Genomic DNA, 85,863 nt, shown 5'->3' with positions numbered 1-85,863 from the left:
TCCTGTTGGAATATATATTGGTGGAAGAGCTGGAAATGTAGGACCAATATTCTCAGGTTCTATCTTACCTTTATTTATTGATAATTTATCATTCCGCTTCAATTTAATACCTCATTCCACATATTTTTAATTAACTTACATAAGTATGAGTCTATTATTAAGGAATACTTTCATAACTATTCTTTTTTCTTTCCAAATGATTCATACATTTATTAAACATTTTACCGTTGCTTTAACTACTACTATTAATATAATAAAATGATAGTTCCATTCCAAAAACACGAAACTTATTGCACTCTAATTTAAAAATGAGGTGATTTAAATTCAAGATAAAAATGAAAAAAGAATAGAAGAACTAGTATCAATGGCTCTTGAAATTATTCTTCCATACAGACTTACTGGACCTACCGGAAGTACTGGGTCAATAGTTACAACAAACTCTATGTTCGCTAATAATACATTAGGTGGTCCCATCTCTGTGATATTAGGTGTAACTAATATTCCTCTTTCTAATAACCAAAGCCTCGGTAATTTTACAGTTAACGCCTCAAACGATATATTTACAATCCCTGTAACCGGAAGATATTATTTAACCTATCAAGTTAATACGACCACTGCTCTACTCGCTGGAACAAGACTACTATTAAACGCTTCTACTCCACTTCCTGGTTCTATTTTTTCTCCCGCTATATCAACTTCAAATTATAACAATAATTTAATTACTAATTTAATTGCCGGTAATACAATTTCACTTCAATTATTCGGCGTATTATCCATCGTTAATTTGGTTGGAAGTGGTTCAACAGGTGCCTCTCTAACAATTATACGAATCGATTAAAAAATGATTCATTCTTTTTCTAATAAACATTATTAAATACTAAGTCTGTCATAATAAGAACCTCCCCATTATTTCATAAAAGTGATGGTGCATTAAAGAACAAATTGCACTATATTTATAGTAGAAACTATCTATACTAAATTTTCCGTATATATATTATCAATTTACACTGACTTCCACCGATGTTACATTAAATATGAAGATAGTTTCTCTTTTACGAACCATCTCAATACGTATTTGAGAAACATACTCCAATCCTATACGCGAGAGCAATACTATGTTGACACTCAGATGAGTGTCTTTTTTTGTGAGTGATAAAAAATAAAAACCATCTCTTATAGATGGTTTTATCTTTTATTACTATAAATGCACACTTATGCAGTTGGATAATAAATTGTCATGCTTAATCGAGTCAAAGATTCCCCTAAATTATGATAAGAGTGTGATCTATCGGCCTTAAAACGAATTGAATCTCCACTATTTAATGTATATTGACAGTTATTCACTTCTACTGTCAATTCACCTTCAAATACCGTAATAAATTCTTCTGCGCCTTCTTTATGCCCTTCTGAACTTAATTTCCCTTCTGTTTCTATTTCTACTGTATACATTTCAAAATGTCTATCATCTTGAAAAGGAAAAGAAGGATACACTTTATATTTTCCATTGTCTTCAGACAATGCTTGAATATCTTTTCTTAAGATCACTTTCGTATCAGGCTGAGGATTGTTGATTAAAGAGGTAAAAGAAACTTTCAAACCATTTGCAATCTTCCATATTGTTGTTAGTGTCGGGCTTGATTCTCCTCTTTCAATTTGTCCAATCATCGTTTTACTCACACCTGTTAATTGGGAAACTTTTTCCAAACTTATTTTTTCTTTTTCTCGTATAGTTTTTAAATTTTTCGCCAGTATAAGTTGAATTTCTTCCATAAAAAACACTCCCACACTATATACAATATAACGACCGTTATGTATAATAAAAAGCACTCGTTATATTGTTCTTTTCGGTCATTATAACACACACAAATAATTAGGGGGTTTTCAAATGCCTATATTTTCTTTTTTATTATTTGTTTTTATAAGTAGCTTCACACCCGGCCCTAACAATTTTTTAGCGATGACATACGCAAATCAACACGGATTAAAAAGGAGCATGAAGTTTTGCTTCGGAGTAGCTTTTGGTTTTTTCATCCTCACTTCTTTATGTAGTTTCTTTAATGTTGTACTACTTAATATCTTACCCATAATCGAATTCCCTTTAAAAATTTTAGGTGTAGCGTATATGTTATATTTAGCTATTAAAATACTTACTAGTAAAAGCAGTACGAATCCCGTTGAAAAAGATAATAAAAACTTATTCACTGTGGGGATTTCTCTTCAATTCGTTAATCCTAAAGGGATATTATTCGGACTGACTGTAGTATCGACTTTCATAATCCCTTACTACAATTCATATTCAAGTTTTATACTTTTTTCATTATTTTTAGGTGTAGTCGGTTTAATGAGTACATTTAGTTGGAGTTTATTTGGTTCAATATTCCAAAAATTATTAGTGAAACATAACCAATTATTTAACATCATTATGGCCGTTTTATTAGTTTTCAGTGCCGTTTCAATCGTTATACACTAATTCGATGCTCATTTTAGATTTTGCACTTTTTAATACCACTCTTCATCAATCAGACTACTTTATATACTAATCCATCCACATACCCTATATGTTTTAAAACTTTTAAGAGGAAACCTTCTAACAATAGGTTTCCTTCCATATCATATTAAATAAGAAGCAGGTTAAATACGGAGGTGATTTTGATTAAGACTACTTTAATTTCTCATTTTTACAATGAAGAATATTTACTTCCATGGTGGTTAATGCACCATACAAAGCTATTTGATCACGGCATTCTTATTAACCGTGGATCCACTGATCGGTCAGTTGAAATCTGTAAAATATTCGCTCCTAATTGGGAAATACGAAACTCAAAATCACTCGAATTTGATGCTTATTTAGTTGATCAAGAAGTTATGGAAATTGAAAGAGAACTTACAGGATGGAAAATGGTATTAAATACGACAGAATTCCTATGCTGTTATAATAAAGAACAATTTTTCAAATCACTTAACACTATGGGCGGCAATATGTTTTCAATAAGAATGATTATGATGATTGATGAACCGACTCATGGCTACACTAATCCAAGATATAGTTCTCCGCTTGTTAAACAACGTTATCACGGCATAATAATTCAACCTAATCCAAATCAACTATATCTTAACGGTAGATTAATTCACAATAATTCGCACGGGAACTATAGAGTCGGGAGACATGGTTCGCATTATCCTTATAGCATTTACATAGGACCTGCTTTTATTTTTAAATTTTTTTATAGTCCATGGAACGATGCAATGAAAAAACGAAAATTACAAATTGGGCCAACTCTTTCTCAACATAGTGTACGACGCGGATTAGGTTCTCATCACTTAACAACAATTGAAAAATTAGAAACAAAATACAAATTCTATGCAACTTTAACTACGGACCTCCGGTTATTCCCAGAATACCAAATTATATTTCCCGACCTTTATCCTTAATGTCATGAATATTTAGTTTCCACATCCATCCGTTTTTTTAATCTACCTACCCCAACTAACTACTTTTCTCTAGTAGAAATCTGAGCTGGGACTCTTGCTGCACGCAGATTCCTCTTATTTAATCTCGTATCACCAGCCTATAATCTTTCATACCATTTCATTAAGCACCTGATGTTGGATCAGAAATAAAAAATGGTAATTCCTTTGGGGAATTTTCAACTCTAGATTATATACCTTCTAAAACAAAGAACTCAAATAATAGAACCAAAACAAATGTTTTAAGTTATGGTTATGGTTATGGTTATGGTTTTATTTTTACTTATTATTCACTTTAAAATCTTCTTATAATAATATTGAAAAATACGGTATAATATAAGTTACTGTTCTTCGGGAGGGTTATAATGTCTGATAAGTATAAAATTTTCATTCTTATTGTTGCCATATTTTTTTCTTTCTTTTCCTTAATAAAAGATTTCCGCAACACTTCAAAAAGTTTCTTTTGGGGTAGCTTTGTAATTCTTACAAGCTTCATAATACTTTTAACACTCGCTTTAGATTCAACTCAAATACTCCTATATTCAACGCAAATAGTGCTTGAGATTATTACAATACCACGTAAACTCTTTCTACCATCTGTCACTGAAGCCGCTAGTATTTACTAACAAAGCATTTTAATTTTCTTATGCATGCCAAAATATATTTTGGCAAATTTGACACACATTTATATCAAACAAGCATATTTTATTGTATAGTGACTATCTAATAATACAAATTTTTATAAGATTTTTTTATTTCCAATTAAAAATCTACAACATTCTAAAATAGTATGCACATAATATCCTCGATTCCTTTTTTCAACATGAAACTTGTCTCAGAGCGCCATTAACAGCGCTCTTTATCTTTAAATAAGGGCTATATTAAAAATTAACCCCTACAGTCACGATAGCAATTTATTATTCCCAAAATAAATTGCATTAATAATATAGAAATGAAATACCTATAAAAATTATTACTTTACTATTTCTTTAAACATGCTAGTGAGGTGATTTTGATAGATTATCAAAACAAAGATATGTTCATTAACTTTTCACTTTTAGATATTAACCGTATTATTCTCCCACATTCTCCTACTGGAGCTACGGGCGCTACTGGCTCCACTGGTTCTACCGGTTCCACTGGCGCTACTGGCTCTACTGGTCCCACTGGCTCTACCGGGCCTACTGGCTCTACCGGTTCTACTGGCTCTACCGGCCCTACTGCCTCCACTGGCTCTACCGGGCCTACTGGTCCCACTGGCTCTACCGGTTCCACTGGTTCTACCGGTTCCACTGGACCTACTGGTTCTATCGGTTCCACTGGACCTACTGGTTCTACCGGTTCCACTGGACCTACTGGTTCTACCGGTTCCACTGGACCTACTGGTTCTACTGGACATACCGGCTCTACCGGGCCTACCGGGGCGGCTAGTGTAGGATTAACAAACTATCTATATGTTTTTGATACTACTAACCAATCAATCGCAGTGGGAAGTAGTGTTACTTTTAACACAAATGGACCTATAACAGGAACTGCCCTTAGTCACATCACAGGTACTGGAAATATTATAATTAATACACTAGGAACATATGTAGCAGAGTTTCAATTACAAGCTTCTCGCGAAAACCAATACTCCTTTGCACTTAATGGTACACCAATTCCAGGTGGACGTTTTGGTACGGGGTCACCCCATACAATCAATCAAGGTACTGCTGCTTTTACCGTAACAATTGTTCCTTCAACATTGACTTTAATAAATAACACCTCTTCAGCAGGTACTATCACTCTCTCAAATAGTGATGGTGGCTCTTTAACAAATGTATCTGCAAGTATAAGTATTTTTCAGGTCGGATAATTAATTTGGTTAGAAAAGTGATTCATAAAATTTACAAATATAAAAAATGAGGCTTCTCTTTTCTAGAGAAACCTCATTTTTTATATTAAATTTTAAACTGACTCGTATATAAATCAAAATAAAACCCTTTATCTTCCATGAGAGATTCATGATTCCCTCTTTCTAAAATTCTTCCATCCTTTATAACAAGGATTTGATCTGCTTTTTCAATTGTTTTAAGTCGATGAGCGATCACAAAACTTGTGCGACCTCTCATTAAATTATTTAGTCCTGCTTGTATTTGTAATTCTGTTCTTGTGTCAATATTAGATGTCGCTTCATCGAGAATTAATATATCTGCATCTGCTAAGATTGCTCGTGCAATCGCAAGAAGTTGTTTTTGTCCTTGACTTAAATTCGATCCTTCTGAAGCAATTTCTGTTTCATATTGATTTGGCAAATGCTTAATAAAAGAATGTGCAGATGCTGCCTTAGCTGCAGTGATGACTTCTTCATCACTAGCATCTAAGCGTCCATAACGTATATTATCCATAATCGAACCTGCAAATAAATACGTATCCTGTAAAACTACTCCTATTTTACTTCGTAAAGAATTAATATCATAATCTTTTATATCTTTTCCATCAATATGAATTTGTCCTTGCTGTATATCGTAAAAACGAGTTAACAAATTAATGATTGTTGTTTTCCCTGATCCAGTCGGACCAACTAAAGCAATTGTCTCTCCTGGCTGCGCTTTAAGACTTACTTCTTTTAAAATCGTTTTATTTTCTGCGTAGCCAAATGAAACATTCTCAAGTACAACATGCCCTTGTAAATTTTGTACAACAAATGCGTCTTTTTTATTTTGAATTTCTGGTACCTCATCCATAATCTCAAAAACACGTTCTCCACCAGCAACTGCCGCTTGAATTGTATTCATTAAAGTCGCAAATTGACTTAGCGGTCTTGAGAATTGACGAGAATAATTAATAAAAGCCGCAATAACTCCTACTGTTGTCATTCCGTTTAAGACCATAACTGATCCAGTCCCAATGACAAGCCCCATACCTAAGTTATTAATAAAGTTCATACTTGGAAAAATAAAAGCTGAAAATGTATCAGCCTTCGTAGCTGAAACTCTTAGCTGTTCATTAATTTTATTGAAATTTTGTACAGTTTCTTTTTCTTTTCCGTACAACGTTGTAACATCCGCACCTGTAATTGCTTCCTCAATAAATCCATTTAATTCACCTAAATCTTTTTGACGCTTCGCAAAGTTTTTACCACTATATGCAACTAGTTTTTTTGTAACGTAAAACATAATAGGTACTGTAATTAAAGTTACAATTGCTAAAATCCAATTTAAGGCGAACATTGCAATCGTTACACCTATAAAAGTTAATGCTGATGAAATAATTTGTACAACGCTTTGTGTCAAAGCTTGATTCAAATTATCTATATCATTTGTCACACGGCTCATTAAATCACCTTGAGAACGCACGTCAAAGAACCGTAAAGAAAGCGTTTGGATTTTCTCAAAAATATCTTGTCGTATTTTTTGAATTGTTTTTAATGCAACGTTAATCATGACAAACGTTTGTAACCATGTTAAAAGTACAGTTACACCATAAATCGCGATAAGTAACATACACATTCTTGCTGTACCACTTAAATCTTTCGGTACAATATATTGATCTATAATGACTCCCATAAAATATGGACCTAATAATCCAAGTAATGTAGTAACAACGACTAGAAATATAACAAACATAAGAGCAGCTTTTTGATAGCCCATATAGTTCCATACCCGCATTACAGTTCCTTGAGCATTTTTAGCTTTTCCCATCTTTGGGGTGTTTCGTCCACCTTTATTAGCAAATTGCCCTTGAAAATTACGCATGTTCTTCCCCACCTTCTTTATCCAAATTACCACCTTGGGAAAGATAAATTTCCTGATAAACCTCACTTTGTTCTAACAATTGTTCATGTGTACCATTGCCAACTAATTCACCATTATCTAATACAAGTATTTTATCCGCATCCATTATGGAAGAAATTTTGGACGCAATTAATAAAGTCGTTGTGCCTTTATATTTTGTTTTTAAAGCTGTTTGAATGGTAGCCTCTGATTTTGCATCAACTGCTGATGTAGAATCATCTAATATGAGAATCGGTGGCTTTCTCACAAGTGCCCTTGCAATTGATACACGTTGTTTTTGTCCACCTGATAGATTTGTCGCGCCTTGTGTTAAATTATATTGATAAGATTCTTCCAGCTTATTGATAAACTCAGTCGCACAAGCTGATGCAGCTGCTACTTCCAGCTCGTCATGTGTTGCATCTTCTTTACCATAACGTAAATTTTCTTCTATACTGCCTGAGAACAACAACGCCTTCTGAGGTACAAACCCTATTGAAGCACGGAGTTTTTGCAAATCATATTTTTTAACATCTATTCCATCTATACATATTTCACCATGATCCACATCATATAGACGTGGTAACAGTTTCGCTAAGGTAGATTTACCACTTCCAGTTGATCCAATAATCCCTACTTTTTCACCTTTTTGTATGCTAAACGAAATATCTTTTAAAACGTATTCATTATTTTTCGTATAGCTATAACTAACATTTTTAAATTCGATATTTCCTTCAATTTTCTCAGGTTCGATCGCATACGCTTCGCTTATAATATCAACCTCGGTATTTAACACTTGCTGTACACGATCCGCAGATGGAAAAGCTCGCGCAATTTGAATAAATACCATGCTAATCGACATAAGTGACATTAAAATGATATTCAAGTAATTAATAAATGCCAAAATCGCTCCTACTTGAAGCGTTCCATCGAATACTTTTTCTCCACCAATCCATAATGTTGCGACAATCCCGCCACTTACAACTAGCATAATGATTGGCATCATTAAAGAAATAAGTTGCACAGCTCGAATATTTATCTTCGTTAAATTTGTATTTACATTTCCAAATTGAGCGATTTCGTATTTTTGTCTTACATACGCTTTTATAACACGCACACCAGATAAATTTTCTTGTAGCTTTGTATTCACTTTGTCTAATGCCTCTTGCACCTTTTTAAATGTACCACTTGCTTTACTTGCAATTAAAATAATCGCAAGTAATAAAATCGGAACAACTACAAGTAATATTGGAAATAACTCTCGCGCTGTTACAAAAACAATAATTATACTTCCGATAAATAACAGTGGACCACGAACGAGAACACGTAATGTCATCGTCATTGCCGATTGAATGGAAGTGATATCATTTGTCACGATCGTTAATAATTTACCTGTTCCAAATGAGTCCCGATTATTACTAGAAAATGTTTCTATTTTCGCAAACACATCTTTTCGTATGTCTGTAGCGAAATTAACAGCTGCTTTTGTAGAATACATCATACACCCAAGCCCTCCAACTAAACCGAGTGCTGCTGCTCCTATCATAAGAAGCCCCATTTTTATTACATAATTTAAATCCCGATTTGCAATCCCAACATCAATGATATGTTGCATAATAGTCGGTTGAATTAAGTCCATCGCAACCTCAAGTACCATAAATAGCGGCCCAATAATAGCGAAGAACATGTATGGTTTTAAATACTGTAATAACTTACGAAATGATTTCATACATAATCTCCTTTTCCCATGAAATTACCACTGAATAATTCATATCCCTCCTTATTTAAGCTATATATTTTGTAATTTCTTTATTACTTCTATTATATTATGTAAATTAATATTTAACATTATTAAATGATAAGTATTAATGACTTTCTAGTCAATAAATGTGCTTTATATTATATAAATACAAAAACCGCATTCTTAATGAAAAGAATACGGTTTTTCATCTATATTTCTTCAATTGTAAAATGTAAAAACTCAGTCTCAAATCCCTTATTTTTAGAAGGACTACACGTGTAAAAACCTATTTTAACAGGCTCCTTCCCTATATCCTCCATTAAATGAGCGATTCTTATTTGTTCCCATTGATGGCCCTTTTTCACATATATTGTATAATCACCGCTTTTTCGAATAATTCGAAAACGAAGTTGTTGCTTAGCTGCTTCAGTTGGATAATCTTGCGTTGACCAGTCAGAATATCCATTATTCGTTACGACAGCACCTAAGTGAGATGGCCCTTCAGGGATATATTCTAAAGATGTTTTTAGCCAACAGTTCTCCGAAATCATAACAAAAAGACCTGCTTGATCGAATTTTGAATTTGGATTCATACGTAACTGAACTTCAGCTTGAAAGTCTGTCATCATCTCATTATAAAATACATGGCCATTCATTACTTCAAAACCATAATGTGTTTTAAGCCAAAAATCAGTTTCTGCTTTCGAACGGACAATAAACGCATGATTATCATTAATTTTATAGTATTCAGGTACATTCATTATAGTGAGTTGCTCAATATGTTCTGGTATATACGATATATTCATAGCTCCTCCATAATAAAGCATTTATATAGACATTTAAAACTCCGCTAATACTGGGAATTTATAACCTTTAAAATCTAACTCTTTATCACTTCGAACCATTAAATACTTGCTAGACTGTACTTCTGTAAACTGTACATCCTCAACCCCTAATTGATCTGGAGAAAAATAAAATTCGATTTCCGTAAACCTTTCATTGATTTCTCCACATAATTCATCTAAAACCGGAAGTATTGGCGCAAATACTCCAAATAATTTCAACTTTTCATTGTCTACTTCATAAACGATTAAAGCATCTAGTTTCTCTGAATAATACAATTTCTCATTCCATTCCGAGTCATACATATTCAAATAAAATGAAGGATGGAAGTTTAAAGTTGAAAAATTATTTGAAAGTCTTTGGCCACTATCAATAGTTTCATGTATTAACTGTCTATTCTCTACATTATAGTAATCTAATTTTTTAAGTAGTGAATCGTTATTATTGTTTTTATCGTATGGTATAGTCATCAAATATTCCTGCACAACTTTAAATCCAAACGCTGTATATAGTTCCGGTTTTTCCGTAAACAATAATGCACATTCACATTTCTTATCGATTTCTTCTATCATTTTACCCATTAATTGTGTCATTAGCCCTTGTCTACGGAAATTAGGATGTGTCATTACTGATTGAATACCCGCCGCATTTATTTTTTCTCCATTAATTAATAATGGGAGTGAAAATGCCGCAACATTTGCAATCACTTTATCTTCTTGTAAAAATGATAAAGCTTTATATGTATCATCCCAATACCCTTTATCCGAAAAATCATTCAATGTTTGAGTTGTAATTTCAAACACTTCTTCAAATAAAGGAAATAACTGCTCTCTTTTCGGTTCTTCTATTAGAAGACTTGCCAATTTTTCAACATTCCCCATGTTGTACCTCCAAATGTTAAATTCCATTAAATTAGATATACTTATATGACCTACTCTTAAAAATAGAGGTCTTACCAATCAATATACTATCATAAAACATAAAAAAAAAGTCTAATTAATTTTATGTTTTGACTATTTGAAAATAAGTCGAATAAAACAATATTAAGATTTTTGGATATTAATTAGTTTATTATATAAAAATAGCGCTTTCTAATTAGCTTTTACTAATAGAAATACACTATTTATAATAAAATATTTTTAGTCTTTTATCCCTTCAAGTCTTTCCTTCGTATTAATTTCTTCTCCACTTATACGCTTTTCAAAAGACTTTCTCCAACTACTTGAAAGTGCATTTACTTCTAATATCCTTTTTATCCCTTCAATATTTTGTTTTTCCTTGTGCATGATACGGTTAGCAAACGCTACTGAAACACCTTTTAGATCAGACTGTAGTCTTTTTAATGTATCGACTGATGATACCCATCCTTCTTTTAATACACGAAAATAAAATCCTGTATATCCTGTTTCTTGAAAATATAGTGGTAACTTTGGAATATTATATTTTTTTGCTAATTTAAAACAAGGTTGCCTTGGTTGTGTTACCTGTACGATTGCCTGTCCTAGCTCAAACGTATCACCAATACAAACATCCTCTTCGCGCATACCACTAACTGTTATATTTTCTCCGAAAGCCCCATATACAAGATCTTGATTCAATTCTTTTTCCCAGTATGGATAGTGATCACCAGTATAAACACAAACTGCTTTATCTACTCCTCCATGATGAACTAAGTCAGCTTGTCCATCCCCATTAAATTTTACAAAGGATAAATATACCGGTTCCTTTACTTGTTTCTTATTTATGCCTGTATGAATTACTTTTCCGCCGTATGTAACCTCTTTTGGTAATCCTATATTTAAAGATAATAATTGATATTTATTAGCCATTCTATTTCCTCCTTTAAAGGTGTTACATGTATTTTCTCTCGATTAATTTTTACAACCCTCTCTGTTATATAAAGATGATTATAAAACCTCTAAAATCATTGTTCAATTCAATTATTTATATAATAATGATAGGTATAACCTATCATTATACTTGAGGTGATTCCAATCGAATTACGACAACTTGAATACTTTTTAGCTGTTTCAAAACAATTACATTTCACAAAAGCAGCTGAGAAATTAAATATTTCACAGCCTTCACTAAGTCAACAAATACGTGCATTAGAGCATGAAGTAGGAATGCCACTTTTCGATCGAATTGGTAAAAAAATATCTTTAACTGAAGCAGGGAAAATTTTATTATCACATTGTAAAACTATTTTTCATGAAGTCGAACAAGCTCGTTCAGCCATTCAAGACCTAAACGGATTACAGCAAGGTTCCTTAACAATAGGGGCTTTGTTAACCGTCGTAAATTATTTACTACCACCAGCTATTTTAAATTTCAATAATTTATATCCCAATATAGAGCTTTCTGTATTAGGGCTTCGTACAGGAGATATTCGTGAAAAATTATTACAAAACGAACTAGATATCGGAATTACATTTCTCCCGGTGCAAGATAAAGAAATCATCTCTATCCCTCTATACAAAAGCGACCTTACATTGGTCGTGCCCACTGGTCATCGATTAGCTGAACGTAATCATGTATCTATTGCTGAATTACAGAACTACTCTTTAATTCTTTTGCCTAAAAATTTCTTTTTAACCGAACTAATTACTTCTCATTGTCAAAAATTAAACTTTAAACCAAGACCAATTTTAGAAATTAGTACGATGGAATCTTTAATCCAAATGGTTTCCAAAGGAATGGGAATTACAGTGTTACCCAAACCATATATAGACTTTTTACAAAATAAAAACATTCAAGCTATTAGAATAGAAAACCCTACTCCAATAATTGAAATAGGGCTTATTTATAGAAAAGATAAATATATGTGTGCTGCCACTCGAGAATTTATTGAGCAACTAAAAAGTACAGTACGTTCTTTCCAAAACTAAACAAAAGAGATTATCCTATGAAACCGTTTCACAACGATCTAGTAGAATAATCTCTTTTCAAAACAAAGTAAACATTATATTAAACTCTTATAGATTTTAATGTACCTTTTTAGATATTGGAATATATTTTGTAAAATATGCACCAACTAGCAATAATACAATTGAAAATAACCAAGTAAAAGCACCGCCAAAATGAAACCAATATGCAAACATATTTAAGATTGCGAGTGAAAAAAAGCAAATAGAAGTTAACGCACTTTTCAATCCTTTTATCCCGGATTTTTTTCTCTTTTGATAAGCAATATACATCGTAATGACAAGAAAAAAGATAAGAACAAATGGTAACATAACTTTTAGCATTGGTAATCCCTCCAGTGTAAATGTACTCTTTACATTACCATCTTATCCCATTTATCTTTTAGGCATCAATTTATTCTTATCTTCCCCCAAAAAGTCAGTATAAGTTTTATTTTTAAAGTTCACATTCACCTCAGAAAACGGCATACTTCCTCCAACTTTCAATGAGTACCAGTCGTTTAAAAGTGGTGATCCGAAACAAATCTTCATTGTACGATCATGTAAATCGAATAATACAGAATGTAAAGTTCCAAACCATTCTTCATAGTTATGTACAGTTAGTCCAACAGGATATTCTTCTTCTACTAACTCTTTTAAAGACTCTATGCTCACTTGTTCATATCTATTTAAATGCTCATGTAAAACGTGATATCTCTTTGTAGATTGTTCTAATCTCCTATTATTTAATTTCTGAATTGATGAACTAACTGCATGGTTTGTTGATACAATAAAAGCTTGATTGTCACCATCAATCGTTGTTGTGGATTTATGACCGTCAAATATTTCAATATGTGCTGCGTTTAAAGGATCAGCTACTATTAAATTAATATTACTAGCAATTGGTATTTCTTCTATTAGTGACTTAGCTTCCTGCACATTTTTACATTTCTCCAACAACAATCGAATTACCGCAAAACACTGTAAACCATTTACCATTGGCTTTCTTAAACCTGCAATGTTTCCTACTGGTTGACCACATGCTGAAAATGTAACAGATAATCCATGTTCGTTAACCCCTTCTGTTCGACCAAAATATTGAGTAGAAAAGCCACTATGTGCATACGCACCTTCAACATGCGTCGAGCAAAAACGCATATCATCTATTACTGGTGATAAATCATAGTTTCTTAATACATAAGTGTGAGTTGAATCTGTCTTTTTAGGTAATACTGCACAATGACTACAACCTGCTTTCAATAGTGTTTAATAGTAATACATTATATTTTTAGAAGGAATTTTCAACACTTCACAAAAACCTTCAATTTCTTCATTTATGCCTGGACAATGTTTGTTTAGTATATTTCTCGATTCTGTCCAATGGTTATTAGATATTACATTTTCTTCGTGTATAAATTGCGGGATGAGATACGGATTTTGTTTCACGAACTCCCCTTGTTGCTTTCCAATCTCATAATAACTTCCTTTTAATGATGAAAAATACCCCTTTACTTGATACATCAAACTCCCCCTCACATTGGATATATCCATATCATACTAAATGGATTTCATTCATCCTTGATGTTTTTTACTATCTTTCTTTAACACCATCCCATTTTAATATCTCCACTAATAATTATTTACTAGACAATTAAAGTTTTGTTAATATTGCTGTAATAACTTTATTTCAAAATAAAGTAGTTTGGATATCAAATGAGCAAAATACTTTGTTGAATCCACTTATAAGCAATCATCTAATTCATGAAACTAAGAAACTTACTTATCAAAATAAAAGGAGAATTTATGTATGAATAATTGCAAACCAATTGATAAATTAACTATTGAGGACCTAAAACAAAACCCCATTTGGGAATGGGCAATAGATGAAGAGGAAAACGAAGAACATGACGAAACATGGGTAAAACCAGCGGCAACTACTAATTTTACAGAAGAATTAAACGGTTCAATCGTACTAGGCGAATTATTCTTACATAATGGTGAAAAATTCCCTATGATGTGTGAAATTGATATTGAAGGTGACGAGGCCGTAATTCGTTCTGTTGTTTATTATAAGGAAGCAAAAAATGAGTATATTGCTATAGCAAGATATTGTGAAAACGGTCGAAATGCCGTTATCGATTATTATTAATCTTACAATTCATGCAGAATCCAACACCTTACGCTTCACTGCACATAAAGTAGATATTTATAAAAATTCAATAACGACTAATTTTAATTAAAGTTGGCCGAAATAAAGAAAACAATTATGAAATACAAACTGGGGAATCATTAACGATTCCCCAGTTTTTTAAACTATATTAAAGTATCCCCTTTTCCACTAAAGTCTCTGCGATTTGAACTGAATTCCAAGCCGCACCTTTTAATAGGTTATCGGAAACAATCCAAAGGTGGAATCCGTTTGGCGTATCAGGATCTTTACGTATTCTTCCGACAAATGTATCTATTTTCCCTTCTGCATATAATGGCATTGGATACAGCTGTTCACTAGGGTTATCCTGCAAAATAACACCTGGTGCATCCATTAATACTTCCTTAATTTCCGCAACGCTTGCTTCTTTTTCCAGTTCTATATAAACCGATTCTGAATGCCCCGATACAACTGGAACACGTACACAAGTAGCTGCCATTTTCAGGTTTTCATCTTCTAATATTTTCTTCGTTTCTTGAATCATTTTGACTTCTTCAAAAGTAAAATCATTGTCTGTAAATATATCTACTTGAGGCAGTACATTAAATGCTATTGGATAATGTTTTTTATCTTTTTTCACCGGTAATATATCACTCTTCACTTCTTCACCTGCAAGTATAGACTTAGCCTGCTCTTGTAATTCATGAATCGCATGAATGCCAGAACCCGATACAGCTTGATATGTTGAAACGATAATTCTTTCTAAACCAAATGATTTTCGAATCGGCTGAAGTGCTGTTACCATCTGTAATGCTGAACAATTTGGAACTGCAATGATACCTTTATGCTGTTTTAAAGTGTGCGCATTCACTTCCGGAACAACGAGCGGTACATCTTGCGCCATTCGGTACTCACTTGTGTTATCAATTACAATCGCACCACTAGAAACTGCATGAGTTACAAATTGTCTAGATACTTCTCCCCCAGCGCTAAAAAAGGCAATATCTACACCTTCAAAGCTAGTTGTTTTTGCCTCTTGTATAATTATCTCTCGTCCTTTGAATCTTACTTTCTTACCAGCGGATCGTTTGGACGAAAGCAATGTAACTTCAACTATATTAAACTTCATTTCATTCTCTAACAGTTCAATAATTTTTTGCCCTACCGCACCTGTAGCCCCAACAACAGCTACATGATAGCCCTTTTTGATCATCTTTTCTCCTCCAATATCACCTGAATGAATATTTCTACAATTTCATTTTATACAGAATTTAATCATTTGGAAAATTAAAATACATGATATAATCATTCACAAATCATGATAATAAAAGAGGGATCGCTTATGGAAATGAGACATGTTAAAACATTTTGCGCCATTGTGAAGTATGGTAATTTTTCTAAAGCTGCGCACGCGCTAGGTTATGCGCAATCTACTGTTACAGCACATATGAAAGCTTTAGAGAACGATTTACATATTCCTCTTTTCGATCGGTTAGGGAAAAAAGTGCTACTTACAAAAGCAGGTCATCAATTTCATCCTTATGCATTAGAATTACTTGCAATATATGAAAAAGCGCAAGAAATCCCCCAAAATACAGATTATTTAGAAGGTACATTGAGTATTACATCTAATGAATCATTAGCGGTATACCGCTTACCACAATTGTTACGTACTTACAAACAGAAAAATCCGAAAGTAAATATCGTACTTGAAACGAACACAAATGAACAAGCATTACAAAAATTACGTGAAGGAGAAACAGACATTGTCTTCATAATTGGAGAAAGTATAGAACATAATGATTTTATTACGCGAACTTTTAGTAATGAAACATTTGGATGGATTTTACCAGCTTATTCCGCTGCACATACAAATCCATTCCAGTTATTACAGGACACCCAGTTCATTTTTACAGAACAAAGCTGCGGCTATAGGCCAATGGTAGATCGTTTTTTACGTCAAAGCGGAAATATTCCAGCTAAAACATTTGAAACTTCCAATGTTGAAGTCATTAAACAATCCGTCATGTGTGAGTTAGGCATTTCAATTCTTCCTTATATCGTTGTACAAGAGAGTTGTCAAAAAGAACAACTATGTTTTCAGCCTATTGAAACTCCAGCATTTATTCAAAGTCATGTCATCTATCATAAATCTAGATGGATTTCTCCGGTACTACAGTCGTTTCTTTCCTTACTTGAACGAGATTAAGATATTAAGAAGTACATATAAAAAGAGTAATTGCCTAATAAGCAATTACTCCCTTTCATTAATTAGTATATTATTTATTAGTCTTTCCCCCATCTGCAATTAATTTACTACCTGAATATGTACCTTTTTGCATAAACACTTGATTAATTAATTCTTTTTGCTCAGCTTCCGACATTACTCCTTTTCCTTCTCCTAAATTCCCACTTTGTAATTTCCAAATCTTATTATGATCCCCATCAACTTTTTCATATTTTCCTTGTTTCCATCGTTCTAAAATTTCTACATATGTACTTCCCTGTACAAGATCGTTACTCTTTACAATATCAATTAAACTTTCAATCCGTTCTTGTGTAATAAAAATATAGCCCCACTTTTGATCAGCTTTCGCTTTTTGATGTGCCATTTCATGTAATGCTGTCTGTATGTTCTCATCTGTCCATTTAAAATTTTTATTAAAACCACTATTCGGTAATGAATAGTTTCCATTTTCTAAAAGCTTCGCATTTTCTGCTTTTACGTTACTATCAGCTAGTACTTCTACTGCTGGAGCAGCTGGTGATGCCTTTTTCGCAGCTGGTTTACTATTATTTAAATAATGCAGCATACCATATGTTAAACCTACTCCGATTACCGCCATACCAGCTAGAATACCGATTATTTTAAATAGTGTTTTCATCGCGCTTGTTTCCTCCCAAATTTCTCTGTTCTGACTACCTAATTATTTTTTATATAAAAACTGTTACTTCATTTAAAATATCGCATCCCATCCCCTATCATATTATTTATATATACTTTCTCATATTGTATTTCTTTTTCTTTAAAATTGAAAGATTATTCTGTTAAATATTGAAAGTATTCTACAAATTTTTCCTTTATATTTATAAAGAAGCAAAAAAACAACGAGCGCGTTCTACAACACTCGTTGTTTTTACTTTATGCACAATTTTCTTTTAACCACTTCGTAATAGCATCTAACCTCGAAACATCAAAACGTCTTTCTTCACAAACATTTAAACTGTTTAAATTATTTACAATTTCTATTTCATTCGATTTTACACTTTTCGCCTCAATTAATTTACAATACCCGTCTGTAACGGTATTTAAATTTTCATAATAACGCTGAAGTGGTTTTGATATATGTAAATGCTTTTCAAAGTTTCTTCTTCTTCTCGTCTCATCAGATTCTTTCCGTTTTCTAAGTTCTTCATCATTCGTATATAAATAAAAATATTGATCAGGAAAACCAATTTCCCTATGTATCAGCTTTTCCTTATAAAAGTCTTCTATTAAAGATAATGACTGATCAAATATTTCAAAATGGAAACACCAATTATAGCTAAGTGGCTGATAAATGTCTCCATCAAGTATTACTAATTCATATTGCTCTGACTTCTGCATTGCTATTTTCCAGCGCTCTACTTGTTTTTCAAAATACCATGTTCTATGCTCATTTTTTGGTCTTTCAAATAAAAAATTCACTTCAGGTATAATATAAGCACCATAATTCTTTTCTAACTCACGACACGTTGTGCTCTTACCAACCGCACTCGCTCCCTCAAACGCTATAATCCCCATAGTTTCTCCCTCTTTCATTAACTAAAATCTCGTTGTTTCGCTTTTCTCCCCCATAACTGTTTCCATAAAACAATTGAAGCGATAGAGAGCATTATTGTTGTAATGATACTCCCTTCAATTCCGAACGAGCCTCCATGAAGGAATTCCGATCCAGTTGTTACAGGTTTAAAAAGTGGTGTAGAATACATTGTCATTCCACTAACCGCAAAACCAAATACGTTATATTGTGCCCAATTCCAAATGGAATGCCATGCGCATATCCCCCAAAGACTACTATCTTTCAAAACGTAAAAAGCTGCAAACACACCAACTAATATTATATTCGATATTGAAAGAATTGTAATACCTGGATTTAGTAAATGAAGAAAACCAAATAAAAATGAAGTTACAACAATACCGATCCATATACGGCTTCTAACAGAAAGAACTGGAAATAACCAACCCCGAACAACAATTTCTTCTGTTGCACCTTGTATTAAAAAAGCAACTAAAGATCCCACAATTCCAAGTATAGCGGTTGGTGTAATGTGTTGCATTTGTAGTTGTACATTTCCAGTTAATAAAAGTAGCATGACTGGTATTGAAATAAAAACAAAACCTATTAATGCACCTCTTAAATATTTTCTTATCCACTGATTCCTCCAAAATCCAATGGATGAAATTGATCTTTTCTCTACAAATCTAATCCATAAAAAAACAAAAAATATAGCTCCGCCAAACGTCAATATCATTTCAATATCACTATAAATTGCTTTCATTAAAAGCGTTTCTGCTTTCGGTAAAAACAACATAAATAACATAAACAATTCACCTAAAGTTAAAAATACAATTGCAAGTATAACAGCAAATACTGGATGAACTTTTCTTCTTCCTTCTTTGGCTGCTTCAATTATTTTAAATTTATTAGACTGCAATATTCTCGCCTCCTTAACAAATACATCAACACTATTCTTATACTATATATCGATTCACTAATACAATTTCCCAATAAAAATGTTCTTAGTTTATCATAAACCAAAATTAGGAATAATATATAAATAAAAGAGATGTTTTTGTGTCTTTTACCATCCCTATTTCACACTGGTATTACCAGCACTTGCTATTTCCCACCATTTGTTGTAAGATAGTAATTAAGGTCAATTTAACACTATATTTTCTTTGCATATTATCAAGTATCAATCAGGATTATTTTGTACTCCTTATGGGTTTTTGATAATATGTGAACTTTTATTTTTCATTCAAATAAGGCCGATCATATTGTAATCTTTTTAAAATTTAGGAGGCATTACCATGACATTAACAGGTAAAGTAAAATGGTTTAACAGCGAAAAAGGTTTCGGTTTCATCGAAGTTGCAGACGGTAACGACGTATTCGTTCACTTCTCAGCTATCACTGGCGACGGCTTCAAATCTCTTGACGAAGGTCAAGAAGTTAGCTTCGAAGTTGAAGACGGTAACCGTGGACCTCAAGCTAAAAACGTTGTAAAGCTATAATTCAAACAATAAAAAGGTTGTTACCAGCTCGGTTAACAACCTTTTTAATATATAACTAAAATTTTTTACATAAAAGGAGTGGTTACATGTATCGTAATCGAAAGAACGATGTAGCAGAAGTACCACCAGAACAAACCCCTGTTTGGGAATGTGAGGCAGAGGATTGTTTAGGATGGATGAGAAAGAACTTTTCATTTGAAGAAGAGCCTAAATGCCCTTTATGTAAAAGTAGCATGAAAAGCGGAGAACGTTTATTACCTAAATTAGGTTAATTTTTACTTAACCCCTCTTTTATAAGAGGGGTTTTTTATTATAAATTTATATCCTCTACATCCGTTCGAACTATAGAGTACAGTAGTGCATCATGTTGTTTATTACCTTGATGAATATATCCACGTAATAACCCTTCCTTATGAAAACCTATTTTAGATAACATTTTACAAGAAGTAACATTTTCAGGGTATGTAATAGCTCCAATTCTAAATAATCCCAAATCTTGAAATCCATAATGAATAATTTCTTGAGCCGCTTCTGAGGCATAACCATTCCCCCAATAACGAGGATGTAAGTCATATCCAATTTCAGATCGTTTACTCCACAGTTGTAGATTATTTAATCCAATTGTACCTATTAAAGTATTTGTTTCTTTTAATACAATCCCCCATCGTATTGCCTTTTTCTCAAAGTAATTTTTTGAAAAAGATTCAATCATACGTGAAGCTTGTCCAAACTCCGTAAAAGAATTCATACCGTAATAACATGTTACCTCATCCAATGAAAAAATTTCATATATTTTTTGACAATAAGATTGTTCTATTTCGACTAAACGTAAACGTTCTGTTTCTAATATAGGAAATGCCATAGGATCACTCCTTTCTTTCTACTCATTCATTATAGCAGAAAAAATATTTATAATTAGTAAAGTCCTTATTGTTCCATAAATCAAACATTTCTAATGACGCATTCCCTCTTTATTCTATATACACGAATTGGATACCTTCTAATTGCGACTCAATCACCACTCTATAATTTCCATAAATCAATTTTAAATTATCAAGAACTGTAAAGAAATTGTTTTTCATTTTCTCTTTCTAAACAAACACCCTATTCCATACATTTATAGTAAAATATAGTTAATGCATTATTTTATTGTGGAGGTGTAAATTTCCTATGTATATATTCATCGGCTTATCCCTCTTACTCATATTACTTATTTTTTTATTCGCAAAAAAATTCACACCAAACTCATTCATGATGACTAGCTTTAAAGGCAATAGCTTTAAGACATTTTCAATCGGTATTTTAATCGCTGCCATACTCTCACTTTCATATGGAACTTATCATGCAGTAACATTTCAACCTAGTTATTTAGATATTAAATTTAAAAATCAAAACTACACTGTTTTCGGTAATGTAGGCGAATTCGGTTATTTCTCCGAAGAATTATTAAAAAAAGATACAGAAGTTCAACTATATTTCGTCTCTTGGAAAACAAGGCAGTTAAAAAATCCGGTAATACTTATAGAATATCCTTCAGGAAAACAAGAAACATGGGAGCCAAATATCGTATCAATACCGATAAATAAATTACAAGAAAAACATGATATAAAAGATATTTATCAACTATCACCGTATTCATTTAAAGAGTCTGGAGAAATAACATTAACAATAAAAGAAAACAATGTAAAAAACAATAAAATTTCCATTCAAATAAAATAAATAAAAACTGTTCCTCCATTTTGCTGAAGGGACAGTTTTTATTTATTCTACAGTATTATTTATTTAATGTAGCCATTATTTCATTGGCTATATTCTTTCCATTTCCAATACACGCACCAATTCCGACACCGTAATATGAGGCACCAGCTACATATACATTTGGATAAAGATTCGTCATTTTTTCTTGCAATGCTTGAACCGCTTGATTATGTTCTAAATGATATTTCGGCATTAAACCTTTCCAATTTGTAACTTCGACTACTTCTGGTTCACTTTTAATTCCGAGACTCTTTTCAATATCATATAAAGCTACTCGTACTAATTCTTCTTCACTATAATTTTTGATTGTTTCATATACCGGATTGGTACTCTTATAAAACATTCTTACTAATAATTTTTGTTTACCCGATGTATGTTTCCACTTTCGACTTGTCCATGTACAAGCATCACAATGTAGATCACTGTTTTCCGTTACAATAAACCCTGTACCGTCAGTTGGTAGTTGTTCATCTAGTATGTCAAATCCTAAGTAAATACTTATAAGAGATGAGTTTTTAAATGTATTAAACTGCTCATTTAACTCATTAGACTGTAATAAAGTTTGTGCAATATCATGTGGAACTGCTAAAACAACATAATCAGCTTGTATTGTTTCATGATTTGAAAAAGAAATCTCATATCGATCTTCTTGTTTACTTACAGCCGTCGTTATAGCACCTTTTTTTACGACAGTTTCAGTCAGCACTTCTTCTAAGCGATTAATTATCGTAGATAGTCCACCTTTAAATGATACGAATTTTTTATTTCCTGCTGATTGAAATTGTTTTTTATTCTCTTCAAAACCTTTAATAATACTTCCATACTTATTTTTATAATCCAGTAAATACGGTAATGTAGATGCCATTGTAAGCTCATTCAATTTACCAGAATATACGCCTGAAAGCACAGGAGCAATTTGTCTTTCCACTAACTCTTTCCCTAAGAAACTTTCTAAAAATAGAGCAAGTGATGTATCTTTCGTAAACTCTTTATTTTTCGTTATGAAATCTTTTAAAGCTACGATTTTCCCTTTCGTTGAGACTAGCGTACTGCTAAACAACGACCGGGCGCTCATCGGTATCCCAAATATAGTATCAGAAGGAATCGGATGTAACATATTTTCAGAATATATGTAAGAAATACCCGTTTCATTGTATACCATTTCATCTTCTAAATTTAAATCTTTTACAAGTGGTATAACATATTCATTACGAGCAACGATTGAATCCGCTCCTGACTCCATAATGAAATCCTTTTCTTCCACACTATGGATTTTACCACCTAAATACTCTTCTTTCTCAATAAGAATTAAATTTAAATCGATATTATAATCCTTTTTTAACTTTTCTAAATAAAACATAGTAGAAAGTCCCGTTATACCTCCACCGATAACAACAACTGTTTTCATATGTGCTGCGCTCCTAACCGATACAATTAATAATCCCTTTTTATTATAACCAAAAGTCCTTATATTCGACTAGTAAGTTGCGCATTCTGTCAGAAATTAGACAATATATTTTCAAATTACCTAATAAAAAAGAACTATAACATATACAAACCCCGTCATAGTTCTCTTTATTTTAAAAACATAAAGTAATTGATTAATTTGTCTAGTTCTTGACTCAATGCCAATACTTTTTCATGTTGAATTCCATAATCCGATACTAAATATAAAAGTTCTTCTTTTTTTATTTCAATTACTTTTTCCAATTTCGCTAGTTCCATGTCGTTTTACATCTCTCCAAAAATAAAATGTATGTATTTCAGTATAGCCTACTTACATAATTAGTAAAAGTAAAATACGCATGTAAAATCTTACATATTTTAAAAAATAATATACTACTAACAAAAAAAGAAACTAGATTAAGCTTCCTTTTACAGATCATTAACGTTCATTAAGAATTAATAACATACCGGAATTTTTCTAATGTTATATCTTTATAATCTGGAGCTCTCTTTATATGATTAAAATAACTATATGAGAATTTAAATACATGACCAAAATCCCAATCGAATCCACTATAGTCTTTTATCCAAAATATATTTTCAGTTGGTAAAAAATTTGCACGTTTAGATTGAATTAAAGGTAATCGATCTATAGGTGAGTGTAAAGTTATTTCCGTATTCAGCTTGAGCTTTTGGCTAGCTCGTAGTACGTATACTAGTTTTAAAAGCGGACGTATCCCTCGTTGAAATAAATCTATATGCCCTAAATCGTACATTATATTAATGGCGTGGGAGTAAGTAAGCAAATGCCCAATTAAATCATGATGTGATTCCGCTCGATAAATACTATTAAATTTCGATAACTCATTTAAAATGAACTGAGATACTTGTGGTGGATTACTCAATTCACTTTGTATCTCATCTTCAAAACTTAATTGTTTTACTTCTTTCGTCGTATAACCAATCCACGATCTACCTGGAATTGTTTTTCGAAATGATAAAATAAGAGTAGTAATCCCTTCAATTGCTTGATTATCTCCCCATTTTTGTAGCTCCTTCATAGCTAATAAACTTAATGACGCATAAATGACGTTATGCCCGACCCAATGAAGTTCATCAATCGTTTGTTCTAAAGATTTTATAATCATATTCTCCGCAATTTGAAAATCTATTTCTTTTTTATCATCAATCATCTCACCAATTTTTTTCTTGCTTAGCATCATCCTTGTTTGCAAATACATATTACGAGCTGTTTCTTCCTCAATATTATTATCTTTCATAAAAAAATAACTAGCAATTGCAGCTGCTCCAAAATGCGCATGCCAAATGTCATTTGTTTCTTTTTTACATTGAGAAATAATTGAAAGGCCGCCTTTTAAAATACTTTTGTTTTCCATTTTCTTTCTCCCCTAATAAAAATCACTATATTTTCATCCTAAAGATGGTGTCAGTACAAATAAAATGTGATTTGATTCATCACTTTTATTCAAAAATCGATGCTTCACATTTGGTGGAATACGTACAACATCGCCTTCTTCTAAAAAATATTCTTTTCCCTCCAATTCTACGTACACTTCCCCTTTCATAATAACAGCAATCTCTTCCTTATCTTCATGGGAATAATGGCTTTCTGTTGTCTTTGCTCGTTTATTTAAATCCATCATTAGCATTTCAATACGTGCTTTCATAAAATCAGGTGTTAATACATCATATACAATGTGATCATTGTTTTCCCGATATATTTTTTTTCGGTCTTTTCTCTTAGAAATGAGCGAATCTGTATCAATATCGTTAATAAAAAGTGTAAACAGCGGTACATTTAATGCTTTTGCAATTAATTCCAAAACATTTAAAGAAGGATTAGCATGTCCTCTTTCAATTTGGCTAATTAACGACGTACTAATCCCTGCATACTCAGCGAATTCACGAATTGTCATATTATTTTTCTTACGATAACTTAATACCGTTTGTCCAAGTCTATCATGTATCATAGTAAAACTTCCTTTCGTCCATCATAATGCATGTTTCGTTCTCTTTGTGCTGACATACTAAACAAAGGCAAATAACCCTTTCCTATTATCTCCGGGACTTATATACTTACTTTTGTACATTATATCGTATTAAGTTTATTATAATAAACATTCTATCGGAGGGACAAACTTTGAAATCAACTATTCTTTCATATTGCATCTTATTTTTTGGTGTATTCGCCTTATCGACTTCAGCAATTTTTGTGAAATTGGCAGATGCTCCTGCGACAATCATTGCTTTTTACCGATTATTCTTTGCCACACTAATCCTGTTACCGTTATTACTATTTAATAAAAATAGTCGAAATGAGCTAAAAACTTTAACAAAAAAACAATGGGCACTTGGATTCGTATCTGGGCTATTTTTAGCTGCACATTATGTACTATGGTTTGAATCATTACAATATACTTCTGTAGCAAGCTCTACAGTTATCGTAACGTTACAACCTTTGTTCTCAATGATTGGTGGTTATTTTTTATTTAAGGAAAGGTTTACGAAAGGAGCGGTTATTGGTTGCCTCATCGCTATATCAGGTAGTATCATCATTGGCTGGCAAGATTTCCAAATTAGTGGAGAAGCATTATATGGAGATGTTTTAGCATTTATCGCTGCCGGTATTATTACTGCTTATTTTTTCATTAGCCAACACGTTCGTAAAGATTTGTCACTTATACCATATTCGGTAATTAGTTATGGAAGTAGTGCTGGCTTTCTTGGCATATTTGCTTTCACGCAACAAGAATCTTTCATCCATTACTCTACACAAACTTGGTTGTGCTTTATTGGATTAGCTTTCATTGCTACGATTTTAGGCCAAACCATTTTTAATTGGTTATTAAAATGGATAAGTGCTACTGTAATCTCAATGAGTATTTTAGGAGAAACAATTGGAACTTGTATACTAGCGTACTTTATATTACATGAGACCATTTCTTTACAACAAGGACTAGGAATTACCGTTATTTTTATTGGGTTAGTATTATTTTTAATACAGCCAAATTCTAATAAAAAAGCATGACAGTATACTGTCATGCTTTTAACTATTCATTATGTACAATTAAACCATCCGGTCTAAAACGACTCATCATAATTTCATTAATAAACTTTCCATGAGCTTTCAAATTCCCTATCTTTACTCCCTCTTCTACAAATCCAAATTTTTCATATAAAGCTTTTGCTTTGGGATTCGTTTCTAACACACCTAGTTCTACTCTCTCTAACATTAACCAATTATCAGCCAAATCAAGCATCTTCATAAGAAGTGCTTTCCCAATTCCTTTATTATGATATTCACTGTCTACCCCAATGAATAAATCGCCTGAATGAGATCTTCGGCCCGGACTTTGTGTTAAACCTACAAACCCAACAACTTCTCCATCATATTCTGCAACAAATTCAAATTGATTTGGTGCTAAATTTCGAATTCTATTTTCCATAGCTTCTACACGCATGCTAGGTAAGAAAACCATATATGGTAAAACGTCATCCTGTATACATATACGATGAATTGCTCTAGCATCTTGTACTCCTACTGCTCTAACGTTAATCTCCATCTTTCTCTCCTCCATATAAATAACAATATATTTGTAGTGTATTCTAGAAACGTTCATGAATGGCCTTCTCATCCGTATTTCTTTATGTCATTTTTACATAATTATTTCGATATAATACTTAACTTCCAAAAAGATTGACAACTATATGGATATGGTTAACTTTTCACCTTGTTATATAAATCAAGTAAATTTTCAATTGGAATACCATTTAGTTTCATCCCGACTATATTACAATTTTCTATTTCAATATTTTTCAGATTACTGTTACTTATGGTGCTACCTTCCAAGTCACATTTATCGAATAAAATAGGTTCCTTCTCATCTCCGAGACTTGTATTTTTGAATTGTACTCCACCTAAAGTCACCAAATTAAATTTACTGCCAGAAAGATTTAAATCTGCATATGATGACCTTCTAAAATTTATATTTCTAAACTTTGATTGACTTACATTGCAATTACTCATATTCGTATTCATTATATTGCTACCAACAAATGAACTGTTTTTTAAATTCACTTGATAATACCCTGTATTTGCTAAATTACAGTTTTCGTATTGACTATTTTTCATATCTTTATTTGTAACTACACTCGCTTTGTTTGAGCTTGTTTTTATTCTTTTCACGTAACAATACTCATCTTCCGATTCAAAAATCATTTGGTAGCCCATCTTTTTATAAAAGTAATGATTATTAATTTGTCTACTAGATGTTTCGAGATCCCAAATCTTTATGTTTGGATATTCTTTTTCTATTAATTTCATAACATGTGATCCAATTCCTTTTCCTTGATAAACAGGATCTACAAAAATACGATCAATTCGACCGTAAGACTTACCAGAAATCGTAACTATTATCCCTCCAATTATTTCTTTATCCATTACAACTTTGAAAGAATCCAATTCTTCAATGGCATATTCCATCATTTCAACTGAAGAATATCCTGGCGGTTGAATGTTATAATCAATGACATCATCTTGGCCGTATAGCCATTGTTTTGCTTCTGCATCAAATGTTCTTTTCATTATTTCTGTTAATTTCTCAGCATCTAAAATTGTAGCTTTTTCTATAGATATTTTCGTCATTTTCGTTTTCCCCTTCATTATTACAAACCAACCATTTTTGTGAATGGCATAATTATCAATTCACTTTTGTTTTTAATGCTTTTCCCATTATTACATATGGAACATCATTTTTACTTGGATGAAATGGCTCCAATACATTTATCCAATCTAATCTTTCATATAACGAACGTGCTTTTTCATTGTTTATTTTTGTTGTTAAAACACTCGTTCTATTTGAAATCCCTTCTAGTAATTCATTATGTAATTTCGTTCCAAGACCTTTATTTTGATATTGTGGGTGAACTGCTAACTCTACAAATTCAAAACAATCTTGCAACCATTCGTCTACTTGCTCTGGATGTAACGCTTCTCTCATTAATTGATTATAGTACTGTCCCTCGATTGAGCGATAACCATAAGTAAAACCAACTACTTCATTTTCATCATTTATTGCTACTATACCTTTAAAACCTGTATATTCTATATGTCTTTTTATTCGTTCGATCATTTCATTGAAATTTGTTTTCTCAAATACTTTACAATACAATTTTGCCATATTCCCAATTAAGATCTCATCTTTTTCAAGGCTTACGAATTTCACTTTATTCCTCCTATTAAAACATTTATGTCCTTATTTTTAAAAAAACAAAGAAAATTAACACTAATCACTCTCTTTACTATTAAACTACAAATCACCCTATATTTTCCACAATTACTTAGTATTAATGAATAATAAAAAGAGACCATGTAATATAAACATGTTCTCTTCTTTTATTCATTTTCAATTTTATCCCGCTATTTGCCGGGCAGTAAGACCCCCACCTCAAAATTCAGCGAAAGCAAAGAAGTTAGGTGGGGGTCGGGCTAATAATCAGTGGGGGCTGAACAAAACCCCTACTGATTAAAGTTTCACTTTATATAATTAAAAATTAGATATTACTTAAGCCACTCGTTGCAAGTACTACTTAACTGCTGTAAATCTTCTATAAATTGACTCGCATGATATCCATCACAAACCGAATGATGTACTTGTAATGAAACTGGTAGCATAACCTTGTTTCCTTCGTTAAAATATTTCCCACAAGTTATAATTGGCAATAGAAAATTTTCATCATTATTAATATTAAGATTAAATCCAGTAAAACTAGTCCAAGGTATGCTAGAAATCGGAAATACATTAGGCGGAATATTTTCTTTCGTGAAAAGACCATGAACACTAGCATAGTATCTCATATCTTCTTCATAATTTTTATAGAAAATGCGGAAATCACTTGAATAATTCGTCCATATACTTGAAAAAGACTTATCATCTTTATGAAAGATTGTATAGCTAGGTATCATTTTTTCCCAATAGCCCAAAACTCCTTCTTCATTAAAACATGTTCGAAATTCTTTATGTTTATTTATTATTCTCGAAATTATATAAATAAAAGTCGGATAAAATTTAATTCCCTTTTGATGTACTTTCTCTATCAAAAGCGTAATATCAACATTTACTGTCATACTAAACGTACATTTTAATTTTAAATAATGTTCAAAATACTGCTCTCTATTCCAATTTTCTCTATCAATTACGTGAAACTTCATTTTAATAGCCTCCTAAAATTTTCTTTTTATTTTAGAAGGCTAATTTCCTTGCTTTCACCATAATTGTTCACTCCTAACAGTTTACCCTAATTGTTTATTTAATTATATACCATCTATAAGAATCAATTCACATATTTCTGGAAATCCATCCACATACTATAAATAAATCAAATGAAATTTGGAGGAATCATACATGAATAACAAAAATGTAAATAAAAAAGAAAATGTTATCGAAAACGCTATACCTATCCAAAATAATAATACTGCAAATCTTAATATCGAAGAACAAGCAATGAACGGCTTATACGGAATGCCAGAAACTTCCATTGAAGATGCTGATCATGCTGCACCGGATGATTTGACTTCAAAAAATTAATTACATTGAAAAAGCCAAGGAAAATATCCTTGGCTTTTCAACTATGCATCCACTTTTTGTATCTCTTCACTCTTTCTTGAAAGTTTCCCTGGCCAAAAAGCAAAGCGGCCTAAAACGACTGTGATTGCCGGTACAAGTAACGGTCTTACAATAAACGTATCTAGTAATACACCAATTGCTGTTACAATACCAAATTGAACAAGCACTTGAATTGGAAGTGTTCCTAACACAGCAAAAGTTCCTGCTAAAATTAAACCTGCAGATGTAATAACACTACCTGTTTGTATAACGCCATTTTTTACAGCATCCAAATGATTTTGTGTCTTTCTGTTTTTCCATATTTCTGAAACCATAAAGATATTATAATCTTCACCTAAAGCAACTAAAAATACGAATGCGTATAACGGTATCGCGCCTTGTATTGCTGGAGCTCCCATACCAAAATGAAGTAATATCCATCCTGCTCCTAATGCAGAGAAAAATGATAAAACGACAGTTACAATTAAATAAATCATCGCAACAATTGATCGTAAGTAAACAAGTAATAATAAAGCTATAATACTAATCATTACTGGAATGATAACTGCTTCATCACGTTCTGTGATTTGCTTTGTATCATATAATGACGCTGTTTCTCCGCCAATCCATAGTTGATTTTCTGCATTACTAACCCCAGCATCTTTTAATACTTTTTCTACACTGTTTTTCAATTTAGGGATTTGATCTAACGCTTCAATTGAGTATGGATTTTCAGCTAAAGAAACCTCATACATTTGTATTTGCTTATTTTCTGTGCCCACTTTTGGATCTTTCACAGTTTTTACGAATGAAAACTTCTCTAGTTCTTTTTTAATAGGAAGCTCTTTTCCTTTCGTATCAACAACAACTTTTACTGGCGCTAATTCACCAGCTGAGAAATGATCACTAATTAACTTAAACCCTTCGCGGGAAGGCATATCTTTTGGAAACGATTCTAATAAGTCATATGTGTATTGAATACGTGGTACAAATGAAGCCAATCCACCTAATACAAATACAGTGAGCATAATTATTGTCCATGGTCTTCGTACTACAACATCTCCAAGCTTTTTACTAAAGGCACCTTTTGATTTTTTAACTTTTACGACTTTCTTTTTCTTTCTCGCAAACTCCTCATTCATCGAAGTTGTTCTCGGTATAAATGGGAAGAATGCAGCTCTACCGAAAATTAATAATAATGCTGGTAAAATTGTTAAAGCAGCAATTCCCATTATGAATACAGCAACACTAAATGGTACTGCAAATCGATGAAAGGCACCATAATGAGCAAGTAACAATGTCCCTAATCCAAGTACAACAGTAAGCGCACTCATTATAATTGCTCCACCAGAAGCTTTAATTGCAAGTTGCAGCGCCTTATATTTACTTTCTTCTTCTAGCAAATACTCTCGATATCTTGAAATTAAAAATAAACAATAGTCCGTTCCAGCACCAAACAATAATACTGTCATAATTGATATTGCCTGAGCATCTACTTTAATCCACCCTTGATCAGCTAAAAAACCGAGTGTAGGACTAATAATACCGTATGCAAAGCCGACAACAAGTAAGGGTAAAATTGCTAAAATCGGTGAACGGTACAGTAAAATTAATAAAACTAATACGAGTAATACAGTAGCAATTAATAATTTCACATCTGCTTGACTAAATAAGCTAACTGCATCCGTTTGAATACCTACAGGTCCAGATAATCGAACATGTAAACCAGATTCACTTATTTTTTGTTTAAATGGATCTTCATCCACCTTACTATTCACTATTTTTCTAAACTCTTCAAGATTTCCTTTTAATATATCCGTACCAGCAGATTTATTAAAGAATACCGGTGTAACAAATGATGTACCATCCTTTGATGCACTTTTTGATAATACTTGCTCTGGAATTGTATCAAATGGTGGTAACGTTGATTGTTCTTTTAAAGGACTAGCTTTTAACTCCTTATAAACGTCTTGTATGAGTTTATAATCCTGTGAATGTAATCCACCATCTCTATACCATACTACTAACAACGGATTCCCTGCATTATTCGGAAACTCCTTTTTCATAAGTGCTTCCGCTTGCTGCGACATAGCTGTTTCAGGTAAATTTTTCGGATTCGGTTCTTTCGTACTGTTTACTTGTGGTAACGTAAATGAAAGTAATAATGTAATAAGAACCCACACCGATAAAGTGATCCATTGCGTATTTTTCCCTGCTACAAGCCTCCCTAGCATATGTAACGGGTGCTTTTTCATAAAAACCCACCTTCCTTTTTTCCTCCATTATTAATTATATATACCGGTCGGTTAATTAATCAAGAGTGATTGAAAATTATGTTATAATTATCTCAATCATAAATGTCAGGAGCGAATGTATTTGGAACAAAAACAACGTCCTCTCGGAAGGCCGCGTCAAAATAAAAATACAAAATCTACAAAAGAAACCATTTTAGAAGTGGCAACCCGCTTATTTCTTACACAAAATTATCAAGTCGTTTCTATGGATGAGGTCGCAAAAGTTTGTGGTGTTACGAAAGCAACTGTCTACTATTACTATTCAACAAAAGCCGATTTATTTACCGCTACTATGACCGAAATGATGGTACGTATACGCGAAAATATGTCTCAAATACTCTCTACAAACAAAACGTTAGAAGAAAGATTATTAGACTTCGCTAAAGTTTACTTACACGCAACGATGGATATTGATATGAAAAATTTTATGAAAGATGCAAAACTGTCGTTATCTGAAGAACAATTGAAAGAATTAAAAAATGCTGAAGATAATATGTATGAAGTACTAGAAAAAGCACTCGATAATGCGATGCACATCGGAGAAATTCCGAAAGGAAACGCTACATTTGCGGCTCATGCTTTCGTATCTTTATTATCAATTGGGAATTTTAAAGATGAAAATCACAATCCTATTCTTGCAAATATAGATGAATTAGCACAAGAAATCGTTTCTTTTTATTGGAACGGGTTAGGTCATTCATATTAAACTGATTTGCTTTAATAAAAGAGCATGTTTAATTTTTTCAAACATGCTCTTTTATAATTTATTTACTAATAACCATATTATACCTCAACGCTGTTTAACAAAAAATTTTACTTCAACTTTTACAAATTTTGAAGTTGAACATTTATATTTCCTTTACTTAATCCCCCATGGTAACAAACTATAGATTCAATATGTAAATTTAAATACTTCTTCAAAGACTGCTTTGCTTCCTTAATATTTATAGTTGTTGGGGCGTGAATTCCTCCTAACATCCCATTCACACTATACATAGAGTCTCCTGCAATAAGAATTTTACTTCGTTTCAAATATAAACTAATATGACCCGGAGTATGCCCTGGAGTATGAAGAATTAGTATTCCACCGCAATACGGAAGTTCTTGCCCGTCAATCACAGTATCACTCACTTTTCCTTTTGGTGGGTTCTCTACATTTCCATCTTTCAATAAAGGCAAATCTCCCTCAATATATGGCTTATCTAGTTCGTGCGCATAAACTTTAATATTACTTCCACAGCGCTGCAACAACTCCGGAAGACTACCTATATGATCAATATCCTGATGCGTCAAAATCACGACTTTTAACTTATCAAATGATAACCCAACCTTTTCCATCTCTACTTGTATATCTTCAATTTGTCCTGGGAAACTCGTATCTATTAATACTGCCATTTCATCATCCCATAAAAGAATTGGGTGAATAACAAACTCTTGAAATTCAAGTTGTAACATTTCTACCCCTTTAGCAATCTCCATACAGCCATTCTCCTTTATACTGAAGTTTGAAAATATGTACGAGTAAACTGAAAATATAAAGTGAAACTTTAATCAGTGGGGAGTTTGTTCATCCCCCACTGATTATTAGCCCTCACCAATCGAGCTTTTACGGGCAGCCCGACAAATAGCAGGATAAATCGTCTCTATCTTATAATATGTTTTATCATCCCAATAGAGAATGCCTCAAACCCTATAGATTCATAGTAAGATTGCAATTTTTCTACACACATAAGTTGGGGAATAACCTTGTTTTGTTCACAGTGCTGGATTAATCGTTTCACTATTTCTTTTCCGATGCCACTAGACTGATATTTTGGCAATACACCAACTCCACAAATAATGCCTGTTATGACTCCATCTGATATGACACGCCCCATCCCTACTAACCTCTTATCATCAAAAACATAAATTGCATACCAACTTTGCTTACACATTCGTTCTAACTCGTTAACCGTTAATTTAAGAGAATTCCATCCTAAAGATTCATATAACGCTAATAATCCATTGAAGTCTGTTGGGCGTTCAATTGTATAGCTTATACTATTATTCATGTGAATACTCCTTATTCTCTCGTTTGTTTGTATTTCGTAAAATTCCCTTTACACAAATCTGATCGATGTAAAAATAACTAGAACAAACTTCAATAAGAAAGATAGAATTCCTTCTCAATATAAAATAAAAAGAAGTTATCTCACTTAAGATAACTTCTTTTATATAAGACTCTCATTATATTATCAACCAAAAAATATACAACTGCATACGATTAGCACAAACAAAACTAATAAACCATTTGAGAAATAACCCATTGAAAACTACCCCTTTATTAAATTATGTAAAAGATTTTATCATAAAATGATTTACAACTTAATAACTGAAAAAGACATTGTATTCATTAGTTATATATGTTTAGTAATATTTTATATTCGGGTATATTCTTCTTAACTTAAACCACTTCCCATTCCCTTATACTTAAGTTCTGATAACTTCAGAACAATACATAAAGAAGACCTCAACTTATTGACGTCTTCTTTTCAACTACACTAATAGCTAATTCACGTTTTTTTTCGAATATATATATACCCTTTACTAACAGAGACATATATGAAATGTATTCCCACTACATAAACATCTATAATCTGATTATCAACATCCTTATAACCTTTAAATCTCATCCTCGGTTATTCTAATAGCTCTCTTGTTCGAAAAGATATTTTTAAAAATTCCTACTCCCACAATTAATAAACCTATTCCAACTAATTTATTTATTTGTAATGGAATGCTCTCCATTCCAAATAATCCAAATGTATCAATACATAACGCAACAACCAATTGAGTAATAAGACTAATTAGCACCGTATATGCTGGACCTAAACTCTTTATTGCACCCATTATACAAATAATTAACCCGATGCCAAACAGTCCACTTACATAAAACAAATAATTTGCAGTATACACTTTAATGCTAATACTGTTTTCTGTAATGATATAAAATAGAATAGAACTAATGAGACCTATTCCAAGGACACATGTAGTCGTTAACCACTGTCCTACATTTTCATTTACTTTTGTATTAAAAACAGATTGTAAGCTAATTAATATTCCTGCTAATATAGCTAAACTAAATCCAATCAAAATCTTCCTCTCCCTTTAATTGCTCATATATATTATCTTTAGCGACTTCCTTCATTCTAGAAAAATCTTTAATGACAATAACTCCATTACTTTTTTCAATTAATTTTTCATTATAAAATCTTTGTAATACCCGAATTACGTGCCTATAACTTACCCCTATAAAGTCTGCAATACTCGTTACCGAAGTCGTATCCAAATCCCCTTTGTACATATTTCCGTTACTATCTGTTGAAATTGAAAGTAAATAACTAGCTACACGTACTTCTACAGGATAGAGTAAATTAAGAGCAGTAAAACGAGTCGATATTTTTAACGTGTTCGCAATGTTTTCAAGTAAGAATTTCATAAATATAGGATCATGTAATAACTTGTTTCTAATAACCGTATTAGAAATGGAAATCGCTACAACATCTGAACAAGCTTCAACGACATTATGTGCTTTGCTATTTTGAATTAATTCAATATCACCAACAATAGCCAATGGATTGATAAAGCGTAGAATTAGTTTCTTCCCTTCAGGTGTAATCGTATAAACTTTTACTTTACCTTTAACAACGAAATATAAACGATCCATTTCGTCATCTATATCGCAAATAAGCTCGCCTTTTTCAAATTGATTTAATTGAAAATAAGCTGTATCTATTTCTGAAAAAACCTCGAGTGTTTTATTGTTTTTCAAATAATGCATAATTAAACCTGATCTATCCTCCATATTCATTTCCCCCTTTCATTTACATATTAAATACAACAATACCTATAATCATTACTATTGTTCCCACAATATGATATCTCTCCATCTGTATCTTTTTTATATGAAACAGTCCTTTCATTTCAATAACTGTTGCCGTTAACAATTGAGCAACCATTAGTGTGCCAGCTGTCAATGTAACTCCTAGTGCATATATCGCCATAGTTTCTGCACAAATAATGAATCCACCAAATGCACCCGCTGCTAAATATATTTTTTTCACACTCTTTAAATCCGTTATTTTCTCTTCTTTCTTTAACAAAAATACAGTTGTTGCAATAATGAATCCAATTAAATGGGTTATAATACTCGTCGACCATATACCGATATGTGAACTAAGTTTCGCATTAAAGGTTCCTTGAAGTGTTATAAATATCCCCGCAAAAACAGCAAATAGAATACCTTTCAAAAAATCATCTCCTCATCTTTTATTTCTGACTTAATTAAAAGCTATAATCCTATAATGGTAAAAGGACAAATGTCACATCACTATGAAAATAACTTGGAATGAACAAAAAAACACACCTCAAAAATGCGAGATGTGTTTATTTTAATTATTTATATATAATGTTTTATAAATAATTAAAATTACGCTACATTAAAAGATTTCTTTTCATTACAAACTTTGCAAATAAGAAACGTACAAGCGGTCCCATAATAATTAATTGTAATGGATATGCCATTATGAAATTTTTAATAAAAATCGAAAAATAAATTGAAACAAATGAATCTCCTTGTAGTCCACCATGTAAATGCATCATAGCCATACCGAAAAATGACATAAAGAACACCATTCCGATTACCATAGTTGTCGCCATTGCAACGATAATATTTATTTTCTTAGATTTATCAAATGGCAACATGAATACAATTTTTTTCGCACAAGGCCCAACGATACATATTTCAATTAATAGCGCAATAATAAAGCCAATTGATAGTTCTAATGCAATCTCTTTAATATAAATTGGTCCTCCTGTTTCATTCATTAGTAAATTGTAAAACGTCATTACGATAACCATCCCAAGGCACATCATCATGCCAAATTGGAGGTTTTCCTTTCTTGTTGTTGGCAAAATTCATCATCCTTTCTCTTTGAGTCTTTGTCATTATATCGACATTGGAAACCCCTTCGTAAGTGAACATTTTGTGAACAAATTTAAAGCGTTTTCATTTTTCCTTTCTACTCAAATTCTCACTTTTACTTATAGAGGTTATATATATCGCAATGTTGAATTACTAAATTTAACATTGCATTACACTATTACTAGGAGGATAACCATGAATGAAGCAGAATTTTACGCATATCACATCGTAACAAGGAAAAAATGCATATCGGACAAATCATTCCTTTTAACAAAAATCAACACAATACTCTATATCACTTCTTTTTTGAAAGAGAACAATTAAATGCTAGTGGTGAAGATGGCATACAAATTTTAAATAAACACTATAAAAATGACGAATTACATATAAATAATGAAAATACTAAAGTAGTTATGAGTTATATGGATCAAACAATTAGAGCAGTTAGAGAAACAATTGTAGAAATGGTTAGACTACAAGAATTCCCTGAATACCCTTCCAGATTATCTTGCTTATATGCTGCTAAAAGCTATGAGGATGCTTTGAAATGGAGAGCGCTATTTGATTCTTACAATCGAGAAGTTTTACAGATTGTTAAACTACGAGTGATCGGAAGTTCTTTTGAAGGTGACGGGAATCTTTTACCGAAAGAAGATGGAATTCCTTTTTCTCAAAAAATCGAACAAGCTAGAGAGTATTGGAAAGGAAATATTAGAAATGAGCTTCCTGAGCTACTGATTAATGGAGAAATTGAAGTGGTAGAAATTATTGATGACTTTTCCTCAATTCATATTTAATTTCTAACTAAATCATATAGGATGGAGATTACAATGAAGAAAAAAGTGTACTTCAATCATGATGGCGGTGTAGATGATTTAATTTCATTATTTTTATTACTTCAAATGGAAAACATTGAACTTACGGGGGTATCTGTTATCCCAGCAGACTGCTATTTAGAACCCGCAATGTCTGCCAGTCGTAAAATTATCGATCGCTTCGGCAAAGGTAATATTGCCGTAGCCGCTTCAAACTCTCGCGGGCAAAACCCGTTTCCGAAAGACTGGCGGATGCATGCATTTTATGTAGATGCTTTACCAATTTTAAATGAGTCTGGAAAAGTTGTAACACCCGTGACGGCAAAACCTGCGCATCATCATTTAATAGAAACGCTTCTACAAACGGAAGAAAAAACAACTTTATTATTTACTGGGCCCCTAACTGACCTTGCTCGTGCATTATATGAAGCTCCCATAATCGAAGATCAAATTGAACGCCTTGTTTGGATGGGTGGTACATTTCTTAAAGCTGGCAATGTACATGAACCAGAGCATGATGGAACAGCTGAGTGGAATTCGTTTTGGGACCCTGAAGCAGTGGCTCGTGTATGGGATGCAAAAATTAAAATCGACTTAGTGACACTAGAAAGTACAAACCAAGTTCCGTTAACTATAAACATACGTGAACAATGGGCAAAAGAACGAAAGTATATTGGTATGGATTTCCTTGGTCAATGCTATGCAATGGTTCCCCCTCTCGTTCACTTCTCAACGAACTCTACCTACTATTTATGGGATGTACTAACTACCGCGCTTGTCGGAAACACTAACCTTGCAAAAACTGAAACAATTAATAGTATTGTTCATACATACGGACCAAGCCAAGGACGTACAGAGGAAACTGCTGATGGACGACCTGTAAATGTCGTTTACGATGTAAAACACGATGTTTTCTTTGAATATATTACTAAATTAGCTAAAAAAGCTGCTACTTGAAACCTCAATAACACGAAAAAAATTTATTAAGAATGATATACTTTAATTAATATAACATGAGGTGATAAGATGGATTATGAGTTACTAAAAGAACGAATAGAAATTATAACTTCTAGAATTAAATACATAGGTGGTGAAGTTCAAGAAGTTTGTATAGATGAACCATCTTCCCTTGAACAAATAATCCAAGTAGAAGAAAAACTGGATATTAAACTACCAAATAGCTTCAAAAAAGTACTTTTAGAGTTCTCAGGAAATTTTAGCTTACGCTGGTTTTTACCTGACGATGTAGAGCTACCAAATGAATTTACTGATATTTTTTGCGGAACACCCCACTGGAGTTTAGAAAGTCTTTCTAAATTCGAAAAAGAACGTAAAGACTTGGTTGACGAGTTTTTTTCAAATCTAGATGATGAATATGATGTAGTTTGGCACAACAAATTAGCATTTTGTGAAGTGGGAAATGGAGATTATTTAGCATTTGATATGAAAGATGATATAGATGCTCCAATAATTTACCTAAGCCACGACGATGGAGAAGGACATGGGTATAAGATTGCGAATAATTTCATTGAATTCATTGAGAATTGGTCAAGAGTAGCTTTTGTAGGATGCGAAGATTGGCAGTGGTTACCTTTCACTACCAGTTTTGAAAGTGGTATAAATCCAGATGATGAACCAGCCAAAAAATTTAGAAATTGCTTGGGACTTAATATTTAAAAGAGTATTGAATTAAATTTCAATACTCTTTTTGTGCAATTTAATTATATTTGATTAATGTAGTGTCTTACAGATTATTCATTTCATAACCATTGACAAAATACGTTATTGTTTCTAACTTATCTTCATTTAATTCTCTATCTAGTTCTTGTTTGTACGCTGCCTTTATCTTCTCTTCATCGCCCTTATGAGCTTCTGTATAAGTTCCTACTGCTTTTAACATGCGAATCTCTTGTAAAAACTCCTCTCGATTTATCGCTTCCCCATGAGAAAGAATATATGTCTCAGCATCAAATTTCTCTAATTCATCTATCAATTTAAACGTTCTTTTCGTCGTATAGTTCCACTTTGAAGAAAAAATATCTGCATATATACAATCTCCTACAAACAATATCTTTTCTTCTTTTATGTACATAACAACTGAATCATGCGCATGATCTCCGCCCACATGTTTTAACACGCATGTCACTTCACCAAGGTCTAATTCCATTTGATCCTGGAACGTTAAGGTTGGAGGAATAATGTTAATATTTCTCGCTTTTTCTTCAAACTCTTTCTTGATACAATCCGCACAAAATGCAATTTCAGTACCCTCTTTTACGCGTGCGTCCAACGCTTCATCTGTCCATTCATAAGATACTATTGCCTGCATTTCTTTTTTCGTTTCAGCGTGCGAAATAGTTAATGCATTCTGTAATACAGATAATCCAAAAATATGATCCCAATGCCAATGCGTTAATGCTACAAAATCAGGATTCGATATATTTTGTTCTTTTAACATTTCTAAAAATAATTGTGCATGTTCTTCTGAATTTCCTGCATCAATCATTAACGTTTTTTCTTGTCCAACGACCATTCCTAATATAGGCCTATCTGTTTCAGAAACAGGTGTCATATACCAAAATGAGTTTCCTATTTTTTTAATTTGTTGCATAACCAATTCCCCTTTTCATTTTCTCACTTAAAATTAATATATAAATTATAACGAATCACTACTTTTTTCTCTATAATCAAACACAATTACTTGGACTAATCTAACTTTCCTTTTCGTAAGCTAAAAATAAGGGAATAGAATCGGAGTGTGATACTATGGAACGTTTATGGATTCCAATGATTGTAACATTTTTTTCGTTCGGTGGATTACTATTAGGAGGTGCTGTTGGAGTAGCAACACGCCAACTTATTGAAGAAAAGATGCATCGTTTATACGCATTATGTGGTGGTATTTTACTTGGGCTTTTATCCCTTGAAATTATTCCTGAAACATTTTCAAGCTACGAAATGGTTGGGCCTATACTTGGTATAGCTATCGGTATTTTAGTTATGAGCTTATTAGATAACTATTGTCACCATCCAATGATACATAAAAAAGATCAACAAGCATGGCAAACCTTCCTTTTTCTCTCTTTCGCTATATTTATTCATAATATACCTAGTGGATTTGCGTTAGGTACAGCTTTTATAAATCATAATGACTCTGCCATTCCCTTTTTAATAGCAATCGTCGTTCACCATATTCCAGAAGGATTAGCTTTAATTATTCCATTTCTTTTTACAAAACATAAATATATTTCCTTTTTATTAACGACTTTATTACTTTCTCTTATTCTCGGTACTGGCACAGTTTTTGGCATTTTGATGGAAGGAAAAGCTCTTCACCTGCAAGGCCTCATTATGGGAAGTGCTATTGGTTCACTTGGATATGTCACAATTCATGAAATGCTTTGGAAAGCTAAGAAACAGCTCTCTTTCCTTACATTTCTAATGTGGGCAACTAGTGGTTTTTTACTAATAACAGTGTTCACTTTATTCGCTGGTCATCATTAAAGTTGCTAAAGTGAAACTTTTGTTCCTCCCACACTGATTCTTGGATTACAAATAACTAGATAAATTTCTTACTTGTATATTTTTCCTTTTTATTCAAAACATAATGTTATCTACCTATTATAAGGAGGAACAATTATGTTTGGGAAAACAGCAGGTGAAGCATTAGTTGATTTATTAATTGATTGGGGAGTAGAGCACATATACGGTATGCCTGGAGATTCCATTAATTCTATCATTGAAGCTTTAAGAAAAAAACAAGATAAAATTAAATTCATTCAAGTTCGCCATGAAGAAGCTGGTGCATTAGCAGCGGCTGCCTATGCGAAATTAACAGGAAAACTTGGCGTTTGTATGGCAATTGCAGGGCCTGGTGCTATTCATTTATTAAATGGTTTATATGATGCGAAACTCGATAAAGCCCCTGTTCTAGCAATTTCAGGTCAAGTAGAAACCGATTTACTTGGAACGGACTTTTTCCAAGAAGTAAATTTAGAAAGAATGTTTGATGATGTTGCGGTTTATAACCAGCGTATTATGTCAGCAGAGCAACTACCTGCCGTAGTGAATCAAGCAATTCGAATGGCTTATACGAAAAAAGGTGTATCCGTTCTTACTATTCCAGATGATGTCCCAAAATTCGAAGTGAAAAATGGTGCCCGTGTTACAAATACTTCTTTTACTTTGCCTGAGTTGTTTCCACAAAAAGAAGATTTAGATGCAGCGAAACTCGCAATAAATGAAGCGAAAAAGCCTGTGATTTTAGCTGGAAAAGGAACAAAACATGCGAGAGAATCTTTACTTGCATTGGCAGAACATATTGGTGCTCCAATCGTACTTACATTACCAGCTAAAGGAATTATTCCTGATGAACACCCTCTTTGTATTGGTGGATTAGGATTAATTGGAACGAAACCTTCTTATGAAGCAATGAAGCATGCAGATACTTTAATTATGGTCGGTACTTCTTATCCGTTCACCGGCTTCTTACCTGAAAAAGCAAAAACAATTCATATCGATACAGATCCTGCCCAAATTGGGAAACGTTATGCGACAGATATTGGTTTAGCTGGTGATGCTGATAAAACATTACGATGGTTAATTGAAAATGTTGAAGAACACACAGACCATTCCTTCTTAGAACATCACCAAGAAATGATGAAAAAGTGGGAAGAAAAATTACACGATCAAGAAGAAGACTCTTCCATTCCAATTAAACCACAACGCGTTATGCATGCTCTGCAGCAAGTAGCACATGATGACGCAATTCTATCAGTCGATGTCGGAAATGTAACAGTATGGACCGCAAGACACTTCCGTATGACAAACCAGCAATTTGTCATTTCTAGCTGGCTCGCAACACTTGGCTGCGGTTTACCTGGTGCACTTGCTGGAAAAATTGCTTTCCCGGATAAACAAGTATTTGCAGTTTGTGGTGATGGTGGATTTGGAATGACGATGAATGACTTCGTAACAGCTGTAAAATATAAATTACCAATCGTTGTCGTCGTATTAAACAATAATAAAATTGCGATGATTAAATTTGAACAAGAAGTTATGGGTAATATCGAATTCGAAACAGACTTAACGAACCCAGATTTCGCAAAATATGCAGAGGCGTGTGGAGGTATTGGATACCGTGTTGAGAATTTAGATGAACTCCTTCCCGCTTTCGAAAATGCAGTAAAACAAAATAAACCGTGTATTATTGATGTAGTTGTAGATGCTAACGAAGCACCAATGCCAGCAAAAATCACATTTGGTCAAGCCGCTGGTTATACGAAGCATATGATAAAAGAATTATTTGAAGAAGGTAAGATTGATTTACCTCCACTTTAAACGAAAAAAGATAGCTGAAAATAATTTGTCTTCAGCTATCTTTCTTTATTTTTGTATCTCTCTATAAAAAGAAAAGTCATTCATAGTTGGTTGTACTTGTTTCTCTACTTGCAATTCTCTACTTTCCCGCTCTGGCCTTCTCACATTTCCTAGCTTAATCGCATCTTGCATGCTATTACTAATTAGATTTCCAGCTAAAATTGTCATACTATAAAAAGCAATCGGTATAAGTACAATCCATGTATGAGTAGTTAAATGACGGAAGTTTTGACCAATTAGGCCGGTCCATTCTTTTGTCACACTATCTGCCTCTGTACCAAAGATAATTGTTCCACCAAAAAATAACTCTAACAAGCCAAGATGCAAGAGAAGTAATAAAGTACTCACAAATTGTTGAGCAACAAGTAAAAAAAATGATGGTAATACGTGTGGCCATACGTGATTTTTCACTCTATGCCATTTACTGCCCCCAAGCACAGTTGCTGCCATCATAAATTCTTCTCTTTTTATCCGACGGACTTCCTGCGCTGTATATAACATAATTGTTGGTACCGCTAAACATGTAAGGATAACCATTTGAAATATTACCCTTAAATGAAACGGTTCTGGTACTGTCCCATTTTCAAACACTAAAACTTCCTTTAACACAAAAAAAGAAATCATAACCATAGGTACAATGCTGAACGGATCAAAAAAAGATGCTATAACTGGAAAAGAACGTTTGCTATACATACCAAGAAGCAAACCAATACCTCCTCCAACTATAACTCGTAGAATCGCTATAATTACGCTCGCACCAACTGTCCATTTCGCTCCTTCTATTATTAGCTGGAAAAGATCGCGTCCTTTCTCATCACTACCGAACCAAAATTTATTCGACGGTGAAAACGGAGCAGCCTCTAGTTCTCCTTTTTCGTTATACATCATCGTAAGTTCACGGATATTCCCATCGAAAAATAAAGTATTTCCAATACTAACAATCATAAGTACGCTTAAAAAAGTAACACCAAACCAAAATCTCACATCTCTTTTTACAACTTGCCACATGCTAAACACGCTCCTTTATTACATTTTGTAAAAACGTATGTAATAAACGAAATAGTATAAAAAGCGGTACGTATAATATAATTAAACTTACTGTAAATATTTCTAATTTCGAATTTTCTTTTACAAAAACAAACATACCGTACGTATTAAATATCCATTCAATAATATATAAATTTGATAACATAAATAAAATATTTGTTTTTGCATAATAGATTGTTGTTAACAAAACATTTCTTGAAATGTGATTTGTTAAAATATGTCGTAAACTAAGCCCTTTACTTTTAGCAAATATACTATAATCTTTCTCTAATTCTTCTCTGAAACGTAACAGTAGTAGCTTAATAAATAATAGTGTTGTAGGCAAAGTTAGACATATTATTGGCAATAGGCGAGCCCTTTCCTCCCCAATCCCCGCCAGTTTCACTGGCATAAAGCCTGTCTTTTGAAAGATTATTACGACTAGAAGTTGCGATAATAAAATTATTAAAATATCTGGGATGCTTTCAAGTACGACAAAAATCCCATTCCACATTCGTTGCTTTGATTGAGACCGTTGTAATACCCACACAACGAGAACATACGCAATAAGTAATGACAGTAAAAATGTCGAAATAAATACAAACATTGTCTCTAAATAATGAATCCATATTTGCGGAAATAATTTCCTCGAATCTCGAAATCCATATGTAATTTCCCAAGGTTGGAGTAACTTTCCTCCAATAAACACAATCGTGTTCCAAAAACCAATTAAATCAATTTGCAATCCCTTAAATAATCGAGGGAGCGCACCTAAACAGATTATACATAGAATTGCAGCTAATAATTGTAAACAAGTAATCCCACACCACTTAGCAGTTCGCATCAACATACCTATTACCCCTTTATACAAGAAGGAATATTCAGAAAAATAATTCTCTTCAACCACACCTTGAATTCGCTTTTTCCCACTTGGTAAAATAGCTGGGTATAAACACGTAACAAAAAATAATCAACCAAATACGATAAATCCCAAAAGTAATTTTTTTAAATTTTCATTTTGGGATATACCTAATCCCTTCTTTAAACTCCGTTATTAACATCTTCAAATTAACTTCTTTCCATTTTGTTCTACCATTTGGTAAACGAACTTTTTCTGGAATGAAGATCGTTTGAATCAAAATACCACTCATAATAAAAGTGAGTGTATTTACTAAAATGCTCCCGTAAATTCCAAAAGTCCAGTACACTATCGTTGCAATTCCTACACCAAACAAAGCATACAAACCATTTTCCATTTGATTAATACCCGCTGCTGCACCATATTGGTCTGATTCAACTACTCCCTGTATCATCGATTGTTCTGATGGAGAGAAAAATTGTATACATGCATTTTCCAAAAATAAAAATATAAAGACAAGTAAAATCATCCCGTAATAAAGCGAAATTAGGATTCCAATATTACAGAGAGAACAACATATGTTACTTGCCATGCAAATACGTTGTCTATCAAATCGATCCACTACTGTCCCTACTAATAGAAAAAAGATTAATGCAGGTAATGCAATCATAATTTGTGTCATCGTTGCGTAAACTGGTTGTTTTCCGTATTGATCTAACAAGTAAAACATTAAAGACATTCCAGCAATCATAGAACCGAGTCGCTCTAAAATATTTGCTAGAAAAAACGTGCATACACTTTGTTGCGAAATAACTGTAGCATTTCTTTCATAATTCGTATCCTTTCTCTCGACAAAACAGTATTACTTTAGTCATTTCTTGGAAGTTACATTGTATTTTTCGACCATTATCCAATCTTTTCCTTCTTTATAAAAAACATAAAAAAGAGCCCCTACTTTCAACACAAGGACTCTTTTCATAAACTATTTAGCTACCTCTTCTTTCGGCATTACCATACCTTTATAAAGTTGAACAGTTATCCAGTAATACATGAAATAAATGACTAAGAAGATCCCTATCGGCACCCATACTTTTACAAACGGGTCAACTAATATAAAGCTGAATAAGTTAAGCCCTACTAATACGTGGGAAATGCCAATGATCGCTGGGAAGATAAATAAATATGAAATTTCTTTATATATACTTTTCGTTAACATACTGCGTCTCACACCGATTTTTCGTAACATTTCATAACGGCGTACGTCGCGAGAAGCACCTGTTAATATTTTGAACATAAGGGAACTTGCCATCATTGCTAAAAAGGCAATTCCGAGGAAAAATCCCATAAACATTGTTCCGCTCATGAAGCTGTTCATAAACTGATAAATTGTCATTTTCGTAAATAAGTCTACTTTTGCACCTGTTGCTTTTTCAATTTGTTCTTTTTGTCTCTTGTCTATTTCGATTAATAACGGTTTATATTTTTTCATATCATCTACTTTTGCTAATGTTACAGTGTGTTCTGTTCCTTGAATCCCTTTATAATGCTCCTCATCTGCAATTCTTACCGGTTTTCCGTTAAATTGATTATGTGTAATTTGTATTTCTCTTACAACTGCATCTTCCCAATCTTTTGGCATGGGAGGAAACTTATTCGCTGCTTCGGGAGCTTCCAAAGCAGAATAGACAGGTTCAGTTAAAGGCTCAGTCACACGTTTACGAACAGGCTCTTTTAACGTTTTTGTATCAAAATGGTCTGAAACAAGTGGTGGTTTCGCAGTTAAGTCGTTACGTAAATAATAAACCGCTTCTCCATCTACTTTATATTTGTACTTGCTTTCTTCAACAATTTCCATTTCTTTTAAAGCTGCTTTATCTTGATCATTCGGATCATGAATTACGACATCATATACACGAGAAAAGTCTGTCATAATACCTACATTTTTTTGGAACGCCATACCTGCCGTCATCGCACCTGCGCCTAATGCAATTAACATTGCTACAGTACCTAATACTCTCGATAAACTATTTACTCGAAAGCGTAGCTGTGCATATGTAAAACTATTTAGACCAGTTTCATTTCGTTTTTTATTCCCCTTAATTTTCATCACAAAAAATGGGAGTAATGAACTAAAGATAAAATATGTTCCAAGTGTTGTAACGATGGTTGCTATAATAAAACCTAATTCAGCATATATTTTTACATTGATCATAAAATAGTACCCTGTACTTACCAGTAATACACCAAGTACTGTCATTATAATAATGCGAGTTTTACTTTTCTTCACTTCATCTAGTGTTTCATCTTCACGAATTAACTCTAGTTCAGTTTTACGTAACAATCGGACGCTGTTCATTAAGCCAGTAATGAAAAATAGTATTAAGAAGAAAATAGCTGTAACTAAAATTGCTGGTGTGTATACAGATGCGTAACTACCTTTTGCTGAAATTTCCATTCCATTCATTAAAAAGTTTCCTGCTACACTTGCAAGTAACATCCCTACTACAATACCGATAATAATACTTACAATCCCCATACCGAATGTTTCAATAAATAATAACTGTGCTACTTTTTTCTTTTTCGCACCAAGCATCATGTACATACCGAGTTCTTTTCTTCTTAACGTGAGCAAGAAAGAGTTGGCATATATAATATAAAATACAGTAATGAAAGATAATAGTATTGCACCTACCCAAAAGACGAGTCTAATACTACTAATTAGGCTATTATCTTTCGTAAATTCACTATTCATCGCCATCGTTTGGAACATGTAGAAAATACTAATACTAATAACGAGACCAATAAGTAAAACCATATAATCTTTTAACATCTTTTTCATACTATGACGTGATAATTTAAATAACATAGTTTCGCCCCCTACTTAGACTCAGCAGCTGAGCCCATATGAGCGAGCACACCTAAAATGTCTTGATAGAAATTCTCTCGAGTGCCTTGACGATTTAATTCTTTATAAAGAAGACCATCTTGAATAAATAAAATACGCTCACAATAACTTGCACTAAATGCATCGTGTGTAACCATTAAAATACTTACATTGTGATTTTCATGTAAATCTTGCATCGCTTCTAATAAACTTTTTGCGTTTTTACTATCAAGCGCTCCTGTTGGTTCATCTGCTAATACAATTGCCGGATTATGTACTAAAGCTCGTGCCGCCGCTGTTCTTTGTTTTTGACCACCAGAAACAGCCGTCGGATATTTTGTTAAAATTTCAGTGATTCCTAATTTCTTCGCAACGTCATTTACCTTTCCAGTAATCTCACTTGATGGTACGCCTTGCAAAGAAAGTGGTAAAGCTATATTTTCATAAATTGATAAGTTTTCTAGAAGATTAAAATCTTGAAAAATGAAACCTAATTTTTGAGAGCGAAAATCAGATAACGCATTGCCCTTCATAGAAGTAATATTTGTACCAGCTATCGTCACACTACCACCTGTCGCTTGATCCAATGTACTAATCACATTCAGTAAAGTTGTTTTTCCAGACCCAGAAGGTCCCATGATCCCGACAAATTCCCCTTCTTTAATACTTAATGACACACCCCTTAATGCTTTTGACTGATTCTCATTTCTTTTCCCATACGTTTTTTCTACACTTTCTACAGTAACTACATTTGTTGACATCTCTTTCACTCCATCCCTTTTGTATAAAATCAATTTCTCACATATTTCTTATCTTTTTGTCATGTAAATCCTTAATAATTTTTTAATTATTCATTCAATAAGAGTTACACCCGTAATATGAACCTATTTCCTACTTCATATTCTCATTTTTCTACAACTCGTTCCCTCGATTTCGCTTACATTTACCTTACATTTTTGTAAGATAAAAAAGAAAACACACTAATTTCTAATAGTGTGCTTTTTTACAATCAATATTTTCTATTCTTTATTTCTTCTTCAATAGTTGCCACAAATACATCTATCTCAACAACTTCTGACTTCTCTTCCGCATATTTACGTACATTTACAGCTCCGCTTTCCATTTCCTTATCCCCAATAACAAGAACATACGGTACTTTTTGCATTTGTGCTTCTCTTATTTTATATCCTAATTTTTCATCACGTGCATCCTGTTCAACACGAACTCCAGCTTGTGCTAATTTATGTGCAACCTCACTGCAATATTGTTCATGTACTGCATTTGAAACTGGAATTACTTTCACTTGAACTGGTGCCACCCATGCCGGGAACGCACCTCCAAAGTGCTCAATTAATATTGCTAAAAAGCGATCTAATGACCCTAAAACTGCCCTGTGAATAACAACTGGTCTTTTCTTATCATTATTTTCATCTATATAATTTAAATCAAATTTCTCTGGCATTTGGAAATCAAGCTGGATTGTTCCACACTGGTGACTTCTATTTAAAGCATCTTTAATATGAAAATCAATTTTCGGCCCGTAAAATGCACCGTCACCTTCATTTAGTCTATATTTATAATTTAGCGATTGTAATACATTTTCTAATGCTGCTTCTGCTTGCTCCCATAATTTATCATCACCCATTGAATCTTCTGGACGAGTAGAAAGCTCTACTTCATATTCGAATCCAAAAGTTTTATATACGTAATCAATTTGCGCCATTACGGATTTAATTTCATCTTCAATTTGTTTTGGAGTTACAAATAAATGTGCATCATCTTGGCAGAAAGTACGTACTCTTAATAATCCGTTTAACGCACCACTAAATTCATGACGATGCACTTGACCAAATTCACACATACGAATCGGTAATTCACGATAAGAATGCAATTTATTTTTAAACATAAGCATGTGCCCTGGGCAGTTCATCGGTTTTAATGCAAAACTTTTATTATCTACTTCAGAGAAATACATATTATCTTTATAATGTCCCCAGTGCCCTGATCTCTCCCATACTTCTTGGTTCATCATGAACGGAGTGCGTACTTCTTGATAATTGTACTCTTTTTGAATTCCTCTTAAAAATGCTTCCAATTCGTTTCGAATCATTTGTCCTTTCGGTAAATAAAACGGCATCCCTGGAGCCTCTTCAGAAAACATAAATAACTCAAGCTCACTTCCCAACTTACGATGATTTCTTTTTGCTGCTTCTTCAACGAAATGTAAATACTCTTCTAATTCTTTTTGAGAAGAGTATGCAACACCATATATACGCTGAAGCACTTGGTTATTACTATCACCTCGCCAATATGCACCGGAAACGTGAGTTAATTGAAATGCTTTCAAATAACCTGTAGATGGTAAATGTGGTCCTCTACATAAATCTACAAATTCACCTTGTTTATATAGTGTTACACTTTCCCCACTAGGAATCGCTTCTAAAAGTTCTAATTTCAAACTATCATCTATTTCTTGAAACAGTTTAGCTGCTTCTTCTCGAGAAACCTCAACTCGTTCTATCTTTATATTTTCATTTATAATCTTTTTCATTTCTTTTTCGATTTTTCGTAAATCTTCTACGTTTACACTACTTGGAAGATCCATATCATAATAAAATCCATTTTCAATAACAGGCCCTACTCCAAGATTTATATCACCATACAATCTTTTTACAGCTTGCGCTAAAATATGTGCCGCAGAGTGTCTTGCAATTTCTACACCTTCATTTGAATCTATAGTAATGATTTCTACTTCCGCATTTTCTTCAATATTCCCGCGTAAATCATATAACCCATCATTTACTTTCCCCGCGACTGCTTTCTTTTTCAAACTACTGCTAATGGATCCCGCAATTTCTTCTAAAGTAATTCCTTTTCCAAATTCTTTCACGCTACCATCTGGAAATTTAATTTCAATCATTTGTTCTTTCATTTTTCATCTCTCCATTTCATAATAAAAAGCACACTCATCCCTAAAATAGGGACGAGCGTGCTTATACCCGTGGTTCCACCCAGATTCCCATTGTAAACAAACAATGGCTTCTTTTACGGTAACGTCGTTTATACGGCACTAGATACTTAATTTCCCCAGTGCAGCTCTAAGGTGGTAAGTTATTTTTCTGCGTTAGGAAGTTCTCAGCTTTCCTTCCTTCTCTGTATAACCGGGTAAAATAACTCGTGTCCTTTTCTTCGCTTATTATGAAATTGAATGCAAAAAAGCATATTCATCCCTAAATATAGGGACGAATATGCTTATATCCGTGGTTCCACCCAGATTCCCATCACAAAAAACATAATGGCTTCTTTTGCGATAACGTCGCATACACGGCACTAGATACTTAATTTCCCTAGTGCAGCTCTAAGGTGGTAAGTTATTTTTCTGCGTTAGGAAGTTCTCAGCTTTCCTTCCTTCTCTGTATAACCGGGTAAAATAACTCGTGTCCTTTTCTTTGCTTTTTGTAAAACATCCATTTATTGTTATTTAATATATCTTATTCATTTTATTTTTGCAAGTGTTTAAAAAAATTATTTATTTAATTTAAAAAAGTGAAACCAAATTTTTTTGGTTTCACTTCACAATTTTACCAATCTTGTGGTTCGTAATTTAAGTCTGCAAATAGACGTCTTTTCTCTTTCTTCGTTAAATCCCTCCACTGTCCAACTGGTAAATTATTCAATTCGATATTCATAATTCTCGTACGTTTTAACGTGTATACTTGATAACCTAAAGCTTCACACATACGGCGAATTTGGCGATTTAGCCCTTGTGTTAAAATAATTTGGAACTCATATTTTGATAACTGTGTGATCTCACAAGGAAGTGTTTTTGTACCTAGAATTTTAACACCCGCTGCCATTTTCTCTAAGAAATCAGGAGTAATTGGCTTATCTACTGAAACGATATATTCTTTCTCATGTTTGTTTTCAGCACGTAAAATTTCATTAACAATATCACCATCATTCGTTAACAAAATTAAACCGTCTGAGTCTTTATCAAGACGTCCAATGTGACTAATTCGTAAAGGATGATTCACTAAATCGATAATATTACCTTTTACAGCTTTTTCACTCGTACATGTAATACCTACTGGTTTATTTAAAGCGATATATACGTGATCTCGAGCAATTCGAAGCTGCTCTCCATTTACTCGTACATCATCACCTGGGTTCACTTGGTCACCAATTTTTGCAACCTTACCGTTAATAATTACTCTTCTCTCATTAATTAGTTTATCCGCTCCACGTCGAGACGCTTTTCCAGCTTCACTAATAAATTTATTGATACGCAAATTAGGCACATCCTTTTCTAAAAAAATTTCAAGCTCACACTGCTTCTACCGTACAATACAAAAGGGTAAGCCTCCTATTATAACTTAAATATATTAACATGAAAGGGTATATAACGTCTTCTATTAATTACTTGTTTATAAGAAAATATCTTTATTATACATTCATTTATGCACTTTTTCAGCGTTTAATATACAAGCCATTCTTCCTTACATACAGCTTGTTTTCCTTTTATCTTTTCTATGTCTTCATGAATATTAGCTAGTTTATATAAATCTGGGAAAATCTCTTCCACATAATGTTGGTGCGCTATTTCATCTTTCCAATACGTTAACACTATGTAACGATTTTCATTTTTTAAAGACTTCCCAACTACTCCACCTAGCATTCCTTTTGCTTTTTCCATTCCTTTATTCCAAATTATTTCTTGCTTATGTAAAAAATGCTTTTCCTTTTCCAACTTTACATCACATATAGCAACTCTTACGAATGCTCCCTCTATTACAACGTCTTTCAAATGCATATCAGTTATATCATACAACGTTTGAAATAATTCAATTTCACATGAAAGAAGCGTATCCTCTTGATTACTATTTAAATAAATTGTATCGTGAGCACCATTCATAAAGGATTGATATGTACTTCTATCTTCCCATAAAGTAAATACACATGCCTCATCTTCATTCCATCCACCAAATTGTCCATGAAAACCATCTAGGTGCTGTATATCACGCCATTTTTCTTGCGCACTGGAAAACAATTCTTTTTTCTCTTCTTCCACCTTACAGTAGATTGTTTTTAGTAACATTTTTAATTCCCCCTTATGATCCGATCCATTTCCCACTCGCCATACTTTCTATTTTTCCATATACACAAACGTTAATTTTTTTGTTATCAACTCCATTACTTACTCGAAATTTGATGCCCTCCGTAAATGTTGTAAGTTGATTACCGGAATACTTACCGGGTAAAAATACATCTAAAATATAAAAATTAAAATCTCTTGCTTTGCTTTCTTATCCTGCTTATAGTTTACATAACATAATTATATATTACTGATTGTCTATATCATTCAATAAAACATCCTATTTTTTATACTTGGTAAACTATCCACTCATTTTCATAAGAAATACTATTTTATTCTATACGCATAATAATTTTAATTCAAACAATTCAGAATTAAAAACCAAAAAAGATAGGAAGTAAACAATCCTACAATATCATCTACTCCCTATCTCTTTGATCATCAATTATTTTTCAAATATAGAATACGTAATTTCTCCTGGATAATGTAATACAGTTACCTTCCGCTCTCCTTTTTTAAAACTAACAGTATGCCCGTTTTCCCCTAAGTTCTCCCATCCACTTGCCTTTGTAATAGGCATTACACTTATATATTTATAATCCTCTTCCTTATCATCGTTAATATGAATTGCTGACATTGGTACTGGAAAACCTTTAATTTTAGATTCTTTATTCATAAATATGAATGCAATTAAACCGACTAATAACATAGCCATTGAAATATTTGAAACTAGTTTTCTTCTATTCATTTTCACTAAAAACCCTCTTTTCTCACATATTACTTTCATCATTTTACTAACTTTAATTATTTATGTATTGAAAAGATATAATTTAAATCATTTCTAACCAATTTTCTCTACTTTAAACAACATTATTGTTATATATTATAATTATAAGTTTTTAAATTTTGGAGGCGTTACATATTGCAGAAATTACTTTTGACTAAATGGACAGTTATTATTTCTATTTTCATCATTTTCGGTACGATTTTCTATGTTACTAATATTAAAAATAACAACGAAAAAGCAACTGTAGAAACAGCGGAGACAAAATCTTTCAAAACTAAATTACAACCTAAAATTAATGAATTGACTACTAATTATAATGAAATCATCGAAAAAGATTGGTTGCCTGTCTGGGAAGAGATTAACACGAATGGGGATTCAGTAGATCGAAATAAACTATTAGTTACAATGAATGCTGTTTCCAAGCAGTATGAAACAATTATGGACGAAATAGACACACTTAAAATTGAAGAAAACATAACAGATATAGATATACAAAAACAACTAATTCAATTCACAACCCAGTTTAAATCCGCATCAAACTTCATGAAAAATGCAGCAAATTTTATTATAGACGGAGCAAATAACTCTACTCCAACCAATGAAACTATTGAAAAAACAAAACATGCTTTAGGACTTGCAGATCAACATATTGTCATCGCTTTATCTACTTTAAATGAAGTTGAAGATAAATTAGGACTTGCAAAAAAATAAAACTATTTACTATTTTAAAATAAAAAATGATTGCAATTCACAATTTGTCTGTCTATAATGTTTTTATTGATTTACAATCAATGTGTTTATAAATTTTATAATTCGGATGAACCATTCAGGAGAAGGTCTATTGATCTACCGACGGGGCAAAAAGTTGTTATACCAACTTTGAAACTCTCAGGTCTTGGTTACAAGTAGAACTGCATGGGGACGAATCTCTGGAGAGACTCCCTCTCGCTTTCATAGGGCGCGGAGGAAAACGAGCACCGAAGGAGCAAATCCGCTACTTTAGCGGATAATCTCTCAGGTAAAAGGACAGAGACAAGCGAAAGAAAATGCCGATTTGTATCGGTTTATTTTTCTATCCCTTGTTTCTCCAGAGACCATTTCATTTACTTGAAGTGGTTTTTATTTTTTTCTAAAAAAGGAGAATACAGATGGAGACAGTAAGTAAAGTGTTAGAACAAATCAATCACTATGTGTGGGGACTACCAACGTTGTTGTTACTCGTTGGAACTGGTGTCATTCTCACAGTGCGTTTAAAAGGTTTACAGTTTAGTAAACTATTATACGCTCACAAACTACCATTTAAAAAATCAGAAGATACCTCTTCTTCTGGAGATATTAGTCACTTCCAAGCACTTATGACAGCTATGGCCGCAACGATTGGTATGGGAAATATCGCTGGTGTTGCAACAGCTGTGACAATCGGTGGTCCCGGTGCAATCTTTTGGATGTGGATTACTGCTTTGTTCGGGATGGCAACAAAGTATGCCGAAGCAATTCTTGCGGTGAAATACCGTGTTAGTAATGAAAATGGCGAATATTCGGGTGGACCAATGTACTATTTAGAACGTGGTTTAGGAAAGAAATGGCTTGCTGTTTTATTCGCCATATTCGGTACAACTGCTTCTTTCGGTATCGGTAATATGGTGCAATCTAACTCAGTTGCAGAGGCAATGCGAATTAATTTCTCTTTCCCCCCTGCTCTAACTGGTATATTAATGTCGTTTTTAATCGCTATTGTTATTTTAGGCGGAGTTAAAAAAATCGGGAAAGTGACAGGATATATCGTTCCTATTAAAGCTTTCTTTTATATCATTGCTGGCCTTATTATTATTTTCTATCACTACGATCAAATTCCAGAAGCATTTTCACTTATTTTTTCTGGTGCATTTACTGGTACTGCAGCTGCTGGTGGTTTTATCGGAGCAACAGTTGCATCAGCTATTCAAATCGGAATGGCGCGCGGTGTATTTGCGAACGAGGCTGGTTTAGGGAGTGCCCCTATTGCCGCGGCGGCTGCAAAAACAGATTCACCTGCAAAGCAAGCATTAGTTTCTATGACCGGTACTTTTCTAGATACGTTTATTGTATGTACAATTACAGGACTTGTATTAATTACAACAGGTGCATGGAAATCAGGTAAAACTGGCGTTGAAGCTACAACACTTGCATTCCAATCTGTATTCGGTACTGCTGGTAGTATGATTCTCGGTATCGCAATTATTTTATTTGCCTACTCTACTATTTTAGGCTGGTCGTATTATGGAGAAAAATGTGTAGCTTATTTATTCGGAGAAAGTGCTGTTAAATATTATAAAGCAATCTTTATCATCATGATTGCTATTGGTGCGAATTTAAAATTAGGCATCGTATGGACATTTGCGGATATTGCAAATGGACTTATGGCAATTCCAAACTTAATTGGTCTAATTGGATTAAGTAGTATTGTTGTCGCTGAAACGAATCGCTTTTTACAAGCAGAGAAATTAAAAGAAAATCATAAAAAACAGGCAAGTTAATCAATAATAAAGGAATGACTCATACATAATGAGCATTCCTTTTTTCATCCCCTCTTTTACTTAATTACTATCATTAAAAATATATTTATATCAATGTTTACTCCTTTTTATTCCTCCAAAAGTTTTTCACATAAATGTCATAAATCGTATGGTCTAACTATATAGTTGAAAAGGAATGCGACATTAAAGAGTCGCTGAAAAACTCATCCAAGAAAAGGGAGGAAAAATCTTTTGAAAAACAAAATCATTGTTTTCCTATCTGTTTTATCGTTTATTATTGGTGGTTTCTTCTTTAACACAAATACTTCAAGCGCTGAAACATCATCTACTGATTACGTTCCTAACCAATTAATCGTTAAGTTCAAGCAAAATGCATCTTTAAGTAATGTGCAATCTTTTCATAAATCTGTCGGAGCTAATGTCTTATCTAAAGATGATAAGTTAGGTTTTGAAGTCGTTCAATTTTCAAAAGGTACTGTAAAAGAAAAAATAAAGAGTTATAAAAATAATCCAGATGTAGAATATGCAGAACCGAATTATTACGTTCACGCCTTTTGGACTCCAAACGACCCATATTTTAAAAATCAATATGGACTGCAAAAAATTCAAGCTCCACAAGCTTGGGATAGCCAACGAAGTGATCCTGGTGTAAAAGTAGCTATTATTGATACAGGAGTTCAAGGCTCACACCCTGATTTGGCTTCGAAAGTTATTTACGGGCATGATTATGTTGATAACGACAATACATCTGATGATGGTAATGGTCATGGTACACATTGTGCTGGAATTACTGGAGCACTTACAAATAACAGTGTCGGAATTGCTGGTGTTGCCCCACAAACTTCAATTTATGCCGTCCGCGTATTAGATAATCAAGGAAGTGGTACTCTTGATGCTGTAGCGCAAGGTATTCGAGAAGCTGCTGATTCGGGTGCAAAAGTAATTAGTTTGAGTTTAGGAGCTTCAAATGGTGGTACTGCATTACAACAAGCCGTTCAATATGCATGGAATAAAGGCTCTGTTATAGTTGCAGCTGCTGGAAATGCTGGAAATACAAAAGCTAATTACCCTGCTTATTACAGCGAAGTGATTGCAGTTGCTTCTACAGATCAATCAGATAAGAAATCTTCATTTTCTACTTATGGTAGCTGGGTAGATGTTGCAGCACCAGGTTCAAATATATACTCCACTTATAAAGGAAGCTCGTATCAATCATTAAGTGGTACTTCTATGGCAACACCTCATGTTGCAGGAGTCGCTGCTCTTTTAGCAAATCAAGGATATAGCAATACACAAATTCGCCAAATTATTGAGTCAACTTCTGATAAAATTAGCGGTACAGGTACGTACTGGAAAAATGGTAGAGTCAATGCATATAAGGCTGTACAATACGCTAAGCAATTACAAGAAAATAAAGCTTCTTAAGAAATAAAGTAAAACTTTAATTAGTCGATCTACCATGAATGCGGAATAAAGTGAAACTTTAATCAGTGGGGGTTTTACGGACAGTTCATCCCCCACCTAACTTCTTTGCTTCCGCTGAATTTTGAGGTGGGGGTCTTACTTCCCGGCAAATAGCGGGGTAAAATAGAAGGAGAGACTTCTATAATTAAAGCCTCTCCTTCTTACAAACTATATTACTCTCCCTGCTTTTTAACCATATGTAAATACAATACAAAATCCATCATTGTCGACGAATGACCAAGTTGACGAATCATCGCTGTTATATTTCCTCTATGATATGTACCATGATTTACGACATGTTGTACTAACTCTAAAATTGAAGTTTCTAATGCCCCTGCATATGGGTTCTCAATAGCAAATACAACATTCACGTCTTGTATTGTAATTAAAAAGTCTTTATATTGATTGGCCATGTTTTCAAACATTTTTTCTAATTCATGTAACGATTTAGTTTCAATTTGTTTTCGTAAATCTTCTCGGTCTTGTATTGCTTCATTCATACTTTTACCATGCAATATGCGTAACCACACTTGATCTGTAATATAAATATGCACAAAAGTATCCTTAATGGATGGGAATACACTCTGTATCTGCTCATTAAAAATTGTCTCATAGTTTGGTAACTCTTTTAATCGATTGAATAATCTAGTATTAGCCCAAGCATGGTAATCACACTGTTTTAATATATAATCTTTCAATTTATATAACCTCCTTATTGTATGAAACGAATGGTTTGTTTCTTCATTTCCGATTCTCTATCAGCCTTTGCAATCCCTTTTCCTTTCATTTCATGTTTATTTATCGTTTTATATTTTACATACGTATGAAATTCCGTTTGAAATGGAAATGGTGTAATCCGAATTGTTTCCTCGTCCACCCATTCAGCTTGAATAAGTTTCTCCTCCTTACTATTAAACATTTCTGTTCCTTCAAAACCATCTTTAAATAAATCAATTTCATCTTTCTTTTTTACACCAGGCTTATTTATACATACGTATAAAGAAAGTTCATCACAAAACTTTAATAATCTATAATGTTTATCAAACATCGCAAACTGTTCCTTTGTTAACGTTTTCAAAATTCTTTTTTGTCGTTCTAATTCATGTTTATAAAATGACATCATCTCTTCATCTTCCTCGTTTAGTGGAAATGATAAAAAATGTTTACTGCAAAGCAATGCCCCGTATGGATTAGAATTTTCAATTTCATTCAAACCAATCGTATAAAAAACAAAACGTAATGGGCTTGGACAATCCATAAATGTATATGGAATATTTTTAGCATCATTCAAAATTGGTACTTTATCAAGCTCTATCCATCCTCTGTCATGCTCATATATTGCATCAACTGTTTCTTTTAAATATGTTTTACCTTCAAATAAGTCCTCTTTTATATGCTTTGCAATCTCTCCAGCTAAAAAACCATGATCATGTTGACGAATTAATATACTTTCCTTCTCATTTTTTTCACGAAAAATCATTCGTATACTCCCCCTCATCCTCATACTTAAGCTTTTTATATGCATCGATTCTTAATTAATCCCTAAATAATAGAAGGGATTCAGTCTCTTGCAACGAAATTAACATAATTATATAGTATTCTTTCTAATCATAGTGATAGCTTTATCTTTACTATCTATTATACTAAAACATTCATTCCAAAAATTTTTTTATGAGGTGAAAACATGAACAAAACAGAATTAATTAAAAACGTAGCACAATCAGCTGATATTTCTCAAAAGGACGCTTCTGCAGCTGTACAATCCGTATTTGACACAATTGCTAATGCATTACAATCTGGCGATAAAGTTCAATTAATCGGATTTGGAACTTTTGAAGTACGCGAAAGATCTGCTCGTACAGGACGTAATCCGCAAACTGGCGAAGAAATTCAAATCGCAGCTGGTAAAGTTCCTGCATTTAAAGCAGGTAAAGAATTAAAAGAAGCTGTTAAATAAACAAGAAACCAGCCATTTTATAGGCTGGTTTCTTGTTTTTATTTAAGTAATTGCTTTATATTCTCTGCATGGTACACTTCACAAATATAAAATACACATTTGCAGTTACTTACAATTTGATACTTTCTAGTTGGATACACATTCGCTGTAACAGAACATCCATCAAACAATTCGATAATATTTCCAGATGGCTGATATCCTTCATATAATACGTTTCTTCTTACTTCCATCTTTTCTATAAGCTTTTCAACAGGAATATTTCCACTCTCTAATTCACTCTTTATTGCGTCCGGTAAAAACGAAGTGTCTGCAAAAATTAGATTTTCAGATAAAACCTTACCTTTATAACTAACATTAGATACACGGTAAAGAAATGTTCCATCTTTATCAAAGAAATTCTTTGCTTCTTTCGGAATGTACTGCCTACCAAGTGCCTCTTGTTCAAGAACATCAAACTGAACTGTATCATTTAAAAGCTTTTCTAAAGCGTGAATGGATGATGTATCTCCAGAAAATAAAATATTTTTAATTGCTTGTACATTATAAGTGAATTCATTCTTTCTATTTTCCGCCACTAACATGAGGAACACCTCTTCTATAATTTTTTTATTTAAGATTTAAAAGTGCTACCGCGTCTAATTGCGTAATTTCAGTCACTTCCTTACTGAATATTGCAACAGAAGCCATATAATCTAAACTAGGCCTTACATCTTCCATCATTGTATTATCTGCCAACTCTTGCTTATCCTTAAAAACTAACAATCTTGGAGGATTATTTGGAGCTGATACTGTAATATGTACTGGTGGAATCAATAGTCCTTCGCCTGTCGCTTTCAGCACCGCTTCTTTTCGAGTCCAATATGTTAAAAAACCTTCTATTTTCTGTTCATTTGGTAGTTTCATAACTTGCGCTATTTCAATGTCTGTTAATACACCTTCTGCCATTTTCATAACATCTACATTTGGATTCATTTGTTCTACATCTATGCCAACAGGTGCAGATTTTGTAAATGCAACGACAACCCACTCACCTGAATGCGAAACAGATAATTGCGGCATACCTTCTGGTAATTGTGGTCTACCATGTTGCAATTTACATACTGAACACATTCGATCAATTGGTACTTGGACTGGTGACATAGAAAGTATCTTGCCGAGAACTAATCTACTAATTACGCAACCTATTATAAAACGAGCTCGATCTGCCGAATGATGATACGAATTTGCTTTCTCTCGCTCTATATTATTTAGTAAATTGTAATGCCATGATTGTAAATCCGAAATTCTTGCCCACCATATTTGACAATCATTCTCATTCAAAGTTGGAATAGAATCTACAACTTTACTTTCTATCATGTAAACTCTCCTTTATGCAACGAATATCAATTTTCATAAAAAACCATACGTATATTGTTATTCATTGACAAGTACTTTCTCTTTTTCTGATACTGATAATGTTTTTTCTTTCTTCTTTGACATTACCTCTTTATCGGAAATACGTAAAGAAAATAGTAGTGCTATGAGCAAAAATATTGCTGATCCAATTAATGCTGCTTGATATGGTAAAAAATCGGATTGAACGTTATTACTTCCAAAACCAGCTAGTATACTAGCTAAAACAGCTACTCCTATTGCTGAACCTAATCGATTTTGCACATTGAATATAGTAGTCGCTCTCCCCATAGAAGGCGGCGTGATATTGTTAAAGGCAGAAAATTGAACCGCACCGACAGATTGACCTAAGAAAATACCGATGCCAAACAATAATGCCCGGATTTGCCACGGATTCGTATCGTGATTTACAAAACTTAATAAAATAAAGATAACCGCGGTACAAATTAATCCAATAGAAATTACCTTTCGGGCTCCTAATTTCTTATATGACCATGGCACAATTTGTGAAGAAATCATTAATCCAATCGCCTCTGGAAATGTCGTAAGTCCTGATTCCAGCGCGGAAACTCCTATCACATTTTGATACATAAGTGGAAAAACAAATAACATTCCTAATAAACCAGCTGATGAAAATAATGATATAATGCTCATCTTTCTAAATACTGGTTCTTTTAATAAGCGTAAATCTAACATCGGTTGCTTTACTTTCAGTTCTACGATTATAAACAACGCAATGAATACAAGCCCAGCTACCCAGGTACTCATAATTTCTGGAGAAATCCACCCTTTTGATGGTCCCTGGCTGAGTGCATATATGAGCATCGCAAATCCTGGTGCTGATAAAATAAAACCGAGAGAATCAAAGCGACCAGCTAATTTTTCAACATGCTCTGCTAAAAATAGAAGTCCAAATAGCAATGCAACGATTCCAAACGGTACATTAATATAAAATGCCCAACGCCAAGACATTTGATCTACAAAGAAACCACCGATGATAGGCCCAACTGCTGGCGCTACAGCAATTGGAAGTACAATGAACCGGGAAATCTTCGGTCTTTCCTTTGGTGAAAATGTTCGAAATAACATCGCCATTCCGACCGGTGTTAAAAGCCCTCCACCAGCACCTTGAATGATACGAAAAATATTCAATGAAGTAATATCGTTAGCCATTCCGCATAAAGCAGAAGCGATTGTAAATACGAAAAGAGCAATTAAAAATACTCTTTTCGTCCCAAAACGATCTCCTAACCAACCAGAAATCGGAAGGAAAACAGCTAAACTAACTAAATACCCAACATTAACCGTCCCCATTGCAGATGCAGGTACTTGTAGTTCTCTACTTATCGTTTGCAGTGCTACATTTACAATCGTTGCGTCCATCGCAGCCATAAACATCGCAGTTATATACACGATACTTACAACTACTTTTGGATTTAGTTTTGCTTTCATTATCGTTTTCCTGCTAATGTTTTTTCGCGAACCTGATTACTTTTTGGATTCAAATCTTTCCAGTTATATTCAACATATTCTAAGCAGCTCTGCCTACTAGCTTCTTCATATACGACATTCCAGCCAATAGGTACATCGAGAAAAGCAGGCCAGAGAGAATACTGGCCCTCCTCATTTATTAATACTTTATATGTGTAATTATCATTTTCAAATGGATTCGTCATACTCTACTTACCCCTTTCTTATTCTGCAAATATTTCGCTAATACTTGTCCAATTTCCGTGAGTGGACCTGGCTGACATAGATCTTTATGTCTACAATCAATATCGTGCTGCACAATTTGCCCGTCTAAATAATTTAGCCACGTATTTGGAGAAATAGGATCAAACCAATCTGGTATAACAGTAGATCTAAAGAATAAGATATCTCCGTTATAAACTTTCGGTACATATTTCCCTAACAACCCTACTGAATTTACATATGTTTCTTTCAAATTCAATATAGTCTCTTCTTCAAGACTTGCTAATGCACTTCCATCTTTACGAAGGATTTCAACTGCACTTTCCATTGTAAGTGGTTTACCATCCATGTTATCTGGGTCATATCCGCCTAAAGCAAGTAATGCTATTAACGCTTCCTCTTCAGTAGGCGCTTCCGTATTCGGTAAGAAGTGTCCAGGATAAGAATCAAGCATAACGAGTAATTCTACTTCTTCCCCTTCATTTTGTAGTTGCGCCGCCATTGCATGCACAACATTTCCTCCAAGCGACCAGCCTAGTAAACGATATGGTCCATGAGGCTGTACTTCACGAACGTGTTTCAAGTAATCCGCCGCCATCTCCTCTAAAGTTTTTGGAAGTTCTTCATTTTTAGCAATACCACGTGCTTGTACACCATAGATTGGATAATCTGTTCCTAAAGATTTCATAAGTCCTGCATAGCACCAACTTAATCCACCTGCTGGATGTACACAAAATAGTGGTAATTGATCCCCGCTTGCTCGTAATGGAAGCAACACATCAAGTGCACTTTGACCATTCCCCATCTCAAGTCTTTCAGCTAACCCTGCAACAGTCGGTGCTGCAAATAAAGTGCCAATGTTTAGTTCCACTCCAAGCGCCTCTTTAATGCGGCTCATAAGCTGTACTGCAAGGAGTGAATGCCCACCAAGATCAAAAAATCCGTCATCAATTCCAATTTGAGGTACACTTAGCACTTCTGTAAACAAGTCACATAACATTTCTTCTTGCGGTGTTCTTGGACCACGACTAGAAGATGATGCGATAAATTCTGGAGCTGGCAATGCCTTTCTATCTAATTTACCGTTTGGAGTTAAAGGTAACTCATTTACTACTACAAAAGCGTATGGAACCATATAATCTGGTAAACTACCACTAGCAAACTGACGCATTTCATTCGTATCAATCTCTTCATCATTTGATGCGACGATATAAGAAACTAACCGTTTATCCCCTGGTTGATCTTCCCGTACAATAACGGCTACTTGCTCAACTTTAGGGTGCTTCATTATGACTGCTTCTATTTCTCCTAATTCAATTCGGAATCCACGAATTTTTATTTGATGATCTGCACGTCCTATATAATCTAGCGTCCCATCTTTACGCCAGCGAGCTAAGTCTCCTGTACGATACATTCTTATACCTGGCTTGCCAAATGGATCTGCGATAAAGCGTTCAGCCGTTAATCCTGCTCTTCCTAAATATCCACGCGCAAGCCCTGCACCTGCAACATACATTTCTCCAACTACTCCAGGTGGCACTGGTTGTAAATAGTTGTCTAACACATACACTTTAAGGTCAGGTATACTGCACCCAATTAAACTATTTGCTCGTAAAGAGACGATAGTTTCATCTAATTCAATATAACTAACATGCACTGTCGTCTCCGTAATACCGTACATATTAATAAGCTTTGGTGCATTATGAGGATGTCGACTATACCAATCTTCTAAGCGACTTAGCTCAAGTGCTTCTCCTCCAAAAACAACATATCGTAAAGATAATTTTTGGCCAATCTCTTCATTTTCACGATCTGCTTGCATCAATTGATAGAACGCTGATGGAGTTTGATTTAAAACCGTAACCTTTTCTTTAACAAGAAGCTGTAAAAATTCTTTCGGCGAGCGACTTACAGTATGTGGCACTACAACTAAACGCCCTCCGTATAATAAAGGTCCCCAAATTTCCCAAACCGAGAAATCAAAAGCGTATGAATGGAACATCGTCCAAACATCGTTTCCGTCAAACTGGAACCAATGATCAGTTGCCCCTAAAAGTCTTACTACATTTTGATGAGGTATCATAACGCCTTTCGGTCTACCCGTTGAGCCTGATGTATAAATAACGTAAGCAATATGTGATGGAGATAATGGCTTAATTCGTTCCACTTCATCAATATTGTCTTCACTATATTTCTCAACTTCTGCTATTACTTTCACATCATCAACTAAAACTTTTAGTGCCTCGTCACATTCAATTTCCACTTCTGAATTCGTTAAAACACATGATGGTTTCGCATCGTGTAGCATAAATGAAATACGATCTGCTGGGTAATCTGGATCTAACGGAAGGTATCCAGCACCAGCTTTAAGAACAGCTAATAAGCTTACCACCATGTTTAATGATCTTGGCATCGCTAAAGCAACGAGTTGATCAGGACCAATCCCTTTTGCTATTAGGAATCGAGCTATTTTATTTGCTTTTCTATTTAACTCTTCATAAGTTAATTTCTTATCTTCAAAGACAACAGCAATAGAATTTGGATTTATATGAGACTGTTTTTCAAATAATTGTGGCAATGTCATTTCTGGTGCAATTTGAAAACCACCATTCCACTTTTCTAATACTGTATTTTTCTCTGCTAAAGTTAATATTTCTAATCTTCCAATGGATTGATCCGGATTTGTCGCCGCATCATCTAATAACAAAATGAATCGTTCTATTAGTTTTTGAACCGTTTCACGTTTATATAAATCGGTACTAAACTCTAGTAATCCATGTAAACCGTTCGGAGTACCATCAACCCCGTTACTCTCACTAATTTCAAATGTTAAATCAAATTTTGCAGAACCGACGCTTTGAATTTCAAGGCTCGCTTCTAAATCTGGTACATTAAACGTTGCTTCTGGTGTATTTTGAAAAGCTAACATAACTTGAAACAACGGGTGGCTGTTTCGAGTACGTACTGGATTTAACACTTCAACAAGCCTTTCAAATGGAACATCTTGATTTTCATAAGCTGTAAGATTTACCTGCTTCACTCTATTTAATAATTCTTTAAAACTTGGATCTCCTGAAGTATTTGTACGTAACACTAATGTATTTACAAATAAACCAACAATATCTGAAAGTACATCATCATTTCTTCCAGCAATCGGACTTCCAATTGGTATATCAGTGCCTGCACCTAATCTTGTAAATAGTGCACTAAGCCCTGCTTGTAACACCATAAACAAACTAACTCCATTTTTACGTGCAAGCTCTACTAACCTACTATGCATACCTTCATCTATATGAAAATGAATTGTTTCCCCGCGGTAACTCGTCTCAATTGGACGCTGGAAATCTGTAGGTAACTCCATTTGATCTGGTAAACCTTTAAGTTCTTCTTTCCAAAAATCTAATTGTGTTGAAATAAGACTCTCTGGTGTCGTTTCATCACCTAGCAATTGCTGTTGCCAAAGTGCATAATCTGCGTATTGAACTGGAAGTGTCTCCAGCTGAACTCTGTCACCTTGACATCGTGCCTTATACGCCGCTGTAAAATCTCTCGTTAACGGCTGTAATGACCAGCCATCACCTACAATATGATGTAATAGAATTAATAATACATGTTCGTTTTCACTCACTGTAAAAAGTTGCAAACGAACTGCCGGCTCAATATCGAGGTTAAAACTATATCTTACCGCCTCTGAAAGTACACTTTCTAATTCATCTTTACATGTTTTTGTTATAATCATTTCTAGATTTAAGTTTTCCATATCTAAAATTTTCTGATAGGAACTACCTAATACGTTAGGGAAAATTGTTCTAAGTGTTTCATGTTTCTCAACTACATCATAAAAAGCACCTTGTAATGCTTCCTCATTCAATATTCCATTCATGCGAATGACTAGCGGAATATTATAAGTAGGACTTGGACCTTCTAAACAATTTAAGAACCATAACCTGCGCTGTGCAAATGAAAGTGGAACTTCATTTGGCCTACTTGCTTTCTGAATAGCTGGTCTTGCACTTTTTGCATGGTTTAATTGTTTCGCCAGTTCGGCAACAGTTGGTGATTCAAATAGTTTCCCGATACCTAATTCCATACTTAACGTTTCACGAATTCTTGCCATTAAACGAGATGCAAGAAGGGAATGTCCACCCATTTCAAAGAAATTATCATCAATACTAATTCGAGAAACACCAAGTACTTCTGCAAATAAATCACATAATATTTCTTCTTTCGGATTTCTAGCAACCCTCTCATTGTTCATTCCATTAAAATCAGGCGCAGGTAATTTCTTTCTGTCAACCTTACCATTTGGCGTTAATGGTAATTCTCCTAGCACAACAAATGCCGATGGTATCATATAATTCGCTAAACTTTCTGAAACATAAGAACGAATTTCTGAAAGATTAATCGGTTCCTTTTCTTCTGCAATGATATATGCAATGATGCGTTTATCATTTGGGCGATCTTCTCGTACCATTACTACCGCTTGTTGAATATTTTCATGTCGTTGTAATACCGTTTCAATTTCAGCTAATTCAATTCGGAATCCACGAATTTTAATTTGATGATCTGCGCGACTAATGTACTCTAACGCACCATCACTACGCCATTTCACAAGATCTCCTGTACGGTACATGCGCTTCCCTGATTCTCCATAAGGATTTGCAACAAACCGTTCAGCTGTTAACTCAGGTTTTCCTAAATATCCGCTTGCAAGTCCTTCCCCTGCAATATATAATTCACCAATAACTCCAGATGGAACTGGTTGTAACCCTGCATCCAATACATACACTTCTGTATTGGAAATTGGCTTTCCAATAGGAGGTATACCCTTTTCACTTTCATCAATGTTCATGAAAGTAGACCAAATCGTCGTTTCAGTTGGTCCATATAAATTAGTTATTGAGCAACCTAATTCTTTTAATTTATTTGCTAAATGCGCTGGAAGAGCTTCACCACCAACAAGTATATTTAGCCCTTGTAGCTTCTCTGGATAATCAGTTACTAACGCCTGCCAAAGCGTCGGTGTAGCCTGCATAATGGTCACTCTTTCTTCTTGTAAAAGTGTCGTTAATGCAGAAGGCTCTTGTATGTCTTCTTTTTGCGCAATTGTTAAACTTGCACCACTAATAAGAGGTAAATAAATTTCTAGAGCAGAAATATCAAACGCAAAAGTTGTAACTGCTAATAAATGATCATTTTCATTTAACGAAAACTTTTGTTGCATAGCCATTAAAAAGTTACTTAAACCTCTCATAGGAACAATTACACCTTTTGGGTTTCCTGTTGAGCCTGAAGTATATATTGTATAGGCTGGGTTTAAAAGTGATACATCATTCTTACATGCTATATTCATACGAGAATATGTATATAACGCTAGTTTTGTTTCTTCGCCATCTAATACAATTTTTTTCATACCATTTTCTATAACTAACTTAGATGAAACAGATGAATGTGTTATGATACAAACTGGTTTTGCATCATCTACTATATAATTAACTCTTTCTGCTGGGTATTCTGGATCTATTGGTAAATATGCTGCACCAGCCTTTAAGACTGCTAGCATACTAACTACCATTTCTATTGATCTAGGGAATACTAAAGCTACAAACTGATTTGGTCGTATTCCTTCTTCTACTAAATAATGTGCTAGTTCATTCGCTCGTTCATTTAGCTCTTTATACGTAAGGTTTATACCGTCACAAGTAATCGCTAGTTTATTTGGATTTTTTTGCACTTGTTTTTCAAATGATATAGGTAGACTGATTAACTCATCATCTTCCTTCGTCTCATTCCATTCCAATAAAACTTTATGATTTTCTTCAGGCAGAGTAATGTTTATTTTTCCAATCGACTCGTTTTTCTCATAATTCTTTATTACTGATTCAAATAGATTCATAAATCTTTCTTTATGCAATGCTAGCTCCGCGCCATTATATACTTCGGGATTCGCATCAAAATGAATCATTAGCTCATTTTGATCAAAACGTTTATATACATTTATTGATAAATCATCTACAGGTCCTGCTGATAAGTTATGCGTAATACCACGATTTCCAGCAAAATTAAGCCCGTAATCAAAAGGCATGACATTCACTAACGGTCCAAACAACCTTTGATTTTCACCTAGTAACTTTAAGTCTCTTCTTAATTCCTCATGACGGTATTTATGATGACGACGTACATCTCGGATTTCTTTAGAAACTTGCTGCAATAATTCCGCAAGAGTTATATTTGGAGTTACAGTGAGACGCAGTGGTACTAAATTCATTACCATACTTGGTGTATGAATAGATACAGAACCTAGACGCCCCATCATCGGTAAACCTAAAACAATATCATTTTCACCTGTTAATTTATGCATATAAATACTTGTTACAGCGACAATGAATTCCGGCCAACTTGTTAACGAAATATTGATATCTTCTAGTAAAGTTTTCGTGCTAGAACTAGATAAATAAGCTGTTTCTCGTGAAAAGCCATTTGATGTTCTCGGTGCTCGTTCTGCCAAACTTACAACTTCTGGTTCATCTGCAAACTTTTCTAACCAAAAAGTACGATCTTCCTGAAATTGTTTAGACTCACGATACTCAATATCTTCTTGTACAACTTTTGTAAGAGAACCAAATGGCTTTTCATTCTTGTTTGTTTCTTCTATAAGTGATGTATACTCATTCGCTACCTTTTGGCTAAGAAGTGAAAAGCCATAGCCATCCATCACAATGTGATGGATGCGCTGATACCAAAAGAAACGATTATTTTCAACTTGAATAAGTGCTTCCGTAAATAAAATATCTTTTTTCAAATCGACGGGCATAGATAAATCATTTTTCATCCATACTTTAGCAGCTTCTTCAGGGTTTTCTTCTTTACGAACGTCAATAAAATGCATATAAAACTGTGATTCTTCAATAACTTGCCATGGGCCAATTTCATCCTCTTCGAAGCGAACATGAAGTGCTTCTGCTTCTATTACAACTTTACGTACAGCTAATTCGAAAATTTCTTGATGAATATTTCCGTTTATTTCTACATATTCCCCAGTATTATAAATTGGGTTAAGCGGATCTAATTGTTGCGCAAACCACATACCAGACTGCGCAGATGATAACGAATGACGAATCTTTTGACTGTTAGGCATTCTTTACTACCCCTTTATTATGTAGTCTATTTGTTACAGCACCTGTGCTGTTTGTGAAGATAGTAAACTGTACCAACCTGAAACAGTTGGACGTTCTGCTAAATCTGCAAAAGTGATTTCTTTCCCTTCACGACGCCACTTCTCTACTAAACTCATAATTCTGACCGAATCAAGCCCTCTATTTAATAAGTCCTCATCAATATCAATACTCTCTACTGGCTCACGAAGTAGTTGTGCAACTAGTTCATGCACTTCCTGTATAGTGATTCCTTCACTCTCATCACCTTTTACACTTTGTAAATCTTTTAACAGTAGGTTTGTTGATGTCGTTACTGCACATCTATTAGATGCATACTCCAATGCTTGTTTATGATGCTCTAGTGAAAAATCAGCAACTGCATCTGCTACAAAGAACGGTTCTATACCATCCATAAACGCTTCACAAGCTGTTAAAAGACAGCCAATATGCGCATAAATACCGCAAATAATAAGTTGATCTCTTCCTTGTTCGTTTAAAATTTCTAATAGATTTGTCTTTTTAAATGCACTATATCTCCATTTTGTTAGGAATATATCATCTTCATCAGGAATAAGTTCATCAACAATTTTCTTTTTATCTGGTCCAGCAGGAATACCGTCACCCCAAAAGTCTTGTAATAAACCTCGTTGTTCTAACGTTTGCCCACCAGGTTGTGCTGTATAAACAACTGGTATACCAAGTTCCTTACATTTTTCTCTTATCATTTTAATATTTGAAATAAGTTCTACTTTTGGTGATTCTTTATCGCTATATGCATCAAGAAAATATTCTTGCATGTCATGAATTAAAAGTACTGCACGTTTCGGATCTGGTGTCCAATTCACTTTATTTTTTGGTAGTTCTGATTCAATTGGCATTTTATATACTGAAATAGATGGGATAGCCATCTAATCACTTCCTTCCGGTTTTTATTATTGTTTTACTGTAATAAGTTTTTCAGCAATGACTTTACGTAGTTCTTTTTTGCTGACTTTTCCGACTCCTGTTTGCGGGAATGATTCAATAAATTCAATTCGATCTGGAATTTTATAAGCCGCTATACCACGTTCTCTTAAAAACATTTTTAATTCACTTACAGTTGGAACTTGTCCGCGAGCTATAACAAAAGCACAGGTGCGTTCACCTAAATAATCGTCAGGCATAGATACAATTGCTACGTCATGAACCGCATCGTGTGCTAATAGATGATTTTCAACTTCTTCCGCAGCAACTTTCTCACCACCACGGTTAATTTGATCTTTATCTCTTCCTTCTACAATGATGTATCCTTGTTCATTTACTTTTACAAGATCTCCTGTACGATAAAATCCATCCTTTGTAAATGATCGTGCATTATGCTCTTCGGCTTTATAGTAACCACGAATTGTATATGGACCTCGTGTTAATAAACTACCTACTTCGCCAGGTTTTACATCGTTGTCATTTTCATCAACAACTCGTACTTCATCGAGTGCAGACATTGGTCTACCTTGTGTATGAATAATAATTTCTTCCGGATCGTCTAATCTTGTATAGTTCACTAATCCTTCCGCCATACCGAATACTTGCTGTAACGTACATCCAAATGTAGGGCGTATACGTTTTGCAACCTCAGCACTAAACTTAGCACCACCTACTTGAATAACCTCTAGGCTCGATAAATCGGCATTACGAGAAGATACAGCATCAAGCCAAATCATTGCTAATGGCGGAACGAGCGCTGTAATTGTAACTTTTTCTTTTTCGATAAGAGCAAATGCCTCATCTGGGCTACCACCAGTTGCCAATACCACTTTTCCACCCGCATAGAAAGTTCCAAATGTTCCTGGAGAACTCATTGGATAATTGTGTGCTACTGGAAGAACTGTCATATAGACGCTTTCTGCATTCAAATTACAAATTTCAGCGCTAACACGTAAACTATAAATATAGTCATCATGTGTTCTAGGAATTAATTTAGAAAGACCTGTTGTCCCTCCTGATAATTGGAGAAATGCAACATCACTTGGCTGAACTTCTGGCAATGAGATGGGATCCATATACAGATCATTTATGTTCACAAACTCTTCCTCTTCTCCCACTACAATTACATGTTGTAAAGTTGGCACTTTCTCTTTCACTTCTCTTGCTAGTTTTCGATAATCAAAACCGAGGGCCTTATCTGAAATAACATAAGCGCTCGCCTCACCAAACTCACAAAAATAACTAATTTCACTGCTTCGATGTGAAGGCAGTGCAAAGACAGGAAGCGCTCCAATTCGAAATAGTGCAAAACATATTTCGAAAAACTCGATAATGTTAGGTAACTGGATTACAACTCTGTCCTCTTTCTTTATTCCTAAATTCAGTAAACCTGCTGCTAAACGATCTACCTTTTTATCAAGTTCACTGTACGTTACATGCGTCTTACCGCTTACAACCGCGATTTGATCTCCATATTTCTCAGCTCGCTCTCTTAACACTCCTCCAAATGTTTCACCAAGCCAACACCCTTCTTCTCGATAACGATTGGCAAATTCTTTTGGCCATTCCGTATAACCTACTAGCATTCTTTCTTCCCCCTATTTTTCATTAAGTGAACTATCTCTTAACCCTAAAGCTTTTAGCATTGTTTGGAACTTAGCTGATGTTTCTGCTAACTCGTCTTCTGGTTTTGACTCAGCAACAACTCCAGCTCCTGCATATAAACGAAGTGTATTTTCTTGTACTTCAGCACAACGAATTGTAACAATCCATTCTCCATCTCCATTTAAATCGCTCCATCCTAGCATTCCTGTAAAGAACTCGCGGTCAAATGGCTCAATATGCTGTATAGCCTCTCTTGCCTTTTCCATCGGAGTTCCGCAAACTGCTGGCGTAGGATGAAGGGCAATTGCTAATTGTAAAGAAGAAGTATTTGGATCCTTAAGTTCACCTTTCACTTCTGTAGACAAATGCCACATCGCTTCACTATGAATAACTGATGGCTTTTCTGGAACATGTAATGTATGACAATACGGACGAAGTGCAGCGGCAACCGCTTCAACTACTACCGCATGTTCATGTAAATCTTTTGGAGAAGAAAGTAATTCCTCTGCTCTTCTTTTATCTTCTACTGGATCCTCACTACGTGGCCTCGAACCAGCTAACGGGTTAGAAATAACTTGCATACCATTACGTGAAACAAGTAATTCAGGGCTTGCTCCAATTAGCGTCTTACTGTTCTCTTTTTCACCTTTCGGTAAATTCACAGCAAATGTATAACCATGCTTATTATGCTCTGCTAATTCTCGCAGAAGTTTTTGCTTATCAATCTTTTCGGAAGATTTAACATCTAACGATCTAGATAGAACGATTTTCTTCAAATCACCGTCCTGTATTTTTTTAACTCCTTGCTTCACACCATTCATATAAACTTCAGGGTCTGGTACTGGCGTCATTTCAAATGTTACGTTCTCATTTGTTTCAAGCTGATTTGTTGTATCCAATTGTAAACGCTCAGAAATTCTACTATATTCTGGTACGATAAGTTGGACTTCTTTTCTACGATCAAATGGCAAAGCACCCACAACGATAGGATTTGGATTTCCAGCTTGTTTCGCATTACTTAATGTCGCTTGCACAAGCTCTGGGAAACTTTCAATTTCACGATGCTTTACTGTAGTAAACTCTCCTTCTGCTAATATCGTTCGAGTTGGTGAAGCGAAAAAGAATGAAGATTCAGTCTTATAATCTTCTAAAAGTTTTTCTGACAATTCCTTTACAGCTGTATGTTCATTCATAATATAATAACCTCCTGAATTTTTATTAAACTCCTAACGTAGCACCACCATCGACACATAAATTGTGCATTGTAATATGACTTGCTCTATCTGAAGCTAAAAATAACACTGCTTCAGCAACTTCTGAAGGTTGTGCAATTTTTTGTAATGGAATTCCGAGTCTATATGTATTTTGAGAACCAGCAATTATATTTTTAGCTCCATTCTCATCAGTCCATAGTAATCTTTGCATCTCAGTTTCAGTAGAACCTGGAGAAACTAAGTTGCAGCGTATATTGTATGCCGCAAGCTCTAGTCCTAAACATTTCATAAACATCGTCGTTGCAGCCTTTGACGCAGCATACGCAGCCATCTCCATTCTCGGCGTATTTGCCGCATTTGAACCGACTGTAACAATTGCCCCTGATTTTCTTAACATCATATTTTTACTTACCGCTCGGGACATATTGAAAACCCCTGTAGTATTTACAGAGAATGTTTTATTCCAATCTTCATCACTTAACGAATGAATTGCTCCCATACGTAAAACCCCTGCAACGTTTACTAAAATATCTATTGGCGCTATTTCATTTGCAATATGATTTACAATGTCTTCAACAGCAGCGCTATCACTCACATCTAAACGAAACGTTTTCATACGTGTTTTATTTAATTCATTTTGATTTAAGAGTACATTTAACCCCTCTTCATTTTGATCAACCGCAATAACTGTGGCTCCTCTTTCTAAAAACATTTTGGCAACGACACTGCCTATTCCTTGTGCTGCACCTGTTACTAAAACTGTTTTCCCATCAAATTCCCCTAAGTTCATTTTCTCTATCCTTTCACATAAACATTAATTTCATTAAGTAACACTAATAGTTATGATATTGATTTTCATTATCATTAGTGTTGTAAAAAATAATACACTTACTAAACTAATTGGTCAAGTGCGCATTACTTTAAAATCCATTTTATTGATAATGTTTTTCATTTACCATCTTACACCTAAATGATAATGTTTCTCAATAAACTTGTCAATCTTTTTTTATTTTTCAGACAAAGCATTTTAATGCTTCTTAATAAAATCATATCTAAACGTATTAAATGTACTTATATTATAAATAAAATTCAAACTCCTCTTTTTAAAATTGAAGAAGATAAACTAGAGATACGTTCATTTACAATGCTTTATGAAAAACTCAAGTATATATTTTCTCAATATTTTTCTGAAAATATATCTTACAAATGCTAATGAATGTCTTCTTTATCATTTAAGATTTAATATATATTTCGAATACGATGTATCAATTTATCATATTCCAATATAATCCAAATAGGTATTCCACTCACTTTTACATCTATAAAAATCCCAAAAGTAATTTAACCTTGTTAAAATAACTCATAAAAAAAGCATCCCAATTAATAGAATAGGATGCTTTTTCGTAATCATAGTGTTATAGAAGATTTATATACTTATGCTACGCTGCGATACTCTTCTTCGTGTTCTTTTTTCTGTTTAGGTGCTTGAATTAAAATTGCGATAATGAATGACACGACACATAATACACCGATCACCATGAACGTTGGTTTGAATCCACCTAGAAGTGCACCGATAAAGGAACCTGCAAGCGCCCCAAATCCAAATCCTTGATACACAATTCCGTAGTTCTTACTATGGTTTTTCATACCGAAGAAATCGCCAACAATAGCTGGGAAAATAGTGATATTTCCACCAAAGCAAAACGCTACACTTGCTACACATACGAAGTAAATACCATAATTTAAATCTACAAAACTTAGAACTAAGACTGAACTCGCCATAACAACAAAAGTACCAGTAACGATTTTTAAACGACCAATTTTATCCGATAACGGTCCTAAAATAATACGACCTAATGTATTGAAGATTGCAACCATAGCCACCGCATTAGCTGCTGTTGCTGCGCTCAGTCCTACAAGTTGAACACCAATGTCTTTTACCATACCAATTAAGTATAAGCCACTCATACATGATGTAAATAACATTATAAATAATAAGTATACTTGTTTTGTGCCTAACATTTCTTTCGTTGTGTATTCCTTAGTTTTTGTTTCATGAACTGCTCCTTGATCTGCAGCTTGATGGATTAAACAAGCACCAATTACAATCATAGCTGTAACAATTAAACCCCAGTATATAAATGCTTGCGATACACCAACTGATTCAATCAACTGTGCGTTAACGTATTTAAAGATTAAGCTACCTGAACCATATGCAGAGACAGAAATACCAGCAATTAAACCTTTACGCTCTGGAAACCACTTTATTAAATTTGATAGTGAAGTGATATATGCTGTACCATCTGCATAACCTACAACAACTCCTGCTAGTACATAAAGCAATATCAATGAGGAAGCTTGTGAACTAAGTATTAATCCTAGTCCTAATGCTAGTCCAGCTATCATAATAAGTTTACGAAGTCCCCATTTTTCTTGCAATTTACTCGCGAATAAAGTTGAAAATGCTAAAGAAAGACTAGTAATTGAGAAAGTTATCGCAACAGCGTTAAGACTCCAACCGTATTTACTAACTAAAGGCTGATTGAATAAACTCCATGTATATATCGTTCCAAGCCCCATCTGTACTATAACTGTGCCAAAGACAACAAACCATGGATTAACAGTTGATTTTTTCATACCTTTCCGCCTCCTCTTTCTATTTCAATGCTATTCGCTAAATTTACTTTTTTTATGTTCATTTTGGTCACCTCTTTTGATTTAACACCTTCATTATATAAGATGTTTCCGCTTATGTAAGCACTTACAAGATAGAGCGTCAAAAACATGGAATCAGTTACAGAAAACGAAGGACGAAATACAAAAAACTACTGATTAAATACATAAGTAGCTTTTATAATGTTTAGCTTCAATACAACTTACAACTGTTTTATCATCTTCTTTTATAAAAATTATGTCTCATGTTATACAATTGCTAAATTAAAATTTTCCTTTACAAGTAGAAAAAATTTTTATACTTCGATGTACCTTATTTTTATAAAATCACAAATTTTTTTTCAATAAATAAAACTAAATATTCACTAATATATCTATCCGTGGTTTAATATATATAATAAAAAATATTTCTGTCTTTAAGGAGGTACTATGAAAGCAAACGTAGGGGATACTATACTTTTTCAACGAAACAATTTAAAGATTACAGGATCTGTACTAAAACTTTATACTGAATCGGTCTTAGTTGAAATTACAAATGTAAGCGGTGGTACTTTTGAATTTGATCGAACAATTGTAAATCATAAAAACTATAAAGTTTTAAATACAAATACATAAAACAACACAAAATAGCCCCTGCTCAACAGCAGGGGCTATTTTATATAAAAATATTTCACTAGTTTATATACCCTAAAACATTAACAATCTTACTCGCTTTTAAATTGTTAATATGATAATAAATTTCTAAACCTCTTCTCTCTGCTCGTAACACTTTACCCTTCATTTTTGATAAATGTTGTGAAACAGTAGATTGCGGAATATTCAGTAACTCTGTTAATTGTGTTACATTACAAGTTTTTCTCGTACTTAATTCATTTACAATTTGCAGTCGGATTGGATGCGCCATAATTTTTAAAATATCTACATCTTCTTCTGAAACTAAAGTTTTTCTCATTTCACTCGTATATGTTGTCATAAGACATTCCCCTTTTATATGAATTCCATATTCATAAGATCTATTTCCAAATTTTTTAAAACCCTTGATTAAAACTTTCATATAGAAATAAAAGGATTTTAAATTTTTGAAAACAGAACTTACACTCACTTTATTTATTTATTTGGTACATATACATAATACAATGTTAATATGTGCTCTATGTGAAGTTCGCATAAATTTGTGATGAAGATTTATTTAGCCACTCGCATCCTACTCATCTAATTACCCACTGCATAAAATCATCAGTTATTTTAACACATTTTAGGCGTTTGTATATACTATTTATAAAACAACTTTTATAAAGGGGAATTCATATGCCTACAACGTTACAAGAAGAAGTCGAAGAAGCACGGGAAACATATGTCAGTCGTATCATCTTAGTTGGAGGATCCGCTTTATTTTTAGTAGGCGGGGTTATCTCGGCAATTTCAGCCTTTAAAACTTATAATCGTTTGGAGAATACGCCGCCTTCTACAGATAATTCATAGATATTTTATAAAATAAAACGTCGCCTCCAATGAAGAGACGACGTTTTATTTTTCATACATATGACACTAAAAGTATCGGTAGATTCCCTACTCCATTTTCTAAGCTTACTTCACCACAAACCTAGTCTGACTACACCCATCCTTCTGCTTCGTTACTTCTAATACAGCCGGCATTGCGTTTTTCAGCTCTTGTACGTGTGAAATGACACCGATAAATCGGCCTGATTTTTGCAAGTCAATTAAGGCATCTACTGCTTTCGTTAATGATTCTTCATCTAATGAACCGAACCCTTCATCGATGAACATTGTTTCGATGGAAATACCACCTTCATATGCTTGAATTACATCTGCCATTCCTAGCGCTAAGCAAAGTGATGCGTTAAATTTCTCTCCGCCGGATAATGTTTTTACATCGCGCGTTTGGCCAGTGTATGCATCGTACACATCTAAGCCTAATCCACTTTGACGGTTTCTTTTTTCAACTCGTTCACTTCGTTTTAAATAAAATTGTCCATTTGATAATTTACGTAGTCGTTCGTTTGCGATTTGAACGATTTGTTCTAAATACTCAATTAAGATGTAACGTTCAAATGATATACGACTTTCGTTATCACCTTTCATTACTTCATATAAATCAACAAGTTCTTGGAAGGCTTTTTCTTCCTCGTGAATTTGTTCGTCAATACGTCTAATGTTTTCATGTAAATCAGAAATATATGTTACCGCATTTTGCGCACGTTGACGTTTTTCTTTAATTATATCGAGATTAATTTCTAGTTCTTTTATGTGTTCACCTAAAGATGTAATATCCATATACTCTTTATCTTTTAATTCTGAGTTTAACTCTTCAATTTGTTTTGCAAGCACTTCGAGAGATGAATAATAACCTTGAATTTCTTTTTGTAACATCTCCATCTGGGCATCGCTTAATTTGGCTTCTTTATACGTGAATTGATCTGTAAACCCGCTTTGTTCTAGCTCTCTCATAAAGCGTGCGAAAGTTTCTTCTTTCTTCAATTTTGCACTTTCAAATTGATTAGAAGCACCTTTCTGTTCTGCTTGAATACGTATATTTTCATTTTGCCAATGCTGATACGCTTCCTGCACTTTCTTCCATTCGTCCTCCATTAACCTAAGTTCCTGCATAGCTTGGTCCAACTGTGCTTTCCAAGCTTGTACTGTTTGTAAGTTTTCTGGAATATTTCGTTTATCATGTTCATATGACGTACGAAGTTGCATGCACTCCATTTCTGTACGGTGCTGCATTGTTTCTACTTCCCGTTTTTGTTTCTGAAGTTCTTCTATTTTTTCTTCTACGCTTTTCATGTTCACAGCAATCTGCTTACGTGTTTCTTCACTTGCTTTTAACGTATTCACGTCTGCTGCTAATTGTTTTCCTTTTTGAACAAGTGCACTATATGTTTCAGCTAATTTTTCCGAGTTGTAGCCGCGCTTCACAACTTCTTCTATCACTTGTTCATATTGTAGTCGATAGAAATTCCATTTCTCCTCTACTTGCACATGTAATTTTTCAGCTATGTTCTTCTTATCTCTTAAATCGTTTAACTCTTTTTCATCGATCGCATTACTTTGCTCTGTAGCTTTTTGCGGGTGATTCGTACTACCGCATACCGGACAAGATTCACCATCATGTAAATGAAGAGCTAATATACCAGCTTGTTCACTTAACCAGCGGCGCTCCATGTTTTCATATGCACGAACTGCCACTTGCATTTTATTATTTGCCGCCTCTTTTTCTTGCTCAAATTTTTGTTTTTCTTGCCAAACATCATATGCTTGCTTTAAAACTTTTGCATCTTCTCGCATATTCGTTAGTTCTTCTACTTTAGCTACATATTGCTCAAGTGCTTGTTCTAATTGCTGCAATTCATCAGACATTCCCTGTTTTTGACTTGTATGCTCTTCTAGTTGTTGATCCAACTTGTGCATACTTTCTTTTAATTTCCCTATTTGAATTTCGGCATTTTGTAAATTCAGCTTTCTCTCAGCTAATGATTCAATGATCGCTTGTAACTCTTCTAATCTTTGAACAAGTTTTTTAGCCTCTTCTCGTTCAAGTTCTTTATTCTTTACTACTTCATACTTCTCCTGAGCAAGCTCAAAACTATTCATTATCTGTTCTTGTTTGACGATTATCTGTTTTAACAAACTTTCAGCTTTCTGCTCATTTTGCATTGCTTCTTCATACCATTGTTCAAATGGTAATAAGCGCTTTGCTTGTTCCGCACGTTTAAAGGATTTTTCTTTCCTTTCAATTGCTGCACGGTTCTCTTGTAAAGTGTTATATTTCTCATTCTTTTGTTGTAAATCTATAAATTTCTCATTTACAGATTTTGCTGCATGAAAACGTGTTTCTGCATCCTTTAATTGCTTCGTTTGAACATCTTGTTCTACTTGTAATTGCTCAACCTCTGCCTTATACACTGTTGTTTCTTGTTCTAACGCTTCTACTACTTGATGCGTATTTACATGTTCTTGTGCCGCTAATGTCTCTAATAATGCTCCATCACGGATTGGTAATTTAAAAACATTACGGAAATAGAGCTCTCTCTCTTTTTGTTTTTCTTGTAAAACATCTTTCCATTGTTTTCTCTTTTGATCAAGTAACTCACGCATTAATTTATAACGATCCGTTTTAAAAATACGACGTAAAATCTCTTCTTTGTTTTCCGTCTCAGATGTTAATAGTTTTCGGAATTCACCTTGTGGTAACATAACAATTTGACTAAATTGATGTTTACTTAACCCAATTAAATCTTCCACTTTTTTGTTTACGTCTGTTACATGAAAACGATCGACGGCTGGAACGTTTTCTCCATCAATAACTTCATATAATTCTACTGCATGTCCTGTAATGGTCTTATTCCCTTGTTTTTTATGTCCAAGTTGTCTTTTTATTTCATAGCGTTTCCCTTTTAATTGAAAGGTTAGTTCTACACTTGTATAAACATCATCATCAGCAAATTGACTTCGAAGCATGCTCGTATCACTACGTTCTTCTCCACTAGCCTCACCATATAACACATAACAAATCGCATCAAAAATCGTTGTTTTTCCAGCTCCCGTATTCCCAGAAATAGCGAAAATACGATGTTCTCCAAGATCTTCAAAATCGATTACTTCTTTCTGTTTATATGGCCCGAATGCTGTCATAATAAGCTGAATCGGTCTCATCCTCGTTCACCTTCCCGTTCTTGCACTGTTTGTAATACATCTATAAATAGGCGTTCTTTCTCTTCTGATAAATCTAACCCTTTCATTTCTTTATAGAAAGCCTTTAAAAGAGATAAATCATCCGTTTTATGTCTTGAAACCGTTACTTCATTTGTATCTGTGAGTTCTCGCCTTTGCATCGCTCTTTCAACGTGCATTGCATTTGGATATACAGATCGTATTTTCTCCATTGGCTGTAAGACAGGGTTTTCGTCTAATAATTTTACAAATACGTAATCTTCACTTACTGGGTGCTGTAATAATTCATCTATTTTCGCTTCTACTGTTCGCATTTTACGACGTGGTGAAAGTAACCTTTTTTCAATTGCTACTTCACCAGTTTCATTCAGTTCTACAATGTAATAACCTTTTTTATGTTTCTCTTCAGAAATTGAATAGGCAAGTGGTGAACCTGAATATCTAATGGTCTCATTACGTACGAAATGCGCTTGATGTAAATGTCCAAGCGCTGTGTAATGAAACTTATCAAAATAATGACTATTTACATATTCAGCACCACCAATTGAAAGTGGTCGTTCTGCATCACTTGTATTCTCCTCCGCTTCTCCTGAAGAAGTTACAAATGCATGTCCAACAAATACATGTCTAGCTTCTTTATCCATTGTTTCAGAGAGCTCATTCATAAAAATGCGCATCGCATCATCATGAGAACGTACGTCTTCATTTTTCAACACGTGTCTAACTATGCTTGGGTCTGCATACGGTATTAGATGGAAGTGAACCTCTCCATATTCATCATTTAGTACAACAGGTTCATACGGGAATTGAAATTGGCCTGCAATATGTAATCCCTGTTTTTTCATTAAACTACTCCCAAAATGGATACGATCCGGACTATCATGATTACCAGCTACTGCAATAACTGGTGTTTGTAAATCAATAACTATTTTTTGCAGCACATCATTTAATAAGTCTACTGCTTCTGTAGGTGGAATTGCTCGGTCATATAAATCACCTGCAATAATTACAGCATCTGGTTTTTCTACTTCAACAGCCTGTACAAACTGATCTAATACAATCTTTTGGTCTTCAGTCATATACACGCCATGAACAAGCTTACCTAAATGCCAATCCGCTGTATGAAATAACTTCATATTTTTCTACTCCTTTTAATTTACTGATTTTAGTGAAACGAGTTGATAGTTTATTGTAGTTTTTCCGTTCTCCCACTCTAGCTTCAATATCGTTGCACTTCCAATTCTTTCTTCATTTGATTTATATAAAGGCAATATTTCTTGAATTGTAAATAAGTGATAACCATCCAATATTAATTGAAATATATTTTCTTCAATATGTAATCTTACTTCTTTTTCATTTGAAATAATTTTTGTGTGCATCTCAAATTTCATGATAGATACAACCCCTTTTTATAATCTCTACATTTTAATAGTATAGTGGCTATGCAAGATTGACAAGTACATACACAGCAAAGTACACACTTTTCTATTGTTATATGTTTTATGTATTTTATATAAAGTACGGTATGTGAAATTTTATATTTTCTCCAAAATAAAAATGCCTATTGTGACATCTTTATTTTTGTATAAAGTCTTTCATTACATAATATAAAACGGTAATTAAAACGATTGCGACGAAAAATGAGAACACTGCGACAATGTACCCATCTTTATTTAATAAAATACAGAATGAAATAGATATTATAAAAATCGGAAATACGAGACGTACTTTATCCTTCACTTCTTCTGTCGTATCTGTATGATGAAAATACTGCGTTATCCCTATCATTAAAGAAGACAAAATAATAACCGACAATAGTAAAGGTCCTGGCATTCCGATTTCTCCTTTCTCTATTTCTAATTCAGTGTAAAATTTTTTATTACAATTGTACGATTCATTTTTTCTTCAAACACTCTTTTTAGAATTGATAATGAACAATTCACACCTATATAATAGCGCTTTTATCATAATAACTTCAAATAATTACACTTACAGTAATGTTGTAATATTCCCCCTCAGTCTCTGAAATCCTGCAAAGATAACTCGTCAAAATATGCGGTGACCAAATTAATATTTACCGTCAACTTTTGACAAAATTTATAAAGGACATTTCAGTACATATCAAGAATTAAGAATAAGAAGATATGTAAGGGAGGATGCATTATGACTGAACACGTTTTATTTTCTGTTAGTGAAAACGGCGTTGCAACAATTACTTTAAACCGTCCAAAAGCACTTAATTCTTTATCTTATGACATGTTACAACCTATCGGACAAAAACTTAAAGAGTGGGAACACGATGAGCGTATTGCACTTATCGTGTTAAAAGGAGCTGGCACAAAAGGTTTTTGTGCAGGTGGCGACATTAAAACTCTTTATGAAGCGCGTTCCAATGAAGTGGCATTGCAACATGCAGAACGTTTTTTTGAAGAAGAGTATGAAATTGATACATATATTTATCAATATACAAAACCGATTATTGCTTGTTTAGATGGAATTGTAATGGGCGGTGGTGTCGGTCTTACAAATGGTGCGAAGTATCGCATTGTAACTGAACGTACGAAATGGGCAATGCCAGAGATGAATATCGGCTTCTTCCCAGACGTCGGAGCTGCATATTTCTTAAATAAAGCACCTGGATATACAGGACGCTTCGTTGCTTTAACAGCATCTATTTTAAAAGCTTCTGACGTATTATTTATTAATGCTGCTGATTACTTTATGACATCTGATTCATTACCAGAGTTTCTTACTGAACTTGAAAGTGTAAATTGGCATAAAGAAGATGATGTACATACTAATTTAAAAGAAGTTATTCATACATTTGCAACTGCTCCAAACTTAGAAAGCGAGCTGACTCCTTCATTAGAAGTAATCAATTCACATTTTGCTTTCGATACAATTGAAGAAATCATCCATTCATTGGAGAAAGATCAAAGTTCCTTTGCTCTAAAAACAAAAGAAACACTGTTATCAAAATCCCCTATTTCACTCAAAGTAACATTAAAACAGTTTATTGATGGACAAGATAAATCCGTTGAAGAATGCTTCGCTACGGACCTTATACTTGCTAAAAATTTCATGAGACATGAAGATTTCTTCGAAGGAGTACGCTCCGTTGTCGTTGATAAAGATCAAAATCCGAATTATAAATATAAACAGTTAAGTGACGTTTCAGAAGAAGATGTGAATCGTTTCTTTAACTTACTTAATGCATAAAATGAAACTGTAATGCGTGGGTGTTTTGTTCATCCCCCACCTAACTTCTTTGCTTCAGCTAAATCTTGTGCGGTGGAAATCTTACTACCCGCAAATAGCGGGATAAAATCGAGGCTATATAGTAGTGAAATTACAGCTACTATATAGCCTTTTTTATTTAATAATTTTTAATAAAATTTAATTTTATTAAATCCATTTTTGTGCTACACTGATTTTAATCAAATATTCTAAAAATAAAAAGGAGGGGCGGCTATGATAGAAAATTATCTTCTTTTCATCATTATGTCTATTTGCCTTATCATTTTACCTGGTCCAGATACAGCAATGGCTACGAAAAACACATTGGTTGCTGGTAAAGTCGGTGGAGTGAAAACAGTGTTTGGTACATGTATTGCACTATTAATTCATACTTTAGCTGCTATAATTGGTCTTTCTGCACTTATTGTAAAGTCAGCTCTTTTATTTTCTATTTTCAAGTACGTTGGGGCTCTCTATTTAATATATATCGGTATTAAAGCCCTTTTAGCAGTAAGAAATAAAGAAGGCATAGATACAAATGATATATCTTTAAATAATGAAAACAAACATACTTCTTGCTTTCGCCAAGGATTTCTAACGAATTTATTAAATCCTAAGATAGCAGTCTTCTTTTTAACTTTTTTACCGCAATTTTTAAATCCAAATCATAATACATTTATTCAACTTCTTGTAATGGGCCTTACTTACCTCGTTTTAACTGCCATTTGGTTTGCGTTTTATATATTGTTAATTGATAAAATTAGTGCTTTTATGAAAAAACCGAAGACGCAACGTTATATTCAAGGGCTAACAGGAATCGTCCTAATTGGATTTGGTGTTAAACTAGCTTTTGAAAAAAGTAATTGATAAAAACGAAAAACACCACTATTAATAGTGGTCAGGCTGTGGAGAAAGTCTTCTCCACAGCCTGTTTTTGTGTCTGAACCTCTTTTTATGTGTCAACACTGATAAAAAGAGGTAAAGGAGAGATTTTTTATGATGGGTGCTTTAAAAAATCATCGTGATGAACGTGTATCTGTTTCTGTAGAAGAGTTGGTTCCACAAGATCATTTCCTTCGTGCGATCGAAGCGACAATTAGTTTTGATTTTATTGAAGAGAAGTTACGCCCTTATTACTGTGAAAACAATGGACGTCCTTCAATCCATCCTATCGTTTTATTTAAAATGATGTTTATTGGATATTTTTACGGTATTCGTTCGGAGCGTCAATT

81 protein-coding genes, 4 pseudogenes, 1 riboswitch and 2 other annotated features are annotated in these 85,863 nt (G+C 33.6%); of the genes and pseudogenes, 28 read left to right on the top strand and 57 right to left on the bottom strand.

What is annotated here, in order from left to right; genetic code table 11:
* Positions 1-102, bottom strand: a 102-nt coding sequence (locus C4S65_RS21185; protein ID WP_142391560.1) for an exosporium leader peptide-containing protein, incomplete at its 3' end; no start/stop codon positions are given.
* Between the two features lie 220 nt (positions 103-322).
* Between C4S65_RS21185 and C4S65_RS21180 the strand changes: the two genes are divergently transcribed.
* Positions 323-838, top strand: coding sequence for a hypothetical protein (locus C4S65_RS21180; protein ID WP_042972465.1), 516 nt, complete (start codon positions 323-325; stop codon positions 836-838).
* A gap of 374 nt (positions 839-1,212) precedes the next feature.
* Here C4S65_RS21180 and C4S65_RS21175 read toward each other — a convergent pair whose 3' ends face one another.
* Positions 1,213-1,827 carry an XRE family transcriptional regulator gene (locus C4S65_RS21175; RefSeq protein ID WP_116365417.1) on the bottom strand — a complete coding sequence of 205 codons (615 nt, stop codon included), beginning with the start codon at positions 1,825-1,827 and terminating at the stop codon, positions 1,213-1,215.
* 58 nt (positions 1,828-1,885) lie between these two features.
* Between C4S65_RS21175 and C4S65_RS21170 the strand changes: the two genes are divergently transcribed.
* The 3 genes from C4S65_RS21170 (at position 1,886) to C4S65_RS21160 (ending at position 4,094) form a co-directional block, all read left to right on the top strand.
* A complete protein-coding gene (locus C4S65_RS21170) occupies positions 1,886-2,470 on the top strand; it encodes a LysE family transporter (RefSeq protein ID WP_001121283.1) in 585 nt (194 codons plus the stop codon).
* Positions 2,471-2,649: 179 nt separating this feature from the next.
* A complete protein-coding gene (locus tag C4S65_RS21165; RefSeq protein ID WP_000598278.1) occupies positions 2,650-3,432 on the top strand; it encodes a glycosyltransferase family 2 protein in 783 nt (260 codons plus the stop codon).
* 401 nt (positions 3,433-3,833) lie between these two features.
* Complete coding sequence (locus C4S65_RS21160) at positions 3,834-4,094, top strand: hypothetical protein (RefSeq protein WP_001281128.1); 261 nt, start codon at positions 3,834-3,836, stop codon at positions 4,092-4,094.
* 397 nt (positions 4,095-4,491) lie between these two features.
* On the opposite strand, the gene C4S65_RS34925 is transcribed toward C4S65_RS21160, so the two are convergent.
* Positions 4,492-4,842 carry a DUF4573 domain-containing protein gene (locus C4S65_RS34925; protein ID WP_255261165.1) on the bottom strand — a complete coding sequence of 117 codons (351 nt, stop codon included), beginning with the start codon at positions 4,840-4,842 and terminating at the stop codon, positions 4,492-4,494.
* Between the two features lie 112 nt (positions 4,843-4,954).
* On the opposite strand from C4S65_RS34925, the gene C4S65_RS34920 reads away from it, so the two are divergent.
* A complete protein-coding gene (locus C4S65_RS34920; protein WP_098379569.1) occupies positions 4,955-5,323 on the top strand; it encodes a hypothetical protein in 369 nt (122 codons plus the stop codon).
* Between the two features lie 85 nt (positions 5,324-5,408).
* On the opposite strand, the gene C4S65_RS21150 is transcribed toward C4S65_RS34920, so the two are convergent.
* The 5 genes from C4S65_RS21150 to C4S65_RS21130 form a co-directional block, all read right to left on the bottom strand.
* Positions 5,409-7,205 carry an ABC transporter ATP-binding protein gene (locus C4S65_RS21150; RefSeq protein ID WP_098838366.1) on the bottom strand — a complete coding sequence of 599 codons (1,797 nt, stop codon included), beginning with the start codon at positions 7,203-7,205 and terminating at the stop codon, positions 5,409-5,411.
* Positions 7,198-8,952, bottom strand: coding sequence for an ABC transporter ATP-binding protein (locus tag C4S65_RS21145; RefSeq protein ID WP_029442287.1), 1,755 nt, complete (start codon positions 8,950-8,952; stop codon positions 7,198-7,200). The genes C4S65_RS21150 and C4S65_RS21145 overlap by 8 nt, the downstream gene beginning before the upstream one ends.
* 221 nt (positions 8,953-9,173) lie before the next feature.
* On the bottom strand, positions 9,174-9,770 hold the full coding sequence (locus C4S65_RS21140) for a DUF1349 domain-containing protein (protein WP_001027675.1): 597 nt from the start codon (positions 9,768-9,770) through the stop codon (positions 9,174-9,176).
* Positions 9,771-9,803: 33 nt separating this feature from the next.
* Positions 9,804-10,688 carry a GNAT family N-acetyltransferase gene (locus C4S65_RS21135; RefSeq protein WP_098838367.1) on the bottom strand — a complete coding sequence of 295 codons (885 nt, stop codon included), beginning with the start codon at positions 10,686-10,688 and terminating at the stop codon, positions 9,804-9,806.
* Positions 10,689-10,946: 258 nt separating this feature from the next.
* The gene (locus tag C4S65_RS21130) at positions 10,947-11,636 is read right to left on the bottom strand and encodes an MOSC domain-containing protein (RefSeq protein ID WP_098323763.1); all 690 of its coding nucleotides are present in this window, start codon (positions 11,634-11,636) and stop codon (positions 10,947-10,949) included.
* Positions 11,637-11,792: 156 nt separating this feature from the next.
* Here C4S65_RS21130 and C4S65_RS21125 point away from each other — a divergent pair, with 156 nt between their 5' ends.
* Entirely contained in the window at positions 11,793-12,695 is a 903-nt protein-coding gene (locus C4S65_RS21125) for a LysR substrate-binding domain-containing protein (RefSeq protein ID WP_000612256.1), read from the top strand.
* Between the two features lie 96 nt (positions 12,696-12,791).
* Here the strand turns inward: C4S65_RS21125 and C4S65_RS34030 are convergent, their stop codons facing one another.
* Complete coding sequence (locus tag C4S65_RS34030) at positions 12,792-13,055, bottom strand: hypothetical protein (protein WP_000921861.1); 264 nt, start codon at positions 13,053-13,055, stop codon at positions 12,792-12,794.
* Positions 13,056-13,106: 51 nt separating this feature from the next.
* Positions 13,107-14,231, bottom strand: a pseudogene (locus C4S65_RS21115) (C45 family peptidase).
* A gap of 286 nt (positions 14,232-14,517) precedes the next feature.
* On the opposite strand from C4S65_RS21115, the pseudogene C4S65_RS21110 reads away from it, so the two are divergent.
* Positions 14,518-14,950: pseudogene (locus C4S65_RS21110) on the top strand (hypothetical protein).
* A gap of 78 nt (positions 14,951-15,028) precedes the next feature.
* On the opposite strand, the gene C4S65_RS21105 reads toward C4S65_RS21110, so the two are convergent.
* Entirely contained in the window at positions 15,029-16,072 is a 1,044-nt protein-coding gene (locus C4S65_RS21105) for an aspartate-semialdehyde dehydrogenase (RefSeq protein WP_043938951.1), read from the bottom strand.
* 129 nt (positions 16,073-16,201) lie between these two features.
* On the opposite strand from C4S65_RS21105, the gene C4S65_RS21100 reads away from it, so the two are divergent.
* The gene (locus C4S65_RS21100) at positions 16,202-17,068 is read left to right on the top strand and encodes a LysR family transcriptional regulator (protein ID WP_016081671.1); all 867 of its coding nucleotides are present in this window, start codon (positions 16,202-16,204) and stop codon (positions 17,066-17,068) included.
* Between the two features lie 70 nt (positions 17,069-17,138).
* Here C4S65_RS21100 and C4S65_RS21095 read toward each other — a convergent pair whose 3' ends face one another.
* The 3 genes from C4S65_RS21095 to C4S65_RS21085 all read right to left on the bottom strand — a co-directional run bounded on the left by C4S65_RS21095 (position 17,139) and on the right by C4S65_RS21085 (position 19,557).
* The gene (locus C4S65_RS21095; RefSeq protein ID WP_098838369.1) at positions 17,139-17,744 is read right to left on the bottom strand and encodes a PRK06770 family protein; all 606 of its coding nucleotides are present in this window, start codon (positions 17,742-17,744) and stop codon (positions 17,139-17,141) included.
* Positions 17,745-18,001: 257 nt separating this feature from the next.
* Entirely contained in the window at positions 18,002-18,661 is a 660-nt protein-coding gene (locus C4S65_RS21090; protein ID WP_043938953.1) for an AAA family ATPase, read from the bottom strand.
* Positions 18,661-19,557: a type II CAAX endopeptidase family protein gene (locus C4S65_RS21085; RefSeq protein ID WP_048565426.1), complete on the bottom strand. Its 897-nt coding sequence runs from the start codon at positions 19,555-19,557 to the stop codon at positions 18,661-18,663. The genes C4S65_RS21090 and C4S65_RS21085 overlap by 1 nt, the downstream gene beginning before the upstream one ends.
* Before the next feature lie 376 nt (positions 19,558-19,933).
* Between C4S65_RS21085 and cspD the strand changes: the two genes are divergently transcribed.
* On the top strand, positions 19,934-20,137 hold the full coding sequence (cspD, locus tag C4S65_RS21080) for a cold-shock protein CspD (protein ID WP_000176365.1): 204 nt from the start codon (positions 19,934-19,936) through the stop codon (positions 20,135-20,137).
* A gap of 86 nt (positions 20,138-20,223) precedes the next feature.
* The gene (locus C4S65_RS21075) at positions 20,224-20,409 is read left to right on the top strand and encodes a cold-shock protein (protein ID WP_000286198.1); all 186 of its coding nucleotides are present in this window, start codon (positions 20,224-20,226) and stop codon (positions 20,407-20,409) included.
* A 38-nt stretch (positions 20,410-20,447) separates the two neighbouring features.
* Here the strand turns inward: C4S65_RS21075 and C4S65_RS21070 are convergent, their stop codons facing one another.
* A complete protein-coding gene (locus C4S65_RS21070) occupies positions 20,448-20,999 on the bottom strand; it encodes a GNAT family N-acetyltransferase (RefSeq protein WP_000885376.1) in 552 nt (183 codons plus the stop codon).
* Positions 21,000-21,307: 308 nt separating this feature from the next.
* Here C4S65_RS21070 and C4S65_RS21060 point away from each other — a divergent pair, with 308 nt between their 5' ends.
* Positions 21,308-21,856, top strand: coding sequence for a hypothetical protein (locus C4S65_RS21060; RefSeq protein ID WP_000275235.1), 549 nt, complete (start codon positions 21,308-21,310; stop codon positions 21,854-21,856).
* 55 nt (positions 21,857-21,911) lie between these two features.
* Here the strand turns inward: C4S65_RS21060 and C4S65_RS21055 are convergent, their stop codons facing one another.
* From C4S65_RS21055 to C4S65_RS21040, 4 genes are all read right to left on the bottom strand, one after another.
* On the bottom strand, positions 21,912-23,303 hold the full coding sequence (locus C4S65_RS21055; RefSeq protein WP_061666760.1) for a protoporphyrinogen oxidase: 1,392 nt from the start codon (positions 23,301-23,303) through the stop codon (positions 21,912-21,914).
* A gap of 167 nt (positions 23,304-23,470) precedes the next feature.
* On the bottom strand, positions 23,471-23,620 hold the full coding sequence (locus tag C4S65_RS21050; RefSeq protein WP_000417698.1) for an aspartyl-phosphate phosphatase Spo0E family protein: 150 nt from the start codon (positions 23,618-23,620) through the stop codon (positions 23,471-23,473).
* Positions 23,621-23,790: 170 nt separating this feature from the next.
* Positions 23,791-24,738: a hypothetical protein gene (locus tag C4S65_RS21045; RefSeq protein WP_097889073.1), complete on the bottom strand. Its 948-nt coding sequence runs from the start codon at positions 24,736-24,738 to the stop codon at positions 23,791-23,793.
* A 33-nt stretch (positions 24,739-24,771) separates the two neighbouring features.
* The gene (locus C4S65_RS21040) at positions 24,772-25,332 is read right to left on the bottom strand and encodes an XRE family transcriptional regulator (protein WP_061666761.1); all 561 of its coding nucleotides are present in this window, start codon (positions 25,330-25,332) and stop codon (positions 24,772-24,774) included.
* Positions 25,333-25,502: 170 nt separating this feature from the next.
* On the opposite strand from C4S65_RS21040, the gene C4S65_RS21035 reads away from it, so the two are divergent.
* Positions 25,503-26,390, top strand: a complete 888-nt coding sequence (locus C4S65_RS21035; RefSeq protein WP_000843093.1) for a DMT family transporter — start codon at positions 25,503-25,505, stop codon at positions 26,388-26,390.
* A gap of 22 nt (positions 26,391-26,412) precedes the next feature.
* Here C4S65_RS21035 and C4S65_RS21030 read toward each other — a convergent pair whose 3' ends face one another.
* The 4 genes from C4S65_RS21030 to catA form a co-directional block, all read right to left on the bottom strand.
* Positions 26,413-26,925 (bottom strand): GNAT family N-acetyltransferase, encoded by a 513-nt coding sequence (locus C4S65_RS21030; RefSeq protein ID WP_000405230.1) that lies wholly within the window; start codon positions 26,923-26,925, stop codon positions 26,413-26,415.
* 155 nt (positions 26,926-27,080) lie between these two features.
* Positions 27,081-28,025 (bottom strand): GNAT family N-acetyltransferase, encoded by a 945-nt coding sequence (locus C4S65_RS21025; RefSeq protein WP_141527065.1) that lies wholly within the window; start codon positions 28,023-28,025, stop codon positions 27,081-27,083.
* A 37-nt stretch (positions 28,026-28,062) separates the two neighbouring features.
* Positions 28,063-28,587 carry a GNAT family N-acetyltransferase gene (locus tag C4S65_RS21020; RefSeq protein WP_097960586.1) on the bottom strand — a complete coding sequence of 175 codons (525 nt, stop codon included), beginning with the start codon at positions 28,585-28,587 and terminating at the stop codon, positions 28,063-28,065.
* Between the two features lie 335 nt (positions 28,588-28,922).
* Positions 28,923-29,573, bottom strand: a complete 651-nt coding sequence (gene catA, locus C4S65_RS21015; RefSeq protein ID WP_000668563.1) for a type A chloramphenicol O-acetyltransferase — start codon at positions 29,571-29,573, stop codon at positions 28,923-28,925.
* Between the two features lie 193 nt (positions 29,574-29,766).
* On the opposite strand from catA, the gene C4S65_RS21010 reads away from it, so the two are divergent.
* Positions 29,767-29,949 (top strand): DUF4021 domain-containing protein, encoded by a 183-nt coding sequence (locus tag C4S65_RS21010; protein ID WP_001060697.1) that lies wholly within the window; start codon positions 29,767-29,769, stop codon positions 29,947-29,949.
* Positions 29,950-29,990: 41 nt separating this feature from the next.
* On the opposite strand, the gene C4S65_RS21005 is transcribed toward C4S65_RS21010, so the two are convergent.
* A complete protein-coding gene (locus C4S65_RS21005) occupies positions 29,991-32,222 on the bottom strand; it encodes an MMPL family transporter (RefSeq protein ID WP_097960585.1) in 2,232 nt (743 codons plus the stop codon).
* 121 nt (positions 32,223-32,343) lie between these two features.
* Between C4S65_RS21005 and C4S65_RS21000 the strand changes: the two genes are divergently transcribed.
* The gene (locus C4S65_RS21000; protein WP_061667013.1) at positions 32,344-32,967 is read left to right on the top strand and encodes a TetR/AcrR family transcriptional regulator; all 624 of its coding nucleotides are present in this window, start codon (positions 32,344-32,346) and stop codon (positions 32,965-32,967) included.
* Between the two features lie 119 nt (positions 32,968-33,086).
* Here C4S65_RS21000 and C4S65_RS20995 read toward each other — a convergent pair whose 3' ends face one another.
* The 6 genes from C4S65_RS20995 to C4S65_RS20970 all read right to left on the bottom strand — a co-directional run bounded on the left by C4S65_RS20995 (position 33,087) and on the right by C4S65_RS20970 (position 37,214).
* Positions 33,087-33,740: an MBL fold metallo-hydrolase gene (locus tag C4S65_RS20995; protein WP_097960584.1), complete on the bottom strand. Its 654-nt coding sequence runs from the start codon at positions 33,738-33,740 to the stop codon at positions 33,087-33,089.
* 164 nt (positions 33,741-33,904) lie between these two features.
* The gene (locus C4S65_RS20990; protein ID WP_001065768.1) at positions 33,905-34,312 is read right to left on the bottom strand and encodes a GNAT family N-acetyltransferase; all 408 of its coding nucleotides are present in this window, start codon (positions 34,310-34,312) and stop codon (positions 33,905-33,907) included.
* Positions 34,313-34,922: 610 nt separating this feature from the next.
* Positions 34,923-35,393, bottom strand: coding sequence for a DMT family transporter (locus tag C4S65_RS20985; RefSeq protein ID WP_086406123.1), 471 nt, complete (start codon positions 35,391-35,393; stop codon positions 34,923-34,925).
* Positions 35,380-36,105, bottom strand: coding sequence for a Crp/Fnr family transcriptional regulator (locus C4S65_RS20980; RefSeq protein WP_000390192.1), 726 nt, complete (start codon positions 36,103-36,105; stop codon positions 35,380-35,382). The genes C4S65_RS20985 and C4S65_RS20980 overlap by 14 nt, the downstream gene beginning before the upstream one ends.
* 19 nt (positions 36,106-36,124) lie before the next feature.
* Positions 36,125-36,550, bottom strand: coding sequence for a DMT family transporter (locus C4S65_RS20975; RefSeq protein WP_098323769.1), 426 nt, complete (start codon positions 36,548-36,550; stop codon positions 36,125-36,127).
* A gap of 184 nt (positions 36,551-36,734) precedes the next feature.
* A complete protein-coding gene (locus tag C4S65_RS20970) occupies positions 36,735-37,214 on the bottom strand; it encodes a DUF2798 domain-containing protein (RefSeq protein ID WP_098323770.1) in 480 nt (159 codons plus the stop codon).
* Positions 37,215-37,419: 205 nt separating this feature from the next.
* On the opposite strand from C4S65_RS20970, the pseudogene C4S65_RS20965 reads away from it, so the two are divergent.
* From C4S65_RS20965 to C4S65_RS20955, 3 genes and pseudogenes are all read left to right on the top strand, one after another.
* Positions 37,420-38,021 (top strand): annotated as a pseudogene (locus C4S65_RS20965) (DUF2441 domain-containing protein).
* Between the two features lie 21 nt (positions 38,022-38,042).
* Positions 38,043-38,996 carry a nucleoside hydrolase gene (locus tag C4S65_RS20960; protein WP_074644327.1) on the top strand — a complete coding sequence of 318 codons (954 nt, stop codon included), beginning with the start codon at positions 38,043-38,045 and terminating at the stop codon, positions 38,994-38,996.
* A gap of 69 nt (positions 38,997-39,065) precedes the next feature.
* Positions 39,066-39,716, top strand: coding sequence for an SMI1/KNR4 family protein (locus tag C4S65_RS20955; RefSeq protein WP_006918611.1), 651 nt, complete (start codon positions 39,066-39,068; stop codon positions 39,714-39,716).
* A gap of 67 nt (positions 39,717-39,783) precedes the next feature.
* Here the strand turns inward: C4S65_RS20955 and C4S65_RS20950 are convergent, their stop codons facing one another.
* Positions 39,784-40,650 (bottom strand): MBL fold metallo-hydrolase, encoded by an 867-nt coding sequence (locus tag C4S65_RS20950; RefSeq protein WP_016109934.1) that lies wholly within the window; start codon positions 40,648-40,650, stop codon positions 39,784-39,786.
* A 155-nt stretch (positions 40,651-40,805) separates the two neighbouring features.
* Here C4S65_RS20950 and C4S65_RS20945 point away from each other — a divergent pair, with 155 nt between their 5' ends.
* Positions 40,806-41,543: a ZIP family metal transporter gene (locus C4S65_RS20945; protein WP_000440632.1), complete on the top strand. Its 738-nt coding sequence runs from the start codon at positions 40,806-40,808 to the stop codon at positions 41,541-41,543.
* Positions 41,544-41,678: 135 nt separating this feature from the next.
* Entirely contained in the window at positions 41,679-43,379 is a 1,701-nt protein-coding gene (locus tag C4S65_RS20940; protein WP_098202927.1) for a pyruvate oxidase, read from the top strand.
* 45 nt (positions 43,380-43,424) lie between these two features.
* On the opposite strand, the gene C4S65_RS20935 is transcribed toward C4S65_RS20940, so the two are convergent.
* The 9 genes and pseudogenes from C4S65_RS20935 to C4S65_RS20895 all read right to left on the bottom strand — a co-directional run bounded on the left by C4S65_RS20935 (position 43,425) and on the right by C4S65_RS20895 (position 54,069).
* Positions 43,425-44,426 (bottom strand): ABC transporter permease subunit, encoded by a 1,002-nt coding sequence (locus C4S65_RS20935; protein ID WP_061667009.1) that lies wholly within the window; start codon positions 44,424-44,426, stop codon positions 43,425-43,427.
* 1 nt (position 44,427) lies between these two features.
* Positions 44,428-45,294 (bottom strand): ABC transporter permease subunit, encoded by an 867-nt coding sequence (locus tag C4S65_RS20930; protein WP_140337727.1) that lies wholly within the window; start codon positions 45,292-45,294, stop codon positions 44,428-44,430.
* Between the two features lie 123 nt (positions 45,295-45,417).
* A pseudogene (locus C4S65_RS20925) lies at positions 45,418-46,134 on the bottom strand (MFS transporter); the annotation flags it as partial.
* 151 nt (positions 46,135-46,285) lie between these two features.
* Complete coding sequence (locus C4S65_RS20920) at positions 46,286-48,169, bottom strand: FtsX-like permease family protein (protein WP_098838372.1); 1,884 nt, start codon at positions 48,167-48,169, stop codon at positions 46,286-46,288.
* Positions 48,170-48,180: 11 nt separating this feature from the next.
* Complete coding sequence (locus tag C4S65_RS20915) at positions 48,181-48,948, bottom strand: ABC transporter ATP-binding protein (protein ID WP_000106426.1); 768 nt, start codon at positions 48,946-48,948, stop codon at positions 48,181-48,183.
* A 248-nt stretch (positions 48,949-49,196) separates the two neighbouring features.
* Complete coding sequence (thrS, locus tag C4S65_RS20910) at positions 49,197-51,119, bottom strand: threonine--tRNA ligase (protein ID WP_098013688.1); 1,923 nt, start codon at positions 51,117-51,119, stop codon at positions 49,197-49,199.
* Positions 51,120-51,163: 44 nt separating this feature from the next.
* Positions 51,164-51,386: a binding site (T-box leader), on the bottom strand.
* Positions 51,387-51,422: 36 nt separating this feature from the next.
* Positions 51,423-51,646, bottom strand: a binding site (T-box leader).
* A 122-nt stretch (positions 51,647-51,768) separates the two neighbouring features.
* Entirely contained in the window at positions 51,769-52,476 is a 708-nt protein-coding gene (rluF, locus tag C4S65_RS20905) for a 23S rRNA pseudouridine(2604) synthase RluF (protein ID WP_001222160.1), read from the bottom strand.
* Between the two features lie 185 nt (positions 52,477-52,661).
* Positions 52,662-53,282 (bottom strand): YdbC family protein, encoded by a 621-nt coding sequence (locus C4S65_RS20900; protein WP_061667004.1) that lies wholly within the window; start codon positions 53,280-53,282, stop codon positions 52,662-52,664.
* Between the two features lie 442 nt (positions 53,283-53,724).
* A complete protein-coding gene (locus tag C4S65_RS20895) occupies positions 53,725-54,069 on the bottom strand; it encodes a hypothetical protein (RefSeq protein ID WP_003306988.1) in 345 nt (114 codons plus the stop codon).
* 132 nt (positions 54,070-54,201) lie between these two features.
* Here C4S65_RS20895 and C4S65_RS20890 point away from each other — a divergent pair, with 132 nt between their 5' ends.
* The 3 genes from C4S65_RS20890 (at position 54,202) to C4S65_RS20880 (ending at position 58,007) form a co-directional block, all read left to right on the top strand.
* The gene (locus C4S65_RS20890; RefSeq protein ID WP_001170907.1) at positions 54,202-54,777 is read left to right on the top strand and encodes a hypothetical protein; all 576 of its coding nucleotides are present in this window, start codon (positions 54,202-54,204) and stop codon (positions 54,775-54,777) included.
* A 208-nt stretch (positions 54,778-54,985) separates the two neighbouring features.
* A riboswitch (glycine riboswitch) is annotated at positions 54,986-55,106 on the top strand.
* A 108-nt stretch (positions 55,107-55,214) separates the two neighbouring features.
* Positions 55,215-56,582, top strand: a complete 1,368-nt coding sequence (locus C4S65_RS20885) for a sodium:alanine symporter family protein (protein WP_103945418.1) — start codon at positions 55,215-55,217, stop codon at positions 56,580-56,582.
* Between the two features lie 231 nt (positions 56,583-56,813).
* On the top strand, positions 56,814-58,007 hold the full coding sequence (locus C4S65_RS20880; RefSeq protein WP_000790933.1) for a S8 family peptidase: 1,194 nt from the start codon (positions 56,814-56,816) through the stop codon (positions 58,005-58,007).
* 212 nt (positions 58,008-58,219) lie between these two features.
* Here C4S65_RS20880 and C4S65_RS20875 read toward each other — a convergent pair whose 3' ends face one another.
* Both C4S65_RS20875 and C4S65_RS20870 read right to left on the bottom strand, forming a co-directional pair.
* Positions 58,220-58,744 (bottom strand): DinB family protein, encoded by a 525-nt coding sequence (locus tag C4S65_RS20875; RefSeq protein WP_061667001.1) that lies wholly within the window; start codon positions 58,742-58,744, stop codon positions 58,220-58,222.
* A gap of 14 nt (positions 58,745-58,758) precedes the next feature.
* Positions 58,759-59,526, bottom strand: a complete 768-nt coding sequence (locus tag C4S65_RS20870) for a DUF3891 family protein (protein ID WP_103945417.1) — start codon at positions 59,524-59,526, stop codon at positions 58,759-58,761.
* A 204-nt stretch (positions 59,527-59,730) separates the two neighbouring features.
* Between C4S65_RS20870 and C4S65_RS20865 the strand changes: the two genes are divergently transcribed.
* Positions 59,731-60,003, top strand: a complete 273-nt coding sequence (locus tag C4S65_RS20865) for an HU family DNA-binding protein (protein ID WP_001043905.1) — start codon at positions 59,731-59,733, stop codon at positions 60,001-60,003.
* 38 nt (positions 60,004-60,041) lie between these two features.
* On the opposite strand, the gene C4S65_RS20860 is transcribed toward C4S65_RS20865, so the two are convergent.
* The 10 genes from C4S65_RS20860 to C4S65_RS20810 form a co-directional block, all read right to left on the bottom strand.
* A complete protein-coding gene (locus C4S65_RS20860) occupies positions 60,042-60,584 on the bottom strand; it encodes a hypothetical protein (protein WP_000959126.1) in 543 nt (180 codons plus the stop codon).
* A 25-nt stretch (positions 60,585-60,609) separates the two neighbouring features.
* Positions 60,610-61,359, bottom strand: a complete 750-nt coding sequence (gene sfp / locus C4S65_RS20855) for a 4'-phosphopantetheinyl transferase Sfp (protein WP_000573013.1) — start codon at positions 61,357-61,359, stop codon at positions 60,610-60,612.
* A gap of 57 nt (positions 61,360-61,416) precedes the next feature.
* Positions 61,417-62,847 carry an MDR family MFS transporter gene (locus tag C4S65_RS20850; protein WP_098838373.1) on the bottom strand — a complete coding sequence of 477 codons (1,431 nt, stop codon included), beginning with the start codon at positions 62,845-62,847 and terminating at the stop codon, positions 61,417-61,419.
* Positions 62,847-63,071 carry an MbtH family protein gene (locus C4S65_RS20845; RefSeq protein ID WP_000184057.1) on the bottom strand — a complete coding sequence of 75 codons (225 nt, stop codon included), beginning with the start codon at positions 63,069-63,071 and terminating at the stop codon, positions 62,847-62,849. Before C4S65_RS20845 ends, C4S65_RS20850 begins: the two co-directional genes overlap by 1 nt.
* Positions 63,068-70,225: a non-ribosomal peptide synthetase gene (locus C4S65_RS20840; protein ID WP_097960476.1), complete on the bottom strand. Its 7,158-nt coding sequence runs from the start codon at positions 70,223-70,225 to the stop codon at positions 63,068-63,070. Before C4S65_RS20840 ends, C4S65_RS20845 begins: the two co-directional genes overlap by 4 nt.
* A 33-nt stretch (positions 70,226-70,258) precedes the next feature.
* Positions 70,259-71,152 (bottom strand): isochorismatase family protein, encoded by an 894-nt coding sequence (locus tag C4S65_RS20835; RefSeq protein WP_001007248.1) that lies wholly within the window; start codon positions 71,150-71,152, stop codon positions 70,259-70,261.
* A 24-nt stretch (positions 71,153-71,176) separates the two neighbouring features.
* Positions 71,177-72,793: a (2,3-dihydroxybenzoyl)adenylate synthase gene (locus C4S65_RS20830; RefSeq protein ID WP_061666997.1), complete on the bottom strand. Its 1,617-nt coding sequence runs from the start codon at positions 72,791-72,793 to the stop codon at positions 71,177-71,179.
* 12 nt (positions 72,794-72,805) lie between these two features.
* Entirely contained in the window at positions 72,806-74,005 is a 1,200-nt protein-coding gene (dhbC, locus tag C4S65_RS20825; RefSeq protein ID WP_001002142.1) for an isochorismate synthase DhbC, read from the bottom strand.
* A 25-nt stretch (positions 74,006-74,030) separates the two neighbouring features.
* Positions 74,031-74,816 carry a 2,3-dihydro-2,3-dihydroxybenzoate dehydrogenase gene (dhbA, locus tag C4S65_RS20820; protein WP_001048426.1) on the bottom strand — a complete coding sequence of 262 codons (786 nt, stop codon included), beginning with the start codon at positions 74,814-74,816 and terminating at the stop codon, positions 74,031-74,033.
* Positions 74,817-75,460: 644 nt separating this feature from the next.
* Positions 75,461-76,663 carry an OFA family MFS transporter gene (locus C4S65_RS20810; RefSeq protein ID WP_000750105.1) on the bottom strand — a complete coding sequence of 401 codons (1,203 nt, stop codon included), beginning with the start codon at positions 76,661-76,663 and terminating at the stop codon, positions 75,461-75,463.
* A gap of 465 nt (positions 76,664-77,128) precedes the next feature.
* Between C4S65_RS20810 and C4S65_RS20800 the strand changes: the two genes are divergently transcribed.
* Positions 77,129-77,314 (top strand): YkvS family protein, encoded by a 186-nt coding sequence (locus tag C4S65_RS20800; RefSeq protein ID WP_000646793.1) that lies wholly within the window; start codon positions 77,129-77,131, stop codon positions 77,312-77,314.
* A 58-nt stretch (positions 77,315-77,372) separates the two neighbouring features.
* On the opposite strand, the gene C4S65_RS20795 is transcribed toward C4S65_RS20800, so the two are convergent.
* Positions 77,373-77,672: a metalloregulator ArsR/SmtB family transcription factor gene (locus C4S65_RS20795; protein ID WP_000214801.1), complete on the bottom strand. Its 300-nt coding sequence runs from the start codon at positions 77,670-77,672 to the stop codon at positions 77,373-77,375.
* Positions 77,673-78,007: 335 nt separating this feature from the next.
* Between C4S65_RS20795 and C4S65_RS34525 the strand changes: the two genes are divergently transcribed.
* Positions 78,008-78,181: a hypothetical protein gene (locus C4S65_RS34525; protein WP_001143355.1), complete on the top strand. Its 174-nt coding sequence runs from the start codon at positions 78,008-78,010 to the stop codon at positions 78,179-78,181.
* A 105-nt stretch (positions 78,182-78,286) separates the two neighbouring features.
* Here C4S65_RS34525 and C4S65_RS20785 read toward each other — a convergent pair whose 3' ends face one another.
* From C4S65_RS20785 to C4S65_RS20770, 4 genes are all read right to left on the bottom strand, one after another.
* Positions 78,287-81,376, bottom strand: coding sequence for an SMC family ATPase (locus tag C4S65_RS20785; RefSeq protein ID WP_061667579.1), 3,090 nt, complete (start codon positions 81,374-81,376; stop codon positions 78,287-78,289).
* The gene (locus C4S65_RS20780; protein WP_000765159.1) at positions 81,373-82,530 is read right to left on the bottom strand and encodes an exonuclease SbcCD subunit D; all 1,158 of its coding nucleotides are present in this window, start codon (positions 82,528-82,530) and stop codon (positions 81,373-81,375) included. Before C4S65_RS20780 ends, C4S65_RS20785 begins: the two co-directional genes overlap by 4 nt.
* Before the next feature lie 15 nt (positions 82,531-82,545).
* Positions 82,546-82,785, bottom strand: coding sequence for a DUF2584 family protein (locus C4S65_RS20775; protein ID WP_000667344.1), 240 nt, complete (start codon positions 82,783-82,785; stop codon positions 82,546-82,548).
* A 184-nt stretch (positions 82,786-82,969) separates the two neighbouring features.
* Positions 82,970-83,227 carry a hypothetical protein gene (locus C4S65_RS20770; protein WP_001119409.1) on the bottom strand — a complete coding sequence of 86 codons (258 nt, stop codon included), beginning with the start codon at positions 83,225-83,227 and terminating at the stop codon, positions 82,970-82,972.
* Between the two features lie 330 nt (positions 83,228-83,557).
* On the opposite strand from C4S65_RS20770, the gene C4S65_RS20765 reads away from it, so the two are divergent.
* The 3 genes from C4S65_RS20765 to C4S65_RS20755 form a co-directional block, all read left to right on the top strand.
* The gene (locus C4S65_RS20765) at positions 83,558-84,613 is read left to right on the top strand and encodes an enoyl-CoA hydratase/isomerase family protein (RefSeq protein WP_061667580.1); all 1,056 of its coding nucleotides are present in this window, start codon (positions 83,558-83,560) and stop codon (positions 84,611-84,613) included.
* 252 nt (positions 84,614-84,865) lie between these two features.
* Positions 84,866-85,498: a LysE family translocator gene (locus C4S65_RS20760; RefSeq protein WP_061667581.1), complete on the top strand. Its 633-nt coding sequence runs from the start codon at positions 84,866-84,868 to the stop codon at positions 85,496-85,498.
* A gap of 129 nt (positions 85,499-85,627) precedes the next feature.
* Positions 85,628-85,863: IS1182 family transposase (locus tag C4S65_RS20755; protein WP_083530670.1), on the top strand; the 236-nt coding region annotated here is incomplete at its 3' end.

This window comes from Bacillus sp. ok061 (genome assembly GCF_900108285.1).
GTDB classification, from domain to species: domain Bacteria; phylum Bacillota; class Bacilli; order Bacillales; family Bacillaceae_G; genus Bacillus_A; species Bacillus_A thuringiensis_S.
The sequence above is the reverse complement of the archived record's forward strand: the minus strand, read 5'-3'. Positions and strand labels throughout refer to the sequence as shown.

Coding starts and splice junctions, on each gene's coding strand:
- C4S65_RS21105 (WP_043938951.1), bottom strand. CDS start 16,072: ATGATCAAAAAGGGCTATCATGTAGCTGTTGTTGGGGCTACAGGTGCG.
- C4S65_RS20930 (WP_140337727.1), bottom strand. CDS start 45,294: ATGTTGATGCGAACTGCTAAGTGGTGTGGGATTACTTGTTTACAATTA.
- C4S65_RS21025 (WP_141527065.1), bottom strand. CDS start 28,025: ATGAAGGGGAAAACGAAAATGACGAAAATATCTATAGAAAAAGCTACA.
- C4S65_RS21150 (WP_098838366.1), bottom strand. CDS start 7,205: ATGCGTAATTTTCAAGGGCAATTTGCTAATAAAGGTGGACGAAACACC.
- C4S65_RS20840 (WP_097960476.1), bottom strand. CDS start 70,225: ATGCCTAACAGTCAAAAGATTCGTCATTCGTTATCATCTGCGCAGTCT.
- C4S65_RS21100 (WP_016081671.1), top strand. CDS start 16,202: ATGGAAATGAGACATGTTAAAACATTTTGCGCCATTGTGAAGTATGGT.
- C4S65_RS20860 (WP_000959126.1), bottom strand. CDS start 60,584: ATGTTAGTGGCGGAAAATAGAAAGAATGAATTCACTTATAATGTACAA.
- C4S65_RS20845 (WP_000184057.1), bottom strand. CDS start 63,071: ATGACGAATCCATTTGAAAATGATAATTACACATATAAAGTATTAATA.
- C4S65_RS20835 (WP_001007248.1), bottom strand. CDS start 71,152: ATGGCTATCCCATCTATTTCAGTATATAAAATGCCAATTGAATCAGAA.
- C4S65_RS20990 (WP_001065768.1), bottom strand. CDS start 34,312: ATGAATAATAGTATAAGCTATACAATTGAACGCCCAACAGACTTCAAT.
- C4S65_RS20765 (WP_061667580.1), top strand. CDS start 83,558: ATGACTGAACACGTTTTATTTTCTGTTAGTGAAAACGGCGTTGCAACA.
- C4S65_RS20980 (WP_000390192.1), bottom strand. CDS start 36,105: ATGGAGGATAGATCAGGTTTAATTATGCATTATTTGAAAAACAATAAA.
- thrS (WP_098013688.1), bottom strand. CDS start 51,119: ATGAAAGAACAAATGATTGAAATTAAATTTCCAGATGGTAGCGTGAAA.
- dhbC (WP_001002142.1), bottom strand. CDS start 74,005: ATGAATGAACATACAGCTGTAAAGGAATTGTCAGAAAAACTTTTAGAA.
- C4S65_RS20810 (WP_000750105.1), bottom strand. CDS start 76,663: ATGAAAAAATCAACTGTTAATCCATGGTTTGTTGTCTTTGGCACAGTT.
- C4S65_RS20915 (WP_000106426.1), bottom strand. CDS start 48,948: ATGTCAACAAATGTAGTTACTGTAGAAAGTGTAGAAAAAACGTATGGG.
- C4S65_RS21055 (WP_061666760.1), bottom strand. CDS start 23,303: ATGAAAACAGTTGTTGTTATCGGTGGAGGTATAACGGGACTTTCTACT.
- C4S65_RS21075 (WP_000286198.1), top strand. CDS start 20,224: ATGTATCGTAATCGAAAGAACGATGTAGCAGAAGTACCACCAGAACAA.
- C4S65_RS34525 (WP_001143355.1), top strand. CDS start 78,008: ATGCCTACAACGTTACAAGAAGAAGTCGAAGAAGCACGGGAAACATAT.
- C4S65_RS20960 (WP_074644327.1), top strand. CDS start 38,043: ATGGAGATTACAATGAAGAAAAAAGTGTACTTCAATCATGATGGCGGT.
- C4S65_RS20935 (WP_061667009.1), bottom strand. CDS start 44,426: ATGTGGCAAGTTGTAAAAAGAGATGTGAGATTTTGGTTTGGTGTTACT.
- C4S65_RS21140 (WP_001027675.1), bottom strand. CDS start 9,770: ATGAATATATCGTATATACCAGAACATATTGAGCAACTCACTATAATG.
- dhbA (WP_001048426.1), bottom strand. CDS start 74,816: ATGAACTTAGGGGAATTTGATGGGAAAACAGTTTTAGTAACAGGTGCA.
- C4S65_RS21090 (WP_043938953.1), bottom strand. CDS start 18,661: ATGAAAGAGGGAGAAACTATGGGGATTATAGCGTTTGAGGGAGCGAGT.
- C4S65_RS20920 (WP_098838372.1), bottom strand. CDS start 48,169: ATGTTATTTAAATTATCACGTCATAGTATGAAAAAGATGTTAAAAGAT.
- C4S65_RS20995 (WP_097960584.1), bottom strand. CDS start 33,740: ATGGAGATTGCTAAAGGGGTAGAAATGTTACAACTTGAATTTCAAGAG.
- cspD (WP_000176365.1), top strand. CDS start 19,934: ATGACATTAACAGGTAAAGTAAAATGGTTTAACAGCGAAAAAGGTTTC.
- sfp (WP_000573013.1), bottom strand. CDS start 61,359: ATGATAGAAAGTAAAGTTGTAGATTCTATTCCAACTTTGAATGAGAAT.
- C4S65_RS20850 (WP_098838373.1), bottom strand. CDS start 62,847: ATGAAAGCAAAACTAAATCCAAAAGTAGTTGTAAGTATCGTGTATATA.
- C4S65_RS20885 (WP_103945418.1), top strand. CDS start 55,215: ATGGAGACAGTAAGTAAAGTGTTAGAACAAATCAATCACTATGTGTGG.
- C4S65_RS20940 (WP_098202927.1), top strand. CDS start 41,679: ATGTTTGGGAAAACAGCAGGTGAAGCATTAGTTGATTTATTAATTGAT.
- C4S65_RS20800 (WP_000646793.1), top strand. CDS start 77,129: ATGAAAGCAAACGTAGGGGATACTATACTTTTTCAACGAAACAATTTA.
- C4S65_RS21005 (WP_097960585.1), bottom strand. CDS start 32,222: ATGAAAAAGCACCCGTTACATATGCTAGGGAGGCTTGTAGCAGGGAAA.
- C4S65_RS20895 (WP_003306988.1), bottom strand. CDS start 54,069: ATGATGAAAGTAATATGTGAGAAAAGAGGGTTTTTAGTGAAAATGAAT.
- C4S65_RS21170 (WP_001121283.1), top strand. CDS start 1,886: ATGCCTATATTTTCTTTTTTATTATTTGTTTTTATAAGTAGCTTCACA.
- C4S65_RS21145 (WP_029442287.1), bottom strand. CDS start 8,952: ATGAAATCATTTCGTAAGTTATTACAGTATTTAAAACCATACATGTTC.
- C4S65_RS20775 (WP_000667344.1), bottom strand. CDS start 82,785: ATGAAATTTGAGATGCACACAAAAATTATTTCAAATGAAAAAGAAGTA.
- C4S65_RS20945 (WP_000440632.1), top strand. CDS start 40,806: ATGGAACGTTTATGGATTCCAATGATTGTAACATTTTTTTCGTTCGGT.
- C4S65_RS20950 (WP_016109934.1), bottom strand. CDS start 40,650: ATGCAACAAATTAAAAAAATAGGAAACTCATTTTGGTATATGACACCT.
- C4S65_RS21050 (WP_000417698.1), bottom strand. CDS start 23,620: ATGGAACTAGCGAAATTGGAAAAAGTAATTGAAATAAAAAAAGAAGAA.
- C4S65_RS21040 (WP_061666761.1), bottom strand. CDS start 25,332: ATGATACATGATAGACTTGGACAAACGGTATTAAGTTATCGTAAGAAA.
- C4S65_RS21135 (WP_098838367.1), bottom strand. CDS start 10,688: ATGGGGAATGTTGAAAAATTGGCAAGTCTTCTAATAGAAGAACCGAAA.
- C4S65_RS20760 (WP_061667581.1), top strand. CDS start 84,866: ATGATAGAAAATTATCTTCTTTTCATCATTATGTCTATTTGCCTTATC.
- C4S65_RS20955 (WP_006918611.1), top strand. CDS start 39,066: ATGGATTATGAGTTACTAAAAGAACGAATAGAAATTATAACTTCTAGA.
- C4S65_RS21060 (WP_000275235.1), top strand. CDS start 21,308: ATGTATATATTCATCGGCTTATCCCTCTTACTCATATTACTTATTTTT.
- C4S65_RS34030 (WP_000921861.1), bottom strand. CDS start 13,055: ATGCTAAAAGTTATGTTACCATTTGTTCTTATCTTTTTTCTTGTCATT.
- C4S65_RS21130 (WP_098323763.1), bottom strand. CDS start 11,636: ATGGCTAATAAATATCAATTATTATCTTTAAATATAGGATTACCAAAA.
- C4S65_RS20795 (WP_000214801.1), bottom strand. CDS start 77,672: ATGACAACATATACGAGTGAAATGAGAAAAACTTTAGTTTCAGAAGAA.
- C4S65_RS21010 (WP_001060697.1), top strand. CDS start 29,767: ATGAATAACAAAAATGTAAATAAAAAAGAAAATGTTATCGAAAACGCT.
- catA (WP_000668563.1), bottom strand. CDS start 29,573: ATGAAGTTTCACGTAATTGATAGAGAAAATTGGAATAGAGAGCAGTAT.
- C4S65_RS21070 (WP_000885376.1), bottom strand. CDS start 20,999: ATGGCATTTCCTATATTAGAAACAGAACGTTTACGTTTAGTCGAAATA.
- C4S65_RS20770 (WP_001119409.1), bottom strand. CDS start 83,227: ATGCCAGGACCTTTACTATTGTCGGTTATTATTTTGTCTTCTTTAATG.
- C4S65_RS20865 (WP_001043905.1), top strand. CDS start 59,731: ATGAACAAAACAGAATTAATTAAAAACGTAGCACAATCAGCTGATATT.
- C4S65_RS20870 (WP_103945417.1), bottom strand. CDS start 59,526: ATGATTTTTCGTGAAAAAAATGAGAAGGAAAGTATATTAATTCGTCAA.
- C4S65_RS20780 (WP_000765159.1), bottom strand. CDS start 82,530: ATGAAGTTATTTCATACAGCGGATTGGCATTTAGGTAAGCTTGTTCAT.
- C4S65_RS20830 (WP_061666997.1), bottom strand. CDS start 72,793: ATGCTAGTAGGTTATACGGAATGGCCAAAAGAATTTGCCAATCGTTAT.
- C4S65_RS20785 (WP_061667579.1), bottom strand. CDS start 81,376: ATGAGACCGATTCAGCTTATTATGACAGCATTCGGGCCATATAAACAG.
- C4S65_RS21095 (WP_098838369.1), bottom strand. CDS start 17,744: ATGAAAACACTATTTAAAATAATCGGTATTCTAGCTGGTATGGCGGTA.
- C4S65_RS21030 (WP_000405230.1), bottom strand. CDS start 26,925: ATGGAGATTAACGTTAGAGCAGTAGGAGTACAAGATGCTAGAGCAATT.
- C4S65_RS21160 (WP_001281128.1), top strand. CDS start 3,834: ATGTCTGATAAGTATAAAATTTTCATTCTTATTGTTGCCATATTTTTT.
- C4S65_RS20900 (WP_061667004.1), bottom strand. CDS start 53,282: ATGTTACTAAAAACAATCTACTGTAAGGTGGAAGAAGAGAAAAAAGAA.
- C4S65_RS21045 (WP_097889073.1), bottom strand. CDS start 24,738: ATGGAAAACAAAAGTATTTTAAAAGGCGGCCTTTCAATTATTTCTCAA.